Below are 113,582 nucleotides of genomic sequence, written 5' to 3' on the forward strand. Positions count from 1 at the left end.
TCTGTCCCCGCCCCCGCGGGGGGTGCGCCGGGCCCCGGGCGCGCCCCCCGCCCGTCGCGGGGGCGTCGTGCTCGCGCTCTATCCCCGGGTCGGGGGGGCCCCCCGCGCGCCCACGACTGTCGCCACCGCCGAGCACGAGCACCCTGGCGGCGGTCGCGGCGGCGGTGCGCAGGTTCTCCGGGTCGGTGATCAGCGTCTGCACGCCGGTCAGCTCGATGGCCCGGTCGAGTTCGGCGCCCGGTGCGAGCAGCACCGCGACGGCACCGATGCGCGAGAGCGCGGCGACCGAGGCCAGCGCGCTCGGACGCGTCTCCATCATGATGCCCACGCGCATGGCGGGCCGGATACCGACGGAGATCAGGCCGCGCACCACATTGTCGACGCGCTCCTCGACGGCGGCGTTGGTGTGCACCCGGTCGTCGAAGAGCACCAGGTCCTTCTGCGGCGCACGGCCCGCGTGCTCGGTGAGCAACTTGCCGAGCGAGATGCGGGTGTGCGGCTGGATCATCCCGAGCCGGGTCAGCCGGGGCAGCGCCCGCGCGGCCTCCCCCGCCATTTCGAGCGAGCCGCGAATCGTGTTGCCCGCGATACCTTCCAGTGCCTTGCCGACGCCCGCGCCCGCCTCGGCCAGACCGGCGGCGGTGTGCACCATCCGGGTGGCGGCGGTGCGCGGCGCGTTGCTCGCGACGTGTTCCTGCATGGGCACGATCTGCTCGGGCAGGGTGCCGTTGCCGTCCATCCACGCGATCCAGTCGCACACCATCGGCCAGGTGTGGTTGGTGGCGGTCGAACCGGCGACGAGCCCGAAATGGCCTGCCACCAAACTGGCTTCGTACACCTCGGCATTGGGCGCGGCGCGCACGATGCCACGCACCGCGGCGGGCTGACCGATATCGTCGACCTCGCCGACGAACGCCAGGATCGGGCACTTCAGCTCGGCGAGCGACACCGGATGGTCGCGAATCACGAAGCCGCCGAGCATCATCCGGTTGTGAGCGACGAACTGCTTGAGCAGATCCGCCACCGCCGGGCCCGAATACCCCACCCAGCCATCGCTGTTGAGGAAGCGCCGCTGACGTTCCTTGGGCAGCAACGCTTCCCGGTCGTGCAGTTGCAGCAGGAAGTCGATTCGCGACTTGGCGGTCTTCACCGGGTCGAGCATCTGGAAGCCGATACGCACCATCGATTCGGTGATCGGCAGCCGGTGCATCACATGGTCGGCCAGGAAGTCGGCGACCTCGGAGACGACGCCGTAGGGCAGCCCGAACGGCATACCGGCGACGATGTCGACGGGGCTGCCGAAGGTGACGATGGAGGCAACGCCCTTGCCGTAGCGGTAGGCGGTGGTCTGATAGGCGAACATGCCGCCCTGGGAGTACCCCATCAAGTGCAGCTGCGCGCCGGTGGCCTCACAGACGGTGTCGATGGCGGAGTTCACCGCCAGCACGTGGTCGGCCAGGTCGCGTTCCCAGCCGCCCTCCTCGGTGGCGGGCGAGCCGAAATCGATGACCCAGCAGTCGATTCCGCTGGCGTGCAGGATGCCGACCGCGCCGCCTGCCGCGTTGACGTCCCAGATGTCGGCGTTCACCATCAACGGCGGCACGAGCAGCGCCACCGGACGGCCGGGCGTCGTATCGTCGGGGAAGTAGTGCCGCAGCCGATACATGCGCCTGCGCTCGACGACCTCGAAGGGCGAGGACTCGACATCGTGTGACAACCCGCCGAAGCGGATCACCTCCAGCCCGTTCTGCGCGGTAGCCAGCAACCGCTGCACCGAACCGACCACACCTTTTGGACTGATATCCACCGTTCCCACCTGGTCCTACCTGCTTAAAGTGACACACCTCACACACCCCGATGTGCTCATATGAGCTAACCACACCGGACCTCCATTATGTGTCGCCTGTGACAGGCCGCATGTTGCGGCGATTCGGGTCACATCGCGCCGGGAAGAAGCGAACAGCCCATGAGCATCATTCGACGATAACGACCGCTGTCCGGTCGCGATGCCGATCGGTGGGCCATCCCCGGACATCCCCGTGTCCGCAATCGCCTCCCGCACAACGGATCTCCCGGTCATCACCATGTTTTTCCGAATTCCCTCCGCGCGGCCACATCGACCACCTAACATCGTTGACGTCCGGAACGTACTGACACACATCAGGTTTCGTGCAACACCGTTTCACATGCAAGACCTTCTCCGCGCTGGACCATCTATTTCGCGCAGGACCATTCGCTTCGCACTGTTACCCACCCCCCAAGCCTGTCGCGCACTGTCGCGCCGCACAGGCCGATCGGCCGTGCCGATTTCCGTCCCGAGGTGAGGACAAATGCCATGACCATCGAAATGCCGTTGCCCACAGACAATTCCGTGCGCAAGAGCCTGAGTACCACCGCCGCGCAAAAGCTGACACATACCACCAAGTCCGAACCGCAGATGCAGGGCATCAGCTCGCGCTGGTTGTCACGCGCACTGCCATGGGTGCAGGTCGCGGGCGGTATCTACCGGGTCAACCGCAGGCTCACCCATACCGTCGGCAACGGGGAAGTCGAATTCGTCGTCGACGGATCCCGGGCCAGGGTGATTCCCCAGGAATTGCGCGAGCTCCCGCCGCTGCGCGATATCGACGACGACGAGCTCCTGCGGCCGCTCGCGGAGAACTTCGTGCAGTACGACCTCGATCCGGGAACAGTCGTCGCCGAATTCGGCAACCCGATGGATCAGGTGATCCTGGTCGTGCACGGGAAACTCGCCCGGATCGGCTCCGGTGAATACGGCGAGTCGACCAAACTCGGCATGCTTTCCGGCGGCGACTACTACGGCGAGGAAATGCTCACCGATCCCTCGGCGATCTGGCCGGACACGGTGAAGACGGTGACCAAAACCACCATTCTCTGCCTGCCGAGACAACAATTCGAGCAGTTCGTCGAGCTCAATCCGGAGCTGGATCAGATCCGTACCGAAGCGGCCCAGCGGTCGAGCCGTATCAAGAACTCCAAGGGCGAAGCCGATATCGAGATCTCCTCCGGCCACTCCGGCGAACCCCTGCTCGAGGGCACCTTCGTCGACTACGACGCCAGCCCCCGCGAATACGAACTGAGCCTGGCCCAGAGCGTGCTGCGGATCCACACCCGCGTCGCCGACCTGTTCAACGATCCGATGAACCAGGTCGACCAGCAGCTGCGACTCACCGTCGAAGCACTCTACGAACGACGCGAATACGACCTGGTGAACAACCCCGAGTTCGGTCTGCTGCACAACTGCGATCTCAAACAGCGCATCACCACCGAATCCGGAGCGCCGACCCCCGACGACATGGACGAGCTGCTCAGCATGCGGCGCGGCACCAAATTCCTTCTCGCACACCCGAAAGCGATCGCCGCGTTCGGTCGCGAATGTACGCGCCGCGGCCTGTATCCCGATCCCGTGGAGTACCAGGGCCACCGGGTGCCCGCCTGGCGCGGGGTGCCCTTGCTGCCGTGCGGCAAGATTCCGGTCAGCAACACCCAGACCACATCGATCATGGCGATGCGTATCGGTGAGAAGGATCAGGGTGTCGTCGGCCTGCATCAGACGGGCATTCCCGACGAATACGAGCCGAGCCTCAACGTCCGGTTCAAGCAGATCGACGACCAGTCGATCATGTCGTACCTGGTGAGCTGCTACTACTCCGCCGCGGTCCTCGTTCCCGACGCGCTCGGCGTACTGGACGACGTGCTCGTCGCGCGCCGAGCCGACTGATCGGCGCGGACCGTGTCCATCCTCACCAGGGCCGGTGCCCCGATCGCAGCCGGCGATCTGGCGGTCGCGGTGGCGGCCCTGTTACACGGCGCCACCGCCCCGGCCGACCTGTTCGCCGGCGCCGCGCCACTCCCGCAGCGACCTTCGTCGCTGCTGTCGATACCCCGACCCAGCGTCCCGAAATCACCTCTCACACAACGGGCTTCACTCTCGGCACCCGAAGCGGCCACCCACACGCCGAACCGGGCCGGCACCATCACGCCACGTCGTTTACTCGGCCCGACCGGGCTCGGTACTTCCGGCCTGCGATTGTTCCCGACACAGCCCTCCCCTGCCGGATCGGCGAGTTCGGCTGGCCCACAGGCTATTCCGACGCTCTACTGCCCACCTCCCGAACGTGACGACCCGGCATTGGCCGAGGCCGTCAACGCGGGTCTGCTCGCCTGGGCTGCCGAGATCGGCCTCTACGAAGGGCGCCTCGACGAGCTCGGCAAGGCCGATTTCGGACGGCTGATCATGCTCGCCCATCCCGATTGCGACGATCCCGACCTGCTGCTCGGCGCCGCGCGCTGCGCGGTGGCGGAATGGTCGGTCGACGACTACTACTGCGAGGAGGACGCCCCTGGCGACACCGCACCCGACGGCACCCCGTCCAGCGCAGCCGCCGAACTCGGGCCACGGCTCGAATTGGCAGCCGCCGCGATGGATCCAGCCCATCTACCCGCCCGCTACGCACCCAGGCTCGAACAGGCCATGCAGGCCGACCCGATCCTGCGCGCGTTCCGCACCTCGTTCGCACACCTGGCGGGGTACGCCAGCCCGGCTCAGCTCGCCCGGCTACGCACCGAGATCGCGGGATGGTTCATCGCACTCGGAGCCGAGGCGGGCTGGCGCACGGCGAACCGGATGCCACCGGTCTGGGAGTACCTGACCAATCGGCAGCCACACAGTTTCCTGCCGTGCATGGCACCCATCGACGCGGTCGGCGGCTACGAACTCAGCGCCGCCGACTACGCCGACCCCGCGGTCCGACGGGTGGTCACCACCGCCGCACTGGCCGCACAGATGGTGAACGACCTGTATTCGATGGCGCGCGAGGACCTTTCGGGTGGCAGGGAATTCAACCTGCCGACGGTCCTGGCCGCCGAGGAGGGCTGCAGCCGGGCCGAGGCCGTACAGCGAACAGCCCAGATCCATGACGAATTGATGCACCGCTTCGAACGGGAGGCGGCCCCGATCGCCGCCTCGGGCTCACCCCAGCTGCGCCGCTTCCTGGCCGGCCTATGGGCCTGGATGGGTGGCAACCGCGCCTGGCACGCGGGCAGCCGCCGCTACCACGACACCGCACCAGGAGAGGACGACAGATGACCATCGTCAACACCCCAGACCGCACGGTCCTGCGCACCACCTACCAGCGTTCGGTCGCGGCGTACTGGAACAACAATCCCAACGACGACCGGGTCAACACCGAACTGGGCAAAGTCGACGGCCTCTACCACCACCACTACGGCATCGGCGAACCCGACTGGTCGGTGATCGAGGGCCCTGAACAGACCCGCCAGGAACGGATCGTGCGCGAACTGCACCGCCTCGAGACCGCCCAGGCCGACTACCTGCTCGACAACCTCGGCGGCATCACCCCCGACGACCGCCTGATCGACGGAGGATCCGGGCGCGGCGGCACCAGCTTCATGGCCGCCGACCGGTTCGGCTGCCACGTCGACGGCGTGAGCATCTCCGAGTACCAGGTCGGCTTCGCCAACGATCAGGCCAAAACTCGCGGGGTGACCGAGCGGGTCGGGTTCCACTTCCGCAATATGCTCGACACCGGCTTCGCCGACGAGTCGGCCCGCGCCATCTGGACCAACGAAACCACCATGTACGTCGACCTTTTCGATCTCTTCGACGAATTCGCCCGCGTACTCGAACCGGGCGGCCGGTACGTGTGCATCACCGGCTGCTCCAACGATGTCACCGGCGGCCGGTCGGCGTCGGTCAGCTGGATCGACGCACACTACGGCTGCATGATCCACCCGCGCAGCGAGTACTTCCGTGCCATGTCCGACAGCGGCCTTGTCCCCACCACGGTCGTCGACCTCACCCCCGACACCATCCCGTACTGGGAGTTGCGCACCCATTCCGAGCTCGCCACCGGCGTCGAGCAGCCCTTTCTCACCGCCTACCGCGAGGGGAGCTTCCAGTACCTGATGATCGTCGCCGATAAGGTGGCCAGGTGACCGAACAGCTCGCCGACCCGTCGACCGACCGTGAAGCCATGCCTGTCGAGTTGGTCGACGAATCAGGTGTAGCGATCGGAGCGTGCTCGGTGGCCGATGCTCATCGGCCACCGGGCACGCTCCACCGCGCCTTCTCCGTGCTGCTGTTCGACCGGCACGGGCAGGTTCTGCTCCAGCAGCGCGCCGCGGTGAAAACCAGGTTCCCGCGGCAGTGGGCCAACACCTGCTGTGGGCATCCGGCGCCCGGTCAGGCGGTTACCGAGGCCGCCGCGATCCGGTTGCGCGAGGAGTTCGGGATGGCGGCCGAGCTCACCGAGGTCGGTGTGTTCACCTACCGTGCCGGCGACGAGACGACCGGGCGCATCGAACACGAATACGACCACGTCCTGATCGGTGTCGTCGGCGATCTGCCCCCGCGGCCGGACCCGGCGGAGATCGCCCACTGGGCGTGGCTCCCTCCGCAGGCCGTGCGTGCCGATATGGCGGAGAACCCCGGCAAGTTCACACCGTGGCTGGCCCAGGTGCTCGAGATCGCCGAACAGGCCCACCGGCTCTGACCGGGACCGTCCTTTGCGATCTCTTTTCATTTGGGCTTTCCCATGGCCATCCATTGGATAGATGCGCATATCTATATCTGTCGATGTTTGTTGTTCCTTGGCGAAATCACAGGCTCACCACAGTCCGCGAACAGGCCACCCGGCGAAGCTGGACTTCGAACGGTCCGCACGACGGCGAGTGAGGTATGTGATGGTCGAGGTCGAGATCAACGACGACACGGTGACGGTCAATGTGCTCGGTGGGCACCGCCTACTCGCCCTGCGCCAGCAGGTCGTGATCGACCGCGCCGCGATCACCGAGATCGCCACCGCGGAAGTGGACCTGCGGCCCCCGTGGGTCCGCGCTCCCGGCACCTTCATCCCCGGCGTGATCGCGGCGGGCGTCTACCGCGGCAAGGGCCGCAAAGAGTTCTGGGACACCACTTTCGGCGGCAGCGCGGTGCGGATCGACCTGGACGGTCCCGACTTCACCCGCCTGGTCGTCGACGTCGACGATCTCGAGGCGGTGCTGAACGCGCTGAGCGCCCAGACCGCCGGCGTCTGACCAGCATTCACGAGCCGAAGGGTTCCAGCAGACCCGTATAGGTCTTCGGCGGCGGTGTCGCGAACTCTCCCCTACCCGACTTGCGCAGCCCCATCGTCAGCAGCGACTGCACGGTCAACGTCGCCGCCGCGACACCGTCGATCACCGGCACCCCGATCTCGGCCCGAATGTGCGCGCACAGATCCGCCATTCCCGCGCACCCGAGCACCACAGCGTCGGACTCGTCCTGCGCGACGGCCGCCCGGCACGCCTCGGTGACGATCTTGCGCGCGTCCGGGTCGGTCTCGAGCGCGAGTACCGGTATCTCACACGCGTGGATCCCCCGGCAGAACCGTTGCATCCCATAGCGTTCCGCCAGATCCGCCGCGCGCCCGATGGTGCGTCCGAGCGTCGTGACGACACTGAATCCGCGACCGAGATGACTCGCGGTGTGCATGGCCGCCTCGGCGATCCCGATCACCGGCCCCGCCGCCAGTTCCCGTGCCGCGTCCAATCCCGGATCACCGAAGCAGGCGATGACATACCCGTCCACGCCGTCGGCCTCGCCCTGCCGGATCGCGGCGAGCAGGCCGGGCACGCTCATCGCCTCGTCGTAGTGGCTCTCGATCGAGGCGGGCCCGATCTCGGAGGTGACCGCGTCGAGCAGTGTGCCCCGGCCCGCGACGGCCAGCGCACACTGCTCGATCGTGTCGGTCATCGCCCGCGTGGTGTTCGGGTTGACGACCCGGATGCGCATCAGACACCGACCTCCTCGGCAGCGGCCGTGCGCTCGGCACCGGTCAGCAGATAGTAGACAGCGAAGCCGATGCCGCAGCCGATGAACCAGCTGTACTGGGCGGCGGTGTGCATGCCGGGCAGGCTGTTGGCCAGCACCGGGAACACCGCGACCACGGCGGCGACGGCGGTCGCGATGACCGCGGCCGGGTGGTAGCCCTTCGTGTAGTAGTAGGTCCCCTGCTCCGACATCGTGAACAGATCGTCGACGACCACCTTCTGCTTGCGCACCAGGTAGTAATCACAGATCAGCACCCCGAACAGCGGACCGATGAAGGCGCCGAGCACCTCGAGGGTGTAATGGATCACGTCGGGATTGTTGTACAGATTCCAGGGCGTGATCAGCACCGAGCCGACCGCCGCGATCATGCCGCCCGCCCGCCAGCTGATCCGCTGCGGACTCACATTCGAGAAATCGAAAGCCGGTGAGATGAAATTGGCGACGATATTGATACCGATGGTGGCGATGGTGAAGGTGAGCGCACCGAGCACGATCGCGAAAGTGGAGTCGATCTTGGCGACGGTGGCGACCGGATCGGTGATCAGCTCGCCGTACACCGGCAATGTCAGCGAGGCGGTGACCACGACCAGCACCGAGAAGACCAGAAAATTCACCGGGAGCCCGAGGAGGTTTCCGCGTCTCACCGCGGCGAAACTCTTGCCGTATCGGGAGAAGTCGCCGAAGTTGAGCATCGGCCCCGAGAAATACGACACGACGAGCGCGATCGCGCCGAGCATGACCGGCACCGACGCCCAGCCGGTGTATTTCACATCGCCGAGGTTCAGGTCGATGGCACTCCAGCCGGCCTTCGCGATGAGGTAACCGCAGAGCAGGAACATGACGACATACACAGCGGGGCCGCAGAAGTCGATGAACTTGCGGATCGATTCCATGCCGCGCCAGAACACGCAAGCTTGCAGCACCCACAGCAGCAGGAAGCTGCCCCAACCGAGCGCCGACAGTCCGAGGAACCCGTAGTCAGCGGTGACGGCGTAAGGCGCCAATCCCGGAAACAGTTTCACCAGAACGACATCCAGCGCCGCTGACGCGAGGAACGTCTGAATTCCGTACCAGGCCACCGCGATCAACCCGCGGATGATCGCGGGAATATTCGCCCCGAGCACGCCGAACGCACTGCGGCAGATCACCGGATAGGGCACACCGGTCATCTGACTCGGTTTTGCCACCAGATTGCAGAAGAAGTACACGATGGTAATGCCGATGAGCAGCGCGGCGAGCACCTGCCAACTCGCCAGACCGAGCGCGAAAAGGCTTCCCGCCGTGACATATCCGCCGACGCTGTGCACGTCCGACATCCAGAACGCGAAGATATTGTAGGTGCCCCAGCTCTGCTTGCGCAGCGGTGCCAGGTCCTCGTTCGTCAGCCGTGGATCATAGGTGGGTGGTTCACCGGCGGGAACCGCCGAGGACGTAATGGTGTCGGTCATGATCGTTCCCGTCCGAAAAGGTACATCTGCTGAACTGACGGTAAGTATCAGCGGTTGCCCTGCGGTTTCTCGGGAATTTCACGCCTATTGCACCGAAGATATATCTTCCGGCGCGAGCAGTCCGGTATCGGTCGGCAGGGTGGCGACCACCGTTTCCAGCCTGCGGTGGTGTTCCTCGGCGACCACGAGCAGGCGGTCGATATCGCGTGCGAGGAACGCGTCGAGCATGGCGATGTGGTCGATGTGCAGGCGCTCGCGGTCGAGCCGGTCGATGTGGACCATCGACTGCACCGGCTCGGTGACATTCCACGCGGCTTCGAGCATGTGCAGCAGCCGGAACATCCGCGACGGCCGCGTGAGCGCCACATGGAAGCTGCGCGACTGTCGCTGGTATGCCTCGGGATCGTCGTCGAGGATGGCGCGTTCGAGTAGCTCGTTCACCGCGAGCAGGTGCGCGCGTTCGGGCTCATCGGCGTGCATCGCGGCCGCGGCGAGCGACGCCGTCTCCAAAGTGTCACGCACGATGTACATTTCGCGCAGTTCACGGGCGGTGAGCTGGGCCACCTGGTAGCCGCGCTGCGGGCGGTGGGTGACCAGCCCCTCCCCGATCAGCGTCTTGAGGGCCTCGCGGACCGGGATGTGACTCACCCCGAACAGTTCGGCGACTTCACGCAGCGGGATCACGGTGCACGGCGGTACGGCACCGTCGAGGATCACCCGGCGCAGTTCGCCGAGAATCACCTGCGGTCGGCCTGGCTCATCGACCACAAGCCTTGCGAGCAGCGCCGATCGTCGTCTCGGGGGCATGCGAACATGCTATGGACCGTGTATTGCGCGCGGACTGTTCGATGTGACAGTTGGGAAACGATCACCGTACCGACCGGTCCCTAGTGCGTGATGGCATGCTCGGAGAATGGGAGTTTCGACAGCGCAGTCGGTGGATCGCCGTTTCGTCCGCTTGGTCACCGTCTTCGACCAGCTGTTCCGCAAGCCCTCGCACGGTGGTGGCGCGCTGTGCGTGTATCTGCACGGCGAGCCGGTGGTGGACGTGTGGGCGGGCTACGCGAGTCCGGGTGTGCCGTGGACGGCCGATTCGGTGGCCTTGGGTTTCTCCACCGGAAAAGGCGTGGCCTCCACGGTGATTCACCAACTGGCCGACCGTGGACAGCTCGACTACGACAGCCCCGTCGCCGAGTACTGGCCGGAGTTCGCCGCGGCGGGCAAGGCCGGTATCACCGTGCGCGATGTACTCACCCACCGCGCGGGCCTGCACCGGCTGCGCGGTCTGCTGCCCGGCCCGGTCGAGAGTTTCCTCGATGACGATGCCGTCACCGCAGCTCTGGCCGCCGCCACTCCCGACCCGCGACATCGAATCACCAGCGGCTATCACGGAATCAGTTACGGGCACTTGGCCGCCGAGATCGTCGCGCGGGTCACCGGCCGCGAGTTCGTCGATGTGGTGCGCACCGAACTCGCCGAACCTCTCGACGCCGAAGAACTCTGGTTTCGGGTGCCGCACGATCAGCGCCACCGCATCGCCACCACCTTCCCGCGGCTGCGCGCCGCGGGCATGGATTGGGATACCGGCTCCGATCTGCTCACCCGGACCCGCTTCGCCGCCGCCGCGGAGACCACCCCGCGCGGTTTCGCCGACCTCATCGTCGATGAGCGCGTTCACGATTCGGTAATGCCCGGCGTGAACGGCGTCTTCTCTGCCCGCGCGCTCGCCCGCGTGTACGCCGCCCTGGCCAACGGCGGTGAACTCGACGGCACCCGCATCCTCTCTCCCGACTCGATCCCCCGGTTCGCCACCCGCCAGGTCTTCACCCCCGACTACGTCCTGGCCTTCCGCATCCCCTGGGCCATGGGCTTCCACGGCGTCCCGATGAAACCCTCCAAGGCCGACCCGATCTCCGCCTTCGGCCATTTCGGGCTCGGCGGCTCCGGCGCCTTCGCCGATCCTGAAACCGGCCTCTCGCTCGCCTTCGTCACCAATCGCCTCGGCGGCAAACTCACCCCGCTCGGCGACGCCCGCCTCACCCGCCTCGGCACCATCGCCCACAACATCGCGAAGTCGACGCAACTCCCCTGAGCCACTGGCTGGGGCGGTCGATCGCTGCACAATATGGACGCAACACCTGGATACCCGACGCGCGATGCCGAACCTGGCACTATGTGGCCGATGGAGACCGTGGGACTGGAGCGGATCGAGGAAGCTGCGCGGCTGCTGGCGCCGGTGATCCGACGGACGCCGATCGTGGGGTCGCGGGTGTTGTCGGACCGGGCGGGCACGCAGGTGCTGCTCAAATGCGAGAACTTGCAGCGGACCGGGTCGTTCAAGCCGCGCGGGGCCTATAACCGGATCGCGAATCTGCCCGCGGCGGATCGGGCGCGGGGTGTGGTGGCGGCCAGCGCGGGCAATCATGCGCAAGGAGTGGCGTGGGCGGCGAGCGAACTCGGGATCGCTTCGACGGTGTTCATGCCGGTCGGGGCATCGCTACCGAAGCTGGTCGCTACCCGCGCCTACGGCGCCGACGTGCATCTGGTGGGTGACACGATCGACGAATCCTTGGTCGCCGCACAGGAATTCGCCGATCGGACCGGCGCGACCCTGATCCATCCCTTCGACCATCCCGATATCGTCGCCGGTCAGGCGACGGTCGCGCTGGAAATCCTCGAGCAGGTTCCCGAGGTGGGCACGGTTGTCGTGCCGACCGGTGGTGGCGGGCTGCTCGCGGGTGTCGCGGTGGCATTGCACGCGCTGGCGCCCAATGTCCGGGTGATCGGTGTGCAGGCGGCCGAGGCAGCGGCGTGGCCGGATTCGCTGGTGGCGGGCAGGCCGGTCCGGGTGCCGCGGATGTCGACAATGGCCGACGGTATCGCGGTCGGGCTACCCGGCGCGGTGCCTTTCGCCCACGTCGCCGAGCTGGTGTCCGAGATCATCACCGTCGACGAGGACGCTCTGTCGAGAGCACTGTTGCTCTGCCTCGAACGGGCCAAACTCGTCGTCGAACCCGCGGGTGCGGCGGGCGTCGCCGCCTTGCTCACCTCCGCTCTCGCGGATCTGCCGGGCCCGGTGGTGACCATCTTGTCGGGCGGAAATATCGACCCGCTGTTGCTCACTCGCGTGATCGGCCACGGTCTCAGCGCCGCGGGCCGCTACCTGGCCATGCATGTCACGATCGATGACCGACCGGGCGCCCTGTCCGCATTGCTCGCCGTGGTCGGGCGCGCGGGCGCGAGCGTCGTGGACGTCGTGCACTCGCGGACGGGGCCGTGGTTGGCCGTCGACGAGGTCGAGGTGTCGCTCACCGTGGAAACCCGCGGCTCCGCGCACCGCGACGACGTCCTGGACGCACTGCGTGACTCGGGTTTCCGCGTACACGCCGAGCTCTAGAACCCCGTGCACCCCACCGAGTTCAGTGCGCCATTTTCAGCCCGACCACACCGGCAACGATCATCACCAGGAACACGGCCTTCACCACCGAGAAAGCTTCCGCGCCGGTGACCATGGCATAGACGACGGTCAGGACGGCACCGATGCCCACCCAGACCGCATACGCGGTGCCGATGGGGAGATCGCGCATGGCCAGCGCGAGTCCGGTCATGCTGGCTGCCAGGGCTACGCCGAACACGACGGTCGGAACGAGTCGGGTGAACCCTTCGGTCCGGCCGAGCGCGGTGGCCCACACCGCTTCCAGCACACCGGAGATGACGAGCAGAATCCATGACATGACGAGCCTCCTGTGGCCGTCTTGTCGCACTCCGGGTACGGCTACCCTCGTCCGGGAGCCCTGTCCGGGCTCACTGCCAAGCTGTCACACCGGCAACCACTTGGCAAGCAGGTCGTGGGTGAAGTCACCACCTGCCGGTCACCACCACGTGCGTTGCGCGAGGCGATGGAGGCGGGATTTCGCGTGCACGCGGAGCTCTAGGCCCCGATGTCAGTGTGCCCCACCGAGTTCCAGCGCCAGGACCCCGAGAATCACCAGCCCGATCCCGCCGACCTGGACGAGGGTGAGCCGCTCACCGAGGAACAGCACACCGATCGTCGCAATGGCGGCCACGCCCACGGCCGACCAGATGCCGTACGCGACGCCGATCGTCATACCCCGCTTCAATGCCTGGGACAGGAAGAAGAACGCCGCACCGTAGCCGACTACTACGACGATCGATGGAACCAGCTTCGTGAAGCCTTCGGACAGTTTCAGCGACACGGTCGCGGTCACCTCGGTGGCGATGGCCAATACCAGGAAGAGCAGGGTCATGGCCGCAGACTAGCCCGGCGACGGCGCGGAATCGCGGACTGCGACAGGTGATTCCGAACGCGGACCGGTTGCCGCACGCGCCGCCAGTATCGTCATGGCCAGGGCGAGCAGCGCGTAGCAGGCGATGATCGCGATGCGGATGCCGTTGGTGTCCAGGTAGCGCTCGTACGCCGGGTGCAGCGCGCCGCCCGCGACCCGCACCGCGCCCGAGGCCCTGACCTCCTCCGCCCAGGCACCCCACAGCCAGATGCGGGTGATGAAGATCGACAGTTGCAGTCCGAGCGTGGTCAGGATCAGCCAGATCGGCACGCCACGGGGACGCAGCCACAACAGCACGGCCGACAGGACCACACCGAGCACCCCGACCGGGATCACCGTGAAATCGGAGAGCAGTTCATAACCGTCGTCGAACGCGGTCATCCGGGTGGGGTCGAGGTATTGCAACGCGCGGTGATGCATATGCGTCATCCACGCCAATCCCGCCCCGAAGGCGGTAGTCGCGGTCAGCAGAGCGAGTACGGGCAGTGCGAGGCGTTGACTCATCGTGTCCTCCGAGGCGGAAACCATTCGGGGACAAGGCTGGTCGCAGCGCACGCGTGTCCGCATCAACCCGAGGTAGTGGTGCCTCTCCCCCTCGGGTGCTACGGGGCGGTCAGCGCAGCCAGGCGCGGGCGTCGTCGGCGGTCTTGCGAACCTCGTCGAGTTGCTCGGCCACGCGCACACCGGCGGTGCCACCGCGCGCATTGCGCGAGGCGATCGACCCCTGGACCGTGAGCACCTCGCGCACACCGGCCGTGAGCGCGGGGTCGACGGCGGCGAACTCCTCGTCGGTCAGCTCGTCGAGCCCGACACCGCGCGCCTCGGCGACCCGCACGCAGGCACCGGCCGCCTCGTGGGCGACTCGGAACGGAACACCTTGGCGCACCATCCATTCCGCGATGTCGGTGGCGAGAGTGAAACCGGCGGGCGCGAGTTCGGCCATGCGGTCGGTGTGGAAGGTCAGGGTGGCGACCAGACCCGCGATGGCGGGCAGCAGCAGTTCGAGCTGGGCGACCGAGTCGAAGACGGGCTCTTTGTCTTCCTGGAGATCCCGGTTGTAGGCCAGCGGTTGGGCTTTCAGCGTGGCGAGCAGGCCGGTGAGGTTACCGATCAAGCGGCCCGCCTTGCCGCGGGTGAGCTCCGAGACGTCGGGGTTCTTCTTCTGCGGCATGATCGAGGAACCGGTGGACCAGGCGTCGGCCAGGGTCACGTAGCCGAATTCCGGTGTGCTCCAGATGATGACCTCTTCGGCCATCCGGCTCAGGTCGACACCGATCATGGCCAGCACGAACGCCGCCTCGGCGGCGAAATCGCGCGAAGAGGTGGCATCGATCGAATTCGCCGCGGAGGCAGTGAAATTCAGCTCCGCGGCGATCTGCTCGGGGTCCAGACCCAGCGAGGAACCGGCCAGCGCGCCCGAACCGTACGGCGAGACGGCGGCGCGCTTGTCGAAGTCGCGCAGGCGTTCCAGATCGCGCAGCAGCGGATGCGCGTGGGCGAGCAGGTGGTGCGAGAGGAGTACCGGCTGCGCGGCCTGCAGGTGGGTCTTGCCCGGCATCACGGCGTCGGGGTACGCGGCGGCCTGGGCGACCAGGGCGTCGACCACATCGAGCGCACCGGCGGCGACGCGACGCACACCGTCGCGCAGCCACATCCGGAACAGGGTCGCCACCTGGTCGTTGCGCGATCGACCGGCCCGCAGCCGACCACCGAGCTCGGTGCCGACCCGCTCGATCAGGCCGCGCTCGAGCGCACCGTGCACATCCTCGTCGGAATCGGCAGGGCCGTAGGCACCAGAGGCGACGTCGGCGGCGAGCGCGTCCAGACCGGCCAGCATGGCGGGCAGATCATCGTCGGCGAGCAGCCCGGCCTTGTGCAGCACGCGAGCATGCGCCTTGGACGCGCGAATGTCATAGGGCGCGAGCACCCAGTCGAAATGCGTCGACTTGCTCAACGCCGCCATCGCCTCGGCCGGACCGGAAGCGAATCGCCCACCCCAGAGCGCACCTTCGTTGGTTCCACTGTGGGTCATAGTCGATGTCTCCTCCGGTTGGGGTGGCGGGCATGGATGATGACGACACCGGCCGATCCGTGGGGACCGGCCGGTATCGAGACTACGAGGGTGATTCTCCGCGTTTTACTTCTGGTTCAGGTCGCGGCGGGCGGCGACCTTCGAGGAGAGGCCGTGGATCTGGACGAAGCCCTTGGCCAGCGACTGGTCGAAGGTGTCACCCTCGTCGTAGGTGGCCAGGTTGAAGTCGTAGAGCGACTGCTCGGAACGACGGCCGTTGACGACCGCGGACCCACCGTGCAGCACCATCCGGATCTCACCGGTGACGGTCTGCTGGGTGTCCTGAACGAAGGCGTCGAGCGCGCGCTTGAGCGGGGAGAACCACAGGCCGTCGTAGGCCAGCTCGCCCCAGCGCTGCTCGACCTGGCGCTTGTAGCGGGCCAGTTCACGCTCGACGGTGACGGCTTCGAGGGCCTGGTGCGCGGTGATCAGCGCGATGGCGCCCGGTGCTTCGTAGATCTCGCGGCTCTTGATGCCGACGAGCCGGTCCTCGACCATGTCGAGACGGCCGACACCCTGACGACCCGCGCGCTGGTTCATCTCCTCGATGGCCTGCAGCACGGAGACCGGGCGGCCGTCGATCGCGACCGGCACACCCTTCTCGAAGGTGATGATGACCTCGTCGGGCGCCTCGAAGTTCACCGTCGGGTCGGCGGTGTAGTCGTAGACGTCCTTGGTCGGCGCGTTCCACAGGTCCTCGAGGAACCCGGTCTCGACCGCACGGCCCCACACGTTCTGGTCGATGGAGAACGGCGACTTCTTGGTGACGTTGATCGGCAGGCTGTTCTGCTCGGCGAAGGCGATGGCCTTCTCGCGGGTCCAGGCGTAGTCGCGGACCGGGGCGATCACCTCGAGGTCGGGCGCGAGCGCGCCGATGCCGACCTCGAAGCGGACCTGGTCGTTGCCCTTGCCGGTGCAGCCGTGCGAGACGGTGGTGGCGTTGTGGAACTTGGCGGCCTCGACCAGGTGCTTGACGATCAGCGGACGGCTGATGGCCGAGACGAGCGGGTACTGGCCCATGTACATGGCGTTGGCCTGGATGGTGGGCAGGCAGTACTCGTCGGCGAACTCGTCGCGCGCGTCGACCACGATGGCCTCCACGGCGCCGCAGTCCAGTGCGCGCTGTCGGATCGCGCTCATGTCCTCGCCGCCCTGGCCCAGGTCGATGGCCACGGCCACCACCTCGGAACCGGTCTCCTTCGCGATCCAGCTGATGGCGACGGAGGTGTCAAGCCCACCGGAGTAGGCGAGTACGACGCGATCGGACATGTCTGTTGTGCTCCTCGAAGTCTGGTACGTACGGGCTGCCCTGAGCAGTATGGATGCTCCGGCCGCCGGTTCGGCTCACGCCGTTGCTACAAATGATTATGCATGATGATGCAATCTCATTCATAACTGGGGGGTACAGCCTCGTGCCCGCAACGCCGAAATAGCCGATTACCTGCGAAGACACTGCCACACCCCTTGGCGAGTACTCTCGGCTGTGAGACGCTGGTCACAGCAAACAGTCGATAGCCATGGGTCGGGACCGAAGGAGCCATCATGCAGTCGCTACGTGATTTCGCCGAGGCCAACTACGACCTGATCGGCACGGTCGTCATCGGACTCGGAAACCTCGGCCTGACGGTCGCGAAGACCGTCATAGATCTCGGCACTCCCCTGCTCCAGGGATTCTTCGCCTGACCACCGACCTCGAATCCAAGGAGCACACCATGGACGAAGTCCTGCAGTTCCTCTCCGACAATTACAACGCCATCGCTGGTCTCGGGCTGTATGTCTTGCAAACAGGATTCGAGATCACCGCTCCGCTGACGCTGCTGATCCTGAACTTCCTCAACTCCTGACACCTCGCGTGTGGCACGCTGGGAGCGCACTATTCGGCTCGCCACATGGGAGGACGAACAATGCTCCATTACATCGCGCAGGAATTCTCGACCCTCGGCAACGGTGTTCTCGATGTCGGCAGGGCCGTCGTCGAACTGGTCCAGAACATCATCGACATCGCCACGCCGAACAACCAGGGTGGCGGCGCGGGCGGCGGGCAGTACCCGTTCAACTGAGAGTTGCCGCGCGGCTGGTGTGCGAATCATGACCGACGATGTGCGGCTCGACGCAGGCTCCGCGGGTCTCACGATCGCCCCGGGCGACGGCGGGGCGATTCACAGCCTCACCGTCGACGGCACCGAATTGCTCCGGCAGGACCCGGGAACCGGGTGTTTCGTCATGGCGCCGTGGGCCGGTCGGCTCGGCAACGGCGAACTGACCGTCGGCGACCGGACGTATCAGTTGCCGATCAACAATCCCCCGCACAGCATCCACGGCACCGCGCGCGACGGAGTGTGGGACGTGGTCGCGGCTTCGCCGAACGCGGCAACGATCCGTCACCGCCTCGGTGCGCCGTGGCCGTTCGCGGGCACCGTCACCCAGACGTTCACCCTCACCGACACCGGCCTCACCCTGGCCATGCGCATCGCCACCGACCACGACTCCTTCCCCGCCCAGGGCGGCTGGCATCCGTGGTTCCTGCGCGAGGTCCCGCCCGCCACCGGGCCGGTGCGGCTCGATTTCGACCCGGCATGGCAGCGCGAACGCGGCGACGACTACCTGCCCACCGGCCGCAAGATCGCGCCGACACCGCCACCGTGGGACGACTGCTTCGGCATGCCCAACGGCGTCCTCGCCCGCCTCACCTGGCCCGGGTTCCTCGAACTCACCATCACCAGCCCGGTCCACGACGTCGTCATCTGGACCCTGCCGGAGCAATCACTGTCCGTAGAGGCCCAGTCCGGCCCACCCAACGGCCTCAACACCGAACCCCAGCTGGTCACCCCCGACGCACCACTCGACATCCAGGTCGACTGGACCTGGCAGCGCCTGTCACAGAACTGACGGCTCGACCGGCCGAATCTGCGCCATCGCGACCCAACGACCAGCAGCCACCGCGCTCGAGGGCTGAGTAGCGCAGCACCGCAACCGATTACGGTGGCTGCGTGCCGATCACGTTCGCCCACCCGATCGCAGTGCTGCCCTTTGCCCGGCACCTTCCCCTTGCCGCCCTCGTCGCCGGGTCTGTCGCCCCGGATGTCGTCTACTACCTGCCGGTGCCGCTGTCCGGCTCCGCGACCCACTCGGTCATCGGGATCTTGTCGTGGGACCTGCTGATCGGTCTCGTGATGCTGTCGGCATTCCGCTTCTCCCAAGGCCCTGCCGCTGCGCTGCTGCCCTTATCGCTATCCGTCCCGGCCGATTCCGGACCGGCGTGGCGCCGCGCGGTGCTGACCGTCATTGCCGTTCTCGTGGGCGCCGCGACACACGCACTCTGGGATTCCTTCACTCAGACAACAGGTTTCGCTGTCCAGCACTGGGATATGTTGCGGACGACGGTCATCGAGCCACACAAGACCTACAACGTCCTCGGTTACGTCTGTTCTCTCGCCGGAACGGCGGCTCTCGCCTATCTCTTGGTGCGCCGCACCCGCCGCACCGCCGCCGCTTCGATGCGGCGGCGGTGGGCCGTCATCGCCGTTCTCCTCGCGGCGGCCACGATCGGCGCGGGGCTCGCTGTCGATGATCCGGTCACTCGAGTCAGTACCTACGACCTGGTCCGCCACACGATCGTCGGTGCCGCCCAGGCGACTGCTTGCGCCTGGGCGATCTACGCCGTGCTGTGGCATATCGGTGCGAGTCGAGCACGGGCATCAGGGCGAGCGGATGCTGCGGAAGGGTGAGGGCGACGCCGCCTGCCGCCGCCGACTCCGCCTCATTCCTCACCGTCGTGGCCTCACCGGCCTGCGCACCCAGCGCGGCACTTAAGCCTGCATGGTTGAGCAACGACCACGGCAACCCAACCGTGGTCGGCTCAGGCCAGGTCTTCGATTTTCGCGGCCAGTTCGGCGCCGGTGAGGGGTTCGCGGGCGATGACGGCGATGGTGTCGTCGCCGGCGATGGTGCCGACGATGTAGGGCAGGGCCGCGCGGTCGAGGGCGCTGGCCAGGAAGTGGGCGGCGCCGGGTGGGGTGCGCAGGACGGCGAGATTGCCGCTGGCGTCGGTGGAAACGAGCAGGTCACCGAGGAGTTTGGACAGGCGGCCGGTGCCACCGGTGACACCGCGGACGGGGCTGCCGTCCTCGGGGACGATGTAGACGCCCGCGCCGCCGTCGGCTGCCCGCAGCTTCACCGCGCCGAGTTCGTCGAGGTCACGCGACAGGGTGGCCTGGGTGGTTTCGATGCCCTCGGCCGACAGCAAGGCGGCGAGTTCGGTCTGGCTGCGGACCGAGTGGGAGGTCAGCAGTTCGATGATGCGCGACTGGCGGCCGGCGCGGGTGCGGGCGATCGCGGGCGACCCCTTCTCGGGTGCACTCATGATCGCCCGGCCTCCACGCCGGCCCCGGTTCGCGGTCTCACGCGGCGGCTTTCGCGAGCAGCCACACCAGCAGCGCCTTCTGCGCGTGCAGGCGGTTCTCGGCTTCGTCCCAGACCACGCTGTGCCCGCCGTCGAGCACCTCGTCGGTGATCTCCTCGCCACGGTGGGCCGGAAGACAGTGCAGCACAATCGCTGCCGGGTCGGCGTGGGCGAGCAGCTCGGTGTTGAGCTGGAACGGGCGGAACGGGCCGACGCGGTCGAGACCGTCGTTCTCCTGGCCCATGGAGGTCCAGGTGTCGGTGACGAGCACGTCGGCGCCGGTCGCGCCGACCACCGGGTCACCCGTGACCGACACTGTCGCACCGGTTTCCGCGGCCCGCTCGGCAGCGGCGTCCAGGATCCACGGCAGCGGCTCGAAGCCCGCGGGCGCGGCCACGGTCACGTTCATTCCGGCGGTCACACCACCGAGCAGCAGCGAGTGCGCCATATTGTTGGCGCCGTCACCGAAGTAGGTGAGGTTGCGCCCGGCGAGCGAACCCTTGCGCTCGCTGATGGTCTGCAGATCGGCGAGCACCTGGCAGGGGTGGAACTCGTTGGACAGCGCGTTCACCACGGGAACCGTTGCGGTGACCGCCATCTCGTCGAGGCGCGACTGTTCGAAGGTCCGCCACACGATGGCGTCGACGTAACGTGAGAGCACGCTGCCGGTGTCGCCGAGGGTTTCCTCACGACCCAGCTGGGTGTCGCGGCCGTCGACGACCACGGCGTGGCCGCCGAGCTGAGCGATGCCGAGCTCGAACGAGAAGCGGGTGCGGGTGGAGTTCTTCTCGAAGATCACTCCGACCCCGCGCGGGCCGTCCAGCGGCCGGTACGCGAAGGGGTCCTTCTTCAATTCGGCGGCGATGGCGAGGATTTCGGCCTGCTCGGCCTGGGTCACATCGTCGTCGCGCAAGAAATGACGCAGGGTCATTCGGTCGCTCCCTTAGCATCGGCGGCGGCCTTGTCGAGGATCTCGGGCAGGTCGGCGACGAAATTGTCGGCCTGGGTTTCGGTGAGCACCAGGGGTGGCGCCAACCGGAGCACGTTGGGCTTGGCGGGGTTCAGCAGGTAGCCGGCCTCGCGCGCCCGTTCGTCGACATACGCGGAGATGTCGTTTTTCAGCACGATGCCGATGAGCAGGCCCGCGCCACGCACGTGGTCGATTTCGGGGTGCTCGAGCAGGGCGATCCCGTCGCTGAGCCGCTTCCCGATCCACTCCACGTGAGTCAGCAGGTCCTCGGAGTCGATGGTCCGCAGGACCGCCAATGCCGCCGCGGCACAGACGGGATTACCGCCGAAGGTGGTGCCGTGCAGGCCGGGTGTGAGCAGTTCGGCGGCCCGGCCCTGCGCCAGCACGGCGCCGATCGGCAGACCACCGCCGAGGCCCTTGGCCAGGGTGATCGCGTCGGGCACGATGCCCGCCGCCTGGTGCGCGAAAAACGTTCCGGTGCGCCCGATTCCGGTCTGTACCTCGTCGAGGATCAGCAATGCCCCGGCCCGCGAGGTGATCTCGCGCGCCCGAGCCAGGTAGTCGTGCGGCGGGACAACCACACCGCTCTCCCCCATCATCGGTTCGAGGAATACCGCGGCGGTGTCGGAATCGACCACCGCTTCGAGTGCGGCGGCGTCACCGTAGGGCACGTGCACGACACCGGGCGGCATCGGCTCGAACGGCGTCCGCTTGGCGGCCTGGCCGGTCAGTGCCAGCGCGCCCATGGTGCGACCGTGGAATGCCTCCTCGGCGGCGACGATCTTGGACCGCCCGGTGAGCCGCGCGATCTTGAACGCGGCCTCGTTGGCCTCGGTGCCGGAGTTGCAGAAGAACGCCTTGCCCTCACCGTCACCGAAATGGGCCAGGAGCTTCTCGGCCAGCTCGATCACGGGCTCGCTGGCGTACAGGTTCGACACGTGGCCGAGCGTGCCGAGCTGCTGGGTGACCGCTGCCAGGATGGCGGGGTGGGCGTGGCCGAGGCTGTTGACCGCGATGCCACCGAGGAAGTCGATGTAGCGCTTGCCGTCGGCGTCGTAGAGCACCGCACCGGCGCCGCGCACCAGCGCGACCTTCGGGGTGCCGTAGTTGTCCATCATCGCGGCCGACCACCGCTGCTGCAGCATCTCTGTTTCGCTCATGATTGCGTTCCATCCGGCGACCCGGCGGGGGTCACCATGGTTCCGATTCCTTCTCCGGTGAACAGTTCCAGTAGTACCGAATGCGGCACCCGCCCGTCGATCACGTGGGCACTGGGGACCCCGCCGAGTACGGCGCGCAGGCACGCTTCCATCTTCGGCACCATGCCCGCATCCAGGCGCGGCAGCAACTTCGCCAACGCGTCGGCGTCGATCCGGCTGGTCAGCGAGGAGCGGTCCGGCCAGTCGGTGTAGAGGCCCTCGACGTCGGTGAGCACGACGAGTTTCTCCGCGCCGATGCCCTCGGCGAGTGCGGCGGCGGCGGTGTCGGCATTGATGTTGTGCACCACGCCGTCGGCGTCGGGGGCGATGGTGGAGACCACCGGGATGCGGCCCGCGTCGATCAGGTCGAGCACGGCGCCGGGGTTGACCTCGGTGACGTCGCCGACCAGGCCGATGTCGGTGGCGACGCCCTCGACCGCCACGGTGCGCCGGGTGGCGGTGAACAGGTGCGCGTCCTCGCCGGAGATGCCGACCGCGTACGGGCCGTGCGCGTTGATCAGCCCGACGAGCTCACGGCCGACCTGACCGAACAGCACCATCCGCACCACGTCCATCACCTCGGGGGTGGTGACGCGGAAGCCGCCGCGGAATTCGCCTTCCATGCCGAGCCTTTTGAGCATGGCGTTGATCTGCGGGCCACCGCCGTGCACGACCACGGGGTGGACGCCGACGGTGCGCAGGAACGCCATGTCGGCGGCGAAGGCCGACTTGAGTTCGTCGTCGATCATGGCGTTGCCGCCGTACTTCACGACGACGATCTTGTCGCGGAACTTCTGCAGCCACGGCAGCGCGTCGGCGAGCACGTGCGCCTTGTCCAGCGCCGAAAGGGTGTGCACCACACTGCTACTCATGAGCTGTACGCCGAGTTCTCTTCGACGTAGGCGTACGAGAGGTCGGTGGTGCGCACCATCGCGGTGCCCTCGCCCACATTGAGCTCGATCAGCACGTCGACGTCTTCGCCGGACAGATCGACCTCGCGGGCGCCGGGCGCGCCGACGCTGTCGACGCAGACCGGATTGCCGTTGAACGACACCGCGATCCGGTTCGGATCGAGGGTCACCGGCGCGATGCCGACCGCGGCGAGCACGCGACCCCAGTTCGGATCGGAGCCGAACAGCGCGGTCTTGACCAGACTGTCGCGGGCGACAGCGCGGGCGGCGGTCAGCGCCTCGTCCTCGGAGGCCGCACCGGTGACGGTGACCTGGACCCGCTTGGTGACACCCTCGGCGTCGGCCATCAGCTGCGCGGCCAGGTCGTCACAGACGGTGAACACCGCGGCGTCGAGATCTTCCTGCGAGGGCGCGACGCCGCTGGCGCCGTTGGCCATGAGCAGCACGGTGTCGTTGGTGGAGCACGAACCGTCGACATCGAGCCGGTCGAAGGTGTATTTCGTGGCCTTGCGCAGCGCGGAGTCGAGCTGGTCGGGCGTGGCGACGGCGTCGGTGGTGAGCACGACGAGCATGGTGGCCAGCGACGGCGCGAGCATGCCCGCGCCCTTGGCCATGCCGCCGACGTTCCACTTGTCCTCGCTGTGGAACGCCGACTCCTTCGGGACGGTGTCGGTGGTCATGATGGCGTGGGCGGCGTCGGAGCCACCCGACATGCCGCCGCCCATCTCGTGCACGATCTCGGTGATCGCCGGGATCAGCTTGTCCATCGGCAGGCGGTCACCGATGAGCCCGGTCGAGCAGACCGCGATCTCGCCCGCGCCGGTCTCGGTGCCCCAATTGCTCAGTGCCGCGGCGAGTTCCTCGGCGGTCTTGTGGGTGTCCTGGAAGCCGCCGTGACCGGTGCAGGCATTCGCGCCGCCGGAGTTGAGGATCACCGCACGCAGGTGGCCGGTCTTGAGCACCTGCTGTGACCACAGCACCGGCGCGGCCTTGACCTGATTGCTGGTGAAGACACCGGCCGCCGAGTACTCGGGGCCCTCGTTGAGCACCAGCGCGAGGTCGGGCTTGCCGCTGACCTTGATGCCCGCCGCGATGCCCGCCGCGCGGAAACCCAGCGGCGCGGTGACGCCCTGGGTGTGGATCAGTTTGCCGTGGTCCGGGGTCTGCGGATCAGGGGTCGTCACGGTGCCACTCCTACGGTGGAAAGTCCTGCGGTCTCGTCGAATCCGACGGCCAGATTCATCGATTGCACCGCGGCGCCCGCGGTGCCCTTGGTCAAGTTGTCGATCGCGCCGATCACCACGAGCAGACCCGCGTCGGCATCGACGGTGACCTGCAGGGTGATGGCGTTGGAGCCGAGCACCGAACCGGTCTGCGGCAGTACGCCTTCGGGTAGCAGGTGCACGAAAGGTTCTTCGGCGTAGGCCTTCTCATAGACGGCGCGCGCCTGCGCGGCGTCGACCTTCACCGGGGCGGTGCAGGTGGCGAGGATGCCACGCGGCATCGGCGCCAGCACCGGGGTGAACGACACCGAGACATCCACGCCGCCCGCGGCTTTCAGGTTCTGCGCGATCTCGGGGGTGTGCCGGTGCGCGCCCGCGACGCTGTAGGCCCGCACGCTGCCCATCACCTCGGAACCGAGCAGACCGACATCGAGTTTGCGACCGGCGCCCGAAGTGCCGCTCACGGCAACGACATTCACGGCGGGCTCGATGATCCCGGCGGCGATTGCCGGGGCCAGCGCCACACTGGACACGGTCGGGTAGCAGCCGGGCACGGCGATCCGCCGGGCGCCGGTGAGCTTCGCCCGCCCGCCGGGCAGCTCGGGCAGGCCATAGGGCCAGCTGCCCGCATGGGGGCTGCCGTAGTACCGCTCCCAGGCGGCGGCGTCGGTGAGCCGGTAGTCCGCGCCGCAGTCGATGATGACGGTCTCGTCGGGCAGGGCGGCCGCGATGGCGCCGGACTGGCCGTGCGGGAGGCCGAGAAACACGATGTCGTGACCGGCCAGGACCTCGGGGGTGGTCTCCTCGAGAATTCGGTCCGCCAGGGGCAGCAGATGCGGCTGCAGCGCGCCCAGTGCGGTACCCGCGTTGGAACCGGCGGTCAGCGCCCCGATCTCGAGGCGCCCCGCTCGGTATTCGGGATGACCGAGCAGTAGACGCAACACTTCGCCACCGGCGTATCCACTCGCACCGGCAACCGCCACCCGCAGCACGGGTCCTCCCGACGAATCAACCATGTGATGATTATGCACGACTATGCAAGCTCATTCATGAGCGGGTGTGACCGACTTCGCCTCCGACGCCCCGATCAGGCGCGCTACCAGCGGAAACACCAGAACGGTGGTCGCGCCCGCCGCAACCAGGATCGAGGCGACATCGGCGGTCAACAGGCCGGCCTGGGTGGCGACCTGGGTCACCGCGACGATGATCGGCAGTCCGGTCGCGGCATAGAGGGCCAATTCGACGCGCTCGCGTCCGGTCGCCAGGTTGTCCCCGCGCGGCACGAACCGCTCGCTCAGCCAGACGGGCAAGCCACGCGCGATCGCGATGGTGACCACGAACCACAGCCACAGCACCGGACTCCTGCCGACCGCCGCGACATCGATACCCATCCCCGACACCACGAAGAACACCGGGATCAGCAGCCCGTATCCGATGGCCTCCAGCGACGAGTCCACATCCGGGTGCCCCGCGGCGATCAGCCGGCGCAGAATCATGCCCGCGGCGAACGCGCCGAGCACCACATCCAGATCGAAGACCTCGGCGACCACCATCAGCACCAAGAGCAGCAGCACGACCCCGCGCACCGGCAGTTGTGAGGTGCCACCGCCCAGTTTGCCCAGCGTGGCGCCGAGATCGGGAATGCGGTCGAACATCCGCACCGGCACGAACCCGACGACAACGGCCGCCGCCACGAACATCAACACGACCACCACCGCGCTGCCCGCATCTCGACTGGTGAGCAGCACCGACATCGCCACGATCGGTCCGAGCTCGCCCACCGCGCCGTGCGTCATCACCGCCCGGCCCAGCGGTGAGTCGACGATTCCCGCCTGCTTCAGAATCGGCAGCAGGGTGCCCAGCGCGGTGGAGGTGAGCGCGATGGCGACCGCGACGCGCGTGCCGGTCGAATTGTCCGTCGCCACCAGGACAATCGCGAAAGCGAACAGCAGACACACGATCCACACGACCCACGCCGTCCGACCCGACCGGCCACCCAGCAATCGCGGATCGAGCTCGTAGCCCGCCAGCAGGAACAGCATCCCCAGCCCCAGCTCGCTGACCAGGTCGACACCGCCCGCGCTGCTCGCCCACCCGAGCACATGCGGCCCGACCACCGCTCCGGCCACCAGCAGGATCACCACATCCGGCAGATACCCGCGCACCAGTCGCGACAGCAGCGGCGCGACCACCGCGATGAGTGCGATCCAGAACAGCGAGACGATCGGCGAGGGATCGCCGACACCATCGGACGCGAGCAGATCCATGCGGCTCATCGTGGCACAGCGGCACGCCCGATCCCCGAAACCGCGCGCGGGGCGATCGTCACCCCGCCGGGCGAGGTGTCATCGACAGATGGTCGTCGGCGGTGCCCGGTTCCGGCAGCAGGTGGGCGAGGAGGAGCTTGATCAGCAGGACGGGCCCGAACCAGAGCAGGAACGTGGGAACCGCGAGCACAGCGGTGGTGATCGCGGTACCGAAGACGGTGGCGGCGAAGGCGACCGGCGTGCGGAGGTCGTGCGGCACCGCCGTCACCACGACGGCGGCCGCGAGGACGAGCCCATAGATCGCGGCCGCCGTCCACCAGCCGAACCCGGGCACCACCAGTGCGAGCAGGAACGGCTGGGCGTGGATCGCCACGAACGCGAGGTGGTGGCGGGCGTCGCGGCCGGGCCGATGGAACCAGCGCTTCGCCGAGGCCGTCGCGTTCACGACCGCGCCGCCGAACAGGTCGAAGCCGACGAGCGCGACCACGGCGATCACCAGCGCGGATCCGCCCGCGTGCCCGGCGAGCAGACCGGCTGTCGCCCCGCCGGCCACCGCCGCCGAATAGCACAGGGTGGCTTCACTTCTCGTCGCGTTCGGGGCGATCAGCCGGTCGGTGATCGTCATCGCCGCAGACCTTCCACGCACACAGCCACGATGGGTTCGGCCAGGTCGACGAGCCGGACCTGATCGTCGGCGAGCCACTGCACCAGGCACCCTTCGATCGCGCCGACGATCACCGCCGCGTGCTCCTCCCCGATCCCGGCCCGCAACTGCCCCTCGGCGCCCGCCTCGCGCAGCAACCCGGCGATCGCCGCGCGGTAGCCGGCGTACACGGCGGCCATATCTATCGGGCTGCGGGCGGCCCACACGTCCAGCAGCACGCGCGCGTAGTCAGGATGAGCTGCCAGCATCGCGACCGTCGCCCGAATCAGCTCGGCCAGCCGATCCAGCGCAGGCCCGGTCCCGGGAATCGCGAGCTGTTCCTCCGCGCGTGCACGGTATTGGTCGAACGCCGCGGTGAGCAACTCCTCTCTGCTGCTCACCGCAAGGTAGACACTGCCTTTCGCGACACCGGCCTCGGCCGCGACATCCTCGATCCGGGACGAGGCGAAACCCTTCCGCGCGAACACCCGAACGGCCGCATCCAGGATTTCGGCGCGCCGGGCATCCACATCAACTCTCTTCGGCATTGTCCGATTATGACTGACCGGACAGTCATAATCAAGGAATCGTCGGACCGAGGCCGCAGTGGTGATCAATTGCCCAGGTGGATTACTCAGTGCTTGCGGACGATTGTTTCGCCTGCGCCGGGTTTCCAGACGGTGATGTCGAGGTGGTCGTCGTTGGTTTCGACGGTGGAGGCGCCGGTGAGGTCGGCGACGTAGAAGTGGTCGAACTTCTGGCCGCGGATGTCGAAACCGCTGTCGTCGAACAGCTTTTGGGCGAAGCGGGCGTGGACGGCTTCGTCGCGCAGATCGGTGACCGTGCCGAAGAGTTTCGCGTCGCCGTCGGAGACATTGGTGTCGACGGTGGCGGTGTGCAGGCAGAAGCGCGGGTCGCGGGCGAGGTCGTCGAATTTTCGGGTGTTCGGCATGCCCGCCAGGACGAGGATGCCTTCGAAGATCATCGGTTCGATCGGGCTGATTCGTGGCGATCCGTCGGCGCGCAGGGTGGCGAGCATGCACAGGTTGCCGGTGGCCTGGTGTCGGCGCAGGAACAGGGCGGCGATGGTGGGTGCTTCTTCGGTGAATTGGCTCCACGTGGTCATACCTCGTACGGTACGACGCAACCTTGACATCTTGTGTCAGGTTTTGCGGCTAGTCTCGGGGATATGCGAGCGAGCAGGCTGGTGCAGCTGCTGCTCCTGTTGCAAGCAGGCGGCGGTGCGACCGCGAGCGAGCTGGCGCGGGAGCTGGAGGTGTCGGTGCGCACGGTGTATCGGGACGTGGAGGCGCTCTCGGCGGCGGGCGTTCCGGTGTACAGCGAGCCGGGGCGCGGCGGTGGTGTGCGATTGATCGACGGCTACCGAACCCGGCTCACCGGCCTCACCTCCGACGAAGCCGACGCCGTCCTGCTCGCCGGTCTCCCCGGTGCCGCCGCCGACCTGGGCCTTGGCACCGTCCTGGCCACCGCCCAGCTGAAAATGCTCGCCGCCCTCCCGCCGGAACTGCGCGGCCGGGCCACCCGAATCGCCGAGCGCGTCCACATCGACATGCCCGGCTGGTTCCAGCGTCCCGACGAAACCCCCACCCTCGCAACGGTTGCCGATGCCCTCTGGCACGACCGCCGCCTCGCGATCACCTACCGCCGCCGCGACCGCACGGTCGAACGGACACTCGACCCGCTCGGCCTGGTCATGAAGGCAGGCACCTGGTATCTGATCGCCCGCGACCGCTCCGACATCCGCTCCTACCGAGCGAGCCGCATCACCACCGCCGAACCGATCGGTGAATCCTTCACCCGCCCACCCGGTTTCGACCTCGCTACGCACTGGCAGGACGCCGCCGAACAGTTCGCCCGATCGATGCTGCGCGTCCGCGCGCACTGCCGGATCTCCACCGACCACCTGAACCTGCTCCGGCTGATGAACGACCCCGCCGCGGTCCGCGAAGCCCTTGCCTCCATCGGCCCTCCCGATGCCGACGGCTGGGCCGACATCACGATCCCCGCCGAGTCCCACGAAGTCCTCGCCCACGCCCTACTCCCCCTGGGCGAACACGTCGAGGTCCTGACCCCACCCGAACTGCGCGCGACCATGGCCACCACGGCCGCGGCCATGCTCGCGCGCTACCACCTCCCACCGGACATGTAGCCCCACCCCGCGATACCGGCGCCGACCTCGGTGCGCCCTATTTCTGAGCTGTCCGGCTGAACTCGACGCAGTCCGGGCATTCGTCCACGAGTGGGTGGGTGCAGCGCAGCACGTGGGCGAGGAAGTCGATGGTTCGGGTGAGATCGTCAGCGCGAGCTTGCAATTCGGCTTGTTTGTCCGCGAAGAGAGCCACCCGCCGGGTGCGGGACCTGGTCGCGAACAGATCCTTGATCTCGGCCAGGGACAGCCCGGCACGTTGGCAGAGCTGGACGAGACGGGCTCGGACGATGAGTTCGCCGTCGTAGATTCGTTGACCGCCGGACGCGCGGGGTGGAACGAGCACGCCCGCGTCCTCCCAGTGACGCAGGACGTGGGTGGCGACGCCCAGTTCGGCGGCGGCGTCACCGATGCGACGCGACTCGGCGGTCTGTGGCACATTCACCCCTTTACTTCAGGTCGACCTGAAGTTTTAGGGTAGTTCGCATGGGACACAACGGCAATCGGACACAGATGATCGACTCGGTCGCGGCACCGGACTTGTGGCGATGTTGCCGATCGGTGGGGTCGGCGGTGACGGGTGCCGTGCGGCCACGACGACCCGACCGCCGGTTCCTCGCCTCGCTGCCCGACAACGGCCTACCCCGCGGCACGGCGACAGTCGAGCTGACAGTTCTGGCGCAGAATGCCAGGAGTGTGCCGACGGCGGCCATCGTCGAAGGCCTGTTCACCCCGCGGCGGATCGAGTCCGCGATGACGGCATTCGTCGTCCGGCATCCCGAGGCGACTTTTCTCGTCGACCCCGGGATCTGTGCCGATGTCAACGGCCAGGCGGTGGCCGAACTCCCCCAGGTTCTGCGGCTCGCGGTGACGCCGCCGAAGGACGTCCTCGACATCCGAGAGTCACTGCACCGCAGTGGAATCGAGGCACATGCCATCGACTTCGCCCTACCGACACACCTGCACTGGGACCATATCGCCGGCCTTCTCGATCTGCCCGGGCTGCCGCTGCGACTCCACCGACCCGAACACGGGTGGGCGATGGAGGGCCCGGTGGCGCCGGTCGGCGGGGTCCGGCGAGCCGTTCGTGAACGACCTCTCGATTTCTACGAGCTCGACGGTCCGCCCGTTCTCGCCTTCGCCCGCAGTCATGACCTGTTCGGCGACGGCGCGGTGGTGCTCGTCGATCTGTCCGGTCACACCCCGGGCAGCATCGGCTTGCTCTTACGCACCGAACGCGGCCCGGTCCTGCTCGCGGGAGACGCGATCTGGCACAACCTCCAAGCCGAGGAACTCCGACAGAAGTCGGGCTATCCGGGCATGCTGGCCGACGACAACCGCACCGAAACCTGGCGAACCGTCCACCGCCTGCACGCGATCCGCGACGCCGTCCGCATCATTCCCAGTCACGACCATCGGGCGGCGTGCGCATGGAACGAGGACCCGCACTCGCCGCGGTCGAGACAGAACTGAGCCGGCTCGTCACGGTGCACAGGTCCAGTCGAGAACCTCTGCCATGGAGCGGAGCTGGGCCGATGTGGGTGTGAGGCGTAGTGCCGTGTTGCGGAGGGCTACCAGTGGCCGCGCGGATAGTTGGCCGATCGTGCCGATCCGGGCGGAGCGTCCGGTGATCATCTGGGTGCGCGGGCGGCGTTCTCGGTCATAGCGAGCGAGGCCGTCGGGTTCGCCTGCCAACTGGGCCAGGACCACCGCGTCTTCGAGGGCTTGGCAGCCGCCCTGGCCGAGGTTCGGGGTCATCGCGTGGGCGGCGTCGCCGAGCAGGGCGACGCGGCCCGCGGTGAAGGTGGGCAGGGTGGGAAGGTCGTAGATGTCGTTGTGCAGCAACGTGTTCGGGTCCGCAGCGGCGAGGAGGGCGGGGATCGGGTGGTGCCAGTTCTCGAAGCGATCGCGGACTTCGGCAAGGCTGGCGGTGGTGTTCTCGGGGGCGTTGTAGACGGCATAGCAGTAGACGCGACCGTCCGCGAGGGGTGCCATGCCGAAACGCGCGCCGCGACCCCAGGTTTCGCCGAATTCGGTGAGCGGTTCGTCGACGTCGACCACGGCACGCCAGGCGGTGTAGCCGGCGTAGCGCGGGGCGACTTCGCCGCAGACCGCTCGTCGGACGACACTGCGGATCCCGTCGGCGCCGACGACCAGATCCACGGATGAGGTGCCCGCGGAGTGGACTACCGTCCCGTCGGCGATCACCTCGCGAACCGTGACACCGGTGCGCACAACGCCGTCAGGAAGCGCCGCGCGCAGAATGTCCAACAGCCGGGCCCGGTGGATCACCACCGGCGCTCCGAACCGCTCGCGCAGCGTCGCCACATCGGTGCGCGAGAGCCATCGCCCACGGTCGTCCCGAATTCCGGCCGACACCTCCGCCATGCCCTGCGCACGGACCGTGTCACCGACGCCGAGGGCATCCAGTGCGCGTAAGGCGTTGGACCACAACGAAATACCGGATCCCACCTCGGTGACCTTCGGCGCGCGCTCCAGCACCTGAACAGACCAGCCCCGCCCGGCAAGCGCGAGCGCCGCGGCCATTCCGCCGATTCCGCCACCGACGACGATCGCTGTAGGCATCGCACACTCCTCGTTTCAGGTACCCCGGGCAGCAGACAATGCCGTCGCGCTACGACTGAGTGTGCAGGCCGCGATCCCGGCATACGAAGCCGGGCTGCCCCATGAGGACAGCCCGGCTTGCGTGCACAGTTCTCAGACGATCGAGAACAGCAGGGCGGCGACCGCGAAACTCACCACGGACAGAATGGTTTCCAGGACCGTCCAGGTTTGGAGGGTCTGCTTGACGGTCATGTTGAAGTACTTCGCGATGATCCAGAAACCGCCGTCGTTGACGTGGCTGAGGATGATCGAGCCCGCCGCGATCGCCATGGCGATCAACGCGATCGACATCTGCGAGTAGCCCTGCTCGGCCACCAGCGGCGCGACGATGCCGCCGGTGGTGACGATCGCGACCGTCGCCGAACCCTGGGCGATGCGCAGCCCGCAGCTGATCAGGTAGGCGAGCACGATGATCGGCAGCCCTGCCGCCGACATCGTGTCGGCCAGCGCCGTGCCGATGCCGGTGGCCGAGATGACCTTGCCGAAGAAGGCGCCCGCACCGACCACCAGCAGCACCATGCCGACCGGTTTGAGTGATTCGGCGGTGATGGTGCTCAGTTCCTGCACCGTCGAACCGCGCCGGATCCCGAGCAGATAGAACGCGACGAGCACGGTGATGAGCAGCGCGACGGCGGGCGTGCCGAAGAAGGTGAGCACCTGCAGCAGCGCCGAATCCTTCTCCAGGAGTTGGTAACCGAAGGTGGCACCGAGGATCAGCACCAGCGGGATCGCGATGATCGCACCGATCAGCGCGACCGAAGGTGGCGCTTTCGTGACGACGGCGGTGCCACCGGACCCCTCCGCGCTGTCGTCCTCGTCCGGCTCCAGTGGCACGAACTCCTCGGGCACCGACACCTGGACGCGCTTGCCGATGTAGGTACCCCACATGATGCCCGCGGCGATGAAACCCGGAATGCCGCAGACGAATCCCATCAGGATCAGCCAGCCCAGGCTCACCCCGAGCAGCCCACCGAGGGCGACGGGACCGGGGTGTGGCGGCAGGAACGCGTGCGTCATCGACAGACCGGCCAGCATCGGCATCGCGTAGAGCACCAGCGAACGCCCACCACGCTTGGCGGCGACATAGATCAGTGGCGCGAGCACGAAGATGCCGATGTCGAAGAACACCGGGATGCCGAAGATGAGCCCGAGCAGGCCCATCGCGACGGGAGCGCCCCTCTCGCCGAACACCTTCAGCAGCTTGTCGGTGAGAACGTCGGCACCACCGGATCTTTCGAGGATCGCCCCGAGCACGGTGCCGAGACCGATGATCACCGCGATGTGGCCGAGGATGCCACCGAAGCCTGTTTCCAGTAGTGACTCACCGGCTTTGAGCGGTGTGCCGACGATCTGGGAGATCGGTAGCCCGGCGGCCAGCGCCAGCAGGAGTCCGGTCAGCAGCAGCGCGACGAACGGCTCCAGTTTGACCTTGATGATGGCGATGAGTAGTACAGCGATCGCGAGACCGCACAGCACCAGCAACCCGGGGGTGGTGGTGCGCAACCAGTCGACGGTGGCGCCCATGGAAAACCTCTCAATCAAGCGAATGAACGAAATGCGCGGCTCTGGAGCCGATGTGCGACCAGCGCGCGGCCTCGACGTCGGACGGGGCGACCACTTCGGTGCCCGCGGTGACGGCGATCGCGCCCGCCCGGAGGAAGTCGCGGGCGTTGTGGGAATTGACGCCGCCGGAGGGGATCAGGAACATGTGCGGGAACGGCCCGAGCAGATCCTCGAGGTACTGCGGTCCGAGCGCGCGGGCCGGGAAGATCTTCACCGCCGCCGCTCCCATCTCCGCCGCGGCGAGGACCTCCGACGGCGTGAACGCGCCCATGATGACCGGAATCGTGTGTGCCGCAGCCACTTCCGCGACCTCGGGACGCAACGCGGGTGTCACCAGGAACCGGGCACCGACCTCGATGGCGGCCTCGGCCTGCTCGCGGGTGGTCACGGTGCCGACCCCGATCACGGCGTCGGTGACCGCGGTGGCCTTGCTGATCGCGTCGAGCACACCGAGCGTGGTGAAGGTCAGTTCGACCGCCCGCAGCCCGGCACCCGCGAGTGCTCCGGCGAGCGCGGCCGGGTCGGGGATGTCGGGGGCGCGGACCACCGTGAGGGCCCGGTCCGCGCGGATCACATCCATGGCCTCCGACGACGAGCTGAGCAACGGGTTCATCGGGTCTCCTCCTTCGTGGTGTCCAGGCGCAGGGCGCGGCCGGCGCGTACTCCGGTCGCGATGCCGTTCTCCAGTGCGAATTCGCCGTTCACCAGCACGTGCTCGATACCGCGAGCCTGCTGTTTGGGGTGTTCGAACGTTGCCGTGTCGTGGATCGTCGCCGGATCGAAGACGACGAGGTCGGCGGCGAAACCGACCCGGATCAGGCCACGTTCGGCCAGGCGGAGTCGTGCGGCGGGTCGGCCCGTGAGGTGGTGCACGCAGTCCTCGAGGCCGAGAACGCCCAGTTCCCGGACGTAGCGCGAGAGGTAGCGCGGAAAGGTGCCCCAGGCGCGCGGGTGCGGTCGGGCGCCGACCAGCAGACCGTCGCTGCCGCCCATGTGGCCGGGGTCGACCATGATCGCGCGCACGTTCTCCTCGTGGCCGACGTGCTGCAGGATCGTGGTGGCGAGCTGGTCGCGGCGCAGCAGGTCGAAGAACACTGCCACCGGGGCGATGCCGCGCTCGGCCGCGATCTCGGCGAGCGTACGGCCGACCACGTCCGACAGTGCGTCGTCGCCGACGCCGCTGATCTGGATGGTCTCCCATTCGACGGTGACGCCGTGGCAGCCGTCGGAGCCGTTGACGTCGACATCCTCGGTGATCCTGGCGCGCTCGGCCGGATCGTCGAGGCGGGCCAGTGCGGCGTCGGGGCCGCCCGACATCGCCCAGCTGGGCAGCAGCGCGGACAGCGTGGTCGAGCCGGGCAGATAGGGATAGGTGTCGAGGGTGATATCGCACCCGTCGGCGCGGCCCTGAGCGAGCATCGCGAGGAATTCCGGTGCGCGGCCGCGGTTCACGCCGAAGTTCATGGTGGCATGGGTCAGATGCAGCGCGCAGCCGGTGGCTTTCGCCAGGCCGATCATCTCCGCGTAGGCCTCGAGCGCGCCCGCGCCGTAGGAGCGGGTGTGCGGTGCGTAGAAGCCACGGTAGGACGCGACCACCGCGCACAACGCGGCGAGTTCGCCGGTGTCGGCGTACATTCCGGGCGTGTAGGTGAGACCGCTGGACATCCCGACCGCGCCCTGTTCGAAGCCCTCGGCCAGCAGCGCGCACATCCGGTCGATCTCGGCGGCGGTGGCCACCCGCTGTTCGCTGCCGACGACGAGCATGCGCAGCGTGCCCTGCGGAACGAGGTAGGCGGCATTGGGCGTGATGCCCTGGTCGAGGCGGTCCAGGTATTGCGCGACGGTGCGCCAGTCGAAGTCGAAGTCGCCCGGGTTGCCGTTCCAGCCCGCGATCTGCTTGCGCACCACCGCGAGTGCCGCGTCGTCGATGGGCGCGTAGGACAGCCCGTCCTGGCCGATCACCTCGGTGGTGACGCCCTGGGTGATCTTCGGGAAGTGGTCGGGATGGGTGAGCAGATACAGGTCGGAATGCGCGTGCATGTCGATGAATCCGGGTGCGAGGACCGAACCCGGTTGTACCGGAACGACTCTCGCGTCGGATTCGACGGTGCCGGGTGGCGCGATCTCGGCGATGCGGCCGTCGCGGACCGCAACGTCGCCGCGCATACGTGGCGCGCCGGTGCCGTCGATGATGTCGATGTCACGGAAGAGCAAGTGCGTCATGGTCATCCGTCAGAAGTAGGTGCGGATCAGGTCGACCACGCGCGGGTCGGTCGCGTCGGCGCTGTCGATCACCGGGATGTGGCGCCACTTGTCGAACGCGGTGCAGGGATGCGAGAGACCGAGTCGAACGACGGAGCCGACCGGCAGATCGGCTGCATCGGCACCGGGCAACCGCAGGAAGGTGTGCTGATCGTTGAGCGCGGTGACCATCGCGTTCGGGGGGAGGGTGCCGCCGATCACCTGCTGGGGCACCGGCAGCCCTTCGTCGAAGGGGAAATCACGTTTGCCGCCGTCGAGCAGGGCCAGTTCCGGTTCGGGCCGCGAGACCACCCGAGCCCAGCCGTGCATGGCCGAGCGAAGGCCGGGTTCCTTGGCGGGCGCGGCGAGCGGGGAGATTCCCGCGTAGAAGCCGTCGTCGTGGACGAGGTAGGCGCCGCTGCGCAGGACCACGGTCGTCGGCACGCCGCGCGCACCCCCGGGATCGGCAAGTCCGGCGAGTTCGTCGACCACGAGTTCGGGGTAGGCGCTGCCGCCGGCGGTGACGACCGCAGGACCCGAATAGGCGCCCGCCACAACGAGTTCGGAGTGCAGCGTGGCCAGTTCGCCGAGATAGCCACGCACCGCCGCGACACCCTCGGCGCTGCGATCGTGAGCCAGGGCGCCCTCGTAGCCCGCGACACCGGCCAGGCTCAGACGCTCACTCGCACCGATGGCGGCGGCGACGGCGTGTGCTTCGGACCGGGTGCGGGCACCGGTCCGGCCGTGCGGTCCGCCCAGTTCGACCAGCACCCGCACGCGCGGACCCGCGGCGGTATCGCGCAGGATCTTGTCCATCAGTTCGACGGTGGCGACGCTGTCTGCCCAGCAGTAGAACTCGAAGTCGGCATCACGCGCCGATTCCACTGCGGCCCAAGCCAATCCGACCGGGTCGACCAGGGTATTGGCGAGCATGATCCGCCCGAGACCGAACGCGCGCCCCAGCTGCGCCTGCCACGCGGTGGCCAGGGTGATCCCCCACGACCCGGCCACGAGCTGCTCGCGCCACAGTTGCGGCGCCATCGTCGTCTTGCCGTGCGGGGCGAGGGCGACACCTGCCGTGGCGGTCCACTCGGCCATGAGGTCGCGGTTCGCGTCGAGCCTGCCGCGGTCGAGCGTGAGCAACGGCGTCTGCCACTGATCCAGACGCGGTGCGCCGGCGAGATATTCGCGCACGGTACTCCCCCACGCCGAGGGCGGCGCGCTCTTGTCACGGGGTCCGAGCGACTCGTCGGCGAGGGCGTCCACGACGTCGTTGTCGATGACCACAGCATCCCTTTCTCTTCGACCGAACCCGGGGTGGCGGCTCGATCAGCCATATCGAACAAACATTGCATATGTTGCAACGGTGGTTGCGCTGAATGTTTCTGCTCGTTATTGTGCATCTCCAGGGCAGTGACCGCAAGCACGAAAGGGCGAACAAGGTGACCCAGGCAACAACCGCTCAGCCCAGGGCGGTCACCGTCGGCGAGGGACTGGCCGTGCTGATCGCGGGCGCGGGGCCCCTGGAACAGTCCGCGCTGTTCGATCGCGGAGCGGGCGGCGCGGAGGCCAACGTGGCCGTGGTGCTGGCCCAGCTCGACGTGTCGGCGGCCTGGCTGTCGCGGGTCGGCGACGACGGCTTCGGGCGGTATCTGGTCGCCGAGCTCAGCGCGCAGGGGGTGGATGTCGCGGCGGTCGCCATCGATCCCACGCGACCCACCGGCCTGTACGTCAAGGAACGTGGTGCGGGCTCCGGCGCGGCCAACGACCTGGACGCCGACGCCAGCCGCATGCACTACTACCGCACGGGTTCGGCCGCCAGCGCGCTGTCGCCTGCCGATCTCGCGACCGGGGCGCCCCTGCTCGACGGTGCCGATCTCGTGCACTTCACCGGCATCACGCCGGCCCTGTCGGAGTCGGCGACCGAACTCACCCGCGCGCTGCTCACCCGGCCCCGGCGCGGGCTGGTCAGCTTCGACCTGAATTACCGTCCGGCAGTGTGGGGTTCGCGCATCGACGAGGCCGCCGACGAACTCGACGCGCACCTTCGCGGTGCCGACGTGGTGTTCCTCGGCGCCGACGAGGCCGAGGAGATCTTCGGCACCGGCGACCCAGCAGCCTTGCGCGCGTTGTTCCCCGAACCCGCCCAGCTGATCGTCAAGAACGACAAGCACACCGTCACCGGCTTCGAGGGCGAGTCCTCGATCGAGGTGCCCGCGCTGACGCTGGAGATCACCGAACGCATCGGTGCCGGTGACGCCTTCGCCGGCGGCTACCTGGCCGCCTTGCTGCACGGCGCGGACCTGCGCACGCGCCTGCGGTACGGCCACCTGTGCGCCGCAGCGGCGCTGACCGCGACCGACGATGCCGCGAAACTGCCACCGCTGGAAGATATTCAGCGCCTCGCGCTACTCCCCGACGATATCTGGGCCACACTGCGCTACCCCGCGGCGCTGGATGAAACGATCAGCTCATGAGTCAAAGCGTGTCGCGGGCCCTGTCCATTCTCATCGCCCTCGGCGAGAGCTCGCAGTCCCTCGACGAGCTGGCTGTCCGGCTCGGCGTCCACAAGTCGACGGTGCTGCGACTGCTGCAGACCATGCAGGCCGATCGGTTCGTCGTGCGCGACAACGCGCACCGCTATTCGCTCGGCACCCGGATGTTCGAATTGGCCAGTCGCGCACTGGAGAACCGTGATGTACGCACCGTCGCCCGCCCGCACCTGAGGGCGCTGGGCGCGGCCACCGGGCAGACCGTGCACCTGGCCGCCTACGAATCCGGCGACGCCGTCTACATCGACAAGGTCGACGCCGAACAGGCGGTGCGGATGTACTCGCGGATCGGCAGGCCCGCACCGCTGCACTGCACCGCGGTCGGCAAGGTGCTCGTGGCCGCGCTGCCACGCAGCGAATGGCCCTCGGTGGCAGCACGATTGGACTACCACCCCTTCACCACCCGCACCCTGCGCACCCCCGAGCAGTATCTGGCCGAATTGAATCTCGTTGCCGAGCAGGGGTTCGCCGAAGACCACGAGGAACACGAGAGCTTCGTCAACTGCATCGGCGTCGGCGTGCGCGACGGGATCGGTTCCGTAGTCGCCGCCGTGTCGGTCTCGGTTCCCGACGTGCTGCTCGACCATGATCAAGTGCTGGCGTTGTTGCCGCAGGTCAGGGCGACGGCCGACGCCATCTCCACCGAGCTCGGCTGGGACCCCCGCCGAGACGTCACCGCGAGGAAAGGCTGAACCACATGTCCGACAAGATCGCCGTGCGCACCTCCGACGCCCCGGCTCCCGCCCACACCTTCTCCCAGGGCGTGCGTAAGGGCCCGTTCGTCCAGGTCTCCGGTCAGGGCCCGGTGGATCCCGAGACCAACGAGTACCTGCATCCGCACGATGTCGCCGCGCAGACCACCCTCACCCTGATGAACGTCAAGGCGATCATCGACGCCTCCGGTGCCACCTTCGACGATGTGCTGATGCTGCGTGTCTACCTCACCAAGCGCGAGGATTTCGCGATCATGAACGAGGCGTACGGCGAGTTCGTCACGAAGCACACCAGCAACGGCGTGCTGCCCTCGCGCACCACCGTCTTCACCGGCCTGCCGCGCGCGGAGATGCTGGTGGAGATCGACGCGATCGCCGTCGTAACCGACTGAACCACCACGATTCCCACCATGTCGCGGACAACGCCCGCACCTGCGTGTTGAGATGGGTCCGCCCCCACACTGGGGGTGTTCGCCCCGACCCGAGGATCGCCTATGTTCGCCAAGTTCGCCCGCCCGCTCGCCGTCGCCGCCCTTGCCCTGTCCGTCACCGCGATCGGCGCAGGAACCGCGTCGGCCGCTCCCGCGCAGCCGGTCGTCGGCTCGGTGTCGATCTGCACCGGCATCCCGGTCGGACCGTTCACCATCAGCGTCTGCCTCTGAGCTCTATCCCGAGTTGCGCAGGGCGGTGGCCAGGCCGTTCATGGTGAGCAGGATGCCTCGCTTCACCAGTTCGGAATCGTCGCCGCCGCGCAGCCGGGCCAGCAGGTCGACCTGGAGCTGGTTCAGTGGCTCCAGGTAGGGGAAGCGGTTGTGGATGGACTCGGCCAGCGAGGGGTTGTCGCTGAGGAGTTCGGTGTGGCCGGTGACCGCCAGGTACATGCGGATGGTGCGGGCGTGTTCGTCGGCGATCATGGCGAAGATGTCGGCGCGCAGGGTTTCGTCGGTGACGAGCTCGGCGTAGCGGGCGGCGATGTCGAGGTCGCTCTTGGCCATCACCTGGGCCAGGTTCGACAGCACGGTGTTGAAGAACGGCCAGCGCTCGTAGAGGTCGGTGAGACGGGCGAGGCGGGCCGGGTCGTCGCCGACCCAGTCTTCGAGCGCGGTGCCGGTGCCGTACCAACCGGGCAGCATGACCCTGGCCTGGCTCCAGGCCATCACCCACGGGATGGCGCGCAGGTCCGAGACCGAATTGGTGGGTTTGCGTGAGGCGGGACGGCTGCCGATATTGAGGTCGCCGACCTCGGCGACCGGCGTGGACTCGCGGAAGTACTCGACGAAGCCGGGGGTGTCGTGCACCAGGTTCGCGTAGGCGGCACGAGCGCGGGCGGCGAGGTCGTCGAGGAGTTCGTAGGCCGGTTCGGCGTCGGCGCCGAGGCCCTCCACATCCAGTAGCGTCGACTCGAGCGTGCCCGCGATCAGCGATTCCAGATTGCGATGTGCCGCACCGGATTCGGAGTACTTCGCGGCGATCACCTCGCCCTGCTCGGTCAGTCGCAGCGAACCCCGCACCGCGCCCGCGGGTTGGGCCAGGATGGCGTCGTAACTGCGGCCGCCGCCGCGACCGACGGTGCCGCCGCGACCGTGGAACAGCCGCAACCGGATTCCCGATTTCCTGGCCACCTCCACCAGGTCGAGTTCCGCGCGGTAGAGCGCCCAGTTCGCGGCGAGGTATCCACCGTCCTTGTTGGAATCGGAGTAGCCGAGCATCACCTCTTGGCGCATGCCCGCCGCCTCGACCAGCTCGCGATAGACCGAAACATCCAGCACCGCTGCCAGAGTCGACGCACCGGCGCTCAGGTCCTCGATGGTTTCGAACAGCGGGACGATGCCGACGGGACAGCTCGGCGCGGTATCGGCGGTGCCCGGATCGAGGATGCCTGTTTCCTTCAACAGCAATGCCGCTTCGAGCATGTCGCTGACCGAGGTGCACATGCTGATGATGTAGTTCGGGATGGCGGCGGCACCGAAGGTGTCGATGACCTCCTTGGCGGCGCCCAATACCCCGAGCTCCTTGGTGGCGAGCTCGCTCAGCTGGGCGTTCGGCCCGAGAAGTGGTCGGCGCGTGAGCAATTCGGTGGCGAGCAATTCCACGCGCCCGGCTTCGGACAGGCTCGGATAGTCGGCGTGCACACCCGACCACGCCAGCAGTTCGGCGACGACCTGTTCGTGCACCTCGGAGTTCTGGCGCATATCGAGACCCTGGAGGTGGAAGCCGAAGGTTTCGATGGCGTGGCGCAGGGCGGCGAGGCGGTCGTCGGCGAGCAGCCCGTCGCCGCTGGCGCGCATGGATTCATCGATCGCGTCGAGGTCGTCGAGCACGGATTGGGGTGTCGGATACGGCGCGGCACCGGCATCGAGGCCCTGCTCGGGCAGTTCACCGAGGGCCAGCTCGGCGGTGGCACTGAGACGGCCCCGAATCGCGTGCAGCGCACGACGATACGGTTCGTCGGCGAACAGACCGGGGTCGGGATAACCGGCGGCCGCGAGCTCCGCGACCGGGGGCGTCACCTGCACCAGGCGCGCCGATTGCGACAGGGTCTTCTCGAGTTCGACCAACTCGTCCAGGTAGCGGCCGAAGGCATAGGCGGCGGCTTGTCCGGCTGCCGTGTGCACGACTTCCGCTGTGACGAACGGGTTTCCGTCGCGGTCACCGCCGATCCACGATCCAGGGCGCAGGATCGGGCGTGGCAGCAGATGTTCGGAGGGCCAGCGCGTCCGCAGCGCGGCCCGCACTTGCGCGTTGATCGCGGGAATCACGTCGTAGAGGGTCAGGTCGTAGTAGCGCAGGCCGACGGAGATCTCGTCCTGGATCCGCAGGCGCGCCAGCCGGATCAGCGCCGTGCGCCACAGGGTGAGCACTTCGCGCCGGATCCGCAGTTCGGATTCGTCGAGGCCGGACTCGCCGGGTTCGAGCCTGCGGCGCAGGCGCATGAGCTCGGTGATCTTGGACTGCACGTCGAAGACGGTGCGCCTGCGGGTTTCGGTCGGGTGCGCCGTGATCACCGGCGAGACCAGCGCGTCGGTGAGCAGGTCGGCCACCATCGCACCGTCGAGCCCTGCCGCGTCGAGTTTGTCGTAGGTGGCGGCCAGCGAGGAGTCCTGCGGCGGCTCACCGGCCGCCACGTGCGCGGCGCGTCGCCGGTCACGCTGGATGTCCTCGGCCAGATTGGCCAGCAGCACGAAGTAGCTGAACGCCCGGATCAGCGGGATCGCGACCTCGGTGGGGGTGCCGTCGAGCATATCGGCGACGGCGCTGCGCTCGACCTCCTCGCGGCGCACCCGGAACGCCTCGATCCGGACGCGCTCGATCAGGTCGAACACCTCGGGACCTTCGTGGTCACGGATGGTGTCGCCCAGGATGCCGCCGAGGAACCGGATGTCCTCGCGCAGCGGCCGGGTGGCTTCGGGTTCCATCTCGATTCGCGATTCGCCCATGGTCAGACAGTATTGCCACGGACTCGCCGACGCGACCCGACACCGCACCCGCCCCGCATGTCGTGCTCGGCGGTGGTGGTGCCGGCAAACCTAGAGTTGCCTGATCACCCGCGCGGGATTGCCCGCCGCGAAGACCCGATCCGGCAGGTCGCGGGTCACCACACTGCCAGCGCCGACCACCACGTCGTCGCCGATGATCACGCCGGGGCACACGATCACCCCACCGCCGAACCAGGCATTGTTCCCGATCCGGATCGGGGCCGCGGATTCCCATCGCTGCCTGCGCTTTTCGTGATCCTCCATCGGATGCAGCGCGGTGAGCAGCTGACAGCGCGGCCCGATCGAACAGTCGTCCCCGATGGTGATCTGCGCACAGTCGAGCAGAATCGCGTCGTAGTTGAGGAAGCTGTTCGCCCCGATCTCGATCAGGTACCCGTAGTCACACTGGAACCGCGGCATGATCCACGAGCCCTCGCCCAGCTTGCCGAGGAGATCGCCCAGCAACTCGGTGCGCCGCCCGGTCTCATCGGGCCCGGTCCGATTGAACTCGTCGCACAACCGTTGCGCCCGCTGCCGTTCGGCCACCAGTTCTGGATCGTTGTCCCGATACAGCTCCCCGGCCAGCATCCGCTGCTTCTGTTCGCCCACCCCGCCGAGTGTAGGGGCGGGCGAACAGTGCACGGCGTGATGTTTTCGGCTACTTCGCCGGGTCGACCTCGAACGTCTTTGCGATGTCGTCGAGCACTTGGTGCGCGCCGGTGAGACCGACCGAGGTCAGCCAGACCAGGTCGTCGACCGGAGTGATCTTGCCCCGCAGCTGATTCCACAGCGGGTTGGCCTCGGCGGCCGCCTTGCGCTGGGTGGCGGCGTCCTCGCCGTTGCTGGTGAGGAAGACGTAGTCGGCGTCGGCGTCGAGCAGACGCTCGGGGCTCAGCGTGATCGAGAAGTCGTTCTTCGGGTCGGTGGACTTGTCGGGCTGGTTCAGGCCGGTGTCGGCGAAGATGTCACCGACGAAGCTGACCCGCTGCATCAGCCGGTCTTCCTTGGGCAGGAAGCGCAGCAGCGACACGGTGGGCGCGTTGCCACCGTTCTTCGCCTTGATCGCCGCGCCGATCTTGGCGGCACGGTCCTGGTACGCCGCGAGCTTGGCCTTGGCGAGGTTCTCCTTGTCGATCGCCTTGGCGAGCAGCAGGAGATTTTCCTTCCAGGTGGCGCCGGTGGTCTGGCTGAACACGACCGGCACGGTGCCCGAACCGAGCTTGATGCCCTTGAACTGCTCGTACTGCTTCTCGTGCCGCACCTTCGCCGACACGATCAGATCCGGTCGGGCACCGGCCAGCTTCTCGATATCGGGGGTCTGCAGGTTGCCGATGTTCACCGCTCGCCCACCGCAGGTCTCGGCAGCGGCACCGAGGAACGCGGGCAGCTTCTCGCCCATGGCCTGGTACGTCGTGTACGCGACCACTTCGGTGTTCAGCACCAGGGCGGCGTCGACGAACGTCTGATCCAGCGCCGCGACCCGGACCGGCCGGGTGGTGATGGTGGCGGGGTCGACCACCGTGCCGACATTCGTGCCCGCCTTGTCCTTGACCGCCCCTGCCTCGATGGTGCGCGGGTAGGCGCCGCCGTCGAGGTTGCTCGCGGTATCGCAATCGCTGCCCGCGGCGCCGGTGGTTGCCCGGTCCTGGCCGCACGCGGACAGGCTCAATACGGCCGCGGCGACTACCGCGGCGGCGGCGAGCCGGCGGCTCAGTGGGGTGTTCATCGACGTCTCCCGGTTGGTTCAGAGTTTCTTAGGGTTGCTAACCTAGCGAAGCCTTACCTAATTACCAACTATGAAGAGGGATAGTGACCGCATCGCCGCCCGGAGTCGTGTTCGCCAACACGCGGTCTCGCCGGTTGCTACTCATCGCCGGATTGTTGGCCGCGGTGCTCGCGGCCGTTCTGCTCAGCTTGGCCGTCGGATCCAAATTCATTGCTCCCCTTGATGTTCTGGACGCGCTCGGCGGCACGACCGACACCGAGACCGGCGCGATCGTCAACGGCCTTCGCCTGCCACGCACCCTGCTGGGGATCCTCGCCGGCCTCGCGCTCGGCATCGCGGGCGCGGTGATCCAGGGTCACACCAGAAACCCTCTGGCCGACCCGGCGCTGCTCGGCATCACCCAGGGCGCGGCGCTCGGCATCGTCTTGGCGGTGATGATCGGCGGCATCTCGAGCCTGTTCGGTTACGTGTGGTTCGGCTTCGCCGGGGCGCTGATCGCCACCGTCACCGTGTTCGTCATCGGCGCGACGGGCCGCGGCGGACCCACCCCGGTGACCCTCGCCTTGGCGGGCGCTGCTGTCAGCTACCTGTTGCAGGGCTTGATCTCGGCGGTGGTGCTGTTCGACACCGACGTCACCGACATCTACCGCTTCTGGAAGGCCGGGTCGCTGGTCGGGTCCAACCTCGATCTGCTCGGCAAGGCCACACCGTTCGTCATCGTCGGGATCGTCCTCGCCCTGGCCAACACTTCGGCGCTCAACGCGCTCGGCCTCGGCGAGGACACCGCCCGCGCACTCGGCCATCGCGTCTTCCTGGCTCGCACCGTCGGCATCGGCTCGATCGTGCTGCTGACCGGCGCGGTCGTGGCGATCGCCGGGCCGCTCGGCTTCGTCGGGCTCGTCGTTCCGCACCTGGCGCGCGGCATCACCGGGCCCGACTACCGCTGGCTCGTGCCCGTCGCCGGGCTGCTCGGCGTGGTCATGGTGCTGGTCGCCGACATCGCGGGACGGCTGGTCCTGGACAAGGGCGAGCTGCCCGCGGGGATCATGCTCGCCTTCGTCGGCGTCCCGTTCTTCATCGTGCTGGTCCGCCGCCGCAAGTTGGTGACCATATGAGTACCGTCCGGGCGGTCCGGCTGGGACCGGTGTCATGGCAACTGCGACTTCGCACGACGGCTGTGCTGTTGGCCGGACTCGGGATTCTCGTCGCCGCGAGTTGCGTCGCGCTCGCGCTGGGCACCTACACGATGCCCGACGGAGGTCCGGTCACACCGTGGGACGTGCTCACGGTGCTCGCCGGTGGTGGCGACGACGGCCTCGCCTACGTGGTGTGGGATCTGCGACTGCCCCGGATTCTCACCGGTGCGCTGGTCGGCGCGGCGCTGGCGTTGTCCGGCGCGATCACCCAGGGCATCGCGCGTAACCCGCTGTCGAGCCCCGACATTCTCGGCGTCACCGCGGGCTCGAGCGTCGCGGCGGTCGCGGTGATCGCCCTGTCCGGCAGCCGTGGCCAGATCAGCGGCATCGCCGCCGAGATCGGGGTACCGGTCGCGTCCATGCTCGGCGGATTGCTCGTCGCGCTCTGCGTTTTCGTCCTGGCCTGGCGCGGGGGCATCGAAGGTTATCGGCTCGTCCTCGTCGGCCTCGGTGCCGGTTCACTGCTCTCCAGCGTGACCTTCTGGCTGCTCAGCGTCGGCGAAGTCGATATCGCGACCCGGGCGGTGACCTGGCTGACCGGCAGCCTCAACGGCAGTAGCTGGATCCAGGTGACACCGGTGGCGATCGCCCTCGCGCTCCTGGTGCCGGTGGTACTGGCGGGAACCCACCTGCTCGGCGCACTGCATTTCGGCGACGACACCGCCCGCTCGCTCGGTGTGCGGCTCAACGCCGCCCGCCTGACCCTGCTGGTCCTGGCCGTGCTGCTGGCCGGGGTCGCCACCGCCTCGGCGGGCGCCATCATCTTCATCGCACTCGCCGTACCCCAGGTGGCGCTGCGGCTCACCGGGTCGGCGCAGCCACCGCTGCTGACCTCGGCGCTGCTCGGCGCGGCCTTCACCGTCACCGCCGATCTGGTCGCCCGCACGCTGCTGCCCGCGGGCGAACTGCCCGTCGGAGTGATCACCGCCGTGCTCGGCGCGCCCTATCTGATCTATCTGTTGATGCGGCGCAATCGTGCCGGGAAAGCGGGCGTGTAATGACCGTTCGGCTGCAGGCCAGCGACTTGACCCTCGGCTACGGGCCGACGACTGTCGTCGACGGTCTGAACCTGGACATCACCGGCGGCACCGTCACCGCGGTGATCGGCCCCAACGGTTGCGGCAAATCCACGCTCCTGCGCGCGATGGCCCGGCTGATGCGCCCCACCGGCGGTCATGTTCACCTCGACGGCAAACGGATCGACCGCATGTCGACCAAGGATGTGGCACGCGTTCTCGGCATCCTGCCCCAATCACCGCTCGCCCCTGAGGGTCTCACCGTCGCCGACCTGGTCGCCCGCGGCAGACACCCGCACCAGCGCTGGTACCGCCAGTGGTCCGCCGACGACGAATCCGCCATCAACGAGGCCCTGACCTGGACCGACATGGTCGAGTTCGCCGATCGCTCGATCGACGAGCTGTCCGGCGGACAACGTCAGCGCGCGTGGATCTCGATGGCGCTGGCCCAGGACACCGACCTGCTCCTGCTCGACGAGCCGACCACCTTCCTCGACCTCGCCCACCAGATCGAGGTTCTCGACCTGGTCCGGCGCCTACACGCCGACGCGGGACGGACGGTGGTGATGGTGCTGCACGACCTGAATCTCGCCGCGCGCTACGCGCATCGGCTGGTCGCGATGCGCGCGGGCCGCGTGGTTGCCGCGGGAACGCCGGTCGAAGTCCTCACCGAGGAAGTGGTGGCGGAGGTGTTCGGGCTGCGAGCGAAGGTGATCGACGACCCGGTCACCGGAACCCCGCTGGTGGTCCCGATCGGACCGGTCGACACCGAGAGCTCGCCGAAACCCTGAACAGTAGGGTCATGGGGTGACATCTGGGCGGACCCGACACAACTACACCGGCACCTCGGTCGCCGAACGACAGGTCGAGCGCCGGGCGCTGTTCATCGACGCGGGACTCACCGTTTTCGCGGAGAAGTCCTACGCCAACAGTTCGCTGACCGATGTGTGCGCGGTCGCGGGCTTGTCGCGTCGGCAGTTCTACGAACAGTTCGCCGGGCGCGAGGAATTGCTCGTCGCGGTGTACGACTCCGTGCAGGACAAGGCCGGGGCGGCGGTGGCCGCGGCGCTGGCGGCGACGGAATCCGACGACTTACGCGCGCTCATCGACGCGGCGGTGCGGGCGTACACGAAGGCGATCACCGACGACATCCGTTGTGCCAAAGTCGCTTTCGTCGACATCGTCGGGGTGAGCCCCGAAATCGAGGAGTACCGGGCGCAGGTCAGGGACCGGTGGGGTGAGGTGGTCACCGCGATCGCGGCCGGGCGCGACGGGGTGCGGATGCCGCCCGGCGGCTGGCGGGTGCCGATGGCGGCGTTCATCGGGGCGGTGAACGGTGCCGTGCACCAGTGGAGCCTGGACGACCCGCGCCCGCCCGTCGACGAGCTGGTCGATGTCTTCTCCACGATCTTGAACAGCCTGATCTCCGCGGTATCTCCCGGCAGCTGATTGCGATCTACGCCACACCCGTGTCATAGTAGCCGCTATTGAGACGAAGGAGTCTCAATTCATGTGAGGACTGTGCGCGATGAAATCTCCCTTCGTCCAGCGATGGCTTGCCCTGGCCACCGGCTTGCTCGCGGCGGCAACGGTGTTGACGGCCGGACCCGTCGCGGCCGAGCCGTCGGCCACACCCCCGCCGGTGATTCCACTGCCGCCCGAATGGGATCCGGGCTTCTATCTGCCGCCCGCCGACGTGGTGGCGGCGACGGAGCCGGGTGCGATCATCGCGGTCCGGCAGGTGCGGATCGCCGATTTCGGACTCCTGCCGATCGATGTCGACGCCTGGCAGGTGTCCTATCGCTCCAACAACAGCCGTGACGAGGCGATCCCCGCGGTCGCCACCCTCGTCAAGCCCCGCGGGCAGGCACCGTCGCCGCGCAAGCTGCTGTCGGTGCAGCTGGCCGAGGACTCGACCGCAGGCTACTGCGCACCGTCCTATGCGCTGCAACATCTTTCGGTGGCCGCGGTGGCCGGCCAGATCGTCGTGCCCGCCGAGTTCCTGTTCGCGCAAGCGGCGCTGTCGCAGGGCTGGGCCGTGGTCATCCCGGATCACCAGGGTCCGAATTCGGCCTACGCGGCCGGACCATTGGCGGGCCGGATCACCCTCGACGGCATTCGCGCGGCGACCAGCTTCGCCCCGCTCGAGGCGGGACCGACCGCGCCGGTGGGGCTCTACGGCTACTCCGGCGGTTCCATCGCGACCGGCCATGCCGCCGAATTGCACAGCACCTACGCACCCGAACTGAACATCGTCGGCGCTGCCGAAGGTGGTGTCGGCGCCGATCTGGGTGCCGCGTTGAGCATGGCGAACAACCAGATGACCTCGGGTCTGGTGTTCGCGGCCGTTCTCGGCCTCACCCGGGAGTACCCCGATTTCGCGGGCTATCTCGATCAGCGGCTCGACCCGCTCGGCAAGGCGCTGTTCGCGATCAAATCGCCGCTGTGCGTGCAGTATCAGTCGGCGCTGCTGCCGTTCCTGAATCTGACCGGCATGATCGGCTCCGACGGGAACCCCCTCGATGATCCGCCGGTCGCGGCCATGCTCGACGACACCCGCATGGGCAAGTCCGTCCCCGATATGCCGTTGTTCGTCTGGCATTCCGCGTGGGACGAGATCCTCCCCCTCGCCGCCACCGACACCCTCGTCGACACCTACTGTCGCGACCCCGCCACATCGCTCACCTACACCCGCGATCACGCCAGCGAACACATCATCGCCGAAGTCGTCGGCGGCCCCGCGGCCCTGCTGTGGCTGCGCGACCGGCTCGACGGCGTCCCCGCCGCCCCTGGCTGCACCATCAGCGACGCGGGCACGATGGGCGCCACTCCCGGCGCGCTCGACTTCCTGGGCGAATCGCTCGCCGCGAAGTTCGCCACGCTCTTCGGCACTCCACTCGGCGCTCGCTGAGATCGGCGATACATATTGACGTTTGATGTCGATTTGTATCATACTCGGCCGGATCGTCGAGCCCGAGCAGGAGATAGCCGTTGACCGATAGCGCGCTGGCAGCACTGGAGATTCTTCGCGACGCAGGTCAGTTCAAGTGGTATGTCATTCCGCTCTTACTGATCGTGGTGTACATCTACTCCGTCGAGGTCGAGCGACGGAACTGGAATGTGCTGTTCGCCGGACTCGCGCTCTGGGGCATGGACTGGTTCAACGAGATCTGGAACGCGCTCGTCTTCCACTTCACCGAACGGGCGCCGGTCTGGGCCGCGAGCGGACCGACGGCCTATCAGATCCTGATCGGGCTGAATATCGAGATCTGCTTCATGTTCGCGATCATGGGGATCGCGGCGGCGAAGATGTTGCCGCCGAAACAGACTCGGATCTTCGGGCTGCCGAATCGGCCGGTGCTGATCGCGGTCAACTCGGCCGCGGCGGTGGGTGTCGAGGTGCTGCTGAACAAGGCGGGAGTCCTCACCTGGGATTGGTCGTGGTGGCAGCCGAGCTTCCCGTTCCTGATCTGGATCATCGGGTACGTGCCGTTCTTCACCGCCTGCTTCTTCGTGCACGATCTGCCGACCGTGCGAAGCAAGGCGCTGGTGGTCGGCACGATCTTCGGGATCGACGCGATCGCACTCGTCGGATTCGGCGCGGCGGGGTGGCTGTGAGACACAGGCACGCCGTGCGGCGCTGATCGCGGCGGTGGACCGGTACCCGCCGGCGTCGACCTCGGGCTCAGCTCACCTCCCGTTGGCGGGGTTGGACGCGGTGCAGGAGGACCTGCTCGAGGAGTGCGACGAGGACATCACGGACGGAGTCGCGGTCGCGGGCATCGCAGTCCAGCACCGGGATCCAGTCGTCGAGACCGAGGGCCTCGCGGACCTCGCCGAGGTCGAAGCGGGTGGCGTCGGCGAAACGATTGACCACCACGACGAAGGGCGTGTGGTGTTCTTCGAAGTAGTCCAGGACCGGGTAGCAGTCCTCTACCCGGCCGGTATCGACCACGATGACCGCGCCGAGGGCGCCGTCGACCAGGTCGTCCCAGAGGAATACGAATCGGTCCTGGCCGGGGGTGCCGAAGAGGTAGAGGATCAGGGATTGGTCGAGGGTGATGCGGCCGAAGTCCAAAGCCACTGTGGTCGCGGTCTTCTCGGCGCGGCGACCGGGGTCGTCGATGCCGATGGAGACCTCGGTCATCGAGGCTTCGGTGACCAGGGGCTCGATTTCGGAGATGGCGCCGATGAAGGTGGTCTTGCCGACGCCGAAGCCGCCGCTGACCACGATCTTCACCGAGGACGGCATAGCCGGTGCGGCGCTGCGGAATTCGGAGCTGCGGAGTTCAGAGTGCGCGGACAAGGTCGCGGATCCTCTCGATGGCGGCGGTCGACAGTTCCGGCGCGTCACGGACGGTCACATGCCCCGCCGCCGCCAGATCGCTGACGATCACCTTGGCGATGCCGATCGGAACCCGCAGGGCGGCACCGATTTCGGCGATGGAGTGCGGTGTCAGGCACAGCTGGACAACGGTGCGCTCCTCGAACCGCAGCGGAGCCGACAGCGCGGACGGCGGTGCCTGGACGAGGGTTTCGATGCGCAGCCCGTCCAGCACCGGAACGGTGCGGCCCGCGGTGAGCACGAACGGGCGAACGAAGCGGTCGCCGGCATCGTCGTGATCGGTGGGGGTCACCGGCACCGACAGGACGGGCCCACGCCAGCCCGCCGGCTGGCTCATCGGGATCATGCGCGGGTCGGGCAACCGCGGGAGATCGGGATCTCTCATCTGCGCAACGACTCTCGCAATTCGCTGATCAGCAGCGGGTCGAGCAGTGATCCGGCGCGTTCGGCGAGGATGGCCATCTCGTAGCCGACCAGGCCGACATCGCAGCCACCGTCGGCGATCACGCCGAGGCAGCTGCCGTCGCCCAGTGCCGACACCAGGAGGAAGCCGCGTTTCATCTCGATCATGATCAGCTTGAGGCCGTCGAAATCGTAACTGCGCGAGGCGCTGCGGGCGAGGCTGGACAGACCCGACACCATCGCGGCGAGCCGGTCGGCGCCGGTGCGGTCGAGGCCGTCCGACATCGCGATCAGCAGCCCGTCGGAGGAGACGGCGACGGTGTCGCGCACGCCGTCGGTATTGCGGACGAAGTTGCCGAGCAGCCAGTTGAAGGTGTGTGGATCGGCGGTCGGTAGGTGGGTGGTCACCGGGTCTCCTGGGGTCTGGTCCGATCGGTCAGCGGATGGGATCGATTGGGGTGGAAGACAATTCGGTCTCGCCGCCGCGTTCGTGGCCGGTGCGGAACGACGAGAGCATGCTGCGGGTCTGGTCGGGGGTCCGTTCGACGACCGGCGGCCGGTCCTGCCGGTCGGCCGGATCGCGGCGGGTTCGCTCCGGTGCGCCGGTGATCTTGGCGCGCTTGCTGCGTTTGACCAGGCCGTTGCGGGTGCGTTCGACGGCAGGAGCGCCGATGGATTCCACGGCGGGTAGCTCACGCGGTTGCGGTACCGACGAGCCGTTGTGGCCGCGGGCCACCGGCTCGGAGTGCTCCGGGGTTGTCGCGCCGTAGCGTTCTGCGCCATTGCGGACCGCACCGTTGCGTGGTGGGTGCACGGAATCGGCTGTGCTGCTGAGGAACTGTGCGTAGACGGAGCCGCCGGGTGAAGGGTCCGCCGATGCCCGGCCATTGCCGTTGGCGCTCGGTCCGGATTCCATGCTTCGGCTGTGCCGGGGTCGGCCGTTGGTGTCGGTCGGCCATGCGGTGCCGCCGCCTCGGACGGCGCGGGAAGCCTCGCCGCGCCCGGCGACCGCCGCGCTCTTGTCGGCGGCGACCGCATCGGTGCGCGGTGGTGTTGCCTCGTAAACGCCCGGTGACTGGGTATCCGCGACGACAGAGGTGGCGTTGCGCTCCAGCGCCGCGAGGTCACCCGAGCCCCGGCCCGCGTCCCGGACGGCACCGTTCCTCGAATCTGCTGCCTGCCCGGCCTTTTCGTCGGCGAGCAGGGACGGCGGGAGGAGCAGGCGGGCGACGATGCCGCTGACCGGTGAGGTGTTCAATTCCACGTCGATGCCGAGACGGCCCGCAAGCCGACCGACCACGTAGTGACCGAGGTAGCGGGTGGAGGCGACGATGAAGTCCTGCTCGCCGCGCAGCCTGGCATTGGCTTCGGCGAGTTGCTCGGCGGGCATGCCGACGCCGTGGTCGACGACGGCGAGCAGGTAGCCGCCTGCGACCTTGCGGCCGTACACCTCGACCTCGAGATCGGGCGGTGAGAAGGCCAGCCCGTTCTCGATGAGTTCGGCCAGAATATGGGCCAGTTCGCTGACAACGGCGCCGGTCACCGCGATGTCGTCGATCCGGCGCAGCACCACCCGCCGGTAGTCGTCGACCTCGGACAACCCGGCCCGGATCACGTCGGTGAGCGCGATCGGTTCGGCCCACCGACGCGGGCTGGCCTCGCCGACCAGCACCAGCAGGCTTTCGGCATTGCGCCGCATGCGGGTGGCCAGATGGTCGAGTTCGAACAGGTTCGACAGTGCCTTCGGGTCGAGTTCCTCGCGTTCGAACTCGCTGATCAATCCCAGCTGACGCCGCACCAGGTTCTGATTGCGGCGGGCCAGATTCGCCATCGATTCCGTGGTGTTGCGCCGCACCAGCGCCTGTTCGGAGGCGAGATCGAACGCGGTGGTCTGCACACGATCCAAAGCGCCTGCGACAGCGGCGATTTCGATGCTCGCACCGCGGGGCGTGCGGACCGGTGCGGGCGGATCGGGTTGGGCGTCGGCGGCACTGTGCCAGGCCGCGATCACCTCGGGCAGTCGCGTGGAGGCGACGTCGTCGGCCTCGGTGGCCAGTCGAGCCAGCGGGCGGACGATGGCCCTGATGCTGGCGAAGACCAGCGCGACTTCGGCGGCGATCGCCAGCAGCGCGGCCAGGACGAATCCGGCGAGAATCAGCGCGGCGTCGCGGCGAAGTTTCTCGGCCCGCGCGCCGACGTCATCGCCGATGACCTGCTGCACGGTGCGCTGTTCGTCGATGACCGCGGTCATCTGCGCCCACCAGACGGCCGGGTCGACGGGCTGGATCAGCGGTCCCAGCGTCGAGGCGATCGCGATGTTCTCCGATTCGGTTGCCCGCCTGGCGTTCTCACTCGCCAGCACCGCATCGAGAAGAGCCTGCTGGGCGGGGGTCGCGTCGTGGCCGAACGCGGTGAGCGCGGCATTGCGGGCGGCGCGGATGTCGAGGAACTGCACGTACTCCCCCGACACGAATTCCCCGGCGGCGAAGACGCCGTTGAGGAACCCGCGCTCGCGGGCCGCGAATTCCTTCGCGTCACCGAGGGCGTAGAGCGCTTGCAGACCGTGCCGGACGGCCGGATCGCGCGCCTGGTCGAGACCGAGCGAAAGGCGGTTCAGCGCGTCGATGCCGTCGGTATAGAACTGGAACGCCGCCTGCCGGGTGACATTGCGATTGTCGACCTGGGAGCGGATCGCGGGCATCCCCGCCAGATGACCCAGCGCGGAACGCACCTCCCCCGCACCCGGTGGGTCGCCCGCGACGGTGTTCACCAGGGCGCGCAGGGCCGCGTCGGTGCCCGCGCGCTGGTCGGTGACGGGTTGGCGCAGGCGTTGATCACCGCCGAGCAGGCCGTTGCTCAGACCGCGCTCGCGCTGCACCTGCTGCACGAGGTCCTGCGCGGCCAGCGCGACGGCCACGGCGTCCACGGTCTCACCGCTGCGACGGTAGGCGCTGACCTGTGTCGACATGGTCAGCCCCAGCAACGCGAGCACGAGGATCAGCGACACCGCCAAGATCCGGGCGAGCTGACCGGAAATGGTGCGCGGCCGGATCAGCCCGGCGCCGGCCACCTGTCCTCGAGCGCCGTCGTCCGATCGGGTTCCGGTCGGGTTCGGCCGGGAACGTGCACGCACACCTGCTCCTTTGCAATGCCACCGCAACGTAATTCGCGATGGCCCACGGAAAGTCAGGTGCTAACTTGCACTCCGCGCAGTGCGCGGTCAATTCGGAACGGTGTAAAGCAGCATTTCGTGCGCTGATCTAAACATGCCGGAAATGCAGCCGGGTTTGTGTGGCCGAATGCTCACAGCCGGACCGGCGGCGAGGTGGCCGGCCGGTTCACTGCCGGATACATACAGGTCACCACAGACCGTGACACGCAACACATGTGGTGCAAACGATCAGAAGTCGCAACTCGAATGGTCGACATCACTACCAGCCGCGGCGACGGTGCGCAAACCGGGAAACAAAGGTGTATCGATCAATTCGCGCCGTTGAACGCTATTCGCGGAATTACTCGCCGCCGAGAATTCCCAGCACCTGATCCGAGTAGAAGAACGGCTCGAGGCGTTCCCTGATCAGCCCCGCCAGCACACCGTTGCGCTTGGCCGACTCGATGACGGCCGGGCCGTAACGCAGGATCTCGGCACTGATGTCATCGGCGTCGAGGCCGAGCTCGGGCAGCATCGCCGAGAGCGTGTGGTCGCCGTACCTGGCGTAGAACACCGCGACGCACTCGCGCACGAGCAGGCCGAAGTACTCCTTCTCCCTGGTGGTCACCGCGATCTCGTAGCAGATCTGGACCAGCTCGTTGAGGTCCTTCTGGGTGAGGTATTCGCGCAGACCCGCGACGGGTTCGTCGGCGTGCAGGTCCCAGAATTCCATCGCCGCCGAGTGCACCGGGGCGTCACGCAGCATGTCGCGGATCGCGTTGTTGGTGCGCTTGAGCGCGAACAGCGCGCCCTTGCCCGCGAGATCGCCGACGAAGGTGCTGTCGGCCGCGACCTTCTTGGCCCGGTTGGCCGCGGACTGACCCAGCGACATCAGCGAGGAGACGCCCGGAATCTTCTCGGCGCGTTCACGATTGGCCTGCATGAAGTCGCCGATCAGCTTGTCGACGAAACGCGAGGCCACGGTGGCTACGAGCGGGCTCTCGGTGAGCCGGTCCAGGATCCGCTCCTGGGCCTGGTGCATGCCGAAGATCTTCTCCAGCAACGCTTCCACCGGTTCGCGGTCGACGACATCGCCGAGGGTGTATTCGGTGTTCGAGGCGATGTGGTCGTAGATGGCATCGGAGAAGATGCCGACGGTATCGGCGATCACGGGGCTACCGCCGATGCGGTCGAACACCGTGGCCACCGTCTGCTCGCCCTGCTCCAGCGAGACCACGTCACCGAACCGGATCGTCTCACCGACGGCCAGCACGGCGGCCACGTCGCGGGCGATCACCTCGGCGAACCGGTCACCGGTCACCTCGGCGAGCAGGAATTCCACCTGCGCGTCGAGTAGTCGGTCGGCGATCTGGCGCGCCTGCGTCATCTTCTGTGTCCACCCATCACGGTCGTTGCTGGAACGGGAGGACGCGTGGCTACTTGTCGCCGGAATCGTTGCCCTGCACCGATTTCCGGATCTGATCCAGACGCTCACGCGCGGCTTTCTCCCGCGCCTCCCATTGTTCGTCGACGCTGCGACCCGCGGGAGTCTGCCGGTCGAGCTCGTCCATTCCCTGCGCGGTGCCGAAACGCTGCTCGACCTTATCCCGAACCGAGTCGAATGTCGGCACTCCCGAAGTGGAATATCCGCCGGTGACGGTGGGTGCGCCGGTCACCGGTAGCCCGGACGGTACCGGCGGTACCGGCATCGCGCCTCCGACCTGGTCGGATGCGACGGGCACCACATCCGCGTCGATGACGTTCGTGTCCAGAGTCACAGGGTCTCCGGTTTCGGCATGACCGGTTTCGGCCTGGGCCAGTGCGGCGGCGACGGCGCCGAGCCCGGGGCGTCCGGCGACCGCGGCGCGCAGCACCGAAACCAGCTCGTCGTCGGGCAACGCGGCCAGGCGGCCGAGGAGTTCGCTCGTTTCGCTCATACCGCCAGGCTACGCAGAATCGGCTACCACCAGGTGCCCGTTATCGGTCCGCCCAGTCGGCGATGATCTTCGCCCATTCCGCGCCGAGGGTGTCGATCACATCGTTGTGGCCCGCACCGGGGACCACGATCAGCTGTTTCGGATCCCGCGCCGCCGCGTACAGGCGTTCGGCGTGGCGCAGCGGGAGGAGTTCGTCGCGGTCGCCGTGCATCATCAGCACCGGGACGCGCAGCTTCGCGATGTGCCGCAGGCTCGGGTACGCGTTCGGGATCAGCGGGGCGGGCAGGAACGGGTAGACCGAGCGGGCGGCGGCGCGCATGCCGCTGAACGTCGACATGAGGATCATGCCCGCGGGCGGATGTTCGCCCGCCAGTTCGAGCAATACCCCGCCGCCGAGGGATTTACCCAGGTAGTAGACCCGATCGGGGTCGACTTCGGGCTGGTCGAGCAGGGCTTGGCGAGCGGCTCTCGCGTCGAGGTAGGTGCCCTGTTCGCTCGGGGTGCCCGTGCTGTGGCCGAAGCCGCGGTAGTCGAAGGCGAGCACGTCGAAACCGGCTTCGACCAGCAGCGCGATGATCGAGACGCGGTCGCCGATGGTGCCCGCGTTGCCGTGCGCGTAGAGGATGTGGCCGCGTGGCCGATCGGCGCGCACGAACCAGCCGTGCACGTCGAGGCCGTCGGCGGTGCGCATGGTCAGGTCGCGATAGTCCAGGCCCAGCGCCGCCGGGGTTTGGGCGAGGTGTTTCTCGGGGTGGTAGACCAGCGCGTTGAGCACGCGCGTCGCGGGGTGTCGCATCATTTGCCACGCCCCGCCTGGAAGCCGAAGTCCCAGTTGTAGAGGCGGGCGATCTCCACCACGCCACCGCCCGGCTGACCGGCGGGCGGGCGAACGAAGGCGCCCTCGCGACGCACCACGAACTCGCCGTTGACGTTCTCCAGCGCGAACAGCACAGCGTCGCGGGAATTGTCGGTGCAGCCGTCGAGAGTCATCTCGATGGGCGCGGAGTTCACGGTATTGAGGGTGACGGTGGCGTGCACATTGCGGAAATCGCTGGCACCGTCGTAGATCGAGGCGAACACGAGGATGCGGCGGATGAACTGCGTGCAGTCGAGGTTGACCGACAGGTTCTCGCCGGTGATGCTGGCGCCGGTGCGGTCGTCCTGGTCGAGGTGGATGAACGGCGGTTCGTAGAGGGCACCGAAGCGGCGGTCCAGGGCTCGCACGGAACCGATGGCGCCGTTGACCAGTTCGAAGAAGCAGCACAGGTCGAGGTCGATGTTCTTGCCGCGGAGTTTGCCGAAGAGGCGGCCGGTGGCGGCCATCGATGTCCAGTTGAGGTTCACCCGCATGACGCCGCCGGTCGCACCGTGTTTCGTCAGGGAGACCGACGGGGCTTCCTTGGTGAGCGACACCTTGGCGAGGTTGACCGGAGGTGCCGGCGGCGGGGTGAACTGGGGGTTCTGCTGATTCGGCGGGAACGCGGGAGTCGGCGGGGTGTGGGGCTGGTTCGGCTGAGGCGCGGGGATGAAGGGCTGTGCCGGCGGGGCGTACGACTGTTGCGGAGTCGACTGTCCCGAAGCGAACGGTTGCGGGGGCGCGGGAGGCGCGGGAGCCTCGTCGACGGAGATGCCGAAATCGGTAGCGAGCCCGGCCAATCCGCTGTCGTACCCCTGGCCGACAGCACGGAACTTCCACGCACCCTGGCGGCGATACAGCTCACCGAGCACGAACGCGGTTTCGGTGGTCGCCCCACTGCTGTCGAACCGCGCGACCTCGGCGCCGTTCGCGGTGTCGATCACCCGGATGTAGAGACCGTGGAACTGCCCGAAGGTCCCCCCGTCGGCCGACGCGGCGAGCACGATCGTCTCGATCTGCGGCTCGACCTGTCCGAGATCCACCGACAGCGCATCGACAACGGTGTGCCCTGCTGCTTTCCTTCGTACCGAACCGCCCCCGAAGGATGCACAGCCTGGTTGTAGAACACGAAGTCGTCATCGGAGCGCACCTTGGCCCCGGCGAGCAACAGCGCGGACGCATCGGCATCGGGCACACCCTGCCCCGACTGCCAACCCAATTCGACGCGGACCGCGGAGGCAGGCACCGCGACATTGGCACCTTTCATCATCGACACATCATCCAACCTATCCCGACCCCCGACCGCACCCAACCGGTCGCCCCTACTCGAGCCGCATGACGGCCGAATTCTCGCGTCGCGCCGGATAGGTGGAGCCTTCGCCCGCGATGATGCGCGTGAGGATTTCGCGCAACCGGTCGACCTCTGCATCGCCGATCAGCTGATCGAGGTGCCGATCGAACTGTTCGACCACCCGGACACCCGCCTCGACCGCCGACCACCCGCGGTCGGTGAGCTGTACCAGCCGCGCCCGGCCGTCCGCGGGGTCCGGCCCGACCTCGACGTAGCCGCGATCGGTCAGGTGGCGGATCAGCTCCCCCATCGCCTGCTTGGTCATTCCCGCCCGCTCGGCGAGCACGGTGAGGCGGGTGCCCTCGGGGTCGATCACCTGGAACACCGGCGCGTGCGCGGCGCGGATGTCGTCGAACCCGGCGGCGAGCAGACCCGCGTCGAGTTCGGCGGACAGGGTGCGGGCGGCCGCGGACAGCAGGTTTCCCAGCGGTGCCGGTCGATCGAGCAAAGGATTAGTCAGGTGCTTGACCAAATTCTTCCGCCTTTCTATGGTTGGTCAAGAACCTTACTAGTTGAGAGGCTGAGGCGATGCGCACAGCGGCGGCGGTTTTCACGAGTGTGGCGGTTCTGGTCGAAGTCGCGTGGCTCGCGTTCGGGGATGCGACGATCGGGCCGGTCACGATAGGGGTTGTGTCGCTGGTCGCGGTGACGGCAGTGACGCTGGGGCGCGTGCGGGCGCTGGTCGTCGTGACCAGGGTGGCGCTGGGCGTGCTGTTCGCGGGTTCGGTCGCGGACCGCTTCGGGATGTTCGGCGCTCCGGGCAGCGCGGGGGTGTCGTGGGGGTCCTACGCGGAGTTCGTCGACTACACCCGGACACTGCTGCCTGCGTTCGCCGCTGACGCGGCGCCGATCGCGGCAGGAGTGGCGACGGTCGCGGAGGCGGTGCTCGGCGCCGCGTTGATCTTCGCGGTGCGGCCCCGGCTCACCGCGGCGGCCGCGGCGGCGCTGTTCACGATGTTCGCGGTGGCGATGGTGACCTCGGTCGGGTTCGCCGAGACGGCCGACTACGCCGTGCCGGTGATGATCGGCGGCGCGCTCCTGGTGAGCGCGGCGGCCGCACCCGCGTCACAGAGTCGGCGATTCGGATTCGGCAGACGCGAAATCGCCTGAGGGCATGCGGTTCACGACGAAGGCCGCCCGGTGGAACCGGACGGCCTTCGGGTGTCGAGCGGGGATCAGCCGCGCAGTTCGGCGCCGACCGCGGTGGTGGCCGAGGCGACGGCGGCGTCGCGGGCGGCGCTGGCCTCGTCTTCGGTGAGGGTGCGGTCGGGGGCACGGAAGCGCAGGGCATAGGTGAGGGATTTGCGGCCCTCGCCTGCTTGGGCGCCTTCGTAGACGTCGAACAGGGCGATGCTTTCGAGCAGGTCGCCGCCGCCGGTGCGGAGCGCGGTTTCCACCTGCGCGGCGGGGACGGCCTTCTCGACGCTGATCGACACGTCCTGCAGGACGGCGGGAAACGCCGAGATCGTCGGGGCAGGCAGGGATTCGTCGAGCGGCAGGGCGTCGAGATCGACTTCCAGCGCGCAGGTGCGCGGCGGCAGACCGGCACGCTCGAGGACGGCGGGGTGCAGTTCGCCCGCGTGTCCGACGACCACGCCGTCGACGAGCAGTTCCGCGCAGCGGCCGGGGTGCCACGGCAGGTAGGCGACGGACCGCCGTTCGATGACGACACCCGCCGCATCGGCGATGTCGTCGACCAGCGCGAACGCGTCGGCGGCCTCGGCCGGACGGCCGGGACCCCACGGCCCGCGCGGATCGTGCTTACCGCTGAGCACCGCGGCCACGTGCACCGGCTGAGCGGGCAGCGACGCGTTCAGTTCGGCGATCTGCTCGTCGGTGGGACGACGATCCACCGGCAGTGCCTCGACCGCGTGGGTCTGCGCGCCGGGCCGCACCACCTGGGCGATGCCGTAGATGGTCAGGTCGCGCGCACCACGAGAGATGTTGCGGGCGGCCACTTCCAGCAGACCCGGCAGCAACGTGGTCGCCAGTTCGGGGCGGTCGCTGTCGAGGGGGTTCAGCACCCGGGTGGTGTTGCGGCGCGGGTCGTCGGCGTCCAGACCCCACACCTCGAACACACCGCCGGGCAGGAAGGCAGGCGGCGGCACCTCGACGGCACCGGCGAAGGCCAGTGCCCGGCTCACCGCGCGGCGACGCTGCTGCTGCGCGGTCAACCCGCGGCCACCCGGCGCGGTCGGCAGAATGGACGGGATCTGCTCGAGGCCTTCCAGCCGCAGGACCTCTTCGACCAGGTCGGCGGGCTGAGAAAGGTCGGGGCGCCAGCTCGGCGGGGTCACCAGCAGCTGGGTCTTGCCCGCGTCGTTGACCTCGATATCGACGCCCGCGCCGATCTGGGCGAGCCTGCGCACGGAGGTGCCCGCCGGGTAGGTGACGCCGGCGACGCGGTCGGGCAGGTCGATGTCCATCGCGATCGGCGCGACCGGCGCCAGGGGCACCCTGATGTCGGTGAGCGCGGATTCGATGGTGCCGCCGGTGATGTCGGCGAGCAGGGTCGCGGCGCGGTCGAGCGCGGCGATGTTGATCTCGGGATCGACGACTCGTTCGTAGCGCTTGCCCGCCTCCGAGGAGAGCTTGTGGCGGCGCGATGTCCGGTACACCCGCAGCGGGTTCCAGACGGCGGCTTCGAGGACCACATCGGTGGTCCCGGCACCGACCTCGGTGCTCGCGCCACCCATCACACCGGCGAGGGAGATCACGCCGGAATCATCGGCGATCACCACGTCCTCGGCGTCGAGGGTGCGCTCGGTGTCGTCGAGGGTGCGCAGGGTCTCGCCCTTGTGCGCCGAGCGAACGACCAAGCCGCCGTGCAGCTTCGCCGCGTCGAAGGCGTGCAGCGGCTGGCCGAGTTCGAGCATCACGTAGTTGGTGACGTCGACAGCCGGGGAGATCGGGCGCATGCCCGACAGCATCAGCCTGCGCTGCAGCCACAGCGGGCTCACCGCGTTCGGGTTCATCCCGGTGACGCGGCGCGCGCCGAAGCGCGTGCAGTCCGAGTCGTCGTCCAGACGTACCGGCCAGGCGAGCGCGTCGGCCTCTGGCAGCGTGCGCACGGCCGGGTCGGCGTATTCGAGGTCGAAGCCACAGGCCAGTTCGCGGGCCAGGCCGCGCACCGAGAAGCAGTAGCCGCGGTCGGGGGTGATGTTGAGTTCGATGATGGTGTCATCGGTGCCGAGCAGCACATTCGCGTCGTCGCCCGGCTGCGCGGAACCGGGCTCGAGCACCAGGATGCCGTCGTGATCCTTGCCGATACCGAGTTCGGCGACCGAGCAGATCATGCCGTTGGAGGTGTGGCCGTAGGTCTTGCGCGAGGAGATCTTGAACCCGCCGGGCAGCTCACCACCGGGCAGCACGACAACGACGAGGTCGCCGACAGCGAAATTGCGTGCGCCACAGACGATTTCCTGCAACTCGGGGTTGCCGACGTCGACCTTGCAGAAGCGGATCGGCTTCTTGAACTCGGTGAGCTCGGTGATCTCGGCGACGCGCCCGACAACCAGCGGCTTGTCGATCTCACCACCGATCGGCTCGAGCTTGTCGACCTCTTCGACTTCCAGACCCACCCGGACGAAGCCCGCGTCGAGCTCTTCCGCCGACACCGACCACTCGGGGGTGGTGCGCTGCAGGATCTCGGTCAGCCAGGACTGTGCTACTCGCACTTGACGTTTCGCTCTCTCTCTAAGACCGGATACCGAAGGGCAGGGTGAACCGCACGTCACCCTCGACGATGTCGCGCATGTCGGGGATGGTGGTCTGGAACTGCAGAGTGCGCTCCATGCCCATGCCGAACGCGAACCCGGAATACACCTCGGGGTCGATGCCGCTGGCGATGAGGACCTTGGGGTTGACCATGCCGCAGCCGCCCCACTCGATCCAGCCCGCGCCGCCCTTCTTGTTCGGGAACCACACGTCGACCTCGGCCGACGGCTCGGTGAAGGGGAAGTAGTTCGGGCGCATGCGCGTGCGGGTCTCTGGACCGAACATGGCGCGCGCGAAGGCGTCCAGGGTGCCACGCAGGTGCGCCATGGTGAGACCCTTGTCGATCGCCAGACCCTCCACCTGGGAGAAGACCGGGGTGTGGGTCGCGTCGAGCTCGTCGGTGCGGAAGGTGCGGCCGGGGCACGCGATATAGATCGGCACGTCACGGGTCAGCATGGTGCGCACCTGCACCGGGGAGGTGTGTGTGCGCAGCACCTGGCGCGAACCTTCCGGGGCGATGTGGAAGGTGTCCTGCATGGTGCGCGCCGGGTGGTCGGGCAGGAAGTTCAGCGCGTCGAAGTTGAAGTGCTCGGTCTCCACCTCGGGACCCTCGGCGACCTCCCAGCCCATCCCGACGAAGAAGTCGGCGATCTGCTCGGAGATGACGGTGATCGGGTGCCTGGCGCCGACAGGCTGGCGGCGGGCGGGCAGCGTGACGTCGATCTTCTCGGAGATGAGCACAGCCTGGTCGCGCTCCTCCAGGAGCGCGGCGCGGCGTGCCTCGAACGCATCGGAGACCCGCTTGCGCGCGACGTTGACCCGCTTACCTGCCTCGGCCTTCTCTTCCTTGGGCACGCTGCCCAGCCCACGCTGCGCGAGTGCGATCGGCGACTTGCCGCCGATGTAGTCGGTCTTGGCGACCGCCAGCGCATCCAGATCAGCCGCCGCGGCAAACGCCTTCTCGGCCTCCGCCGCCGCTGCCGCGAGTGCCTCCTCGGTCAAAGAGGCGTTCTGCTCGACTCCACTGTTGTCGTCGGCCACGATCTTCTCGACTCTCCCCTGGGGATCGGTTCGCGGGCGCGTCATTGCCATCCCGCATCGGTGCTGCGTAAATCCTATGGGATGGGGTTCGCGCGATTCATCCGGATTACTCGCGGGCCGATCGGCGCTGGTCGGCGGGGTCACGATATGGACCGACCAGTCCCCCGATCAGCGACGATGCGTCTCGATCGGATGCTGTTCGAAATTCGAGGGAACCGAACGAGTCCGCGGCGCGTCCAAGTGATCAAACACACCAGCGTGTTCGACTCGAGAACAGGACGACTCGATGGCTGAACAGACTTGCGATCCAACACCTCCGCAGGGGCGGCGTGCTCGGCTCACCGCGCCTGGTAGCGGTCTTGCGTTGTGCGGCTTCGGTATTCGACCGGCTGGGCGAGGTTTGTTTCCACGCGCGGGCGGGTTGTGCGCGCACCTTCCGGAACGGCGCGACGCAGCCCCGGAGCAGGGGCAGCAACCGGATGGTGTCGCGTGACGGCGGCCGGCGACCGTCGGGACGGATCGGCTGACAGTTGCGCCTACGTTCGATTCCAGGCTGCTCGACCCAATCGGCACGGTCGATATCCAGGCGTGTTCGGGCTGGTCAACGGGCTGTGGATGGAGGGGCAGTTGAGTGCCGAGGAGGTGCGATTTCGCCGCAGGGGCAATGACTGGTTCAGTGAGCATCTGAGAAATCCGAGCGATGTGGATCCGCGCGTGTACGACCGCGAGCTGCATCCGGGTGCGGCCTCGTGGTTCAAGTCGAGTGCGGTGGCGATGATCGAACGGGTCGGCGGTTATCTCGCGATTCTCGACGCGCACGGAATCGAGTGGGAGCGGTGCGAGTCCGATGCGCCGGGGACCGTCATCTATGACGACGCCCAGCAGGTGGTCGTTCGGCCGGACCGCAGTCGGCTCGGGGAGCCGACCGCGGTCAGCGGCTATTGCGCGGGCTCGGTGTGACGCGGAAGGAAGGCTGCTACGACCGCGGCGAAGGCGACGAGCGCGGCGCCGACCCAGACCGCGGGCACCAGGCCGTCCACGTAGGACTGAGGGTCGGTGTAGGAGCCGTAGGAGGCGAAGACCGAGGCGAGGACGGCGATGCCCATGGCTACGCCGACTTCACGGACGGTGCTGCTGATTCCTGAGGCCATGCCCTGGTCAGCCGGCGATGCGCTGGCCATGACGATGGTGGAGGAGGGGGCGAAGGTGAGACCCATCCCGATGCCGCCGAGGACGAAGGGGGCGACGAAGGCGAGATAGGGGACGTCGGCGGTGGTGATCATCGCCATCCAGGCGAGGGAGACCGCCAGGCAGAGCTGACCGATAGCGATGAGCGTGCGGGCGCCCACGCGGTCGACGATCAGCCCGGCCAGTGGTGCGACGACCATCGGGACCATCGTCCACGGCATCGTGCGGATCCCCGATTCCAGCGGCGAGTAACCCTGCACCACCTGGAAGAACTGGGCGAGCAGGAAGATCGAGCCGAAGACGCCGGACGAGAAGCCGAAGGACACGATGAAGCTGAGGCTCAGGCCGCGGGACTTGAACATGCGCAGCGGGAGCATCGGGTCGGTGACGTAGGTTTCCCAGGCCACGAACGCGACGAGCAGCGCGGTGCCGCCGATCAGGGCGGTGAGGACCTGCGGTGCGGTCCAGCCGTCTTCGGCACCGTGGATGACGCCCCACACGAGCGCGAGCACGCCACCGGCGGAGAGCAGCACGCCCAGGTAGTCGAGTTTCCTTGCCGCGCCCCGTGATTCGGCGAGCATCCGGGCAGCGAAGGGCAGCGCCAGCAGACCGATGGGGACATTGAGCCAGAAGATCCACTGCCAGTTCAGGCCGTCGACCACCGCACCACCGACGACCGGCCCGACCGCGACACCAAGACCCGCGATGCCACCCCAGATGCCGATCGCGGCGCTGCGCATCTTCGCGGGCACCGCGGCGGCGAGCAGGGTGAGCGACAGCGGCATGACGGCCGCACCACCGACACCCTGCACCGCGCGGGCGGCGATGAGCATCCACGGCTCGGTGGCCAGCGCGCACGCCGCCGAGGCGACGACGAAGATCCCGATACCGGCCAGGAACACGCGGCGACGGCCGATCCGGTCACCCAGGGCCGAGGCCGACAGCAACAGCGCGGCGAAGGACAGCGTGTAGGCGTTGATGAACCACTGCAGGTCCGAAAGCGACGCTCCCAGTTCGGTTTTGATCACCGGCAGCGCGTTCGTCACGACGAGGTTGTCCAACGTGACCATGAACATCGGAATGCCGACGGCGGCGATGACCGCACCGAGCGGCTTGTTCTTCACCCCGGGGTTCGCGGGCGCAACGGCGGCTCGCGCGTCGCCGGATTCGAGTGTCTGCGTCATGCCAAGCCTTTAGTTGTTATTGACTGATAACTTCCCTGTCCATGGTTATGCATCGGCTGATAACATGTCAAGAGGCAAACGAACGAGGAGGCCGTGGCGCCCATGACGAGAACCCGGATGACGGCGACCGAGCGCAGCGCCCAGGTGCTCGAGGCCGCGATCCAAGCGTTTGCCGAAACGGGTTATGCCGCAACGAAAACCGATGAGATCGCCAGGCTGGCCGGCGTGTCGCAGCCCTACGTGATCCGCCTGTTCGGAACCAAGCAGCAGCTGTTCATCGCCTGCCTGCTCGAGGTGTGCACCCGCATCGAGCAGGTGTTCCGCGACGCCGAGATCGCCCCCGATGCCGACACCGCGGAGGCATTGCGCTCCCTCGGCCACGGCTTCGACGTCTTCCTGGCCGAACGCGAACTCCCCCTCGTCCTGCTGCACGGCGCCGCCGCCAGTGCGGATCCGGCGATCGGCGACCACATGCGGGAGCGCTTCGGGCGGATGTATCGCCTGATCGGCGAACTCACCGGTGCCGACACCCTGCAATCACGCCGCTTCGTCGCCACCGGGATGCTGCTGACGATCATGACCGCGATGCAGGTCGCGGGTAGCGACGCGATCCCACTCCCCTGGGCCACCGAAATTCTCAACGACCTGCACAGCGCCACCACGCCCGAGTGCTGAAACCGGTCAGCGCGCGAGCAGGGCGGGCCAGTTCTGCCCGCGGGCCCAGTCGGCGAACGAGTGCCAGGCGACGTCCGGGTAGTCGCGGCGCAGGCCGGTGACGTCGACATCGAGTCCGACGGTGCCGAAGTATTCGAACATGGCGGCCAGATCTTCGGAGTGGCGGCGGACGACGAACAGCGGGACTTCGTGGTGCGCGATCGGTCGATCGATGGCGACGGCCAGTGTGGCAGCGAGTCGGGCCGGGGTGAGTTCGTCGGCGGCCAGGTCGATGCGGCGGTCCGCGAATTCGGCACGGCGATCGAAGGTGAGCGCGGCGAAGGCACCGATGTCCTCGGCGCAGATGAGGGTGAGCGGCTGGTCGGCGGGCATCGGCCAGGCGAAGGTGCCGTCCCGGAGGGCGTCGAGGGTCCAGCCGGTGGCGTAGTTGTCCATGAAGGCGGCGGGTGCGATGACGGTCCACGGGACACCGCTCGCACGTAGGTGCTCTTCGATCGCGAATTTGCTGTCGTAGTGCGGGATTCCGGTGGCGCGGTCGGCGTGCGCCGCGGAGGTGAAGACGATATGGCCGATGCGCGCGGCGACAGCGGCGTCGACCAAGGTGATGCCATGGCGGGTCTCGACGGTCGTGTCGGTGCCGAAGGGCGTGGTCACGGCGAACAGGGAATCAGCGCCCGCCAGGGCGGCGTCGAGAGAATCGCGGTCGCCGAAGTCCGCATAACGGACCTCGGCACCGAGATCGCCGAGCGCGACAGCGGCCGGGCTTTGGGGAGATCGGGTGAGCGCGCGGACGCGATGACCCATGGTGAGCAGGGCACGAGCAGTGGCGCCGCCCTGCGCGCCGGTGGCGCCGGTGACTGCGATGGTGAGCATGATGTCTCCTCCGGTATGATTTTACTGTACGGCGCATTAACTGCGCCACGCAGCAATCTAACCGTTTTAACTGCGCCGCGCAGCTGATTAGGAGTGTGATCCGGATGACAGAGCGGAGTCGAAATGCCCGCTACGCGGAGTTGTCGCGCGTCTCGCGGCAATACATGGCCTCGTATGTCCTGTTCAACCAGGCTGTCGCCGACCATCTGGGCTTGCACCCCACCGATCTGCAATGCCTGAGCCTGCTCACCGCCGAGCCGCGGCCACTCACCGTCAAACAGATCGCCGACATGACCGGACTCACCACCGGCTCGGCCACGCGCTTGGTCGACCGGCTCGAACGCGACGGCTATGTGGTGCGCGAACCCGACGCCGAGGATCGCCGTCGGGTCCTGGTCTCTCCCGTGCCCGATCGCGTCGCCCGCGTCACCGCCGTGTGGGACGACCTCGGGGAAGGCTGGGAGGCGCTACTCGACACCCATACCGAGGACGAGCTCGCGGTGATCACCGAGCACATGCGCAGGGCCGAGCAGCTCAGCCACACCCAGATCGAACACCTCCGGGGCCGTAGCGCACCGTCGTGAGAACTACTTCGCGTGCTGGACGCGCGCGCTCGCGTAGAGGCAGATCGCCGCTGCCGCAGCCAGATTCAGGCTTTCGGCGCGGCCGTGGATGGGGATGCGGATGCGGTGGTCGGCGCGGGCGGCGACGGCGGGGTCGAGGCCGTGTGCCTCGTTGCCGAAGAGCCAGGCGACCGGTCCGCTGAGGATGTCATCGGCGGCGTCGAGGTCGACTTCGCCGTTGGCGGCGGTCGCGAGGATCGTCACGCCCGCGGCGGAGATCGCGTCGAGGGTCGCGGTGATATCGCGGCTGCGGGCTACCGGGACATGGAACAGACTGCCCGCGCTGGCGCGCACGCATTTGCCGTTGTGCGGGTCGACGGTCTCCCCCGCCAGCACCACACCGTCGGCGCCGACGGCATCGGCGACCCGGATCAGGGTGCCCGCGTTGCCGGGTTCGGCGATCTCGACGGGAACGGCGAGCATGCGCGGACCGCGGTCGAGGATCTCGCCGAGCGGCACGTCGAGGAGTTCGCAGACAGCGACAAGGCCGGGCGCGGTGACGGTTTCGCCGAGATGTTCGGCGGCACGATCGCTGACCAGCGTGGTGCGGATGCCGTCGGCGGTGGCACCGGCGATCAGCGCGTTATCCCGACCGGCGGCCGCGAGCGAGTAGAAGATCTCCCGTACCCGGCCGGTCTCCAGCGCGGCGGACACGGCGTTGGCGCCCTCGGCGAGGAACAGGCCGGACTTGCGGCGCTGGGCCGCGCGCTGGAGCTTGACAGCGGAAACGACCCGCGGATTGCGCTCGGAGAGCGCGTCCACGGGTCGTTCCGACAGATCGCTGTGTGTTGTCAAGCTCAGGCAGCGGTGGCCGGGGCGTTGACGTCGGCCGGCAGTGCGGCCTTGGCGACAGCCACCAGGCCGGCGAAGGCCTCGGCGTCGGAAACAGCGAGCTCGGCGAGGATCTTGCGGTCCACCTCGACACCAGCGGCCTTGAGGCCCTGGATGAAGCGGTTGTAGGTGATGTCGTTCAGACGCGCGGCGGCGTTGATACGAGCAATCCACAGCTTGCGGAAGTCACCCTTGCGCGCCTTGCGGTCACGGTAGGCGTAGGTCAGCGAGTGGAGCTGCTGTTCCTTGGCCTTGCGGTACAGGCGCGAACGCTGGCCCCGGTAGCCCTTGGAGGCCTCGAGGATGGAACGGCGCTTCTTCTGAGCGTTGACGGCCCTTTTGACGCGTGCCACTTTGGTAGTCCTTGATCATCTGGGGGCGCGGCGGCGCCCGAATTCGGTAGTTGTCGGCGTCCGGTTATCCCGGCCGCGGAATCGTCGGGTTGCGACGGTCGAGCTGACCCGAAGGTCAGGCGAGACCGAGCAGCCGCTTCACGCGGGGGACGTCGACGGAAGCGACGGACTCCGTGCCTTCCAGACGACGAGTCCGGCGAGAGGACTTGTGCTCCAGGAGGTGGCGACGGTTCGCCTGCTCGCGAAGCAGCTTGCCCCGGCCGGTCACCTTGAATCGCTTCTTGGCGCCGCTGTGGGTCTTGTTCTTCGGCATGGATTCCTCTATCTAGTCGTTGAAATCGTTTTACTGCGGGTCGGCCGGCGCAGCCTGCTCGGCAGGCGCGGCCTGCTCGACCGGTGCGGCGGGCTCGACCGGCGCGGCCGGTTCGGCACCGGCGGGACCGGTCGGCTGCGGCGCACGTGTCGCCGCGGGCGCCGAGGAGTCCTGCTGGGCCTTCACCCGCGTCTTCGCGCCCTTGTGGGGAGCGAGGACCATGGTCATGTTGCGGCCGTCCTGCTTGGCCGAGGTCTCGACGAATCCGAGATCGGCCACGTCGGAGCCCAGACGCTGGAGCAACCGGAAGCCGAGCTCGGGACGCGACTGCTCACGACCGCGGAACATGATCGTCACCTTGACCTTGGACCCGGCTTCGAGGAAGCGAACGACGTTGCGCTTCTTGGTCTCGTAGTCGTGGTCGTCGATCTTCGGACGGAGCTTCTGCTCCTTGATCACGGTCTGGACCTGGTTCTTACGGGACTCGCGCGCCTTCTGCGCGGTCTCGTACTTGAACTTGCCGTAGTCCATGATCTTGCAGACCGGCGGACGGGCATCGGGTGCTACCTCGACGAGGTCGAGGTCGGCTTCGAGCGCGACGCGTAGTGCATCTTCAACACGCACGATCCCAACCTGTTCGCCGCCGGGTCCGATGAGACGAACCTCGGGAACACGGATGCGATCGTTGATGCGGGTCTCAGTGCTGATGGGGCCTCCTAGGTCAAGCGGTGTCGTCTTAACGACCGCACGCAATAACTGCAACCCCTGTTTCAACACGAAAGCCCCGTTGCGGTATTTCTCCGCCACGGGGCCCGATGTCGACCGATCGCCCACAGCCGATGCCCTCACGAGCTCGGTTGTCGACCCCCGCGTGCCAGGCACACGGGAAACCCGCCACAATGAGCGGGTGACCGGGACCGTATATCCGTACGATTGCTCGCCGGTAACGGTGGGAGTCGGGCTCCACTTATCTGCCCCACGGATGCATGACACATCCAGGGGCGGTCGTCAGCGAAAAGCTTAGCATGGCGTTGAGCTATCACCGAATCAGCCGGGCGCGAGCATCCGGAATCGGGCTCGCTATAGCCTGATCAGCATGACTGACGAGCTCGATCCCCCCGTGCGCGACCTGGCCGACATCCCCGCCGTCGAGGTGATCAGCCGCGCCGCCGTGATGCTGATGAGCTCGGCCGCGGAGAAGCTGGGCCTGGCCGAGGAGAACCCGCATGCGGGCACGGGCGTCGATCTCGACGAGGCGCGCCGGGTGATCACCGCGCTGGCCGGGCTGGTCACGGCGTCGGTGGAATACCTCGGCCCGCACGCGGGTCCGATCCGTGAGGGCTTGCAGGCGCTGCAGCGCGCGTTCCGCGAGGCGTCCTCGGTGCCGGACGCGCCGGGAACGGGTCCGGGCGAGAAGTACACCGGCCCCGTGCACTGAGTTCCGTCAACGAAAAGATCCGCCGACGCGGTGCGTCGGCGGATCTTTTTCTGTGCTGCGAACGAACGTCGCGACTCAGACCACGGGGGTCGGAGTGGGACCGCCGGGGGTGACCGACACGGCCGAGCCGGAGGTGATCATGTTGGCGAGTGCGGTGAGCAGCGCCGCGCTTCCGGTATCCATTACAGGCGTTCCTTTCGAATCCAGGTCAGACGGTCGGCTTGGTGGGCTCGTAAGCCAACGATGACCCGCCGGCGAGGAAACCGAGAATCTGGGCGATGAGCGCCGTGGTGGCTTCATCCATGAGGACGTTCCTTTCGAACTACACGACGATCGAGCCGTCGACAAACCGCTACTACCCGGTACTCCGGGGACGGTGAGGCGAATGTTACCTACGGCTGTTTCACTTCGTGGTGGTTTCGGAAAGTCCCTGCCGGGATGTCTCGAAAGGACGGTAGCCGGGCTCAGCGCAGCGCGGCCGCCTTTCGCGCCAACCGCTTGGCAGCGGTCGTCTCCGCCGGTGCCTTCTTCGCCGCGGGGGCGGCTTTCTCGGCTGCCTTCTTCGCGGCGGGCTTCTTCGGTGCCGTCTTCTTCGGCGCGGGCGCTGCCAGGACCTCCTTGAGGAACTGCCCGGTGTAGCTGTCCGACACCGCGGCGATGTCTTCCGGCGTGCCGGTCGCGACCACGGTGCCGCCGCCGGAACCACCCTCGGGGCCCATGTCGATGACCCAGTCGGCGGTCTTGATGACGTCGAGGTTGTGCTCGATGACGATCACCGTGTTGCCCTTGTCGACCAGACCGTTGATCACCTTGAGCAGCTTGCGGATGTCCTCGAAGTGCAGCCCCGTGGTCGGTTCGTCGAGGATGTAGACAGTCCGCCCCATGGATCGTTTCTGCAGTTCGGCGGCCAGTTTCACGCGCTGGGCTTCGCCGCCGGACAGGGTCGGCGCGCTCTGGCCGAGCCGCACGTAGCCCAAGCCGACCTCGACGAGAGTCTTGAGGTAGCGGTGGATCGAGGTGATCGCCTCGAAGAAGTCGGCGGCCTCGTCGATCGGCATGTCGAGAACCTCGGCGATGGTCTTGCCCTTGTAGTGCACCTCGAGGGTTTCCCGGTTGTAGCGGGCGCCGTGGCAGACCTCGCAGGGGACGTAGACGTCCGGGAGGAAGTTCATCTCGATCTTGAGCGTGCCGTCGCCCGAGCAGGCTTCGCAGCGGCCGCCCTTGACATTGAACGAGAACCGGCCGGGTTGGTAGCCGCGTACCTTCGCCTCGGTGGTGGAGGCGAACAGGGTGCGGATCTTGTCGAAGACGCCGGTGTAGGTGGCCGGATTCGAGCGGGGCGTGCGACCGATCGGCGATTGGTCGACCTGTACCAGTTTGTCGAGGTTGTCGAGACCGTTGATCCTGGTGTGCCTGCCCGGCACCTGGCGGGCGCCGTTGAGCTTGTTGGCGAGGACGGTGGCCAGGATGTCGTTGACCAGGGTCGACTTGCCCGAACCCGAGACCCCGGTGATCGCGGTGAGCACACCCAGCGGGAACGCCACGTCGACGTTTTGCAGGTTGTGTTCGGTGGCGCCGACGACGGTGAGCCTGCGCTTCTTGTCGATCGCGCGGCGCACGAGCGGCAGCTCGATCTGCTCGCGGCCCGAAAGGTAAGCGCCGGTGAGGGATTCGGGCACTTCTAGGAGTTCGGCATACGGGCCGCTGTGCACCACCCGGCCACCGTGTTCGCCGGCCAGCGGACCGATGTCGACCACCCAGTCCGAAGCACGGATGGTGTCTTCGTCGTGTTCGACGACGATCAGGGTGTTGCCCAGCTTCTTCAAGCGCAGCAGCGTCTCGATGAGCCTGCGGTTATCACGCTGGTGCAGGCCGATCGACGGCTCGTCGAGAACATAGAGGACACCGACCAGGCCCGAACCGATCTGGGTGGCCAGCCGGATGCGCTGGGCCTCACCGCCGGACAGGGTCGCGGCGGCGCGCGAGAGCGTGAGATATTCCAGGCCGACGTCGAGCAGGAAGCCGAGCCTGGCCTGGATCTCCTTGAGCACCTGCCCGGCGATCGCGGTCTCGCGCTCCCCCAGTGTGAGCGAGTTCAGGAAGTGCGCGCAGGCGCCGATGGACAGCTCACTGACCTCGGCGATCGACTTGTCGGTGCCGTCCGCGGCCAGGGTGACGGCCAGGATCTCCGGGCGCAGCCGGGAGCCGTTGCAGACCGGGCACGCCACATCGCGCATGTAGCCGTCGTAGTGCTCTTTCATCTGCTCGGACTCGGTGTTGTCCATGCGCCGCTGCAGGAACGGCATCACGCCTTCGAAATCGGCGTAGTAGGAGCGCTTGCGGCCGTAGCGGTTGGTGTAGGCCACGTGTACCTGGTCGGAGCTGCCTTCCAGCACCGCCTTGCGGGCCTTCGCGGGTAGGTCGCGCCACGGGGTGTCCATGGAGAAGCCGACCGCCTCGGCCAAGCCGGCGAGCAACCGGTTGAAGTATTCGGCGGTCTGCCCGCGCGACCACGGGGCGATCGCACCCTCTGCCAGGCTCAGGTCCGGATCGGGCACCACGAGTTCCGGGTCGACTTCCTTGCGGATGCCGAGGCCGGTGCAGTCGGGGCAGGCGCCGTAGGGCGAGTTGAACGAGAACGAGCGGGGCTCGAGGTCCTCGATGTCGAGTGGGTGGCCGTTGGGGCAGGCCAGGCGCTCGGAGAAGCGGCGCTCACGGTCGTGGGCGTGCTCGTCGCGGTCGACGAAATCGAGCACGACGATGCCGTCGGCCAGCCGCAGCGCGGTCTCGATCGAGTCGGTGAGGCGCTGCTTGGAGGCGGCCTTGACCGAGAGGCGGTCGATGACCACCTCGACGTCGTGCTTCTCCTGCTTCTTCAGCTTCGGCGGATCGGTGAGCGGATACACCACGCCGTCGACCCGCACGCGCGAGTAGCCCTGGGTCTTGAGCTGGTCGAACAGATCGACGAACTCACCCTTGCGGGTACGCACCACCGGCGCGAGCACCTGGAACTTGAGGCCCTCGTCCATGGCGAGCACCTGGTCGACGATCTGCTGCGGGCTCTGCTTTTCGATCAGCTCGTGGCACACCGGGCAGTGCGGCGTGCCCGCGCGGGCGTAGAGCAGGCGCAGGTAGTCGTAGACCTCGGTGATGGTGCCGACCGTCGACCGCGGGTTGCGGTTGGTCGATTTCTGGTCGATCGACACCGCGGGCGAGAGGCCCTCGATGAAATCGACATCCGGCTTGTCCATCTGCCCGAGGAACTGTCGCGCGTAGGCCGACAGCGATTCGACGTAGCGGCGCTGCCCCTCGGCGAAGATCGTGTCGAACGCCAGGCTCGACTTCCCGGAACCGGACAGACCGGTGAACACGATCAGGCTGTCGCGTGGCAAATCCAGGTCGACACCTTTCAGGTTGTGTTCCCGAGCTCCGCGCACAGTGAGGCGTTCCGCCACCTGGTGAATCCCTTCTCCATCGTCATCCGCCGACCGGACATAATCCCCCGCTGCCAATGCTAGGCGGGGGGTCCGACAAGTTTCGGTGCGCGGGCGAACGGGCCCCCGGAGGGGACGCGCTGTGCAGGGGACGTGACGAAGCTCGTTCGCCGACCCGCCCCACAACCGAGATGCGCGGATTATGTTGGACCACAAGGGTGGATCGTTCGACATGATGAAGGAGCCGGCGTGCTCGAGGTGTTCCTGGTCGACGACCACGAGATCGTGCGGCGCGGGCTGATCGACCTGCTCGAGGGTGATCCAGAACTCACTGTGATCGGTCAGGCGGGCGGTGTCGCCGAGGCGATGGTGCGCATCCGCGAGGCTCGCCCCGACGTCGCGGTCCTCGATGTGCGGTTACCCGACGGCAACGGCATCGAACTGTGCCGCAACCTGCTGGCCGAGTTCGACGACCTGCACTGCCTCATCCTGACCTCGTTCTCCGACGAGCACGCCATGCTCGACGCCATCCTGGCCGGTGCCAGCGGCTATGTGGTGAAGAACATCGACGGGATGAAACTGGCCGACGCGATCAAACAGGTCGGCGCGGGCCACTCGCTGCTCGATACCCGCGCCGCCGACGCGCTGCGTGCCCGGCTGCGCCGCAGCGCCGAACCGTCAGGGCCGCTGGCCGGGCTCACCGACCAGGAACGCCGACTACTCGAACTGCTCGGTGAGGGCCTCACCAACCGGCAGATCGCCGCGCGAATGTTCCTCGCGGAGAAAACGGTCAAGAACTACGTGTCGCGGCTGCTGGCGAAACTGGGTGTCGAACGCCGCACCCAGGCCGCGGTCCTGGCGACCAAACTCCGCGAGCCGTGACAGTTCAGGACGGGACGACGATGGTCAGGTCCCCGTCGTAGCGGCGGTAGAGCAGGTTCCCGCGGCCGGTGTGGCTGTCGGTGAAGAACAGGTAGGGCAGCCCGGCGGCGCACAGCGCGTCGGAGGCCTCGTCCTCGGCGAAGACGGGAGCCGCGTCCTGGACCACCCGCACCGGCATCGCGCTCGCGGTGAGCGGCAGCTCGGCCGACTGATCCGCCGCGGCGGTGTGCCGCTGCCTGGCCAGCGCCACACCGTGCGGGTCGGCCCAGGTGACGATCGCGTCCTCGCCGGTGTCGGCGTCGGTGAACAGGTAGGCGTCGTAGTCCATCGCGTCGAGGACGGTGCTGGCCTCCAGCGGGGTGCCGGTCATCAGGGCGCAGTCCTTGCGGCGGATGATCGGGCGCGTCTCGGTGATCTGGGCCAGTGGGCGACGGGCCGGATCGGGCCACGCGCCGCGCGATTCCTTGCCCGCGCGGCGGGCGAGCTGGCGGTCGAGCCGCTCGGCGGCGAAGGTGACCGCGAAACCGCCGGGGCCGGTGACCTGGACACGGGTGAAGGTGTCGTTGGTTCGGATATTGGCCTGCACCAGGGTCGGCTCGTCGTAGCCCTGCGGCGCGGTGACGCGCACCCTGGCCGGGCTGTCGAGGTGATGCCTGCGCATGACGCGGGTGATGGCCCGAACAGCGCGGGTGACGTCCTGGGCCGGCACTTCGCCACGCGTGGTCACGGCAAGCTCCGGGTCCGCGGCGGTCGTCCAGTGCTGGGTGCTCGACAACGAATTCATCATGTGCCCCACTTCTCGATCCCAATTCCCGGTGCCCAATGCCACCACTACCGCCGGTGCGAGTGAAGGGCCGAAAGTCCCCTCATTGCGGACTAGACTTTGTTGCGACTCACTCGAGGAGCTGCGAAGACGGGATACTGCGATGGCGAATGACGGTCGGGGCGGCCGCTATTCGGCTGACCAGACGGTGTCGCGGCAGATGTTGCGCAGCCTGCTCGGCGAGGTCGCCGATCGGGTCGAGGTGATGATCGGCTCGCGCGATCGGATGGACGGCCTCGTCGAGGCCATGCTCACCGTCACCGCGGGTCTCGACCTGGACGAAACTTTGCGCACCATCGTGCGGACCGCGATGAACCTGGTCGACGCCCGCTACGGCGCGCTGGCGGTGCGCGGCCACGATCAGCAGGTCGCGCAGTTCATCGACGAGGGCATGCCGGATCAGATCCGCGACCGGATCGCGCGATTACCCGCGGGCCACGGCGTACTCGGCGCGGTGTTCGCACACAAGGCGCCGCTGCGGCTGGCCGATCTCACCGAACACGAATCCTCGATCGGTTTCCCGGCGGGACATCCGCCGATGCACACGTTTCTCGGTGTGCCCGTCCGCATTCGGGACGAGGTGTTCGGCAGCCTCTATCTGACCGAGAAGTCCGACGGACAGCCGTTCACCGAGGAAGACGAAGTCCTGGTGCTGGCGCTGGCGGCCGCGGCGGGCATCGCGGTCGACAACGCGCGGCTCTACGAGCAGGCACGAACCAGGCAGGCGTGGATCGAGGCCACCCGGGATATCGCGACGGAATTCCTGGCCGGTACCGAATCCGATCGGGTGCTGGGTCATGTGGTCGATCACGCGCGCGGGCTGACCGGATCACATCAGGCGTTTCTCGCCTCGGTGCCCGTGCCCGACGAATTGCCGGGCGAGATCAGCGAATTGGTGGTCACGCAGTGGACCGGCCCGGACGCGGGACAGGACTGGCAGACCATTCCGATCGCGGGGACCGTGGTGGGCGACGCGTTCAGCAGACGGACACCGCTGCGCTTCGACGACGTGTCGGAGGTGACGCTCGGCGTCGAGTTCCCCGTGGCCGAACTGCCCGGTGCCGGACCGGCTCTCGTGCTGCCGCTGTGCACACCCGATGCCACCCTCGGCGTTCTGGTGACGTTCCGGCCGCCGGGTTTCGCACCGTATTCCGACGAGATGCTCGAGCTGACCGCGGCGTTCTGCGATCAGGCCGCGCTGGCGGTGCGGCTGGCCGACGCGCAGCAGCGGATGCGCGAACTCGACCTCGTCGCCGACCGCGATCGGATCGCGCGCGACCTGCACGATCATGTGATCCAGCGCCTGTTCGCGATCGGCCTGACCGTGCAGGCGACCATGCCCAAAGCAGTGGTTCCCGAAGTGCGGCAACGGCTTTCGACGGTGATCATGGATCTGCAAGAGGTGGTGCAGGAGATCCGCACCTCCATCTTCGATCTGCACGCCAGCGGCTCGGGCCACAGTGAGGGGCTACAGCAGCGGCTCGAGGTCGCGATCCGGCGCCAGACCGCCGACATCGCCCTGCGCGCGACGATCCAGGTGTCGGGCCCGCTGTCGGTGCTCGATCCACAGCTGGCCGACCACGCCGAGGCGGTGGTGCGCGAGGCGGTGAGCAACGCGGTGCGCCATTCCGGCGCCGACACCGTCGCCATCGTGATCGAGGTCGCCGACGATCTGGTGATCACGGTGTCCGACAACGGCTGGGGCATCCCCAACCACGTCATCCGCAGCGGGCTGCGCAATCTCGAGCAACGCGCGCAGGAGGCGGGCGGCCACTTCGAGGTCGGTCCGGCCAAGCGCCCCGACGCCGACGGCAACCACCCGGAGATGTCGGGCACGCAGCTGCGCTGGGCGGTGCCACTGCCCCAGGACGCACCGACGACCGGCGGGTTCGCCCTCGCGGGCGGCCCCGAGACCGGCGACGAGTAGTCATACCCCGGCCAGGATCACAGCGGCGTTGTTGCCGCCCATACCCATTGACAGTTTCAGGGTCGGGCCGTCGAGCATCGGGGTCGGGCCGTCGAGCAGCCGGGGGTGCGCGGGCGCCACGATCGGCGCCGACGCGGCGATGCCACGTTCATAGGACAGCGCGATCGTGGCGACTTCGATCGCCGCGCATGCGCCCTGACAGTGCCCGGTGAGCGGTTTGAGCGCGGCGATGGCGGGGCGGTCGTCGAAGACCGTGGTCATGACGTCGCGTTCGGCGCCATCGCATTGCCTGGTCCCGGTGCCGTGCGCGTTGTAGTACGCCACGTCGGCGGCATCGATCCCGGCGTTCGCCAGCGCGCGCTCGACGCAGGCGATGATCTGGGCGTGGGTGGGATCGACCGAGACGACATGGAAGGCGTCGTTGGTCATCGCACCGCCGAGTACCCGGGCATAGGGCAGCTCGACCGCGCCGGTGAGCAGCAGTGCCACCGACGCCTCGGCCATGGTGAAACCGAGCGTGCCCTCCTGGAAGGGCTTGCAGGCGGTGAACGGGTCGGCGTCGGCGATCGCCGCACCCACCCCGACGAAATGTTCGAGCATGTCCGGGGTGGCCGAGAGGTCGGTCGTCACGCACAAGACATCGTCGACCAGGCCCGCGTCGCGCCACATCTTCGCCGTCAGCAGGGCGACATTGCCCGAACTGCAGGCGGCCGAGACGTTCATCGCGGGCCCGTGGAAACCGAACTCCTGCATCACCACCGAGATGGGTGTCGACGGCAGCATCCGCAGATAGTCGCGCGAACGCCGGTGGCCGTCGTCGCGACGGTAGAAATCGCGCCAGTCGGCGACGTCGCCCAGAGTGAACGCGTGGACGAGGCCGACAGTTCGGCCTTCGCCGCGCCACCCACGGGCCCGCGCGTCGGCGATCGCCTCGGTGGCCGCGGCGTGCACGGCGCGCCCGAACAGACCGGTTCCGTGCGCCGGGTCGCCGCCGTCGGGGATCCGCCCGACCCAGGCGTGCTGATCACGTCCCCGCCCGTAACCGGGGTACAAACGGGCTGCCGGTTTGCCCCCCATCAATCCCTGCCACAGGAACTCGCGGCCCCACCCGTAACCGGAGACGACACCGATGCCGGCGATCGACATAGAATCGAAGCGGTGGGCCATGCCGCCCGTGAGCACATCCGGTGTCACATCGCTCCTCGCGGGTCTTCATGAAGGATCACCAGACTAGTCCGGTACGCCGTTCGCAGACCAGGCCGAGATCGGGGGTTGCGCAGTGGGAGAGAGAAAGACCGACGCGGCGAGCGCCGAGCAGCTCGCGCAGCGCTACCGATCGCTGGTCGAACACACTCCCGATGCCATCTGCGTGCACGAGTCCGGGACCATCGTCTACGTCAATCCGGCCATGGTGCGCCTGCTCGGTGCCCGCTCGGCCGACGACCTGCTCGGCTTGTCGATCACCATCTTCGTCCACCCCGATTCCGTGGCGGCCATGCTCGACCGGATCAACCAGCTCACCGCCGAGGGTTCGGCATCCCCGCCCTCCGATATGGACCTCGTCCGGGTGGACGGGCGCATCGTGCCGGTGCAGACGGTGTCGGTGCTCACGGTGTGGCAGGGCGAGCTGGCCTATCAGGTGGTGGTGCACGATCTCACCGCGCAGCGCGCCGCCGAGGCGTCGGCTCGCCGGGCGGAGGCGTATTTCACGACCGTGGTGTCACAGCTGGAAGAAGGCGTGCTCGTCGTCGATCGGCGGGGCCGCCTGGAGTCGATCAACCCGGCAGGAAAACGCATACTCGGCATCGACGACGCCGAGCCTGTCCTCGGCCACCTCATCGACGACCTGCCGATGTCGATGATCGACAGCGACGGGCGGCCGCTGCCGCCCGGCAAGCATCCGATGGCGCACACCCTCGCGACCGGCGAGGTGATCACCCAGTTCATCTTCGGGATCGAGCACGCCGACGGCCACCAGGTGTGGTTGTCGTGCAACTGCAGACTGCTCAACCCGGACAGCCCGGATTCGTCGGGGGTGTCCTCGTTCGCCGATATCACCGAATTTCGGGCCAGCAGGCGCCAGCTCGAGCATCAGGCCACCCACGACGCGCTGACCGGGCTGGCGAATCGTTCCCTGATCCTGTCGCAGCTGTCCTCGGCGCTGGCCGACGAGGGCGGCAGCCTGGTCACCACGGTGCTGTTCATCGACCTCGACGGCTTCAAAGCGATCAATGACACCCTCGGGCACGCCATCGGCGACACGGTGTTGCAGATCGTCGCCCAGCGGCTGCAGCAGTCGCTGCGGAGCGAGGACCTGGTCGGGCGGCTCGGCGGCGACGAATTCCTGGTGCTGCTGGCCGGTCATCCGCACCGTGCCGACCTGCCCGCACTGGTGGAGCGCCTGCGCGTCACGATGTCGGAACCGATCATTGCCAGCGGTCACCGCCTCGAGGTGAGCGCCTCGGTCGGTATCACCGAACTCGGGCCGCACGAGAACCGCACCCCCGAGGCCGTGCTGCACGACGCCGACCTGGCGATGTACCGCGACAAGCCGTCGGCGCATCGTGAGCTCGGTCTCGGTCAGAATCGACGCTCGAACAACACCCACGCCTCCTGACAGACTGGTCGGCGTGATCGTCGAACACGCGCTGTTACCCGTGCGCCCCGGTGCCGCCGCCGCTTTCGAAGCGGCCTTCACGCAGGCGTATCCGATCATCGCGGGAATGCCCGGCTTCGGTGGGCTGTCGTTGTCGCGCTGTGTCGAGCGGCCCGAGTGCTTTCTGTTGCTGGTGCGTTGGGAGCAGCTGACCGATCACACCGTGGGATTCCGAGAGTCGCCGGAATATCAGCGCTGGCGTGCACTGTTGCACCACTTCTATGAGCCTTTCCCGGTGGTCGAACACTTCACACCGATCCTGGGCGACGAAGTCTTCCCGGTCGCGGCTGCCCTACCCGCGGACACGTAGACTCGACAACTCTGTTCTCAACGCGGTGACAAAGGAGTCCTGTTTTGCCCGACCGCCTCGCCGACGCCTCCCCGGCCGCGCACGACCGCGAGATCGAACAGGAGCAGAAGTACCTTTCGGTGCTCTACGACCGGCTCGACGGCATGCGCGACTACGCGCAGAACCGGCTCAAGACCGTGCTCCTCGAATCCGGTGGCACACCGCAGGCGCGCAGTGAGCGCGAATCGTTCACCCAGCTCTACAGCGAGGACCTCTCCAAGTACGACGCCGCCGAGCACGGTCTGTGCTTCGGCCGGATCGACCTCGACGGCACCGAGGAAGAGGCGCGTTATATCGGCAGGCTCGGCATCCTCGACGAGGACAACGACTACGAGCCGCTGCTGCTCGACTGGCGCGCCCCGCTGGCCCGCCCGTTCTACCTGGCCACCACCGCCAACCCCGAGGACGTCACCCGCCGCAGGCACATCCGCTCGCGCAACCGCGCGGTGACCGCGATCAACGACGAGTACCTCGATCTCGGCGCCGCCCAGCGTGATGGTGTGGTCGGCACCGACGACGGTGTCGGTGGCGAGAGCGCGCTGCTGGCGGCGCTCAACGCCGCCCGTACCGGGCACATGAACGACATCGTCGAGACGATCCAGAGCGAGCAGGACGCGATCATCCGCTCCGAGCACAAGAGTGTGCTCGTGGTGCAGGGTGGGCCGGGCACCGGCAAGACCGCGGTCGCGCTGCATCGCGCGGCGTTCCTGCTCTACACCTACCGTCAGCAGCTGGCCAAGAGCGGCGTGCTGATCATCGGCCCGAACGCCACCTTCCTCGACTACATCGGTCAGGTGCTGCCCTCCCTCGGTGAGACCGGCGTGCTGCTGTCGACCATCGGCGACCTGTATCCGGGTGTGAAGGCGGTGCGCGAGGATTCGCTGCGCGCCGGGGAGATCAAGGGCTCCCTCGACATGCTCGAGGTGCTCAAGCAGGCGGTGCGTGACCGTCAGGAAGTGCCGTCGGAGCCGGTTCGCCTGGCGTTCGACGGCTATCCGGTGACCCTGGATCGCAAGATCGCGACCAGGGCGCGCGGCCGGGCCCGCTCCTCGCGGCGCCCGCACAACCTGGCCAGGCCGATCTTCGCGTCGTCGGTGATCGACGCGCTCACCGATCAGCTCGCCGCGACGATGGGTGCCGACCTGTCCGGCGGCAAGAGCCTGCTCAGCTCCGCCGACCTCAGCGAGATCGGCGACGAGATGCGCGGCGACCCGCACGTGCAGGCCGCGATCAGCGCGCTGTGGCCGGTGCTGTCGCCCCAGGAAGTGCTCGCCGACCTGCTCGCCGACCCCGCCCGCCTCGACCGCGCGGCCAAGACGCTCAGCGCCCCGGATCGCGCCGAGCTGGTGCGTTCCGACGACGGCATGTTCGGCGCGGCCGATGCCCCGTTGCTAGACGAGCTGGCCGAACTGCTCGGCGTCGACGACACCGAGGAACGCGAACGCTCGCGGCGCCGGTGGCGGGCCCAGATCGAGGAGGCCCAGGACGCCCTCGACATCCTCACCGGTTCCGCACCGCAGGACATCGAGGACGAACTCGATCCCGAGATCCTGATGGCCTACGACCTGATCGACGCCTCCCAGCTGGCCCAGCGCCAGGAATTCGGCAACCGGCAGACCACCGCCGAACGCGCCGCGGGCGACCGGACCTGGACCTACGGTCACGTGATCGTCGACGAGGCACAGGAACTCTCGGAGATGGCGTGGCGAATGGTGATGCGGCGCATCCCGAATCGCTGGATCACCGTCGTCGGCGATGTGGCGCAGACCGGTGACCCGGCGGGCGCGTCGTCCTGGCAGCGGGTGCTCGAACCGTATGTGGCCAAACGCTGGAAGCTCACCGAACTCACGGTGAACTACCGCACCCCCGCCGAGATCATGGCGGTCGCGGCCGACGTGCTCGCCGCGATCGATCCCGGCACCAAGGTGCCACGTTCGGTCCGCGAGACCGGCAATCCCCCACGCACCCACCTGGTTCGGCCCGCTGACGTGGCGGGCGAGGTGGCGCGCTTGCTCGAAACCGAACACGGCCCCGGCACCAGCGCCGTCCTGGCTCCCGCCGCCCTCGTACCGGAATTATCTTCCCTGGCAGGCGAATCCGTTCAGGTTCTCACCGTGCACGACGCGAAGGGCCTGGAGTTCGACCGCGTGTATCTCGTTGAGCCACAGGCGATCCTGGACGAATCCCCGCGCGGCCTCAACGACCTGTACGTCGCACTCACCCGCGCGACACAGCGGCTCGCGGTCGTGCACACCGAGAAGCTGCCCGGGATCCTCTCCTCGCTGGAACCGGCCTGAGCGCTACCCCCGTGACACACAAAAGCCTCTGATCGCGTGTGATACGCGCGATCAGAGGCTTTTGTCGTTTCGAACTAGCGGACCGTGTGGACGATCAGGACGTCCGAACGGGACTTGCGGGCTACGTCCGAGGGGACGGAGCCGAGCAGGCGGCCGGTGAGGGTGTTGAGGCCTCGGTTACCGACGACGAGCAGATCCGCGTCCACCTCGTTGACGAGATCGAGCAGCGAATCGACCGGCTCGCCGACGATCGCGCGATCGACGATGTTCTTCGCACCGGCGGCCAGCGCCTTCTCCCGGGCGACGTGCAGGATCTCGTTGGTCGGGGCCGAGCCACGGACCTGGTAGGCCTCGTCCTTGAGTACATCGGCGGCGGCGGCGACGTCGCGGTCGTCGGTCGGGAAGTAGGCGCAGGCCAGCACGAGAGTTGCCTCCGCGTCCCCGGCGAGCGCCGCGGCCTTCTCCACCGCCACATACGACGAATCCGAGCCATCAGTACCGACGACAATGGTCCGGTAGGCGGTCATCTCTCCTCCAACTTGGTCGGTGCCAGCACCGAACCACTCGGGAATCGAGCGTCAGCGCGGCAATTGGCTCGACCCTAACGCCAAATCAGGCCGATTTATCGACAATTCGCAATAGATCACACCCGGAGTGTTGGCGTGTGTGCCGATGTCACGGCGGTTTTCGCGACAGTCGAGAACATCCACCTGCGGCAATAGAACCGCCGGTCGAAGAAATTGTGGCCTATCACAACACGATCAACGACGCAGTGCGGCTGGGACTTCGATCACATCAGCCGGAGAAACTGGGGAATCCGCAGGCGGCGCTGCCGGTACCGGTATTCGGCGCGACGGTCACCGTGGCGGGGGTGATCCACCAGATACGCCCATAGCCGTCGACTTTCGCCGTCACCTCGTGTGAACCGGCCGCGGAGGGGCGCCAGGAGGTCTTGGTCTCGCCGAACGCCGGGACCGTGACCGTGTCGATCACCACGCCGTTGTCATAGAAGGTCACCGGCGCGCCGGCGTAGCCGGAGCTGTAGCCGACGACGTTGACCGCGACCAGCGTGTAGGAACAGCCTGCCTTGGGGTCCTGACTCGAGACGCTGACCCACTGACTATCGGCATGCGCGGTCGGTGCAAGCAATGCGGTGGCGGCCAGCGCGGTCGCGAGGGCGGCGCCCAGACGGGCGGTCCGGTCGAAAGATGTTGTCACGGTTGATGTCCTGACTTCTCCACGCAGCAACGGCCGCTGCGAATGCGGTGACACTATCGACGAACACCGCCGCACAAAGTTGGAACGTCAATATTTCACACCCCCCGATTCTGGGGTCTTCCCACCGGTCACCGTGCCGTGGAGACCACCTGTGCGCTGCGGGCGTATTCCGTCGGTGACATCCCGATCTCGGCGGTGAATTCTCGGCTGAAATGCGCCTGGTCGAAATAGCCGAGGTCGGCGGCGAGAACCGCGAGGTCCGGGTGGCCGTGCGCGAGGAGGTCGGCGGCGTCCTGCAGCCGGAACCGGCACAGCACCCATTTCGGGCCTGCCCCGACGTAGCGGCGGAACAGCCGTTGCAGGGTGCGGATCGGGATCGCGAAACGATCGGTGACCTGGTCGACCCTGGTGAGCTCCGGATCGTTCGCCATGGCGGTGACGATGCGCGTCACCAGCGCGTAGTGCGGATCGTCGGTGCGACCGCGGCCCGCGAAGAACTCCTCGACGATGACCCGCCTTCGCTCGTCGGACTGTTCGGCAAGCACCCGTTCGGCCAGCCCCGCGGCCTCGGGCAACACCGCGCTCAGCGGGGCCGAATCATCGCGCAGCGCTCCGACATCCATCCCGGTGAAGGCACCGAAACCGCCGGGGGCGAACCGGATGCCGAAGGTCTCGCCTTCCCCGGCGAGCTCGCGCACGTACTTCGTCGTGCACACACCGTTGACGAAGCCGCCGGTGCGGGTGGTGCTGCGTTCGAAGGTGACATTCACACACGGGAACGACAGCACCTCGGCCGAATAGCTGGGCTGCCCACGCAGATCCCAGCGCACCACCCAATAGCGGTCCGCGAATTCGGCCAGCGCGGGCCCGACCCCGAGCCGGTTCAGCGACCGGTGTCTTGCCTGCTCGTCGGGGTGCAGAATTCCCTTCACATCACCGGGATCCGGCGCCGCTGTCATCACCGGCCGATCTGTCGCGTTCTTACAAGACGGGTCGTCGGTAGCGGCGCAGGATCGTAGTCATGACCAATCCCGTTGCGCCCATTCCGGAGGGCTACCACTCCATCACCTGTTTCCTGGCCGTGCCCGACGGTAACGCGGCCATCGACTTCTACACCGCGGTCTTCGACGCGAAGGTGCTCAGCCGAGCCGATCAGCCCGACGGCCAGCCCGCGCACGCCGAACTGCTCATCGGTGATTCCACGCTGCAGCTCGGAATGCCCATCCCCGACAACAATGTTCGCGCCCCCGAGGACTGGGTGCACACCTCGGTGGTGCACTACTGCCCCGACGTGGACGCGGTGATCGCCCGTGCGCTCTCCCACGGTGCCCGCAGCGCCGAGGAGCCGCAGACCTTCGTCACCGGCGACCGCTTCGGCGTGGTGATCGACCCCTTCGGGCACCGGTGGGCGGTGATCACCCGCGTCGAGGACGTCTCCAGGGAGGAGGCCGACCGCCGCGTCGCCGCCTGGATGGCGGAGCAGGGCTGACGGCGCCCGCCGCGGGGCTCGGCTCGGCATCGCTCAGCTGAGCCCCGCGGCGTCCATGCCGCGCAGCTCCTTCTTCAGGTCGGCGATCTCGTCACGCAACCGGCCCGCCAGCTCGAACTGCAGTTCGCGGGCCGCGTTCATCATCTGCGCGGTGAGTTCGGAGACCAGGGCGGCCAGATCGGCACGCGGCATCGACTTCACATCGCGTTCGGCGTAGATGCCCGCACTGGCCCGGCCCGGCTCGCCCTGAGCGCGCCTGCCGCGGCTGGCATTGCGGCCCGATCCGCCGACGGCCACCTCGTCCTCGGCTTCGGTGTACACCTGGTCCAGGATGTCGGCGATCTTCTTGCGCAGCGGTTGCGGGTCGAGGCCGTGTTCTTCGTTGTAGGCGACCTGTTTGGCACGGCGACGGTCGGTCTCCTCGATGGCGTGCTGCATCGAATCGGTGATCTTGTCGGCGTACATGTGCACTTCGCCGGACACATTGCGCGCCGCGCGGCCGATGGTCTGGATGAGGCTGGTGCTCGACCGCAGGAAGCCTTCCTTGTCGGCGTCGAGGATCGCCACCAGCGACACCTCGGGCAGGTCGAGACCCTCGCGCAGCAGGTTGATGCCGACGAGCACGTCGTATTCGCCGAGGCGCAGCTGACGCAGCAGTTCGACCCGGCGCAGCGTGTCGATCTCGGAGTGCAGGTAGCGGACCTTCACGCCGAGGCCGAGCAGATAATCGGTGAGGTCCTCGGACATCTTCTTGGTGAGCGTGGTGACCAGCACCCGCTCGTTGCGCTCCGCGCGCCCACGGATCTCGTGCACCAGGTCGTCGATCTGACCCTTGGTCGGCTTGACCACGACCTTCGGGTCGACCAGGCCGGTCGGGCGGATGACCTGCTCGACCACCTCACCGCCGACCTGACCCAGCTCGTAGTTGCCGGGAGTCGCCGACAGATACACCGCCTGACCGATTCGCCCGGCGAATTCCTCCCAGGTCAGTGGGCGGTTGTCGACTGCCGAGGGCAATCGGAATCCGAAATCGACCAGGTTGCGCTTGCGCGACATATCACCTTCGAACATGCCGCCGATCTGCGGCACCGTGACGTGCGATTCGTCGATCACCAGCAGGAAATCGTCGGGGAAGTAGTCGAGCAGCGTGGCCGGTGCCGAACCCGCCGGACGCCCGTCGATATGGCGCGAATAGTTCTCGATACCCGAGCAGAAGCCGACCTGACGGATCATCTCCAGGTCGTACTCGGTGCGCATACGCAACCGCTGCGCCTCGAGCAACTTGCCCTGACGCTCCAATTCCGCCAGCCGCGCGGCCAATTCGGCCTCGATGTCGACGACCGCCCGTTCCATCCGCTCCGGACCGGCCACATAGTGGGTGGCCGGGAAGATGCGCGCCGAATCGACTTGGCGCACAACATCACCGGTGAGCGGATGCAGATAGTAGAGCGCCTCGATCTCGTCACCGAAGAACTCGATGCGGATCGCCAGCTCCTCGTAGGACGGGATGATCTCGACGGTGTCGCCGCGTACCCGGAACGAGCCACGGGTGAACGACATATCGTTGCGGGTGTACTGCACGTCGACGAGCAGCCGCAGCAACGCGTCGCGATCGATCTCGCCACCGACTTCGAGCTGCACCGACCGATCCAGATACGACTGCGGGGTACCGAGGCCGTAGATGCACGACACCGACGCGACCACGACGACATCGCGACGCGAGAGCAGACTCGAGGTCGCCGAGTGCCGCAGCCGCTCGACGTCGTCGTTGATCGAGCTGTCCTTCTCGATGTAGGTGTCGGTCTGGGCGATGTACGCCTCGGGTTGGTAGTAGTCGTAGTAGGAGACGAAGTACTCGACCGCGTTGTTGGGCAGCATCTCGCGCAGCTCGTTGGCGAGCTGCGCGGCGAGGGTCTTGTTCGGCGCCATCACCAGGGTGGGGCGCTGCAACTTCTCGATCAGCCACGCGGTGGTCGCCGATTTACCGGTACCGGTGGCGCCGAGCAGGACGACGTCCTTCTCCCCCGCGTTCACCCGGCGCTCGAGCTCCGCGATGGCCGCGGGCTGGTCGCCCGCGGGCGAGTACTCGCTGACCACTTCGAACCGAGCGCCCGTGCGCTCGATCGTGCCGACGGGGCGGTGTTCGGAATGGGCGATCGGGTGACCCCGCTCTTCGTACCCTTCCGTCGGGATCTCGGTTGCGAATGCCATGGATCCAGCTTAGGCGCGCCCACCGACACATTTCCGCGCCGGAGAACCACGCGCTGTTCGCCACACCGGGCGCCGCGCCGATGACCGCCGGTCGGGTCGTGGTCGTTTCCGTGAACTTCTGCTCATCGATACCGTCACAGCGCTGCGCGAAGGTGACAGCGACCACTGCCGAGCGACCCGGCGGCGACCCCTGTTTCACCTGGTAGACGCACCAAACTCGAACCCGGCGAATACCGAGCACCTCGATCGATGTCCGAAATATCCCTTGCGCCAATGACATTCGACCATCGCGGGTACCGAATCGAACCTGCCACACATCCCGGCGCGGGCGTACCCTGAGTTGATCATCGGCACGTGGTGAAGGACAAGGCCATGAGCGTTCTACTTCCCCTGCTCGTCGCGGCTCCCGCGGTAACCGGATTCGCCGGATATTTCGCCAGGGAGATACGCGGCCCGCACACACCGACCCCTGATCCGATTTCACCGGCTGCCAGACCCCGGGTCGAATACTTCGACCTCGCCGAGCTGACCAGTACCGACGCCAAGGGCTACGTCCACCCGGTCGACCGGTACGAGGTGCAGCCATGGGGCATCTACCTGGCCCGCGTCCTCGACCGGCCGCACGGTCGCTACGAGGAGTCGTGGATGTTGCCCGGCCACGCCATTCGCGCCACCATCAGCCACGATCGGCCCGGCCATCACCGCAGCCACGACTATGTCCTCGACATCGTCGAGCTCGTCCAGGTCGGGCCGAAACGGTGGAGGGCCACCGACTACTTCCTCGACGTCGCCGTGCGGCGCGGCCGGTCGTCGACGTTGTCCGGTTCGGGCGAACTGCTCGCCGCGCACGCCGCGGGCCATGTCGACACCGAGCACGCCGACCGGGCCTTCGAACGCGCCGCGCGCGTGCTCGACGGGTTGGCGGCCAACGACCACGATGTCGAACAGTGGTTGCGCTCCCGGGACATCACGCTGACCTGGATGTAGCCGGCGAGGGTCTGCACGCGCCGGTAGATTCTGCGCTCATGACGCAGGCATCCACCGTGCACGTGCATCCACCCAAGGTCGAGTACTTCGACGTCGCGGCCAAGACGAACACCGACCCCAAAGGCTTCGTCCGGCCGGTGGAGGTCTATCGGGTGGAGCCGTGGGGCCTTTACATGGGTCGTCACTCCGATCACGCGCACTTCCACTATCTGGAATCGTGGGTGCTGCCCGAGCTGTCGCTGCGAGCGTCGAAGCTGCACTACAACCCTGGTGTCGACCAGTGGCAGGACATCTATGTCGATGTCGGCGAGTTCACCAGGGAGTCACCGACGCTGTGGCGCTCGATCGACCACTACCTCGATCTCTTGGTCCGCACCAGACGTGATGTCCGGCTCGTCGATATCGATGAACTGCTCGCCGCGTACGCCGACGGCCTGCTCGACGCCGAGCAGTGCCAGGCCGCGATCCAGCACGCGACCGCCGCGATCGACGGGATCGCCGCGCACGGCTATTCACTCGAGAATTGGCTGAGCACCTTCGATATGACCCTGACCTGGCGCCGAAACGACGAACCGCCCGAACCTCGGTAGGGGTCCGGGCGGTGCGAGGAGTCGGTGTCAGCCTGCCGACAGGCTCGGGAACAGATCCGCGAGGCCGCCACCGCACGACGCGCTGCCGGTGCTGCCCGCCGCACCGACCGTGACGGTGATCGAGTCGCTGATCAGCAGCTGACGCGCCTCGAGCTTGTGCTGGCCCGCCGTGGTCGGCTTCCAGGTGATGCTCACGGTGCCCGACAGCAGCGACGGCGACACCGGGCTGCCCGGGATGTCAACGCCGTTGTCGGTGAACTTCACCGAGGTCAACCGGTCGACCTCGACGCTCGCGGTCAGCTTGTAGCTGCAACCGACCTTATGGTCGGTTCCGGCCACGCCGAGGTTGCCGACCCAGGCCGAGGCCTGCGGAGCGGCCAGCACGAGGCTGGCGGCGACGGCGCCGAATGCGGTGATGCCGAAGCCCGCACGGCCGAACTGACGGTGATGTGTTGTCATACGCGCTACAACTTCCCTGTGAATCGAGTCACCCTGTAGTGACTTCGCACAATTTACACAGCGCGCGACAGCATGCGGACGGTTTCCGAAACAATGATGTTTAACAGTTTGGTACTCGGTTCACGCGCGGGCTCCTGCCCACTCGGTGACCACCGGATAGACCGCGTCGAACCACGGCTCCTTCACCACGTAGTAGGCGTCACCGGCCGCGTCGTCGGTCAGATCCGCCGCCGCGAGTTCGGCCCCACGCTTGACCGCCAGGTACTCCGACCGCGCGCTCTCACTGGCCCGCAACCAGTCGCGCAGGTCGAGCGCGAACCGCTGGCCGAGCGAATCCCGCACGCGCAGATGAATATTGGCGGGTCGGCCGGGGTCGGCGTTGCCGTGCAGGCGTTTTCCCCACCGGGCGAGGTCGGTACCTTCGGGATCACCCTCGCTCGGCTTCGGATTGTCGTGCGTCACTCCGGCGGCCGGCGGGAACCCGGCCGCCGTCAACGCATCGGTCAGCGATTCGGCCGTGGCCATGTCGGCCACGGTCACCTGGATGTCGATGATGTCCTTGGCGGGCAGTCCGTGCACCGCGGTCGATCCGACGTGATCGATGCGCACCGCCGACGCACCACACGCCAGATGCAGCCGGGCGATGATCCTGCGCGCCTGCATGTCCCATTCCGGCTCGGTGACGAGGCGGTAGTCGGCGCGCGCGCGGACGCCCTCGCGCTGATTGCGTTCGAACGGCACCAGCCGTCGCGTCCACAGCTCCCGGACCTGCGCCTCGACCACCTCCGGCGCACCGTTGTTGTCGAGCCACACATCGGCGACCGCGCGGCGCTGTTCGTCGGTGGCCTGCGCGGCGATCCTGACTCGCGCATCCGCTTCGGCCACCCCGCGGTGCTCGACCAGCCTGCGCAGCCTGGTCTCCTCCTCGGCCCCGACCACAACGACGAGCTGCATCAGCGGCGCGAGCCCGTTCTCGACGAGCAACGGAATATCTTGCACCACAACGGCATCCGCGGGCGCGTCGCCGATCAGTTCCGCGGTGCGGGCCCCGACCAGCGGATGGGTGATGGCGTTGAGCTTGCCCCGCGAGACGTCGTCGGCGAAGGCCACCGCGGCCAGCGCGGGCCGGTCGAGACTGCCGTCGGGGCTCAGGATCGCCGCACCGAACTCCTCGACCAGCGCGGCCAAGCCCGGCGTGCCGGGGGCGACGACCTCGCGAGCGATCGCGTCGGAGTCGATGAGCACCGCCCCGAGCTCGACCAGCGTCCGCGCGACTGTTGATTTACCAGCTCCCATGCCTCCGGTGAGGCCGATCCGCAACATGGGCCCAGTCTCGCATCCCGACCGCCGGGCCGGGGCAGCTCCTGCGACACGCCCACGCGCGGAGCGGCGGAAGATCCCGGGCCGGGCGCGTCGCGTCGATTAATCTTCGCGCAGGCGAGAAGGCCGCACGACTACCGACAGGATGATCATGGGTACCAGGAACCATCGGGCGGCCCGCCACCGCCTCGGCATGCAGGGCGGTGTGCACTGCATCGAATTCCCCGCCGTCGCAGCGACTCTCGCCGAATACCGGCGTTCCTGGTTCAGTACCCTGCTCTCCCCTGCCAGACACAGCTTCGCCGCGATGCGCAAACGCCCCAGCATGGCCACCGGATACTGGTCCCCTGCTGCCGCGAGCTGACAGTGGGCCCGGCCTGATGCCGAGCCCACCCCCGGCTCACACGCCGACGAGTCCGCTCGGCGCGCGCCGAGTCCCCGGCTGCTGAGCCGGCATCGCATTCGGCGGCACCGGGTACGGCACCCCCTGCCCCAGCGTGCCCGCCGCGATATTCGGACCGCACTGCACGACCGCCGCATCGGCCTTGGGACGCGGGTCTGGCAGCACCGGTTTCGCGGCATTCGGCGCCGCCGCGAAATCGAAGGTGGAGGTCATGTCGCCGGTGACGCCGCGTCGCCAGGCGGTCAGGTTCGGCACGTCGACGCCGAATCTGGTTTCCAGCAAACGCAATTGGGAGGTGTGGTCGAAGGTCTGCGAGGCGACCAGCCCACCGCGACTGTACGGCGAGATCACCATGCACGGCACCCGGTAACCGAGTCCGATCGGGCCGGTGATGCCGCCCGCCGCGGGCACCCGGTCCAGTGGCACCGTCAGGAATTCGCCCGCGGTGCCGGGCGGCGGCGTCGGCGGGGTGACGTGGTCGAAGAAGCCGCCGTTCTCGTCGTAGCTGATGATCAGCGCGGTCTTCTCCCACACCGCCGGATTCGAGGTGAGGATATCGAGAAGCTGCACTATCCCCAGCGCGCCGAAAGCCGCAGGCAGCGCGGGGTGTTCGCAGTGCAGCACCGACGGGACCACCCACGACACCGCGGGCAGGGTGTTGCCGGCGACGTCGGCCTGGAAATCGTTCGGGTAGGTCGGGGCGATACCGCGGCGCGCCAGTTCGGAATTCGGGTCGGCGGCCTGGGTGAAGCAGCCCATCATGCCGTCCAGAATCATCGATGAGGCCTCGCCGATATCGCGATTGCTGTAGATCTTCCACGGCACCCCACCCTCGGACAGGTTCTCCGGGTAGGTGCGCCAGCTGTAGACGTTCTTCGGGAGCAGCAGCGGCGTCTCCACCAGCGGACCGCCCGCCAGTCCGTCGGGGTCGATGCTCGCGCTCATCCAGTACAGCCGGTTGGGGTCGGTGGGGCCGAGCACCGAGCAGTGGTAGTTGTCGCAGAGCGTGAATGCCTGCGCGAGCTCGGTGTGGATCGGAATGTCCTCCGGCAGGTAGTAACCCATCGCCGCGGGCGCGTTACCCGGCCCGACCGAAGCCACCGACATCGGCATCCAGCCGTCGTTGCGCCCGTTGTTGAATGCCTTGTGCATGCCGGGCCAGGTGTGGTCGGGGTCGTTGATGCACTCCCCGTCCAGGGTTGCGCCACGGGTGGTGTCGAGCCGAAACGGTTCGACGAAACCCTCTGCGGTGGGCCCGATTCCGGGCGACCACCCGAACTGACGCCACGCCGCCGACGCCTCACCGAACCCGCGCACACCCGACATGGTGCCGAAATAGTGGTCGAAGGACCGATTTTCCTGCATGAGCAAGACGAAATGCTCGATATCGCCGAGCCCACCCATACCGGCCGGATCGGCGGCAAAAGCTCGGTCGATAATCGGATTCGCCCAGGTGGCAAGCGTTCCCACCGCACCGGCGGCCATCGCCTTCGCAAGGAACTGCCGCCGGTTGAGACCGGCGAAGGGACCAGAACTCATCGGATTGGAGCACCTTTCCCGTAGGGGGATGGAGCAATCGCGCACACGGTACTCCACCTGGGAAAGGGCCTATTCCCGCAACCCGAGTGAACGGACCAGATCCAGCATCTCGGCCCGGTAGAGCTTGTCCGGATGTTGCGCCCGAGGCCCGAGATGACCGTAGATCTCCAGCGCGAGCAGCCCGTGCATGCGCCCCCACATCCGCAGTGCGAGAGCCAATCCCGCGGCGGGCAGGTCGGGGAAGTCGCCGCGCACGTGATCGACGAGCCCGGGATCGAAATCCGACCAGGCCGGCGCACCGATGGTCTGCGAGACGGCGGCGTAGGGCCACGCCGCTGCGGCCAGACCAACCAATCCGCTGCACGCCCGCAGTTCGGCATCGCGAGAAGGACCACCGACCGGCGGCTGGTAGCCGAGGACCGGATCGCCGTAGATCAGTTTGAACCCAGCCGGATTGGCGACCGCCCATTCGCGGACGGTCTCGCCCCAAGCCACGATCCGACCGGCCGGATCGGTCTCGGGTATCGCATCACGCGCGGCTTCGGCCCGGTCGACGAGCGAGGTGTAGACGTCGGCGATGAGGGTGGTGATCAGGTCGTCCCTGGCCGGGAAGTAGCCGTACAGCGCACCCGCGGTCATCCCCATCTCCCTGGCGATGGCGCGCAACGAGATCGCGTCGGGACCACCTTCGGCCAACAGCCGCAACGCGATCGCCTTGATCTCCGCTGTCGCTTCCTCGCGCAATCGCTCGCGCCGATTCCTCACCTCGACCACGGTTGACACCCTACAGCGTTCGTCTACTATCAGCCGTGTCATTACTGAACGGCGTGTAGTAATCGAACACCACAGAGAAGCGAGTGGCATTGTGAATATCGGAGTATTCGGCGCGACCGGCGTCATCGGCTCCCGAGTGGTCGCCGAGGCACAGCATCGCGGACACCGGGTGACAGCGTTCACCCGCGATTCGGCCCGCTTTCCCACCGAGCGCGGAGACACAACGTGGCGAGCCGCCGACTGGCTCGACGCCGACAGCATCGCCACGGCGATCGCGGGACTCGACGTGGTGATCAGCGCCGTCAACGCGGGGCACGGTATCGCCGACACCATCGCCAAGGCGGGCAATTTCGTCGTCGGCGCGCGGGCGATGGTCGATGCGCTGCAACGACATCCGGAGATCCGGCTGATCGTCGTCGGTGGCGGCGGCAGCCTGGAGGTCGCCCCCGGCCTGCAGTTGGTCGACACGCCGGACTTCACCCGGGTGCTCACCGAGGAACTGCGGGTACCGGGCGAGTATCGCGAACCCGTACTCGCCGGTCGCGACGCACTGAACATCTACCGCCAGTCCAATCGGCACTGGACCTATCTGAGCCCGTCCTCGGGCCGCATCGAACCGGGCCCGCGCACCGGGCGCTACCGGCTCGGCGGTGATCAGCTCCTCGACTCCGACACCGATATCTCGGCAGAGGATCTCGCCGTCGCGCTCCTCGACGAGGTCGACCAGCCTCGCCATTTCCAGCGTCGCTTCACCGTCGGACGCTGACGGGAACTACCCCAGAAAAGGCCGAAGGCCCTGGTCCGTGTGGACCAGGGCCTTCGGTGATGCAGTTGTCGATTCAGGCGTCAGCCGACTGAATCAGGCGTTGCCGCTCGCTCAGGCGTTGCCGCTGAGCTTCTCCCGCAGAGCCGCGAGCTGGGCATCGCTGGCCAGCGAGCCGCCCGTGGACTCGGCCGGACCGGAGGTGGACGCAGCCGCGCTGCCACCGGTCTCGGAGGAGTAGTTGCCCGCGACGGGACCGCCGGCGGCGGCCTCGGCGGCAGCGTCGGCTGCCATCTTCTCCATCTGAGCAGTGTGCATCTTGTGGCGACGCTCGGCCTCGGCGTAGCGGCCTTCCCACTCTTCACGCTGCTTGTCGAACCCGTCGAGCCATTCGTTGGTCTCGGGATCGAAGCCCTCGGGGAAGATGTAGTTGCCCGCATCGTCGTAGCTGTCGGCCATGCCGTACTTCGACGGGTCGAACTCGGCGTTGTAGTCCTCGTTCGCCTGCTTCAGCGACAGCGAGATACGACGACGCTCGAGGTCGATGTCGATGACCTTGACCATGGCGTCGTCGCCGACGGCCACAACCTGGTCCGGGACCTCGACGTGGCGCTCGGCCAGCTCCGAGATGTGGACCAGGCCCTCGATGCCCTCTTCGACGCGCACGAAGGCACCGAAGGGAACCAGCTTGGTGACCTTGCCGGGCACGATCTGGCCGATGGCGTGGGTCCGGGCGAACTGACGCCACGGGTCTTCCTGAGTCGCCTTGAGCGACAGGGAGACACGCTCGCGGTCCAGGTCGACGTCGAGAACCTCGACGGTGACCTCGTTGCCGACCTCGACGACCTCGGACGGGTGGTCGATGTGCTTCCAGGACAGCTCGGAGACGTGCACCAGGCCGTCGACGCCACCCAGGTCCACGAAGGCACCGAAGTTGACGATGGAGGACACGACGCCCTTGCGGACCTGGCCCTTCTGGAGCTGGTGCAGGAACTCGCTGCGGACCTCGGACTGGGTCTGCTCGAGCCAGGCGCGACGCGACAGAACCACGTTGTTGCGGTTCTTGTCGAGCTCGATGATCTTGGCCTCGATCTCCTTGCCGACGTACGGCTGGAGGTCGCGGACACGACGCATCTCGACGAGCGAGGCGGGCAGGAAGCCACGGAGACCGATGTCGAGGATCAGGCCGCCCTTGACGACCTCGATGACGGTGCCCTTGACGGCCTCGTCCTTCTCCTTGAGCTCCTCGATCGTGCCCCACGCGCGCTCGTACTGCGCCCGCTTCTTCGACAGGATCAGGCGGCCTTCCTTGTCCTCCTTCGTGAGGACCAGGGCCTCGACCGCGTCGCCCACGGAAACGACCTCGTTCGGGTCGACATCGTGCTTGATGGAGAGTTCGCGGGAGGGGATGACACCTTCGGTCTTGTAACCGATGTCGAGCAGGACCTCGTCACGATCGACCTTGACGATGGTGCCCTCGACGATGTCTCCATCGTTGAAGTACTTGATCGTTGCGTCGATGGCGGCCAGGAAATCCTCGGCGGAGCCAATGTCGTTAATGGCTACCTGCGGCGAGGTGACGGTGGTGGGCATATGTGGGTTTGCTCCGGACGGATTGTGGTCGGTTGCGGACATTGGATCTTTCGGTACGCTGCGAGATCACCGCGACGACGCGACGAAGGGATACCGGTAAAGTATCGCACGGACCGTCGCACTTGCCGCTGATCAACTTCAGCGTCCCTCTACAGCGTGTGTCAGCGTACGCGACCGGCGCCGAGCCGGGCAAACCACCCCCCGCACCACGCCGATACCCTGTTCGGCGTGTCCGACGACGAACGCCATGCGCAGGCCAACGCGCTGCTCGGTACCTCAGCGACCACCCGAACCAAGATCGACTCGCGCGACAGCGAGCGCGCGAATCGCCGCTGGTGGGACGCCGACGCCGAGCAGTACCACCAGACCCACGCCGACTTCCTCGGCGTCGATTCCCCCGGCGGCGAGTTCGTGTGGTGCCCCGAGGGCCTGCACGAGGGCGACATGGGTTTCCTCGGCGACGTGACCGGCAAGACGATCTTGGAGATCGGCTGCGGGTCGGCGCCGTGCTCGCGCTGGCTGGCCGGTCACGGCGCGTTCCCGGTCGGGCTCGATGTGTCGATGGGGATGCTGGAGCGTGGCGTGGCCGCGATGGACAAGGGCGGGCCGCGGGTGCCCCTCGTGCAGGCGGGGGCCGAGGCGCTGCCCTTCGCCGACGCCTCGTTCGATCTGGCCTGCTCGGCGTTCGGCGGGGTGCCGTTCGTCGCCGATTCGGCGCTGGTGATGCGCGAGGTAGCTCGGGTGTTGCGGCCGGGCGGGCGCTGGGTGTTCTCGGTGAACCATCCGATGCGCTGGATCTTCCCCGACGATCCGGGCCAGGCGGGACTCACCGCCACGATCCCCTATTTCGACCGCACCCCTTATGTAGAGGTCGACGCCGAGGGTGTGCCGACCTATGTCGAGCACCATCGCACGATCGGTGACCGGGTCCGCGAGATCGTCGGCGCCGGCTTGCACCTGGTCGACATCGTCGAACCGGATTGGCCGGAGTGGCTCGACCGCGAATGGGGTCAGTGGTCGCCGCTGCGCGGGCAGATCTTCCCCGGGACCGCCATCTTCATCGCCGAGAAGCCCTAGAACTCCGGTAGCGCGGCGAAGGACGCGTCGACCCGCACGCTCGGCACCGTGTCGGCGACCCAGCGGCGTGCCCTGGTGAGCGCGTGGTCGGGGAACTCGGCGTCGAAGCGCACGTCATCGGACAGTAGATAGGGCAACCGTCCGCGCAGGCCGGGCGCGTACGGGTGGGGTGGACACATCTCGTCGCGCCGAACCTGCCTGCCGATCGCGGTCTCGCGCGCGCCGGGCACACCGGTCTCGGGGCACATGATCTGGAACACCGCCGAGCACCGGTCCTTGGGCACCACGATCGACGCGGCGAAAACGAGTTCGCCGCGCGGACCGGGGAGCTGCGTCTTCTCCACACGGAGCAGGGCGGGCAGCTGGTCGACCCACACCACGAAGGCCTCGATCAGGCAGCCGGTCCGCGCGTGGTGCTCGGCCAGCCGCCTGCGTAACCGCTTGAGGTCGTCCAGCCGAGCGGGCAGGTCGGGCGCGCCGTTGACATAGTTCAGCGCGACGACGTCACGAGTGGACGGATTCCCCCAGGTCGTGTCGTCCAACTGTTGCATTCCAGGAATGTCGAACGAGATGGGCACCGGATCAATTTACCGGCGCCGTCGACTTCGGTTGTCCCCGTGCGGCGCTCGGCGCGTCGATCAGGGGAGAAACGCGCTCTTCGACCACGTCGACGAGCCAGGCTTCGTGATTGATCACCATCGCACGGCTGCGCGGGGTGGCGAGCACGGTCGCCAGCGCGGTGCGAAACGCCTCAGCGGTCGCGCGGTCGTCGAAATCGAGGTCGATGAGCACCCGTGGTGGTGCGCCGTCGACCCGGCCGACGCGGTAGGTGCGCACGCCGTTGTCGGCGCGGAACCGCTCGTACTGGTCGAACGCGGCCTTCCAATCGTCGTAGTCGCGAACGGTGTTGTCGATGTGCAGCGTGATGGTCATGATGACCTCCGTTGTCGTGGGCGAATGGGGACATCTCGATCATCGGCCGGTCCGGTGTGCCGGAACATCCCTGATCCTGGGGGTATTCCGCCGTAGGCTGGACATGTGCCGAGTACCTTGGCCGACCGGATCGGCCGTCTGTGCCGCGCCGATCACTCCGCCAAACGACTGCGAGAACTCGTCCTGGTCGAGATCCGCGCGACGATCCCGTTCGCCGGTCATGTCTTCGCGCTCACCGATCCCGTCACCGCGGTCGCGACGGCGCCGCTCGCCGATCTCCCCGGCCTCGACCTCGGGCTCCTGCCGGACTTGATCCGCGCCCGCTACCTCACCCCGCTCAATCGGTGGGACACCGTGCGCGGCACCGGCGCCCATTCCTTGCTCGGCGCCACCGACGGCGACCCGGACCGTTCCCTGCTGTGGCGCACCGCGCAGCGCGATCTCGGCGTCACCGACTCCGCCACCATCACCTTCGCCGACCGCTACGGCTGCTGGGGATTTCTCGAACTGCTCCGCTACACCGAATCCCCTTTCACCACAGCAGAACTCGCTGCGCTGAACACGCTGACAACCACAGTCACCGTCGGCCTGCGCCGGACCGTCGGCGCCACCTTCGTCGAATCCGACGCCCGACTCGCCCCCCTCGGCCCCGCGGTCGTACTCCTCGACGACACCCTGCGCGTGCGCTCCCAAACAGCGGCCGCCGCGGATTCACTGCTCCGCCTACTCCCCCCTGACGAACCGATTCCCCCCGTCCCCGCCTCGGTCTACAACGCGGCCGCCGCCCTGCTCGCCACCGAGGCGGCCACGCCCCTCGGCCCCGCCACCTCCCGCGTCCACCTGGGCGGCAACCGCTGGCTCACCGTGAAAGCCGACCGCATCGGCGCTGACATCGCCGTGTCCCTCGAACCGAGCACCGCCACCGAACGCCTCGACCTGTTCGCCCGAGCCCACGCCCTCTCCGCCCGCGAATCCCAGGTCCTCACTCTCTTGGCGACAGGCCTGGATTCCCACGAACTGGCAACAGAACTGTTCCTGTCCGAACACACGATCAACGACCACGTCAAAGCCATCCTCGCCAAATCCAGCACCCGAACCCGCCAACGCCTGCTTTCTCGCGTCCTCGGGGTCGGCTGAGCATGTCAGGCAGGCCCGCTTCGAGGTTGGTGCGCATGCGGATCGTGCTCGGCCGACTCCCGCAGTCGCCACATCGGCACGCGGACGGCGTCCCACCGTTTCGACGGAACCCTGCGCAGGTCTGTGTGTTGCAGCATCAGTCGCAAATGCCGATCCGGCGCGCTCGCGCCTGAACCACGATCGACCACGACGCCCCACACCGAGCCGTCCGGACGCCGATCGATCGCGTCGGTGTGGTGGCCGACCATCGGAGTTCCAAAGGCGAGGTCCGTAGCCCCCCGACGAATCATGTAGCGATGCAGTCGATTCAGCACTGGGTCTGTCTCGCCGACGTCCGCCGCCACCGGTTCGGCAGCAGCGGCGAGCGCGCTACCAATGCGCCGCGACTGCCAAACGCGGGTGTCACCCACGACGAACAGGTGCGCCCGCGCGCGGGTTATCGCCACGTTCCACAGGTTCGGTTGCCGGTCGAGCCAATCGATCGATCGGCGGGGCATTCCCGGCGAGGCCACGAGGGAGAAGATGATGATGTCGCGCTCACCGCCTTGGAAGGTGTGTACCGTGCCGACAACGACCTCGTCGGAATCGTCGAGTCGGCGTTTGATCTCGTCGGACTGCGCCTTGAACGGCGTGACCACACCGATCGTCGTTCCATCCGGCAATCGCCCCGGCTGCTGGAGTTGCGCGATCAGCCTGAGCACAACATCGATCTCTTCACGGTTGTACCAGGAACTCTGAGCTCCGCGCTGCGCGTTTCCGGCGACATCGCGCCATATGATCGGCGCCTGGTCGGTGCCATTCTGCTTGCGGACATCGGTCAGCACCGTTAATTGACCGCGGTAGAACAGGTCGTTGGCGACCCCAGCGATGTCGGGATGACACCGGAAGTGTTCGTCCAACAGCAGGCTCTCGCCGAACGACTGCTCCGCCGCCTCGAACGCGGAATGTCGCAGATACGACATCTGCCGCCGTTCGAGCCACGCGGCAGAAATCTGTGCTGTCGCCGCAGCGGCGATCTCGCCTCTGCCGTCCAGGGTGGTGATATGTGTGAGCTGCATCGGGTCACCGATGATCAACGCTCGCTTGGCCCGGAACAGCAACGGCAGCACCGCGGCGATCGAGGACTGCGACGCCTCGTCGATTACCACCAGATCGAACAACGCGGCGTCGAGCGGAAAAGCACGCGCCGATTGTGCGGTCACCGCCCATGCCGGGGCTCCGGTCAGCGCCGCACGTTTTGCCGGCCAATCGGTACCGGACTGGTGACGCGACAGCGCGTAGATCTGTCGGCGCCCGCGTACGGCGTTGGACCGCACCACTGCATCGAGCAGCTCCGTCGAGGCTGTCTGCAGCGTGTCGGTGGAGTGGGTGAACCGTGCGAGGAGCTCGGCGTCGGCGGGCCGGCCAGAATCCGAAGCATGGAGCCGACGCCAGGTGAGCTCGGCTGCGGCCAATTCGCCCAGCAGCTCGCACTGGCGCTCAACTGTTTCCGGGGTTTCGGCCAGCCCGAGCCGACGGACCAGTCGTCGGCACCGCCAGCCTGCGATCAGGGAGAAACGCTGTACCGCAACAGCTTTGCGGGCGAGCGCGGCAGGGTCGATGCGCTCGAACAGCGGGGCGATCTGTTCGACACGCAGGCCGAGTTTCGCGGCAAGCGCCTCCCTGACAGCCGCGGCGTCGAGCAATGCCATCTCGACGCCCGCGATGTCGGCGAGTTCGCGGCGCTGGCGGTCGAGTTCTGCGGTGGCGGCATCGACCATGACCGTCAGTGTCGACATCGACTGGACGGCGGGTCGGAGACCGGCGAGGTGGTCGAGACCGGCCTGTTGGTTCTCCTGGTAGGCCTGACTGCCCGTTCGGATCACCGTGCCGGGAATCAGCTTCTCGCAACGACCCCAGACTTCGTCGATCGCTTTGTTGTTGGTGGATGCCACAAGTACCGTTTCGCCCGCGCACACGGCAGTGGCAACCAGGTCGACCACCAGCTGGCTCTTGCCGGTGCCCGGTGGTCCGGTCGCGACCGTCAGCGGACGAGCCATCGCCGACCGGATGATCTCGGCCTGGGCCTCGTTGCACGCCAGCGGCGTCACCAATCGCCGAGTCGACACCGGCACGGGAACGGGAGCGGCATCCGCCGGGCCGAGGCAGGCCAGCGCGGTACGCGGGATCTGCGAGACCCGCTCCGCGAGCGCTGCGAGATCTGCGAGGAGTTTCTTGTTCGGGCCGCCATCGGCGGCCGACATGCGGAACAACACTGCGACATTGCGCGCACCGACCGCCCCGGTGGCGGCGGTCAGTGAGCCGTCAAGAAATTCCGGCTCGGGTTCATCGACGGTGACGACGCCGAGCTCGTTGCGCAGAATGTGGCGTACCTCGGCGGCTAACGCGGCGTACTCGCCCGCGTGCCAGGTGGGTTCGTAGCCCTCGTTGAACACCGACGCGGCATCGGATTCCAGAAATTCTTTCAGCAGAATCGGATTCACGATGGGCGGCCCGACCGGCACGAGCCGGTCGGCGGCCCCGCCGAGCTCGAGGCGCCGGATCAACAGCGGAGCGAATTTGCGAGTCGCGGCCGCACGCGCCGATCGACCACCCGGCCGCACGACTACCGCCGGATACCCGGTCCAGAGCTGTTCGTTCGCCTCGGCCACCTCAGCGACGAACTTTTCGAGTTCCGTCGGCACCTCAATCGCATGATCGTCGTCGAGATCGCCCACCAGCAGCCGCTCACGCCCCGGGATGCAGGCGTAAGTATCGTGGTCGTCCAGCGACAACCACGCGAGTTGCTCAGCACGCAAACACGTCTCGTAGTAGGTCAGCAGTCGCTTCCAGTCCGGGGCAGGCGACTTCGACGGCAATGCGCCGATCTCGGCGCCCGATCTGGGGCGGGCCGCGACATCGAGCTGGATGGGCGACAACGGTGATGCCGCCAAGATGATGCGGCCGTCCACTCCTGATGCCGAGATCACCGGAGTCTGCCCGGCATCTTGACGACGAAGTCGGTCGTTGACGAAATCGAACAGCGCCGCCACCGACAACTCCGACTTGCCACCCGCCGCCGAACCGGTTCGCATCGCCTCGACGAACACCCCGGTGAACACCGACGGCTGTGTCGCGTCTCGGCCGACGAACGATGCCTCACCGGCCCGCGAGGACGACACCACGTAGACACCTCGGCTCGCCAGGGCGGCAGGGTGACCGTCCACCGTGCCCTTCGGGACGGCATCGGAGGTGCGCAGGCCAACCGAGAACCCGCCACTACGGCAGCTGTCGATGATCACCACCTTCTGTGGTGCCACGCACTGTTCGAGCAACTGATTGACGAATCCGGCCCGCATACTGGTCTCGCCCAGTCGATCCGGGTCGGAGTCGGTACCGATGAAATGGAATTCACCGTCGGACCGGACGCTTCGCGCCCCATGCCCGGAGAAGTAGAAGACCATCAACTCGTCTTCTCTGCTGTCGGCAACGAATTCGTCCACTGCCGTACGCATCTGGTCGGTGGTCAAGTCGATCAACGATTCGACATCGGAGAAGGCCCCGACGCGGCGGTCGCGCAGTACCTCTTCCACCAGGGTCAGGTCGGTGCGCACCGACGGCAAGGGTGCGAAGCCCGGGTGGGTGTAGCTCTCGTTACCGATCAACAACGCGCGGCGACGGGCCAGCCGACTCATGACGACACCGCCTGGTCCTCACCTGAGCCGGAATCAGCTGAGGTAGGGGGGATCTGCACCGCCGTTTCGACGAATCTCTCGATGATCGCGAGCTGATCGTTCGGGTTGCCGTCGATCACGAGCACCCGGTCCGGCAACCGCATTTCGACCCGCCGGTGCCGGTCACGTCGACACCATTCCTTGACGATCGTGGTGACCACCGTGGCCGTTCCTGCTGAGGAGGCGACGCCAACCACCAGCACCAGCGCATCCCCGACCGCGCCTTTGTGATGTACTAGCGGCTCAATCGCTTCGGCGAAACGAACCTCGACCTCGCGTGCTGCCAGATGTCGGGCGAGATCCCGGGTGAGCCGCTCTGTCAGCAAACTCCCCGAGCCGGTCAATACCTCTACACAGACGAGCTCTTCCGACATCCAACCCCCATAGTTCAGTCGAGCACCGCTGCAAGCGATGTTCGAATTTCCCTCTGAATGCTGGATTCGATTGTGCCACAAGGCTTCACATGCACATTGCTCAACGCGGCTTTCGGCCTGCTTGGTCTAGGGCCAGGCGTAGGGCGTATTCGATTTGGGAGTTGATGCTGCGCAGGTCGTCGGCCGCCCACTTGGCTATTGCCTCGTGGACGGCCGGGTCGAGCCGTAGCAGGATCTTTTTGGGTTCCTTCTTCGGCTGGGTCATCGCCGCGGCTCAGGAGTAGAGGGATCCGGTGTTGACGACCGGCTGGGTGGCGCGGTCGCCGCAGAGGACGACGAGCAGGTTGGAGACCATGTTGGCCTTGCGCTCCTCGTCGAGTTCGACGGTGCCCTGTTCGGCGAGGCGGTCGAGAGCCAGGGCGACCATGCCGACCGCGCCTTCGACGATCTGGGTGCGGGCCGCGACGACCTGGGCGGCCTGCTGGCGCACGAGCATCGCCTGGGCGATCTCGGGGGCGTAGGCGAGGTGGGTGATGCGGGCCTCGATGACTTCGATGCCGGCGGTGAGGGTGCGTTCGCGCAGCTCGACCGTCAGTTCCTCGGCCACCTCGGCGCCGTCGCGCAGACTGGTGCGCGAGTCGTCGTGGGCGTCGTAGGGGTGGGTGGTGGCGAGGTGGCGCACGGCGGCCTCGGACTGGGTTTCGACGTACTCCTCGTAGTCGTCGACGGCGAAGGCCGCCTTGAAGCTGTCGACCACCTTGTAGACGACGACGGCCGCGATCTCGACGGGGTTGCCGTCGGCGTCGTTGACCTTCAGCTTCTGGGTTTCGAAGTTGCGCACCCGCAGCGAGATGGACTTGCGGTCGGTGAGCGGGACCACCGAGAAGAATCCGGGGTCACTGACCGAACCGATGTAGCGGCCGAAGAAGGTGACGACCTTGGCCTCGTTGGGGTTGACGATGATCAGCCCGGTGGCGAGCAACCAGACGACCAAGATCGCGACGACAGCGGCGACCGCGCCGATCCAGGCCGGTGCGCCACCGTTGTGCTGGGTGGCGGCGATGAATGCGAGAACGGCGGCGGCACCGAACAACAGGGTGAACACCAGCCACCCCAGCACGACGACGAATCCATTGACGCGGAATGCGGACCGCAGTTCCATGACATCCTCCCGATATCTGAGTGATATCACTAAGATAGTAGATATCGGGAGGCCCGGCAAGGGTCGCTAGGGGCTGGGGGCGATGTTGCGGTTGGCCCGGAACATGTTTCGCAGGTCGTACTTCGCTTTCGCCGCCGCCAGCCAGCGATAGGTGTCCGGGGAGTAACCGGCCGCGGTCTGGGCCGCGTCCGCCGCGGCGCCTGCGCCGTAGAGGAACGCGAGGCTGTGTCCGATCGTCCACGGCGCCAATGCTTCTCGTACCGCAGCCAGCCCTTCGGGCGCCGCGTCACCCTCGCCGGGACCGGTGATCACCCGCACGATGTACTCGGCATCGCGATGATCGATCGATGCCGGGCCGCCGTGCCGGAGGGCGGCGCCGAGATGGCGGATGTCGATCACCGCGTCGACCTGTCCGCCCGGCGCGGTGAGTGCGCGCAGTGCGGACAGACCCTGCGGTGTCAGCTCCGAGAGCAGTGCGTTGGTCGCGGCGTAGGCGTGCGGGAAGGGTGGATCGCTGTGGATTGTGTGCGATTCGGCGTAGGGCATCGTGCACAGGTCCTCGCGCAGCCGAGGTCCGATCTGCCGCAACGGCGCGACCCACCGCTGCGCCTCCTCGTCCGGTCCGTCGAAGGCGACTCGGATCGACGCGACGTGGCGGCCCCGCAACGACTCCGGTACGGGCGGGATATCAGGATAGGTCACCACCGCGATCGTGGAGGTCAGCGCGCTCGGCACGGTCTCGGTCCAGGTGCGCCAGGTCTCCAGCGCCGCATCGACCAGTGGCGCGTCGAAAACCAGCTGGCCACCGTAGATTTCGGCGACGGGGACGAGGTCGAGTTCGAGCGCCGTCACCACACCGAAGTTCCCGCCGGAACCCAGTACCGCCCCGAACAATTCGTCGCGCGGGCCGAGTGAGCGCATTCTGCCGTCGGCAGTCACGAGCTCGATGTGGCGCACATGATCGGCGGCATAGCCGAATTCACGCGCCAGCAATCCGAGCCCGCCGCCGAGCACATACCCGACGACGCCCACCGACGGCGACGACCCGTTCAAAGGCGCCAGCCCGTACGGAGCCGCCGCCTCGACCAGCGCACCCGCGCGGACCCCCGCACCGATGCGGGCGGTACGGGCTTGCGGGTCGACGGCGATGCCGTCCATGCGCCCGGTCGTGATGAGCACCCCACCATCGGCCGCGACCGACAACCCGTGTCCGGTCGCCTGCACAGCTACCGAGAGCCCGTGCCGTGCGGCGAATTCCACCGCGGCGCGCACGTCCTGACCGTGCAGGGCGCCGACCACGAACGCCGGACGATGGGCGTAGGCGGTTTGGAAGCCGGCGATCTCCTCGGCGTATCCGGGGTCGTCCGGGGTGAACACCGGCCCGGCGAACTTCGTTGCGATATCGGTCATGACTTCGACTCTGCGCCCGGCAAACGAATAAGTATAAGAGATAGTTCTACTGCTACGTATAATCGATAGTTATGGAACTGCGGCAGCTGCGCTACTTCGTGACGATCGTCGACGAAGGCGGGTTCACCAAGGCCGCCGAACGGCTGCACTTGACCCAGCCCGGCCTCAGCACCCAGATCCGGCAACTCGAACGCGAACTCGGTCAGCGCCTGCTCGACCGCGGCGCGCGCACCGTGACGCTCACCGACGTCGGCGCCGCCGTGCTCGAGCACGCGCGGGCCGCCCTGGCCGCCGCCGACCGGATCGGCGACACGGTCGGGGAGTTCACGGGATTGCTGCGCGGGCAGGTCCGGCTCGGCATGATCTCCGGGGCGGCCTCGGAAGTATTCGATGTCGCGGGAGTGCTGGCCGATTTCCACCACGATCATCCGCAGGTCGGGATCAGCCTCACCGAGGACACCGCGGAAAGAATGCTCGCGGCCGTCGAGCACGGCGATCTCGATATCGCGCTCACCGGATTGACCGGCGCCCCAACAGGTTCCGGCATCGGCCTGCACGTTATCCTGGAGACGCCGCTCGTCGCCGCCGTCGCGCGCGACGCACCCGTCGACCCCGCCGAATCGGCGAACTCCATCACCCTGGCGACTCTCGCCGACCGCAGGCTGATCTGCCTCACCAGGGGCACAGGTCTGCGCGGAATATTCGAACGATCCTGCACCGCAGCTGGTTTCACCCCGAACATCGCTTTCGAAGCCGCCGCTCCCCCGTTACTGCTCGAGCTCGCGGCGCGCGGCCTCGGCACCGCGATCGTCCCCGCGCTCACCACCGACGAAGCCGCCGAGTTCGGCGTCCGAACCCTCGACATCGTCGCCCCACGAATCCACGGCAGACTCGCCCTCGCCTGGCGCACCGACCGCCCCCTCAGCCCGGCCGCCACGGTGCTGCTCGGCCAATTGCGCATCGCGTTCGGCGCCCGAACCCCGACAACGACTTCCGACGATCCGTCGGGCCATCAACCGTAACTGCGGCTGAAACGCTCCACCGCCCTCACCCGTCGGAAAACCTGCCCGGAACAACGCGTGCCGTGGACACGGTTCGATCTGATCAACGCGTTCAACTCCTGGAAGAAGACCGAAGCCGCAGGGCGCGTCTTCACTGTCAGCCCGGGCGGGATCGCCGAGGTTCAGGTGACCGGGCTGGTATGGCGCACCCAGGTATGCCAGCAAGTATTCGAAGAAGCCGCGGTCGACTGCGGACGCGCCCTAGCCGCGTTCTCCGAATCCCGTTCCGGTAAACGCGCCGGCAAGCGGGTTGGATTTCCCCGTTTCAAGTCGAAGAAGAAGAGCATTCCGTCGTTCCGGATCCGCAACAAACAAGCCGACACCGGAAGGGCGATGATCCGGGTCGGTGACAACGGCACCGCCAGGTCGGTAACCCTGCCTGGGATAGGCGTGGTCAGGGTGCGCGACGACACCCGCCGGTTGCGGCGCCTACTCATCAAGCAACGGGCGAGAATCCTCCATGCCACCGTTTCGTACCGGGCGCGACGATGGTGGATCAGCCTGACCGTCGAAGCTGCGGACTTACACCCGTCTCACCACCACCGACCACGCCAACACGGGAACGAAGGTGGTTGGGTCGGGATCGACCTCGGGTTGACAGTGTTCGCTGTCGCGGCGACCGCCGACGGGACCGAAGTCGATCGCATCTCGGCCGCACCCAAACCATTGACCACCGGGCTGGGCAGGCAACGCCGTCTCGCGAAGTCCCTGTCCCGGAAACAGAAAGGGTCACACAACCGTCGAGACGCAGCCGTTCGGCTGGCACGGCATCATTATCGGATCGCGAATGTCCGCCGTCACTTCGCCCATCAGGTCGCCAACAAGCTGGTCAAAACCCACGACCGGCTCGTGATCGAGGATCTGAATGTGGCGGGGATGCTCGGCAATCGTTGTTTGGCGCGCGCGATCAGCGATGCGGGATGGGCGGACTTCGCCCGGATGCTCACCTACAAGCAGGCATGGCGTGGCGGCACGGTCGCCATCGCGGATCGTTGGTATCCCTCGAGCAAACGGTGCTCGGAATGCGCGACGATCAATCCTGCCCTGACCTTGGCCGATCGAGTGTTCGTCTGCGTGTGTGGGTTTCGCGGTGACCGCGACCATAATGCGGCGGTGAAGCTCGCAGTGTGGCCGAACATCGACCAAGACTTTTCACGATCCCCGGACCCCCGAGCAGGGGGCCGGGCTACCAAAGTCCGCCGACAGGAAGGCGCTGACCGACACCCCATGGATGTCGGTGAAACCGGCCTGGTTGACGCGGAAACCGACGTTCACGCCACCCTCGTTGCGTGAGCCGACGACGCCCGAGAAGGGCGGTGTCTGGACACCTGTAGGTATTCAGACATGCTGTAACCGATGAAGGAGAGCTCGACCGCCGAGTCCGCAGGCACCGTGTCTCTCGATGATCGCCGCTGTCCGATCTGACTACCCAAGGAACCTTCGGTAGAAGACAATTCGGACCCACACGACAAATTTCCCTGATTCGTCAGGAAGCGGGCCGTCGTGCCGATGACGTCGGCGCGAACCTCGGCGTTACGCTGTTTCGATCCGATGGAGGAGAGCTCGACCAGGACGAGGAAGGGCGTGCGTGGTGGAGTCGACTACTGCTGCGAAACTGCAAGAGCTGCGGGACAATCTGAGGGCGGCGCGGGAACCGGCGGGGAAAGCGGGGATCGCCAAGCGTGCGGCGAAAGGAATTCCCAGCCCACGCGAACGCATCGAAATACTTCTCGACCAGGGCAGTTTCACCGAGATCGGCGCGCTGGTGAAGCAGCCGGGCGCGGCCGACGGGCTCTACGGCGACGGCGTGGTCACCGGGCACGGCAGGATCGACGGGCGGCCGGTGGTGGTGATCGCCCACGACCAGACCGTGTTCGGCGGATCGGTGGGTGAGATGTTCGGGCGCAAGGTCGCGATGGCGATGGATCTGGCGGCCGATATCGCGTGCCCGTTCGTGGCGATCAACGACTCCGGCGGTGCGCGGGTGCAGGACGCGGTCACCTCACTGGCCTGGTACGCGGAGATGAGCAGGCGGCAGACGCGGCTGTCCGGGGTGGTGCCGCAGGTGTCGGTGATGTTGGGCAAATGCGCTGCGGGCGCGGTGTACTCGCCGATCAATACCGATGTGCTGATCGCGACCGAGTCGGCGTACATGTTCGTGACCGGTCCCGAGATCATCCGCGAGACCACCGGCGAGGAAGTGACCCTCGACGAGCTCGGCGGCGCGTTCAACCAGGCGAACAACGGCAATATCCACCACGTGGCGGTGGATGAGAAGGCCGCGTTCGAGTGGGCGCGAACATATTTGAGCTTCATGCCGTCGAACTGCTACGAGCGGGCGCCACTGGTCAATCCAGGTCTGGAGCCGGAGATCACCGACTCCGATCGCGAACTCGACTCGCTGATACCGGATTCCGATCGCATGGGCTACGACATGTACGAGGTGTTACTCCGGATCTTCGACGACGGGGAGTTCCACGAGATCGGCGACGGCGCCGCCCGCAATCTGATCACCGGGTTCGCGCGGGTCGACGGGCGCAGCGTCGGGGTCGTCGCCAATCAGCCGCTGGTGGCCAGCGGCGCGATCGATGCGCGCGGATCGGACAAGGCCGCGCATTTCATCCGCCTCTGCGACGCGTTCGACATTCCGCTGGTGTTCGTCGTCGACACACCGGGCGTGCTGCCGGGAGTCGAGGAGGAGAGGATCGGCGTCATCAAACGCGGCGGCCGATTCTTCTTCGCGGTTGTCGAGGCCACCGTCCCGATCGTCACCGTGGTGGTTCGCAAGGCCTACGGCGGCGGTTACGCGGTGATGGGGTGCAAGCAGCTCGGCGGCGACATCAACCTCGCCTGGCCGACCGCGCGCATCGCCGTGATGGGCGCCGAGGCCGCGGTGGGCCTGACGCAGCGCAAGCAGCTCGCCGCCGTCCCGGAAGCCGAGCGGCCTGCTGTGCGTCAGCAGATGGTCGACTTCTACAACGCCGCGGTCGCGACACCGTGGACCGCCGCCGAACGCGGTTACATCGACGCGGTCATCGAGCCGTCGACCACGCGGCTGGAAATCCGCAAGGCGCTGCGACTACTCGGTGACAAACACGTCGAGCAGGCCCCGCGCAAACATCGCCTGATGCCGTTGTAGCGGCGGCGTCACCGCGACGACGCCAGTAACTACGTGGGCCGGACTCGTCGGAGTCCGGCCCACGGCGGCTACGCGCTCACCGGACTCGCTTGCGGCACTGGCGAACTACCGCGGCGTGCGACTTCACGCACCACCAGGTAGATCGGAAATGCGATGGGCGACAACAGGATCGTGCCGACAAGTAGCGGCCCCATCAGCAGCGGATGGATATTGCGCTCACGACTGTCGAGGTAGACCCAGCGCCCGAGGAACAGGTCCCACGCGATGATCTGCGCCCACAGTGCGGTCAGTACGGCAGGGTCGGCGGTGGCTTCGGTGATCGCGTCCAGCGACGGTGAGGTCACCAGTGACCACATCGCGCCGAGCACCGGCACCGCGACGATCGCCCATACCACCAAGGGCACCAGCACTATCCACGGTGAGGAGATGATCGTGCGGGTCCAGCGCCAGGTCGGGGCGAAGATCATCAAGGCCCAGAACGGCACCGTGACGAAGAACGACAGGTCGAACAGCGTGCTCATGCGGTGACTACCTTTCGGGAACCGGCCGCGCTCGCGACCGAGATCGATACTCCGACAACAACTCCGGTGACGATCGCGGCCGCGGCGGTGAGCGTGGCCCGATCGGGGTGGATCAACGGCTGTCCACGCAGCGCCTGCCAGGTGACCAGGGCGAGGACCGCCGCGTAACCCGCCGACGCGGTGATGATCAGGCCCAGCCGCACCCGCGTCGGACGCAGTGCGGGGATCCGTGGCGCCAGGAACACCAGCAGCGCGGCGAGCAGTGGCAACGCCTGTAGGGCGTGCATGCCGAAGAAGTGCGGGATGCGCAGGTCACCGTCGGTGGTGCTCCACCCGGTCAGCGGCATGCCGGGGGTGCCGTCGGGAGCTCCGACCGTGTGCGCGCCCGCGATTCCCTCGACGCCGGATTCCTGCTGCGGCATCAGATTTCCCAGCGCCAATCCGACCAACGTGATCGCGATGCCGAGACGAATCGACCAGGTGATCGAGGCGTCGCCGAGGCGTTCGCGCATCAGTCCGATCCCGATCACCAGGGTTGCCAGGAACAGGATGACGATGGTGGATCCCATGATCACCCAGAGGGTGCCGTCCAGGGTGGTGGTCATGTTGTAGTGGCTGCGGGTCCCGCGGATCACCTGCCCGAAGATGATCGCCTGTTCGATCACCCCGGCGACCACGATCACCGTGGCCATCCACGAGGCGAGCCGAGAAGGCTTGGGCCGCAACGACATCAACCAAGCCAGGGCCACGCCGTAGAACACGAACGAGATCGCGAACTTGGTCGGCTTGAACCAGGCGGCCGACCCGGCGATCACCCGGTCATCGACCAGCATCCCGATCAGGCCCACCACTACGAGCGCGGCGTTGGCAGCGGCGAAATACATCAGCGGTCGATGCAGAGGGGCGTTGGGGCGGGGCAGCGAGGGGGCGGTCAGGACTGACATGCGAATCTCCCAGAGATAGATAGCTATACTATCCGTTATGGATAGTTAGACTATCCGCTACACAGGGCGTAGGCAAGGGGTGGGAACGAAATCGGAGGTAAGAGTGCGGATCTCGGAGTTGAGTGAACGCAGCGGCATCGCGGTGGCGACCATCAAGTACTACCTGCGCGAGGGCCTGCTGCCCCCAGGCGAACGCACCAGCCCCAACCAGGCCAACTACGGCGAAGACCACCTACGCCGACTGCGTTTGATCCGCGCGTTGATCGAGGTGGGCGGGATACCGGTCGCCACCGTCTCCGACGTTCTCGCGGCGATCGACTCCCCCGACCTGCCGCTGTTCCGCGTCCTCGGCCTTGCGCAGGACAGCGTGTCCCCCGACGTGCCCGCCGTGCACGACGCCGAATGGGATCGCGCGTACCAGGTCGTGTGCACGGAGATGGACCGGCGCGGCTGGAGCCGACACCACAGCCTCGAGGCCGTCGACAATCTCGCCAGCATGATCGTTCGCCTGTCGCAACTGGGTTACCGGGACTGGGCCACCACCGCCATGCCCGCCTATTTCGACGGCGCGCGCGTGGTCGCGGAAAACGACGTGACGGCCGCACTGTCGGCCGGCGACCGCGACGACATCGTCGACGCGGTCGTCGTACTCACGGTCCTCGGCGACACCGCGCTGGCCATCATCCGCCGCATCGCCCAAGCGCAGGTCTCCATGGAACGGCTGAAACCCACCTCGTGAACGACACGGCGGCCCCGCGAATTCGCGGGGCCGCCGTGTCGTGGCAGATGTGATGTCAGAGCAGACGTGACAGGAACGCCTGCGTGCGCTCGTGCTGGGGGTTTGCCAGCAGTTCACGCGGCGGTCCCGACTCCACCACCACACCGGCGTCCATGAACACCAGTTCGTCGGCGACCTCGCGGGCGAAACCCATCTCGTGGGTCACCACCAGCATGGTCATGCCCGAATCGGCCAGCTCCCGCATGACGGCGAGTACCTCACCGACCAGCTCGGGATCCAGCGCCGAGGTCGGCTCGTCGAACAGCATCAGCTTGGGGTCCATCGCCAGTGCTCGCGCGATGGCCACACGCTGCTGCTGACCGCCCGACAGCTGTGCGGGGTAGGCGTTGCGCTTGGCCGAGAGACCGACCCGCTCGAGCAGTTCCTCGGCCCGGACGATCGCGTCGGATTTGCGGATCCCGCGCACCTGGATCGGCGCCTCGATCACGTTCTCCAGCGCCGTGCGGTGCGGGAACAGGTTGAAATGCTGGAACACCATGCCGATATCGCGACGCTGGACCGCGGCATCACGCTCGTGCATCTCGTAGAGCTTGCCGTTCTTCTCCCGGTAGCCCACGAGATCGCCGTCGACGTAGAGCCTGCCCGCGTTCACCTGCTCGAGGTGATTGATGCACCGCAGGAACGTCGACTTGCCCGAGCCCGACGGACCGACCAGGGTGAGCACCTTGCCGCGCTCCACCTCGAGCGAGATGCCCTTGAGCACCTGGAGCGCGCCGAAGCTCTTGCACACCCGGTCAGCCAGCACCATC

The 113,582-nt window shown here is 67.5% G+C and carries 111 protein-coding genes, 1 pseudogene and 1 riboswitch; of the genes and pseudogenes, 45 read left to right on the forward strand and 67 right to left on the reverse strand.

All coding sequences use genetic code 11. The features are described 5' to 3' along the window. A partial coding sequence (locus ACFWPX_RS27625; RefSeq protein ID WP_378930365.1) for an AMP-binding protein occupies window positions 1-1,807 on the reverse strand: 1,807 nt, incomplete at its 3' end. Between the two features lie 528 nt (window positions 1,808-2,335). Between ACFWPX_RS27625 and ACFWPX_RS27630 the strand changes: the two genes are divergently transcribed. The 5 genes from ACFWPX_RS27630 (at window position 2,336) to ACFWPX_RS27650 (ending at window position 7,080) form a co-directional block, all read left to right on the forward strand. Continuing rightward, window positions 2,336-3,742, forward strand: a complete 1,407-nt coding sequence (locus ACFWPX_RS27630; protein WP_378930368.1) for a family 2B encapsulin nanocompartment shell protein — start codon at window positions 2,336-2,338, stop codon at window positions 3,740-3,742. A gap of 12 nt (window positions 3,743-3,754) precedes the next feature. Then, entirely contained in the window at window positions 3,755-5,110 is a 1,356-nt protein-coding gene (locus ACFWPX_RS27635; protein WP_378930371.1) for a family 2 encapsulin nanocompartment cargo protein terpene cyclase, read from the forward strand. Further along, window positions 5,107-5,979: a geranyl diphosphate 2-C-methyltransferase gene (locus tag ACFWPX_RS27640; RefSeq protein ID WP_378917552.1), complete on the forward strand. Its 873-nt coding sequence runs from the start codon at window positions 5,107-5,109 to the stop codon at window positions 5,977-5,979. The genes ACFWPX_RS27635 and ACFWPX_RS27640 overlap by 4 nt, the downstream gene beginning before the upstream one ends. Continuing rightward, the gene (gene idi, locus ACFWPX_RS27645; protein WP_378930373.1) at window positions 5,976-6,536 is read left to right on the forward strand and encodes an isopentenyl-diphosphate Delta-isomerase; all 561 of its coding nucleotides are present in this window, start codon (window positions 5,976-5,978) and stop codon (window positions 6,534-6,536) included. Before ACFWPX_RS27640 ends, idi begins: the two co-directional genes overlap by 4 nt. A 190-nt stretch (window positions 6,537-6,726) precedes the next feature. Next, on the forward strand, window positions 6,727-7,080 hold the full coding sequence (locus ACFWPX_RS27650; protein WP_378930375.1) for a hypothetical protein: 354 nt from the start codon (window positions 6,727-6,729) through the stop codon (window positions 7,078-7,080). A gap of 7 nt (window positions 7,081-7,087) precedes the next feature. Here ACFWPX_RS27650 and ACFWPX_RS27655 read toward each other — a convergent pair whose 3' ends face one another. The 3 genes from ACFWPX_RS27655 to ACFWPX_RS27665 form a co-directional block, all read right to left on the reverse strand. After that, entirely contained in the window at window positions 7,088-7,816 is a 729-nt protein-coding gene (locus ACFWPX_RS27655; RefSeq protein WP_378930377.1) for an aspartate/glutamate racemase family protein, read from the reverse strand. Continuing rightward, window positions 7,816-9,303: an NCS1 family nucleobase:cation symporter-1 gene (locus ACFWPX_RS27660; RefSeq protein WP_378930379.1), complete on the reverse strand. Its 1,488-nt coding sequence runs from the start codon at window positions 9,301-9,303 to the stop codon at window positions 7,816-7,818. The genes ACFWPX_RS27655 and ACFWPX_RS27660 overlap by 1 nt, the downstream gene beginning before the upstream one ends. Window positions 9,304-9,387: 84 nt before the next feature. Next, the gene (locus ACFWPX_RS27665) at window positions 9,388-10,110 is read right to left on the reverse strand and encodes a GntR family transcriptional regulator (protein ID WP_378917542.1); all 723 of its coding nucleotides are present in this window, start codon (window positions 10,108-10,110) and stop codon (window positions 9,388-9,390) included. 106 nt (window positions 10,111-10,216) lie between these two features. Between ACFWPX_RS27665 and ACFWPX_RS27670 the strand changes: the two genes are divergently transcribed. Next, window positions 10,217-11,395: a serine hydrolase domain-containing protein gene (locus tag ACFWPX_RS27670; RefSeq protein WP_378917540.1), complete on the forward strand. Its 1,179-nt coding sequence runs from the start codon at window positions 10,217-10,219 to the stop codon at window positions 11,393-11,395. A gap of 81 nt (window positions 11,396-11,476) precedes the next feature. Beyond that, the gene (ilvA, locus tag ACFWPX_RS27675) at window positions 11,477-12,700 is read left to right on the forward strand and encodes a threonine ammonia-lyase (protein ID WP_378930381.1); all 1,224 of its coding nucleotides are present in this window, start codon (window positions 11,477-11,479) and stop codon (window positions 12,698-12,700) included. A gap of 22 nt (window positions 12,701-12,722) precedes the next feature. Here the strand turns inward: ilvA and ACFWPX_RS27680 are convergent, their stop codons facing one another. The 5 genes from ACFWPX_RS27680 to ACFWPX_RS27700 form a co-directional block, all read right to left on the reverse strand. Next, window positions 12,723-13,037: a DMT family transporter gene (locus tag ACFWPX_RS27680; protein WP_378930383.1), complete on the reverse strand. Its 315-nt coding sequence runs from the start codon at window positions 13,035-13,037 to the stop codon at window positions 12,723-12,725. A gap of 10 nt (window positions 13,038-13,047) precedes the next feature. Then, window positions 13,048-13,112, reverse strand: a riboswitch (guanidine-III (ykkC-III) riboswitch). Between the two features lie 135 nt (window positions 13,113-13,247). Beyond that, window positions 13,248-13,571, reverse strand: coding sequence for a DMT family transporter (locus tag ACFWPX_RS27685; protein WP_378930385.1), 324 nt, complete (start codon window positions 13,569-13,571; stop codon window positions 13,248-13,250). Between the two features lie 9 nt (window positions 13,572-13,580). Next, window positions 13,581-14,114: a hypothetical protein gene (locus tag ACFWPX_RS27690; protein ID WP_378930386.1), complete on the reverse strand. Its 534-nt coding sequence runs from the start codon at window positions 14,112-14,114 to the stop codon at window positions 13,581-13,583. Between the two features lie 109 nt (window positions 14,115-14,223). Continuing rightward, on the reverse strand, window positions 14,224-15,642 hold the full coding sequence (gene argH / locus ACFWPX_RS27695; RefSeq protein ID WP_378930388.1) for an argininosuccinate lyase: 1,419 nt from the start codon (window positions 15,640-15,642) through the stop codon (window positions 14,224-14,226). A gap of 105 nt (window positions 15,643-15,747) precedes the next feature. Then, on the reverse strand, window positions 15,748-16,950 hold the full coding sequence (locus tag ACFWPX_RS27700; protein ID WP_378917531.1) for an argininosuccinate synthase: 1,203 nt from the start codon (window positions 16,948-16,950) through the stop codon (window positions 15,748-15,750). A 273-nt stretch (window positions 16,951-17,223) separates the two neighbouring features. Between ACFWPX_RS27700 and ACFWPX_RS27705 the strand changes: the two genes are divergently transcribed. The 5 genes from ACFWPX_RS27705 to ACFWPX_RS27725 all read left to right on the forward strand — a co-directional run bounded on the left by ACFWPX_RS27705 (window position 17,224) and on the right by ACFWPX_RS27725 (window position 19,409). Then, window positions 17,224-17,364 (forward strand): hypothetical protein, encoded by a 141-nt coding sequence (locus ACFWPX_RS27705; RefSeq protein WP_378908816.1) that lies wholly within the window; start codon window positions 17,224-17,226, stop codon window positions 17,362-17,364. Window positions 17,365-17,393: 29 nt separating this feature from the next. Next, entirely contained in the window at window positions 17,394-17,525 is a 132-nt protein-coding gene (locus ACFWPX_RS27710) for a hypothetical protein (protein WP_281258043.1), read from the forward strand. Window positions 17,526-17,585: 60 nt separating this feature from the next. Further along, window positions 17,586-17,741 carry a hypothetical protein gene (locus ACFWPX_RS27715; RefSeq protein WP_378917529.1) on the forward strand — a complete coding sequence of 52 codons (156 nt, stop codon included), beginning with the start codon at window positions 17,586-17,588 and terminating at the stop codon, window positions 17,739-17,741. Window positions 17,742-17,769: 28 nt separating this feature from the next. Further along, window positions 17,770-18,570 carry an aldose 1-epimerase gene (locus tag ACFWPX_RS27720; protein WP_378930390.1) on the forward strand — a complete coding sequence of 267 codons (801 nt, stop codon included), beginning with the start codon at window positions 17,770-17,772 and terminating at the stop codon, window positions 18,568-18,570. Window positions 18,571-18,671: 101 nt separating this feature from the next. Further along, window positions 18,672-19,409 carry a DUF4184 family protein gene (locus tag ACFWPX_RS27725; RefSeq protein ID WP_378930392.1) on the forward strand — a complete coding sequence of 246 codons (738 nt, stop codon included), beginning with the start codon at window positions 18,672-18,674 and terminating at the stop codon, window positions 19,407-19,409. A gap of 131 nt (window positions 19,410-19,540) precedes the next feature. Here ACFWPX_RS27725 and ACFWPX_RS27730 read toward each other — a convergent pair whose 3' ends face one another. The 10 genes from ACFWPX_RS27730 to ACFWPX_RS27775 all read right to left on the reverse strand — a co-directional run bounded on the left by ACFWPX_RS27730 (window position 19,541) and on the right by ACFWPX_RS27775 (window position 28,422). Further along, window positions 19,541-20,044: an arginine repressor gene (locus ACFWPX_RS27730; RefSeq protein WP_056824335.1), complete on the reverse strand. Its 504-nt coding sequence runs from the start codon at window positions 20,042-20,044 to the stop codon at window positions 19,541-19,543. 37 nt (window positions 20,045-20,081) lie between these two features. Next, window positions 20,082-21,014 carry an ornithine carbamoyltransferase gene (gene argF / locus ACFWPX_RS27735; RefSeq protein ID WP_378930394.1) on the reverse strand — a complete coding sequence of 311 codons (933 nt, stop codon included), beginning with the start codon at window positions 21,012-21,014 and terminating at the stop codon, window positions 20,082-20,084. Then, entirely contained in the window at window positions 21,011-22,213 is a 1,203-nt protein-coding gene (locus tag ACFWPX_RS27740) for an acetylornithine transaminase (protein WP_378930396.1), read from the reverse strand. Before ACFWPX_RS27740 ends, argF begins: the two co-directional genes overlap by 4 nt. Next, entirely contained in the window at window positions 22,210-23,124 is a 915-nt protein-coding gene (gene argB, locus ACFWPX_RS27745; protein ID WP_378917517.1) for an acetylglutamate kinase, read from the reverse strand. Before argB ends, ACFWPX_RS27740 begins: the two co-directional genes overlap by 4 nt. Further along, complete coding sequence (gene argJ, locus ACFWPX_RS27750; protein ID WP_378917515.1) at window positions 23,121-24,347, reverse strand: bifunctional glutamate N-acetyltransferase/amino-acid acetyltransferase ArgJ; 1,227 nt, start codon at window positions 24,345-24,347, stop codon at window positions 23,121-23,123. Before argJ ends, argB begins: the two co-directional genes overlap by 4 nt. Next, window positions 24,344-25,402, reverse strand: a complete 1,059-nt coding sequence (gene argC / locus ACFWPX_RS27755; RefSeq protein ID WP_378930398.1) for an N-acetyl-gamma-glutamyl-phosphate reductase — start codon at window positions 25,400-25,402, stop codon at window positions 24,344-24,346. Before argC ends, argJ begins: the two co-directional genes overlap by 4 nt. 27 nt (window positions 25,403-25,429) lie before the next feature. Next, a complete protein-coding gene (locus ACFWPX_RS27760; RefSeq protein ID WP_378930400.1) occupies window positions 25,430-26,653 on the reverse strand; it encodes a cation:proton antiporter in 1,224 nt (407 codons plus the stop codon). A 58-nt stretch (window positions 26,654-26,711) separates the two neighbouring features. Continuing rightward, entirely contained in the window at window positions 26,712-27,278 is a 567-nt protein-coding gene (locus tag ACFWPX_RS27765; RefSeq protein ID WP_378930402.1) for a hypothetical protein, read from the reverse strand. Then, window positions 27,275-27,844, reverse strand: a complete 570-nt coding sequence (locus ACFWPX_RS27770) for a TetR/AcrR family transcriptional regulator (RefSeq protein WP_378930404.1) — start codon at window positions 27,842-27,844, stop codon at window positions 27,275-27,277. Before ACFWPX_RS27770 ends, ACFWPX_RS27765 begins: the two co-directional genes overlap by 4 nt. Window positions 27,845-27,930: 86 nt before the next feature. Further along, window positions 27,931-28,422 carry a pyridoxamine 5'-phosphate oxidase family protein gene (locus ACFWPX_RS27775; RefSeq protein ID WP_378930406.1) on the reverse strand — a complete coding sequence of 164 codons (492 nt, stop codon included), beginning with the start codon at window positions 28,420-28,422 and terminating at the stop codon, window positions 27,931-27,933. Window positions 28,423-28,485: 63 nt separating this feature from the next. Here ACFWPX_RS27775 and ACFWPX_RS27780 point away from each other — a divergent pair, with 63 nt between their 5' ends. After that, the gene (locus ACFWPX_RS27780) at window positions 28,486-29,466 is read left to right on the forward strand and encodes a helix-turn-helix transcriptional regulator (protein ID WP_378930408.1); all 981 of its coding nucleotides are present in this window, start codon (window positions 28,486-28,488) and stop codon (window positions 29,464-29,466) included. 37 nt (window positions 29,467-29,503) lie between these two features. On the opposite strand, the gene ACFWPX_RS27785 is transcribed toward ACFWPX_RS27780, so the two are convergent. Continuing rightward, entirely contained in the window at window positions 29,504-29,902 is a 399-nt protein-coding gene (locus ACFWPX_RS27785) for a MerR family transcriptional regulator (RefSeq protein ID WP_378930410.1), read from the reverse strand. A 47-nt stretch (window positions 29,903-29,949) separates the two neighbouring features. On the opposite strand from ACFWPX_RS27785, the gene ACFWPX_RS27790 reads away from it, so the two are divergent. After that, window positions 29,950-30,936: an MBL fold metallo-hydrolase gene (locus ACFWPX_RS27790; protein WP_378930412.1), complete on the forward strand. Its 987-nt coding sequence runs from the start codon at window positions 29,950-29,952 to the stop codon at window positions 30,934-30,936. 9 nt (window positions 30,937-30,945) lie between these two features. Here the strand turns inward: ACFWPX_RS27790 and ACFWPX_RS27795 are convergent, their stop codons facing one another. From ACFWPX_RS27795 to ACFWPX_RS27815, 5 genes are all read right to left on the reverse strand, one after another. Next, window positions 30,946-32,049 carry an FAD-dependent monooxygenase gene (locus tag ACFWPX_RS27795; RefSeq protein WP_378930415.1) on the reverse strand — a complete coding sequence of 368 codons (1,104 nt, stop codon included), beginning with the start codon at window positions 32,047-32,049 and terminating at the stop codon, window positions 30,946-30,948. A gap of 132 nt (window positions 32,050-32,181) precedes the next feature. Then, window positions 32,182-33,612: a GntP family permease gene (locus tag ACFWPX_RS27800; protein WP_378930418.1), complete on the reverse strand. Its 1,431-nt coding sequence runs from the start codon at window positions 33,610-33,612 to the stop codon at window positions 32,182-32,184. 10 nt (window positions 33,613-33,622) lie between these two features. Then, window positions 33,623-34,264, reverse strand: coding sequence for a bifunctional 4-hydroxy-2-oxoglutarate aldolase/2-dehydro-3-deoxy-phosphogluconate aldolase (locus ACFWPX_RS27805; protein ID WP_378930420.1), 642 nt, complete (start codon window positions 34,262-34,264; stop codon window positions 33,623-33,625). Further along, on the reverse strand, window positions 34,261-35,874 hold the full coding sequence (locus ACFWPX_RS27810; protein WP_378930422.1) for an amidohydrolase family protein: 1,614 nt from the start codon (window positions 35,872-35,874) through the stop codon (window positions 34,261-34,263). The genes ACFWPX_RS27805 and ACFWPX_RS27810 overlap by 4 nt, the downstream gene beginning before the upstream one ends. A 9-nt stretch (window positions 35,875-35,883) precedes the next feature. Then, window positions 35,884-37,179 carry an amino acid deaminase gene (locus ACFWPX_RS27815; protein WP_378930424.1) on the reverse strand — a complete coding sequence of 432 codons (1,296 nt, stop codon included), beginning with the start codon at window positions 37,177-37,179 and terminating at the stop codon, window positions 35,884-35,886. Between the two features lie 155 nt (window positions 37,180-37,334). On the opposite strand from ACFWPX_RS27815, the gene ACFWPX_RS27820 reads away from it, so the two are divergent. From ACFWPX_RS27820 to ACFWPX_RS27835, 4 genes are all read left to right on the forward strand, one after another. Next, window positions 37,335-38,369: a sugar kinase gene (locus ACFWPX_RS27820; protein WP_378930426.1), complete on the forward strand. Its 1,035-nt coding sequence runs from the start codon at window positions 37,335-37,337 to the stop codon at window positions 38,367-38,369. Continuing rightward, complete coding sequence (locus ACFWPX_RS27825) at window positions 38,366-39,136, forward strand: IclR family transcriptional regulator (protein WP_378930428.1); 771 nt, start codon at window positions 38,366-38,368, stop codon at window positions 39,134-39,136. The genes ACFWPX_RS27820 and ACFWPX_RS27825 overlap by 4 nt, the downstream gene beginning before the upstream one ends. 5 nt (window positions 39,137-39,141) lie before the next feature. Continuing rightward, window positions 39,142-39,549, forward strand: coding sequence for a RidA family protein (locus ACFWPX_RS27830; RefSeq protein WP_378930430.1), 408 nt, complete (start codon window positions 39,142-39,144; stop codon window positions 39,547-39,549). Window positions 39,550-39,651: 102 nt separating this feature from the next. Then, window positions 39,652-39,819 carry a hypothetical protein gene (locus ACFWPX_RS27835; RefSeq protein WP_378869122.1) on the forward strand — a complete coding sequence of 56 codons (168 nt, stop codon included), beginning with the start codon at window positions 39,652-39,654 and terminating at the stop codon, window positions 39,817-39,819. 3 nt (window positions 39,820-39,822) lie between these two features. On the opposite strand, the gene ppc is transcribed toward ACFWPX_RS27835, so the two are convergent. The 3 genes from ppc to ACFWPX_RS27850 form a co-directional block, all read right to left on the reverse strand. Beyond that, window positions 39,823-42,594 (reverse strand): phosphoenolpyruvate carboxylase, encoded by a 2,772-nt coding sequence (gene ppc / locus ACFWPX_RS27840; RefSeq protein WP_378930432.1) that lies wholly within the window; start codon window positions 42,592-42,594, stop codon window positions 39,823-39,825. 90 nt (window positions 42,595-42,684) lie between these two features. After that, a complete protein-coding gene (locus ACFWPX_RS27845) occupies window positions 42,685-43,221 on the reverse strand; it encodes a sugar O-acetyltransferase (protein WP_378930527.1) in 537 nt (178 codons plus the stop codon). 70 nt (window positions 43,222-43,291) lie between these two features. Next, window positions 43,292-44,359: an ABC transporter substrate-binding protein gene (locus tag ACFWPX_RS27850; RefSeq protein ID WP_378917477.1), complete on the reverse strand. Its 1,068-nt coding sequence runs from the start codon at window positions 44,357-44,359 to the stop codon at window positions 43,292-43,294. 83 nt (window positions 44,360-44,442) lie between these two features. On the opposite strand from ACFWPX_RS27850, the gene ACFWPX_RS27855 reads away from it, so the two are divergent. The 6 genes from ACFWPX_RS27855 to ACFWPX_RS27880 all read left to right on the forward strand — a co-directional run bounded on the left by ACFWPX_RS27855 (window position 44,443) and on the right by ACFWPX_RS27880 (window position 50,189). Beyond that, complete coding sequence (locus ACFWPX_RS27855; RefSeq protein WP_378917475.1) at window positions 44,443-45,474, forward strand: FecCD family ABC transporter permease; 1,032 nt, start codon at window positions 44,443-44,445, stop codon at window positions 45,472-45,474. Then, window positions 45,471-46,553, forward strand: coding sequence for a FecCD family ABC transporter permease (locus ACFWPX_RS27860; RefSeq protein WP_378917473.1), 1,083 nt, complete (start codon window positions 45,471-45,473; stop codon window positions 46,551-46,553). The genes ACFWPX_RS27855 and ACFWPX_RS27860 overlap by 4 nt, the downstream gene beginning before the upstream one ends. Next, window positions 46,553-47,362 carry an ABC transporter ATP-binding protein gene (locus ACFWPX_RS27865; protein ID WP_378930434.1) on the forward strand — a complete coding sequence of 270 codons (810 nt, stop codon included), beginning with the start codon at window positions 46,553-46,555 and terminating at the stop codon, window positions 47,360-47,362. The genes ACFWPX_RS27860 and ACFWPX_RS27865 overlap by 1 nt, the downstream gene beginning before the upstream one ends. A gap of 16 nt (window positions 47,363-47,378) precedes the next feature. Further along, the gene (locus ACFWPX_RS27870) at window positions 47,379-48,020 is read left to right on the forward strand and encodes a TetR/AcrR family transcriptional regulator (protein WP_378917469.1); all 642 of its coding nucleotides are present in this window, start codon (window positions 47,379-47,381) and stop codon (window positions 48,018-48,020) included. A gap of 79 nt (window positions 48,021-48,099) precedes the next feature. Then, window positions 48,100-49,482, forward strand: coding sequence for a lipase family protein (locus ACFWPX_RS27875; RefSeq protein WP_378930436.1), 1,383 nt, complete (start codon window positions 48,100-48,102; stop codon window positions 49,480-49,482). Between the two features lie 80 nt (window positions 49,483-49,562). After that, entirely contained in the window at window positions 49,563-50,189 is a 627-nt protein-coding gene (locus ACFWPX_RS27880; RefSeq protein ID WP_378917465.1) for a hypothetical protein, read from the forward strand. 67 nt (window positions 50,190-50,256) lie between these two features. Here the strand turns inward: ACFWPX_RS27880 and ACFWPX_RS27885 are convergent, their stop codons facing one another. From ACFWPX_RS27885 to ACFWPX_RS27925, 9 genes and pseudogenes are all read right to left on the reverse strand, one after another. After that, on the reverse strand, window positions 50,257-50,802 hold the full coding sequence (locus tag ACFWPX_RS27885) for an ATP/GTP-binding protein (protein ID WP_378917609.1): 546 nt from the start codon (window positions 50,800-50,802) through the stop codon (window positions 50,257-50,259). Window positions 50,803-50,860: 58 nt separating this feature from the next. After that, window positions 50,861-51,301, reverse strand: coding sequence for a DUF742 domain-containing protein (locus ACFWPX_RS27890; RefSeq protein WP_378930438.1), 441 nt, complete (start codon window positions 51,299-51,301; stop codon window positions 50,861-50,863). Further along, window positions 51,298-51,726, reverse strand: coding sequence for a roadblock/LC7 domain-containing protein (locus tag ACFWPX_RS27895; RefSeq protein ID WP_378637023.1), 429 nt, complete (start codon window positions 51,724-51,726; stop codon window positions 51,298-51,300). Before ACFWPX_RS27895 ends, ACFWPX_RS27890 begins: the two co-directional genes overlap by 4 nt. A 28-nt stretch (window positions 51,727-51,754) precedes the next feature. Beyond that, the gene (locus ACFWPX_RS27900; protein WP_378930440.1) at window positions 51,755-54,451 is read right to left on the reverse strand and encodes a nitrate- and nitrite sensing domain-containing protein; all 2,697 of its coding nucleotides are present in this window, start codon (window positions 54,449-54,451) and stop codon (window positions 51,755-51,757) included. 379 nt (window positions 54,452-54,830) lie between these two features. Next, window positions 54,831-55,856, reverse strand: coding sequence for a hypothetical protein (locus tag ACFWPX_RS27905; protein ID WP_378930442.1), 1,026 nt, complete (start codon window positions 55,854-55,856; stop codon window positions 54,831-54,833). A 49-nt stretch (window positions 55,857-55,905) separates the two neighbouring features. Further along, on the reverse strand, window positions 55,906-56,406 hold the full coding sequence (locus ACFWPX_RS27910) for a PspA/IM30 family protein (protein ID WP_378930444.1): 501 nt from the start codon (window positions 56,404-56,406) through the stop codon (window positions 55,906-55,908). A 40-nt stretch (window positions 56,407-56,446) separates the two neighbouring features. Beyond that, window positions 56,447-57,205, reverse strand: a complete 759-nt coding sequence (locus ACFWPX_RS27915) for an alpha/beta hydrolase (RefSeq protein WP_378917449.1) — start codon at window positions 57,203-57,205, stop codon at window positions 56,447-56,449. After that, window positions 57,202-58,691, reverse strand: a pseudogene (locus tag ACFWPX_RS27920) (TerD family protein). The gene ACFWPX_RS27915 and the pseudogene ACFWPX_RS27920 overlap by 4 nt, the downstream one beginning before the upstream one ends. Then, entirely contained in the window at window positions 58,585-59,085 is a 501-nt protein-coding gene (locus tag ACFWPX_RS27925) for a MarR family winged helix-turn-helix transcriptional regulator (protein ID WP_378930446.1), read from the reverse strand. Before ACFWPX_RS27925 ends, ACFWPX_RS27920 begins: the two are co-directional and overlap by 107 nt. 56 nt (window positions 59,086-59,141) lie before the next feature. On the opposite strand from ACFWPX_RS27925, the gene ACFWPX_RS27930 reads away from it, so the two are divergent. Next, complete coding sequence (locus ACFWPX_RS27930) at window positions 59,142-59,723, forward strand: hypothetical protein (protein ID WP_378930448.1); 582 nt, start codon at window positions 59,142-59,144, stop codon at window positions 59,721-59,723. Between the two features lie 65 nt (window positions 59,724-59,788). On the opposite strand, the gene pheT is transcribed toward ACFWPX_RS27930, so the two are convergent. Both pheT and pheS read right to left on the reverse strand, forming a co-directional pair. After that, a complete protein-coding gene (gene pheT / locus ACFWPX_RS27935; protein WP_378917442.1) occupies window positions 59,789-62,290 on the reverse strand; it encodes a phenylalanine--tRNA ligase subunit beta in 2,502 nt (833 codons plus the stop codon). Window positions 62,291-62,309: 19 nt separating this feature from the next. Continuing rightward, window positions 62,310-63,371, reverse strand: a complete 1,062-nt coding sequence (pheS, locus tag ACFWPX_RS27940) for a phenylalanine--tRNA ligase subunit alpha (RefSeq protein ID WP_378917607.1) — start codon at window positions 63,369-63,371, stop codon at window positions 62,310-62,312. Between the two features lie 714 nt (window positions 63,372-64,085). Here pheS and ACFWPX_RS27945 point away from each other — a divergent pair. After that, window positions 64,086-64,331, forward strand: a complete 246-nt coding sequence (locus ACFWPX_RS27945) for a hypothetical protein (RefSeq protein ID WP_378930450.1) — start codon at window positions 64,086-64,088, stop codon at window positions 64,329-64,331. Here the strand turns inward: ACFWPX_RS27945 and ACFWPX_RS27950 are convergent. Then, on the reverse strand, window positions 64,310-65,743 hold the full coding sequence (locus ACFWPX_RS27950) for a DHA2 family efflux MFS transporter permease subunit (RefSeq protein ID WP_378930452.1): 1,434 nt from the start codon (window positions 65,741-65,743) through the stop codon (window positions 64,310-64,312). The two genes, ACFWPX_RS27945 and ACFWPX_RS27950, sit on opposite strands and share 22 nt — an antisense overlap. 102 nt (window positions 65,744-65,845) lie before the next feature. Between ACFWPX_RS27950 and ACFWPX_RS27955 the strand changes: the two genes are divergently transcribed. Further along, window positions 65,846-66,418, forward strand: a complete 573-nt coding sequence (locus ACFWPX_RS27955; RefSeq protein ID WP_378930454.1) for a TetR/AcrR family transcriptional regulator — start codon at window positions 65,846-65,848, stop codon at window positions 66,416-66,418. 6 nt (window positions 66,419-66,424) lie between these two features. On the opposite strand, the gene ACFWPX_RS27960 is transcribed toward ACFWPX_RS27955, so the two are convergent. After that, window positions 66,425-67,291, reverse strand: coding sequence for an NmrA/HSCARG family protein (locus ACFWPX_RS27960; protein ID WP_378930456.1), 867 nt, complete (start codon window positions 67,289-67,291; stop codon window positions 66,425-66,427). Between the two features lie 104 nt (window positions 67,292-67,395). Here ACFWPX_RS27960 and ACFWPX_RS27965 point away from each other — a divergent pair, with 104 nt between their 5' ends. Next, complete coding sequence (locus tag ACFWPX_RS27965) at window positions 67,396-67,875, forward strand: MarR family winged helix-turn-helix transcriptional regulator (protein ID WP_378930459.1); 480 nt, start codon at window positions 67,396-67,398, stop codon at window positions 67,873-67,875. Window positions 67,876-67,878: 3 nt separating this feature from the next. Here the strand turns inward: ACFWPX_RS27965 and ACFWPX_RS27970 are convergent, their stop codons facing one another. The 4 genes from ACFWPX_RS27970 to infC all read right to left on the reverse strand — a co-directional run bounded on the left by ACFWPX_RS27970 (window position 67,879) and on the right by infC (window position 70,173). After that, complete coding sequence (locus ACFWPX_RS27970) at window positions 67,879-68,676, reverse strand: TrmH family RNA methyltransferase (protein WP_378917431.1); 798 nt, start codon at window positions 68,674-68,676, stop codon at window positions 67,879-67,881. A 35-nt stretch (window positions 68,677-68,711) separates the two neighbouring features. Then, window positions 68,712-69,098, reverse strand: a complete 387-nt coding sequence (gene rplT / locus ACFWPX_RS27975) for a 50S ribosomal protein L20 (protein ID WP_019046423.1) — start codon at window positions 69,096-69,098, stop codon at window positions 68,712-68,714. Window positions 69,099-69,213: 115 nt separating this feature from the next. Continuing rightward, window positions 69,214-69,411 (reverse strand): 50S ribosomal protein L35, encoded by a 198-nt coding sequence (gene rpmI / locus ACFWPX_RS27980; RefSeq protein WP_056824456.1) that lies wholly within the window; start codon window positions 69,409-69,411, stop codon window positions 69,214-69,216. Between the two features lie 30 nt (window positions 69,412-69,441). Beyond that, complete coding sequence (gene infC, locus ACFWPX_RS27985) at window positions 69,442-70,173, reverse strand: translation initiation factor IF-3 (protein WP_378917605.1); 732 nt, start codon at window positions 70,171-70,173, stop codon at window positions 69,442-69,444. A 334-nt stretch (window positions 70,174-70,507) separates the two neighbouring features. Here infC and ACFWPX_RS27990 point away from each other — a divergent pair, with 334 nt between their 5' ends. Continuing rightward, entirely contained in the window at window positions 70,508-70,849 is a 342-nt protein-coding gene (locus tag ACFWPX_RS27990; protein ID WP_378917429.1) for a DUF1844 domain-containing protein, read from the forward strand. Between the two features lie 464 nt (window positions 70,850-71,313). Here ACFWPX_RS27990 and uvrA read toward each other — a convergent pair whose 3' ends face one another. Further along, window positions 71,314-74,304: an excinuclease ABC subunit UvrA gene (gene uvrA / locus ACFWPX_RS27995; protein ID WP_378930461.1), complete on the reverse strand. Its 2,991-nt coding sequence runs from the start codon at window positions 74,302-74,304 to the stop codon at window positions 71,314-71,316. Window positions 74,305-74,532: 228 nt separating this feature from the next. On the opposite strand from uvrA, the gene ACFWPX_RS28000 reads away from it, so the two are divergent. Further along, window positions 74,533-75,165, forward strand: coding sequence for a response regulator transcription factor (locus tag ACFWPX_RS28000; protein ID WP_056824462.1), 633 nt, complete (start codon window positions 74,533-74,535; stop codon window positions 75,163-75,165). 4 nt (window positions 75,166-75,169) lie between these two features. On the opposite strand, the gene ACFWPX_RS28005 is transcribed toward ACFWPX_RS28000, so the two are convergent. Then, window positions 75,170-75,952: a sigma 54 modulation/S30EA ribosomal C-terminal domain-containing protein gene (locus ACFWPX_RS28005; protein ID WP_378930463.1), complete on the reverse strand. Its 783-nt coding sequence runs from the start codon at window positions 75,950-75,952 to the stop codon at window positions 75,170-75,172. A gap of 139 nt (window positions 75,953-76,091) precedes the next feature. On the opposite strand from ACFWPX_RS28005, the gene ACFWPX_RS28010 reads away from it, so the two are divergent. Beyond that, window positions 76,092-77,915, forward strand: a complete 1,824-nt coding sequence (locus ACFWPX_RS28010) for a GAF domain-containing protein (RefSeq protein ID WP_378917425.1) — start codon at window positions 76,092-76,094, stop codon at window positions 77,913-77,915. Here ACFWPX_RS28010 and ACFWPX_RS28015 read toward each other — a convergent pair whose 3' ends face one another. Next, the gene (locus ACFWPX_RS28015; RefSeq protein ID WP_378917423.1) at window positions 77,916-79,109 is read right to left on the reverse strand and encodes a beta-ketoacyl synthase N-terminal-like domain-containing protein; all 1,194 of its coding nucleotides are present in this window, start codon (window positions 79,107-79,109) and stop codon (window positions 77,916-77,918) included. 85 nt (window positions 79,110-79,194) lie between these two features. Between ACFWPX_RS28015 and ACFWPX_RS28020 the strand changes: the two genes are divergently transcribed. From ACFWPX_RS28020 to ACFWPX_RS28030, 3 genes are read left to right on the forward strand one after another with little or no spacing between them, the layout of a single operon-like run. Further along, window positions 79,195-80,532, forward strand: a complete 1,338-nt coding sequence (locus ACFWPX_RS28020) for a diguanylate cyclase domain-containing protein (protein ID WP_378917421.1) — start codon at window positions 79,195-79,197, stop codon at window positions 80,530-80,532. Between the two features lie 13 nt (window positions 80,533-80,545). Then, window positions 80,546-80,881: an antibiotic biosynthesis monooxygenase family protein gene (locus tag ACFWPX_RS28025; RefSeq protein ID WP_378930465.1), complete on the forward strand. Its 336-nt coding sequence runs from the start codon at window positions 80,546-80,548 to the stop codon at window positions 80,879-80,881. 44 nt (window positions 80,882-80,925) lie between these two features. Continuing rightward, window positions 80,926-83,217 carry a HelD family protein gene (locus tag ACFWPX_RS28030; protein ID WP_378930467.1) on the forward strand — a complete coding sequence of 764 codons (2,292 nt, stop codon included), beginning with the start codon at window positions 80,926-80,928 and terminating at the stop codon, window positions 83,215-83,217. 74 nt (window positions 83,218-83,291) lie between these two features. Here the strand turns inward: ACFWPX_RS28030 and ACFWPX_RS28035 are convergent, their stop codons facing one another. From ACFWPX_RS28035 to ACFWPX_RS28045, 3 genes are all read right to left on the reverse strand, one after another. Next, complete coding sequence (locus tag ACFWPX_RS28035; protein WP_378661184.1) at window positions 83,292-83,744, reverse strand: universal stress protein; 453 nt, start codon at window positions 83,742-83,744, stop codon at window positions 83,292-83,294. 268 nt (window positions 83,745-84,012) lie between these two features. Continuing rightward, window positions 84,013-84,435 (reverse strand): hypothetical protein, encoded by a 423-nt coding sequence (locus ACFWPX_RS28040; RefSeq protein WP_378930469.1) that lies wholly within the window; start codon window positions 84,433-84,435, stop codon window positions 84,013-84,015. A 128-nt stretch (window positions 84,436-84,563) separates the two neighbouring features. After that, window positions 84,564-85,394 carry a DUF6597 domain-containing transcriptional factor gene (locus tag ACFWPX_RS28045; protein ID WP_378917413.1) on the reverse strand — a complete coding sequence of 277 codons (831 nt, stop codon included), beginning with the start codon at window positions 85,392-85,394 and terminating at the stop codon, window positions 84,564-84,566. Between the two features lie 62 nt (window positions 85,395-85,456). On the opposite strand from ACFWPX_RS28045, the gene ACFWPX_RS28050 reads away from it, so the two are divergent. After that, complete coding sequence (locus ACFWPX_RS28050; protein WP_378917412.1) at window positions 85,457-85,924, forward strand: VOC family protein; 468 nt, start codon at window positions 85,457-85,459, stop codon at window positions 85,922-85,924. 33 nt (window positions 85,925-85,957) lie between these two features. Here ACFWPX_RS28050 and uvrB read toward each other — a convergent pair whose 3' ends face one another. Beyond that, a complete protein-coding gene (gene uvrB, locus ACFWPX_RS28055; protein ID WP_378917410.1) occupies window positions 85,958-88,135 on the reverse strand; it encodes an excinuclease ABC subunit UvrB in 2,178 nt (725 codons plus the stop codon). A 372-nt stretch (window positions 88,136-88,507) separates the two neighbouring features. Here uvrB and ACFWPX_RS28060 point away from each other — a divergent pair, with 372 nt between their 5' ends. Continuing rightward, window positions 88,508-89,122 carry a DUF402 domain-containing protein gene (locus ACFWPX_RS28060; protein ID WP_378930471.1) on the forward strand — a complete coding sequence of 205 codons (615 nt, stop codon included), beginning with the start codon at window positions 88,508-88,510 and terminating at the stop codon, window positions 89,120-89,122. Between the two features lie 38 nt (window positions 89,123-89,160). Continuing rightward, window positions 89,161-89,712: a DUF402 domain-containing protein gene (locus tag ACFWPX_RS28065; protein WP_378930473.1), complete on the forward strand. Its 552-nt coding sequence runs from the start codon at window positions 89,161-89,163 to the stop codon at window positions 89,710-89,712. Window positions 89,713-89,739: 27 nt separating this feature from the next. Here the strand turns inward: ACFWPX_RS28065 and ACFWPX_RS28070 are convergent, their stop codons facing one another. Both ACFWPX_RS28070 and coaE read right to left on the reverse strand, forming a co-directional pair. After that, a complete protein-coding gene (locus ACFWPX_RS28070) occupies window positions 89,740-90,171 on the reverse strand; it encodes a hypothetical protein (protein WP_101463436.1) in 432 nt (143 codons plus the stop codon). Window positions 90,172-90,291: 120 nt separating this feature from the next. After that, window positions 90,292-91,494, reverse strand: coding sequence for a dephospho-CoA kinase (gene coaE / locus ACFWPX_RS28075; RefSeq protein ID WP_378917404.1), 1,203 nt, complete (start codon window positions 91,492-91,494; stop codon window positions 90,292-90,294). 148 nt (window positions 91,495-91,642) lie between these two features. Here coaE and ACFWPX_RS28080 point away from each other — a divergent pair, with 148 nt between their 5' ends. Further along, the gene (locus tag ACFWPX_RS28080; protein ID WP_378917402.1) at window positions 91,643-91,855 is read left to right on the forward strand and encodes a hypothetical protein; all 213 of its coding nucleotides are present in this window, start codon (window positions 91,643-91,645) and stop codon (window positions 91,853-91,855) included. Between the two features lie 36 nt (window positions 91,856-91,891). Here ACFWPX_RS28080 and ACFWPX_RS28085 read toward each other — a convergent pair whose 3' ends face one another. Together ACFWPX_RS28085 and ACFWPX_RS28090 are read right to left on the reverse strand one after the other, a co-directional pair. After that, window positions 91,892-93,433: a phospholipase C gene (locus ACFWPX_RS28085; protein WP_378930475.1), complete on the reverse strand. Its 1,542-nt coding sequence runs from the start codon at window positions 93,431-93,433 to the stop codon at window positions 91,892-91,894. Between the two features lie 69 nt (window positions 93,434-93,502). Further along, window positions 93,503-94,207: a TetR/AcrR family transcriptional regulator gene (locus ACFWPX_RS28090; RefSeq protein WP_378917399.1), complete on the reverse strand. Its 705-nt coding sequence runs from the start codon at window positions 94,205-94,207 to the stop codon at window positions 93,503-93,505. A gap of 91 nt (window positions 94,208-94,298) precedes the next feature. Between ACFWPX_RS28090 and ACFWPX_RS28095 the strand changes: the two genes are divergently transcribed. Next, window positions 94,299-94,973 (forward strand): NAD(P)-dependent oxidoreductase, encoded by a 675-nt coding sequence (locus ACFWPX_RS28095; RefSeq protein WP_378930477.1) that lies wholly within the window; start codon window positions 94,299-94,301, stop codon window positions 94,971-94,973. A gap of 111 nt (window positions 94,974-95,084) precedes the next feature. On the opposite strand, the gene rpsA is transcribed toward ACFWPX_RS28095, so the two are convergent. Further along, a complete protein-coding gene (rpsA, locus tag ACFWPX_RS28100) occupies window positions 95,085-96,563 on the reverse strand; it encodes a 30S ribosomal protein S1 (protein WP_056824523.1) in 1,479 nt (492 codons plus the stop codon). Window positions 96,564-96,791: 228 nt separating this feature from the next. On the opposite strand from rpsA, the gene ACFWPX_RS28105 reads away from it, so the two are divergent. After that, window positions 96,792-97,640: a class I SAM-dependent methyltransferase gene (locus ACFWPX_RS28105; protein WP_378930479.1), complete on the forward strand. Its 849-nt coding sequence runs from the start codon at window positions 96,792-96,794 to the stop codon at window positions 97,638-97,640. Here ACFWPX_RS28105 and ACFWPX_RS28110 read toward each other — a convergent pair. After that, window positions 97,637-98,191, reverse strand: a complete 555-nt coding sequence (locus ACFWPX_RS28110; protein WP_378930481.1) for a hypothetical protein — start codon at window positions 98,189-98,191, stop codon at window positions 97,637-97,639. The genes ACFWPX_RS28105 and ACFWPX_RS28110 overlap by 4 nt on opposite strands. Before the next feature lie 31 nt (window positions 98,192-98,222). Next, window positions 98,223-98,573 carry a hypothetical protein gene (locus ACFWPX_RS28115; RefSeq protein WP_378930484.1) on the reverse strand — a complete coding sequence of 117 codons (351 nt, stop codon included), beginning with the start codon at window positions 98,571-98,573 and terminating at the stop codon, window positions 98,223-98,225. A gap of 105 nt (window positions 98,574-98,678) precedes the next feature. Here ACFWPX_RS28115 and ACFWPX_RS28120 point away from each other — a divergent pair, with 105 nt between their 5' ends. After that, window positions 98,679-99,710 carry a LuxR C-terminal-related transcriptional regulator gene (locus tag ACFWPX_RS28120; RefSeq protein ID WP_378930486.1) on the forward strand — a complete coding sequence of 344 codons (1,032 nt, stop codon included), beginning with the start codon at window positions 98,679-98,681 and terminating at the stop codon, window positions 99,708-99,710. 5 nt (window positions 99,711-99,715) lie between these two features. Here the strand turns inward: ACFWPX_RS28120 and ACFWPX_RS28125 are convergent, their stop codons facing one another. The 5 genes from ACFWPX_RS28125 to ACFWPX_RS28145 form a co-directional block, all read right to left on the reverse strand. Continuing rightward, entirely contained in the window at window positions 99,716-103,384 is a 3,669-nt protein-coding gene (locus ACFWPX_RS28125) for an AAA domain-containing protein (protein ID WP_378930489.1), read from the reverse strand. Then, a complete protein-coding gene (locus tag ACFWPX_RS28130; protein WP_378930492.1) occupies window positions 103,381-103,797 on the reverse strand; it encodes a hypothetical protein in 417 nt (138 codons plus the stop codon). The genes ACFWPX_RS28125 and ACFWPX_RS28130 overlap by 4 nt, the downstream gene beginning before the upstream one ends. 100 nt (window positions 103,798-103,897) lie before the next feature. Beyond that, window positions 103,898-104,062 carry a toxin-antitoxin system HicB family antitoxin gene (locus ACFWPX_RS28135; protein ID WP_378930494.1) on the reverse strand — a complete coding sequence of 55 codons (165 nt, stop codon included), beginning with the start codon at window positions 104,060-104,062 and terminating at the stop codon, window positions 103,898-103,900. Window positions 104,063-104,071: 9 nt separating this feature from the next. Next, window positions 104,072-104,959: an SPFH domain-containing protein gene (locus ACFWPX_RS28140; protein WP_378917386.1), complete on the reverse strand. Its 888-nt coding sequence runs from the start codon at window positions 104,957-104,959 to the stop codon at window positions 104,072-104,074. A 66-nt stretch (window positions 104,960-105,025) separates the two neighbouring features. Next, complete coding sequence (locus ACFWPX_RS28145) at window positions 105,026-106,369, reverse strand: FAD-binding oxidoreductase (RefSeq protein ID WP_378930497.1); 1,344 nt, start codon at window positions 106,367-106,369, stop codon at window positions 105,026-105,028. A 71-nt stretch (window positions 106,370-106,440) separates the two neighbouring features. Here ACFWPX_RS28145 and ACFWPX_RS28150 point away from each other — a divergent pair, with 71 nt between their 5' ends. From ACFWPX_RS28150 to ACFWPX_RS28160, 3 genes are all read left to right on the forward strand, one after another. Further along, window positions 106,441-107,391 (forward strand): LysR family transcriptional regulator, encoded by a 951-nt coding sequence (locus tag ACFWPX_RS28150; RefSeq protein WP_378917382.1) that lies wholly within the window; start codon window positions 106,441-106,443, stop codon window positions 107,389-107,391. 57 nt (window positions 107,392-107,448) lie between these two features. After that, complete coding sequence (locus ACFWPX_RS28155) at window positions 107,449-108,723, forward strand: RNA-guided endonuclease InsQ/TnpB family protein (RefSeq protein ID WP_378930499.1); 1,275 nt, start codon at window positions 107,449-107,451, stop codon at window positions 108,721-108,723. A gap of 298 nt (window positions 108,724-109,021) precedes the next feature. After that, entirely contained in the window at window positions 109,022-110,569 is a 1,548-nt protein-coding gene (locus ACFWPX_RS28160) for an acyl-CoA carboxylase subunit beta (RefSeq protein ID WP_378930529.1), read from the forward strand. A gap of 68 nt (window positions 110,570-110,637) precedes the next feature. Here the strand turns inward: ACFWPX_RS28160 and ACFWPX_RS28165 are convergent, their stop codons facing one another. After that, a complete protein-coding gene (locus tag ACFWPX_RS28165; RefSeq protein ID WP_378930501.1) occupies window positions 110,638-111,090 on the reverse strand; it encodes an ABA4-like family protein in 453 nt (150 codons plus the stop codon). Beyond that, the gene (locus ACFWPX_RS28170) at window positions 111,087-112,034 is read right to left on the reverse strand and encodes a hypothetical protein (protein ID WP_378930503.1); all 948 of its coding nucleotides are present in this window, start codon (window positions 112,032-112,034) and stop codon (window positions 111,087-111,089) included. The genes ACFWPX_RS28165 and ACFWPX_RS28170 overlap by 4 nt, the downstream gene beginning before the upstream one ends. 118 nt (window positions 112,035-112,152) lie before the next feature. Here ACFWPX_RS28170 and ACFWPX_RS28175 point away from each other — a divergent pair, with 118 nt between their 5' ends. Continuing rightward, window positions 112,153-112,773: a MerR family transcriptional regulator gene (locus tag ACFWPX_RS28175; protein ID WP_378917375.1), complete on the forward strand. Its 621-nt coding sequence runs from the start codon at window positions 112,153-112,155 to the stop codon at window positions 112,771-112,773. A gap of 55 nt (window positions 112,774-112,828) precedes the next feature. Here ACFWPX_RS28175 and ACFWPX_RS28180 read toward each other — a convergent pair whose 3' ends face one another. Further along, window positions 112,829-113,581, reverse strand: a complete 753-nt coding sequence (locus tag ACFWPX_RS28180; protein ID WP_378917599.1) for an amino acid ABC transporter ATP-binding protein — start codon at window positions 113,579-113,581, stop codon at window positions 112,829-112,831. Between the last annotated feature and the right edge of the window lies 1 nt (window position 113,582).

It is taken from the genome of Nocardia sp. NPDC058518 (assembly GCF_042719655.1).
Lineage (GTDB): Bacteria > Actinomycetota > Actinomycetes > Mycobacteriales > Mycobacteriaceae > Nocardia.

Bases quoted from the DNA above. Each gene is read 5' to 3' on its own strand.
- ACFWPX_RS28145 (WP_378930497.1), bottom strand. From the start codon at position 106,369: ATGACCGATATCGCAACGAAGTTCGCCGGGCCGGTGTTCACCCCGGAC.
- ACFWPX_RS28035 (WP_378661184.1), bottom strand. From the start codon at position 83,744: ATGACCGCCTACCGGACCATTGTCGTCGGTACTGATGGCTCGGATTCG.
- rpmI (WP_056824456.1), bottom strand. From the start codon at position 69,411: ATGCCGAAGAACAAGACCCACAGCGGCGCCAAGAAGCGATTCAAGGTG.
- ACFWPX_RS28140 (WP_378917386.1), bottom strand. From the start codon at position 104,959: ATGGAACTGCGGTCCGCATTCCGCGTCAATGGATTCGTCGTCGTGCTG.
- ACFWPX_RS27765 (WP_378930402.1), bottom strand. From the start codon at position 27,278: ATGACGATCACCGACCGGCTGATCGCCCCGAACGCGACGAGAAGTGAA.
- ACFWPX_RS27830 (WP_378930430.1), top strand. From the start codon at position 39,142: ATGTCCGACAAGATCGCCGTGCGCACCTCCGACGCCCCGGCTCCCGCC.
- ACFWPX_RS27795 (WP_378930415.1), bottom strand. From the start codon at position 32,049: ATGCCTACAGCGATCGTCGTCGGTGGCGGAATCGGCGGAATGGCCGCG.
- ACFWPX_RS27955 (WP_378930454.1), top strand. From the start codon at position 65,846: ATGACGAGAACCCGGATGACGGCGACCGAGCGCAGCGCCCAGGTGCTC.
- ACFWPX_RS27860 (WP_378917473.1), top strand. From the start codon at position 45,471: ATGAGTACCGTCCGGGCGGTCCGGCTGGGACCGGTGTCATGGCAACTG.
- ACFWPX_RS27710 (WP_281258043.1), top strand. From the start codon at position 17,394: ATGGACGAAGTCCTGCAGTTCCTCTCCGACAATTACAACGCCATCGCT.
- ACFWPX_RS28080 (WP_378917402.1), top strand. From the start codon at position 91,643: ATGGGTACCAGGAACCATCGGGCGGCCCGCCACCGCCTCGGCATGCAG.
- ACFWPX_RS28045 (WP_378917413.1), bottom strand. From the start codon at position 85,394: ATGACAGCGGCGCCGGATCCCGGTGATGTGAAGGGAATTCTGCACCCC.
- ACFWPX_RS28150 (WP_378917382.1), top strand. From the start codon at position 106,441: ATGGAACTGCGGCAGCTGCGCTACTTCGTGACGATCGTCGACGAAGGC.
- ACFWPX_RS28010 (WP_378917425.1), top strand. From the start codon at position 76,092: ATGGCGAATGACGGTCGGGGCGGCCGCTATTCGGCTGACCAGACGGTG.
- ACFWPX_RS27705 (WP_378908816.1), top strand. From the start codon at position 17,224: ATGCAGTCGCTACGTGATTTCGCCGAGGCCAACTACGACCTGATCGGC.
- ACFWPX_RS27865 (WP_378930434.1), top strand. From the start codon at position 46,553: ATGACCGTTCGGCTGCAGGCCAGCGACTTGACCCTCGGCTACGGGCCG.
- ACFWPX_RS27700 (WP_378917531.1), bottom strand. From the start codon at position 16,950: ATGTCCGATCGCGTCGTACTCGCCTACTCCGGTGGGCTTGACACCTCC.
- ACFWPX_RS27670 (WP_378917540.1), top strand. From the start codon at position 10,217: ATGGGAGTTTCGACAGCGCAGTCGGTGGATCGCCGTTTCGTCCGCTTG.
- ACFWPX_RS28050 (WP_378917412.1), top strand. From the start codon at position 85,457: ATGACCAATCCCGTTGCGCCCATTCCGGAGGGCTACCACTCCATCACC.
- ACFWPX_RS27640 (WP_378917552.1), top strand. From the start codon at position 5,107: ATGACCATCGTCAACACCCCAGACCGCACGGTCCTGCGCACCACCTAC.
- ACFWPX_RS27835 (WP_378869122.1), top strand. From the start codon at position 39,652: ATGTTCGCCAAGTTCGCCCGCCCGCTCGCCGTCGCCGCCCTTGCCCTG.
- ACFWPX_RS27790 (WP_378930412.1), top strand. From the start codon at position 29,950: ATGGGACACAACGGCAATCGGACACAGATGATCGACTCGGTCGCGGCA.
- uvrB (WP_378917410.1), bottom strand. From the start codon at position 88,135: ATGGCATTCGCAACCGAGATCCCGACGGAAGGGTACGAAGAGCGGGGT.
- ACFWPX_RS27690 (WP_378930386.1), bottom strand. From the start codon at position 14,114: ATGAGTCAACGCCTCGCACTGCCCGTACTCGCTCTGCTGACCGCGACT.
- ACFWPX_RS27780 (WP_378930408.1), top strand. From the start codon at position 28,486: ATGCGAGCGAGCAGGCTGGTGCAGCTGCTGCTCCTGTTGCAAGCAGGC.
- ACFWPX_RS28130 (WP_378930492.1), bottom strand. From the start codon at position 103,797: ATGTCGGAAGAGCTCGTCTGTGTAGAGGTATTGACCGGCTCGGGGAGT.
- ACFWPX_RS28060 (WP_378930471.1), top strand. From the start codon at position 88,508: ATGAGCGTTCTACTTCCCCTGCTCGTCGCGGCTCCCGCGGTAACCGGA.
- ACFWPX_RS28135 (WP_378930494.1), bottom strand. From the start codon at position 104,062: ATGACCCAGCCGAAGAAGGAACCCAAAAAGATCCTGCTACGGCTCGAC.
- ACFWPX_RS27660 (WP_378930379.1), bottom strand. From the start codon at position 9,303: ATGACCGACACCATTACGTCCTCGGCGGTTCCCGCCGGTGAACCACCC.
- ACFWPX_RS27685 (WP_378930385.1), bottom strand. From the start codon at position 13,571: ATGACCCTGCTCTTCCTGGTATTGGCCATCGCCACCGAGGTGACCGCG.
- ACFWPX_RS28005 (WP_378930463.1), bottom strand. From the start codon at position 75,952: ATGATGAATTCGTTGTCGAGCACCCAGCACTGGACGACCGCCGCGGAC.
- ACFWPX_RS27910 (WP_378930444.1), bottom strand. From the start codon at position 56,406: ATGAGCGAAACGAGCGAACTCCTCGGCCGCCTGGCCGCGTTGCCCGAC.
- ACFWPX_RS27680 (WP_378930383.1), bottom strand. From the start codon at position 13,037: ATGTCATGGATTCTGCTCGTCATCTCCGGTGTGCTGGAAGCGGTGTGG.
- ACFWPX_RS27775 (WP_378930406.1), bottom strand. From the start codon at position 28,422: ATGACCACGTGGAGCCAATTCACCGAAGAAGCACCCACCATCGCCGCC.
- ACFWPX_RS27825 (WP_378930428.1), top strand. From the start codon at position 38,366: ATGAGTCAAAGCGTGTCGCGGGCCCTGTCCATTCTCATCGCCCTCGGC.
- ACFWPX_RS27845 (WP_378930527.1), bottom strand. From the start codon at position 43,221: ATGCTGGCCGGGGAGCTGTATCGGGACAACGATCCAGAACTGGTGGCC.
- ACFWPX_RS27905 (WP_378930442.1), bottom strand. From the start codon at position 55,856: ATGACGCAGGCGCGCCAGATCGCCGACCGACTACTCGACGCGCAGGTG.
- coaE (WP_378917404.1), bottom strand. From the start codon at position 91,494: ATGTTGCGGATCGGCCTCACCGGAGGCATGGGAGCTGGTAAATCAACA.
- ACFWPX_RS27950 (WP_378930452.1), bottom strand. From the start codon at position 65,743: ATGACGCAGACACTCGAATCCGGCGACGCGCGAGCCGCCGTTGCGCCC.
- ACFWPX_RS27990 (WP_378917429.1), top strand. From the start codon at position 70,508: ATGACTGACGAGCTCGATCCCCCCGTGCGCGACCTGGCCGACATCCCC.
- ACFWPX_RS28165 (WP_378930501.1), bottom strand. From the start codon at position 111,090: ATGAGCACGCTGTTCGACCTGTCGTTCTTCGTCACGGTGCCGTTCTGG.
- ACFWPX_RS27760 (WP_378930400.1), bottom strand. From the start codon at position 26,653: ATGGATCTGCTCGCGTCCGATGGTGTCGGCGATCCCTCGCCGATCGTC.
- argH (WP_378930388.1), bottom strand. From the start codon at position 15,642: ATGACCCACAGTGGAACCAACGAAGGTGCGCTCTGGGGTGGGCGATTC.
- ACFWPX_RS27960 (WP_378930456.1), bottom strand. From the start codon at position 67,291: ATGCTCACCATCGCAGTCACCGGCGCCACCGGCGCGCAGGGCGGCGCC.
- ACFWPX_RS27740 (WP_378930396.1), bottom strand. From the start codon at position 22,213: ATGAGCGAAACAGAGATGCTGCAGCAGCGGTGGTCGGCCGCGATGATG.
- ACFWPX_RS28125 (WP_378930489.1), bottom strand. From the start codon at position 103,384: ATGAGTCGGCTGGCCCGTCGCCGCGCGTTGTTGATCGGTAACGAGAGC.
- ACFWPX_RS27770 (WP_378930404.1), bottom strand. From the start codon at position 27,844: ATGCCGAAGAGAGTTGATGTGGATGCCCGGCGCGCCGAAATCCTGGAT.
- ACFWPX_RS27730 (WP_056824335.1), bottom strand. From the start codon at position 20,044: ATGAGTGCACCCGAGAAGGGGTCGCCCGCGATCGCCCGCACCCGCGCC.
- ACFWPX_RS27805 (WP_378930420.1), bottom strand. From the start codon at position 34,264: ATGAACCCGTTGCTCAGCTCGTCGTCGGAGGCCATGGATGTGATCCGC.
- ACFWPX_RS28070 (WP_101463436.1), bottom strand. From the start codon at position 90,171: ATGACAACACATCACCGTCAGTTCGGCCGTGCGGGCTTCGGCATCACC.
- ACFWPX_RS27850 (WP_378917477.1), bottom strand. From the start codon at position 44,359: ATGAACACCCCACTGAGCCGCCGGCTCGCCGCCGCCGCGGTAGTCGCC.
- ACFWPX_RS27875 (WP_378930436.1), top strand. From the start codon at position 48,100: ATGAAATCTCCCTTCGTCCAGCGATGGCTTGCCCTGGCCACCGGCTTG.
- argC (WP_378930398.1), bottom strand. From the start codon at position 25,402: ATGGTTGATTCGTCGGGAGGACCCGTGCTGCGGGTGGCGGTTGCCGGT.
- ACFWPX_RS27650 (WP_378930375.1), top strand. From the start codon at position 6,727: ATGGTCGAGGTCGAGATCAACGACGACACGGTGACGGTCAATGTGCTC.
- ACFWPX_RS27665 (WP_378917542.1), bottom strand. From the start codon at position 10,110: ATGCCCCCGAGACGACGATCGGCGCTGCTCGCAAGGCTTGTGGTCGAT.
- ACFWPX_RS28180 (WP_378917599.1), bottom strand. From the start codon at position 113,581: ATGGTGCTGGCTGACCGGGTGTGCAAGAGCTTCGGCGCGCTCCAGGTG.
- ACFWPX_RS28115 (WP_378930484.1), bottom strand. From the start codon at position 98,573: ATGACCATCACGCTGCACATCGACAACACCGTTCGCGACTACGACGAT.
- ACFWPX_RS28170 (WP_378930503.1), bottom strand. From the start codon at position 112,034: ATGTCAGTCCTGACCGCCCCCTCGCTGCCCCGCCCCAACGCCCCTCTG.
- ACFWPX_RS27715 (WP_378917529.1), top strand. From the start codon at position 17,586: ATGCTCCATTACATCGCGCAGGAATTCTCGACCCTCGGCAACGGTGTT.
- ACFWPX_RS28085 (WP_378930475.1), bottom strand. From the start codon at position 93,433: ATGAGTTCTGGTCCCTTCGCCGGTCTCAACCGGCGGCAGTTCCTTGCG.
- ACFWPX_RS27655 (WP_378930377.1), bottom strand. From the start codon at position 7,816: ATGCGCATCCGGGTCGTCAACCCGAACACCACGCGGGCGATGACCGAC.
- ACFWPX_RS27930 (WP_378930448.1), top strand. From the start codon at position 59,142: ATGCGCACAGCGGCGGCGGTTTTCACGAGTGTGGCGGTTCTGGTCGAA.
- ACFWPX_RS27890 (WP_378930438.1), bottom strand. From the start codon at position 51,301: ATGAGAGATCCCGATCTCCCGCGGTTGCCCGACCCGCGCATGATCCCG.
- ACFWPX_RS27965 (WP_378930459.1), top strand. From the start codon at position 67,396: ATGACAGAGCGGAGTCGAAATGCCCGCTACGCGGAGTTGTCGCGCGTC.
- ACFWPX_RS27800 (WP_378930418.1), bottom strand. From the start codon at position 33,612: ATGGGCGCCACCGTCGACTGGTTGCGCACCACCACCCCCGGGTTGCTG.
- ilvA (WP_378930381.1), top strand. From the start codon at position 11,477: ATGTGGCCGATGGAGACCGTGGGACTGGAGCGGATCGAGGAAGCTGCG.
- rpsA (WP_056824523.1), bottom strand. From the start codon at position 96,563: ATGCCCACCACCGTCACCTCGCCGCAGGTAGCCATTAACGACATTGGC.
- argF (WP_378930394.1), bottom strand. From the start codon at position 21,014: ATGACCCTGCGTCATTTCTTGCGCGACGACGATGTGACCCAGGCCGAG.
- ACFWPX_RS28110 (WP_378930481.1), bottom strand. From the start codon at position 98,191: ATGCAACAGTTGGACGACACGACCTGGGGGAATCCGTCCACTCGTGAC.
- ACFWPX_RS27810 (WP_378930422.1), bottom strand. From the start codon at position 35,874: ATGACGCACTTGCTCTTCCGTGACATCGACATCATCGACGGCACCGGC.
- argB (WP_378917517.1), bottom strand. From the start codon at position 23,124: ATGAGTAGCAGTGTGGTGCACACCCTTTCGGCGCTGGACAAGGCGCAC.
- ppc (WP_378930432.1), bottom strand. From the start codon at position 42,594: ATGGGCGAATCGCGAATCGAGATGGAACCCGAAGCCACCCGGCCGCTG.
- ACFWPX_RS27720 (WP_378930390.1), top strand. From the start codon at position 17,770: ATGACCGACGATGTGCGGCTCGACGCAGGCTCCGCGGGTCTCACGATC.
- ACFWPX_RS27915 (WP_378917449.1), bottom strand. From the start codon at position 57,205: ATGATGCGACACCCCGCGACGCGCGTGCTCAACGCGCTGGTCTACCAC.
- ACFWPX_RS27630 (WP_378930368.1), top strand. From the start codon at position 2,336: ATGACCATCGAAATGCCGTTGCCCACAGACAATTCCGTGCGCAAGAGC.
- ACFWPX_RS28065 (WP_378930473.1), top strand. From the start codon at position 89,161: ATGACGCAGGCATCCACCGTGCACGTGCATCCACCCAAGGTCGAGTAC.